Origin of the sequence: Nocardia flavorosea NBRC 108225, from assembly GCF_001613385.1 — a bacterium.
Taxonomy (GTDB): domain Bacteria; phylum Actinomycetota; class Actinomycetes; order Mycobacteriales; family Mycobacteriaceae; genus Nocardia; species Nocardia flavorosea.
The window spans coordinates 230686-346028 of record NZ_BDCG01000002.1; the positions used below are offsets into that span (position 1 = coordinate 230686).

At 65.6% G+C, this 115343-nt stretch carries 67 protein-coding genes and 1 pseudogene (2 of these 68 only partly in view); 34 read left to right on the forward strand and 34 right to left on the reverse strand.

All coding sequences use genetic code 11. From position 1 onward, the window contains the following. From NFL01S_RS01370 to NFL01S_RS01390, 4 genes are all read right to left on the reverse strand, one after another. On the reverse strand, window positions 1-1908 hold the 5' end (the start) of the coding sequence (locus NFL01S_RS01370; protein ID WP_157116132.1) for an amidohydrolase family protein. Its footprint begins 60363 nt before the window's first position; the window shows 1908 of its 62271 coding nt (coding positions 1-1908); its start codon is at window positions 1906-1908; the stop codon falls past the left edge of the window. A 6-nt stretch (window positions 1909-1914) separates the two neighbouring features. Continuing rightward, window positions 1915-2475, reverse strand: a complete 561-nt coding sequence (locus tag NFL01S_RS01375) for a YbaB/EbfC family nucleoid-associated protein (RefSeq protein ID WP_168433853.1) — start codon at window positions 2473-2475, stop codon at window positions 1915-1917. A gap of 84 nt (window positions 2476-2559) precedes the next feature. After that, complete coding sequence (locus NFL01S_RS01380; RefSeq protein WP_157116134.1) at window positions 2560-2880, reverse strand: hypothetical protein; 321 nt, start codon at window positions 2878-2880, stop codon at window positions 2560-2562. Between the two features lie 1129 nt (window positions 2881-4009). Continuing rightward, complete coding sequence (locus tag NFL01S_RS01390) at window positions 4010-5356, reverse strand: cytochrome P450 (protein WP_062970630.1); 1347 nt, start codon at window positions 5354-5356, stop codon at window positions 4010-4012. Between the two features lie 474 nt (window positions 5357-5830). Between NFL01S_RS01390 and NFL01S_RS01395 the strand changes: the two genes are divergently transcribed. The 3 genes from NFL01S_RS01395 (at window position 5831) to NFL01S_RS01405 (ending at window position 8142) form a co-directional block, all read left to right on the forward strand. Beyond that, window positions 5831-6337: a DUF11 domain-containing protein gene (locus NFL01S_RS01395; RefSeq protein WP_157116136.1), complete on the forward strand. Its 507-nt coding sequence runs from the start codon at window positions 5831-5833 to the stop codon at window positions 6335-6337. A gap of 550 nt (window positions 6338-6887) precedes the next feature. Next, complete coding sequence (locus tag NFL01S_RS01400; RefSeq protein WP_062970634.1) at window positions 6888-7853, forward strand: cytochrome P450 family protein; 966 nt, start codon at window positions 6888-6890, stop codon at window positions 7851-7853. Further along, entirely contained in the window at window positions 7837-8142 is a 306-nt protein-coding gene (locus tag NFL01S_RS01405; protein ID WP_062970636.1) for a cytochrome P450, read from the forward strand. The genes NFL01S_RS01400 and NFL01S_RS01405 overlap by 17 nt, the downstream gene beginning before the upstream one ends. 639 nt (window positions 8143-8781) lie before the next feature. Here NFL01S_RS01405 and NFL01S_RS35125 read toward each other — a convergent pair. From NFL01S_RS35125 to NFL01S_RS01440, 7 genes are all read right to left on the reverse strand, one after another. Then, window positions 8782-8928 (reverse strand): hypothetical protein, encoded by a 147-nt coding sequence (locus tag NFL01S_RS35125; protein ID WP_157116138.1) that lies wholly within the window; start codon window positions 8926-8928, stop codon window positions 8782-8784. Window positions 8929-9203: 275 nt separating this feature from the next. Further along, window positions 9204-52112 carry a WXG100-like domain-containing protein gene (locus NFL01S_RS01410; protein WP_062970639.1) on the reverse strand — a complete coding sequence of 14303 codons (42909 nt, stop codon included), beginning with the start codon at window positions 52110-52112 and terminating at the stop codon, window positions 9204-9206. A gap of 6 nt (window positions 52113-52118) precedes the next feature. Further along, window positions 52119-52703, reverse strand: a complete 585-nt coding sequence (locus NFL01S_RS01415; RefSeq protein ID WP_245670495.1) for a YbaB/EbfC family nucleoid-associated protein — start codon at window positions 52701-52703, stop codon at window positions 52119-52121. 53 nt (window positions 52704-52756) lie between these two features. Beyond that, window positions 52757-53083 carry a hypothetical protein gene (locus tag NFL01S_RS01420; protein ID WP_062970643.1) on the reverse strand — a complete coding sequence of 109 codons (327 nt, stop codon included), beginning with the start codon at window positions 53081-53083 and terminating at the stop codon, window positions 52757-52759. Between the two features lie 570 nt (window positions 53084-53653). After that, window positions 53654-54430: an ESX secretion-associated protein EspG gene (locus NFL01S_RS34060; protein WP_084492313.1), complete on the reverse strand. Its 777-nt coding sequence runs from the start codon at window positions 54428-54430 to the stop codon at window positions 53654-53656. Then, on the reverse strand, window positions 54430-56415 hold the full coding sequence (locus NFL01S_RS35130) for a hypothetical protein (RefSeq protein ID WP_157116142.1): 1986 nt from the start codon (window positions 56413-56415) through the stop codon (window positions 54430-54432). The genes NFL01S_RS34060 and NFL01S_RS35130 overlap by 1 nt, the downstream gene beginning before the upstream one ends. Before the next feature lie 21 nt (window positions 56416-56436). After that, entirely contained in the window at window positions 56437-58125 is a 1689-nt protein-coding gene (locus NFL01S_RS01440; RefSeq protein WP_245670469.1) for a hypothetical protein, read from the reverse strand. Window positions 58126-58707: 582 nt separating this feature from the next. On the opposite strand from NFL01S_RS01440, the gene NFL01S_RS01445 reads away from it, so the two are divergent. Both NFL01S_RS01445 and NFL01S_RS01450 read left to right on the forward strand, forming a co-directional pair. After that, window positions 58708-59133: a VOC family protein gene (locus NFL01S_RS01445; protein WP_062970650.1), complete on the forward strand. Its 426-nt coding sequence runs from the start codon at window positions 58708-58710 to the stop codon at window positions 59131-59133. 58 nt (window positions 59134-59191) lie between these two features. After that, window positions 59192-59857: a hypothetical protein gene (locus tag NFL01S_RS01450; protein WP_062970652.1), complete on the forward strand. Its 666-nt coding sequence runs from the start codon at window positions 59192-59194 to the stop codon at window positions 59855-59857. 211 nt (window positions 59858-60068) lie between these two features. Here the strand turns inward: NFL01S_RS01450 and NFL01S_RS01455 are convergent, their stop codons facing one another. Beyond that, window positions 60069-60446 (reverse strand): hypothetical protein, encoded by a 378-nt coding sequence (locus tag NFL01S_RS01455; RefSeq protein ID WP_062970654.1) that lies wholly within the window; start codon window positions 60444-60446, stop codon window positions 60069-60071. Between the two features lie 441 nt (window positions 60447-60887). Continuing rightward, window positions 60888-61865 (reverse strand): GlxA family transcriptional regulator, encoded by a 978-nt coding sequence (locus tag NFL01S_RS01460; protein WP_062971266.1) that lies wholly within the window; start codon window positions 61863-61865, stop codon window positions 60888-60890. A gap of 757 nt (window positions 61866-62622) precedes the next feature. Here NFL01S_RS01460 and NFL01S_RS01470 point away from each other — a divergent pair. The 7 genes from NFL01S_RS01470 to NFL01S_RS01500 all read left to right on the forward strand — a co-directional run bounded on the left by NFL01S_RS01470 (window position 62623) and on the right by NFL01S_RS01500 (window position 67001). Further along, a complete protein-coding gene (locus NFL01S_RS01470; RefSeq protein ID WP_062970658.1) occupies window positions 62623-62940 on the forward strand; it encodes a type VII secretion target in 318 nt (105 codons plus the stop codon). After that, complete coding sequence (locus NFL01S_RS01475) at window positions 62937-64178, forward strand: hypothetical protein (RefSeq protein ID WP_063915784.1); 1242 nt, start codon at window positions 62937-62939, stop codon at window positions 64176-64178. Before NFL01S_RS01470 ends, NFL01S_RS01475 begins: the two co-directional genes overlap by 4 nt. A 16-nt stretch (window positions 64179-64194) precedes the next feature. Then, window positions 64195-64503: a PE family protein gene (locus NFL01S_RS01480; protein WP_062970661.1), complete on the forward strand. Its 309-nt coding sequence runs from the start codon at window positions 64195-64197 to the stop codon at window positions 64501-64503. Further along, on the forward strand, window positions 64500-65474 hold the full coding sequence (locus NFL01S_RS01485; RefSeq protein WP_062970663.1) for a PPE domain-containing protein: 975 nt from the start codon (window positions 64500-64502) through the stop codon (window positions 65472-65474). Before NFL01S_RS01480 ends, NFL01S_RS01485 begins: the two co-directional genes overlap by 4 nt. Beyond that, on the forward strand, window positions 65471-66274 hold the full coding sequence (locus NFL01S_RS01490; RefSeq protein WP_062970666.1) for an ESX secretion-associated protein EspG: 804 nt from the start codon (window positions 65471-65473) through the stop codon (window positions 66272-66274). Before NFL01S_RS01485 ends, NFL01S_RS01490 begins: the two co-directional genes overlap by 4 nt. A gap of 63 nt (window positions 66275-66337) precedes the next feature. After that, window positions 66338-66640, forward strand: a complete 303-nt coding sequence (locus tag NFL01S_RS01495; RefSeq protein ID WP_062970668.1) for a WXG100 family type VII secretion target — start codon at window positions 66338-66340, stop codon at window positions 66638-66640. 61 nt (window positions 66641-66701) lie between these two features. Continuing rightward, window positions 66702-67001, forward strand: coding sequence for a hypothetical protein (locus tag NFL01S_RS01500; RefSeq protein WP_062970670.1), 300 nt, complete (start codon window positions 66702-66704; stop codon window positions 66999-67001). Between the two features lie 183 nt (window positions 67002-67184). On the opposite strand, the gene NFL01S_RS01505 is transcribed toward NFL01S_RS01500, so the two are convergent. The 3 genes from NFL01S_RS01505 to NFL01S_RS01515 all read right to left on the reverse strand — a co-directional run bounded on the left by NFL01S_RS01505 (window position 67185) and on the right by NFL01S_RS01515 (window position 70063). After that, entirely contained in the window at window positions 67185-67511 is a 327-nt protein-coding gene (locus NFL01S_RS01505; protein WP_062970671.1) for a DUF4333 domain-containing protein, read from the reverse strand. A gap of 213 nt (window positions 67512-67724) precedes the next feature. Beyond that, the gene (locus NFL01S_RS01510; RefSeq protein WP_157116144.1) at window positions 67725-68969 is read right to left on the reverse strand and encodes a type 1 periplasmic-binding domain-containing protein; all 1245 of its coding nucleotides are present in this window, start codon (window positions 68967-68969) and stop codon (window positions 67725-67727) included. Window positions 68970-69466: 497 nt separating this feature from the next. Next, window positions 69467-70063: an Rv0361 family membrane protein gene (locus NFL01S_RS01515; RefSeq protein ID WP_157116146.1), complete on the reverse strand. Its 597-nt coding sequence runs from the start codon at window positions 70061-70063 to the stop codon at window positions 69467-69469. A 792-nt stretch (window positions 70064-70855) separates the two neighbouring features. Here NFL01S_RS01515 and NFL01S_RS37425 point away from each other — a divergent pair. Next, window positions 70856-71203 (forward strand): dihydrofolate reductase family protein, encoded by a 348-nt coding sequence (locus NFL01S_RS37425; protein ID WP_307614516.1) that lies wholly within the window; start codon window positions 70856-70858, stop codon window positions 71201-71203. Between the two features lie 311 nt (window positions 71204-71514). On the opposite strand, the gene NFL01S_RS01525 is transcribed toward NFL01S_RS37425, so the two are convergent. From NFL01S_RS01525 to hpnE, 5 genes and pseudogenes are all read right to left on the reverse strand, one after another. Continuing rightward, a complete protein-coding gene (locus NFL01S_RS01525) occupies window positions 71515-73725 on the reverse strand; it encodes an acyl-CoA dehydrogenase family protein (protein WP_063915820.1) in 2211 nt (736 codons plus the stop codon). A gap of 173 nt (window positions 73726-73898) precedes the next feature. Continuing rightward, a pseudogene (locus tag NFL01S_RS37805) lies at window positions 73899-74213 on the reverse strand (cholesterol oxidase); the annotation flags it as partial. 85 nt (window positions 74214-74298) lie between these two features. Further along, the gene (locus tag NFL01S_RS01530; RefSeq protein WP_307614518.1) at window positions 74299-74811 is read right to left on the reverse strand and encodes an SRPBCC family protein; all 513 of its coding nucleotides are present in this window, start codon (window positions 74809-74811) and stop codon (window positions 74299-74301) included. 115 nt (window positions 74812-74926) lie between these two features. Then, complete coding sequence (locus tag NFL01S_RS37275; RefSeq protein WP_062970677.1) at window positions 74927-75574, reverse strand: TetR/AcrR family transcriptional regulator; 648 nt, start codon at window positions 75572-75574, stop codon at window positions 74927-74929. Between the two features lie 9 nt (window positions 75575-75583). Continuing rightward, on the reverse strand, window positions 75584-76972 hold the full coding sequence (gene hpnE / locus NFL01S_RS01540; protein WP_062970679.1) for a hydroxysqualene dehydroxylase HpnE: 1389 nt from the start codon (window positions 76970-76972) through the stop codon (window positions 75584-75586). A 66-nt stretch (window positions 76973-77038) separates the two neighbouring features. Between hpnE and NFL01S_RS01545 the strand changes: the two genes are divergently transcribed. From NFL01S_RS01545 to NFL01S_RS01560, 4 genes are all read left to right on the forward strand, one after another. After that, window positions 77039-78265 carry an oxygenase MpaB family protein gene (locus NFL01S_RS01545; protein ID WP_062970681.1) on the forward strand — a complete coding sequence of 409 codons (1227 nt, stop codon included), beginning with the start codon at window positions 77039-77041 and terminating at the stop codon, window positions 78263-78265. Between the two features lie 176 nt (window positions 78266-78441). Beyond that, the gene (locus tag NFL01S_RS01550) at window positions 78442-79530 is read left to right on the forward strand and encodes an ADP-ribosylglycohydrolase family protein (protein ID WP_062970683.1); all 1089 of its coding nucleotides are present in this window, start codon (window positions 78442-78444) and stop codon (window positions 79528-79530) included. 129 nt (window positions 79531-79659) lie between these two features. Continuing rightward, a complete protein-coding gene (locus NFL01S_RS01555; RefSeq protein ID WP_062970685.1) occupies window positions 79660-80421 on the forward strand; it encodes an SDR family NAD(P)-dependent oxidoreductase in 762 nt (253 codons plus the stop codon). Between the two features lie 215 nt (window positions 80422-80636). After that, a complete protein-coding gene (locus NFL01S_RS01560) occupies window positions 80637-81509 on the forward strand; it encodes an acyl-CoA thioesterase (RefSeq protein ID WP_062971272.1) in 873 nt (290 codons plus the stop codon). 182 nt (window positions 81510-81691) lie between these two features. Here the strand turns inward: NFL01S_RS01560 and NFL01S_RS01565 are convergent, their stop codons facing one another. Both NFL01S_RS01565 and NFL01S_RS01570 read right to left on the reverse strand, forming a co-directional pair. After that, a complete protein-coding gene (locus NFL01S_RS01565; RefSeq protein ID WP_084492314.1) occupies window positions 81692-82738 on the reverse strand; it encodes an oxidoreductase in 1047 nt (348 codons plus the stop codon). 115 nt (window positions 82739-82853) lie between these two features. Next, the gene (locus tag NFL01S_RS01570) at window positions 82854-83732 is read right to left on the reverse strand and encodes an SAM-dependent methyltransferase (RefSeq protein WP_062970687.1); all 879 of its coding nucleotides are present in this window, start codon (window positions 83730-83732) and stop codon (window positions 82854-82856) included. 269 nt (window positions 83733-84001) lie between these two features. Between NFL01S_RS01570 and NFL01S_RS01575 the strand changes: the two genes are divergently transcribed. From NFL01S_RS01575 to NFL01S_RS01595, 6 genes are all read left to right on the forward strand, one after another. Further along, window positions 84002-84718 carry a nucleotidyltransferase domain-containing protein gene (locus tag NFL01S_RS01575; RefSeq protein ID WP_062970689.1) on the forward strand — a complete coding sequence of 239 codons (717 nt, stop codon included), beginning with the start codon at window positions 84002-84004 and terminating at the stop codon, window positions 84716-84718. Between the two features lie 71 nt (window positions 84719-84789). Next, window positions 84790-86064, forward strand: coding sequence for a cytochrome P450 (locus tag NFL01S_RS01580; protein ID WP_084492315.1), 1275 nt, complete (start codon window positions 84790-84792; stop codon window positions 86062-86064). Between the two features lie 52 nt (window positions 86065-86116). Beyond that, window positions 86117-86284 carry a DUF1059 domain-containing protein gene (locus NFL01S_RS33885; protein ID WP_371851749.1) on the forward strand — a complete coding sequence of 56 codons (168 nt, stop codon included), beginning with the start codon at window positions 86117-86119 and terminating at the stop codon, window positions 86282-86284. Window positions 86285-86431: 147 nt separating this feature from the next. Then, a complete protein-coding gene (locus NFL01S_RS01585) occupies window positions 86432-87145 on the forward strand; it encodes a 3'(2'),5'-bisphosphate nucleotidase CysQ (RefSeq protein ID WP_062970691.1) in 714 nt (237 codons plus the stop codon). Window positions 87146-87282: 137 nt separating this feature from the next. Further along, window positions 87283-88104, forward strand: a complete 822-nt coding sequence (locus NFL01S_RS01590; protein WP_062970693.1) for a mycofactocin-coupled SDR family oxidoreductase — start codon at window positions 87283-87285, stop codon at window positions 88102-88104. A 168-nt stretch (window positions 88105-88272) separates the two neighbouring features. Beyond that, window positions 88273-89400, forward strand: a complete 1128-nt coding sequence (locus NFL01S_RS01595; protein WP_062970695.1) for an NDMA-dependent alcohol dehydrogenase — start codon at window positions 88273-88275, stop codon at window positions 89398-89400. Between the two features lie 21 nt (window positions 89401-89421). On the opposite strand, the gene NFL01S_RS01600 is transcribed toward NFL01S_RS01595, so the two are convergent. Then, window positions 89422-89880 (reverse strand): MaoC family dehydratase, encoded by a 459-nt coding sequence (locus tag NFL01S_RS01600; protein ID WP_062970697.1) that lies wholly within the window; start codon window positions 89878-89880, stop codon window positions 89422-89424. Between the two features lie 254 nt (window positions 89881-90134). On the opposite strand from NFL01S_RS01600, the gene NFL01S_RS01605 reads away from it, so the two are divergent. Next, complete coding sequence (locus NFL01S_RS01605; protein WP_062970699.1) at window positions 90135-90872, forward strand: sulfite exporter TauE/SafE family protein; 738 nt, start codon at window positions 90135-90137, stop codon at window positions 90870-90872. 17 nt (window positions 90873-90889) lie between these two features. Here the strand turns inward: NFL01S_RS01605 and NFL01S_RS01610 are convergent, their stop codons facing one another. Continuing rightward, window positions 90890-92077, reverse strand: a complete 1188-nt coding sequence (locus NFL01S_RS01610) for an alcohol dehydrogenase catalytic domain-containing protein (RefSeq protein ID WP_062970701.1) — start codon at window positions 92075-92077, stop codon at window positions 90890-90892. 231 nt (window positions 92078-92308) lie between these two features. After that, window positions 92309-93409, reverse strand: a complete 1101-nt coding sequence (locus NFL01S_RS01615; protein WP_062970703.1) for a DNA glycosylase AlkZ-like family protein — start codon at window positions 93407-93409, stop codon at window positions 92309-92311. Window positions 93410-93493: 84 nt separating this feature from the next. Here NFL01S_RS01615 and NFL01S_RS01620 point away from each other — a divergent pair, with 84 nt between their 5' ends. Beyond that, a complete protein-coding gene (locus NFL01S_RS01620; RefSeq protein WP_157116149.1) occupies window positions 93494-98179 on the forward strand; it encodes a cation-translocating P-type ATPase in 4686 nt (1561 codons plus the stop codon). A gap of 245 nt (window positions 98180-98424) precedes the next feature. Here NFL01S_RS01620 and NFL01S_RS01625 read toward each other — a convergent pair whose 3' ends face one another. The 3 genes from NFL01S_RS01625 to NFL01S_RS01635 form a co-directional block, all read right to left on the reverse strand. After that, on the reverse strand, window positions 98425-99288 hold the full coding sequence (locus NFL01S_RS01625; RefSeq protein ID WP_062971276.1) for an alpha/beta fold hydrolase: 864 nt from the start codon (window positions 99286-99288) through the stop codon (window positions 98425-98427). Window positions 99289-99486: 198 nt separating this feature from the next. Next, window positions 99487-100326, reverse strand: a complete 840-nt coding sequence (locus NFL01S_RS01630; protein ID WP_062971278.1) for a DUF2382 domain-containing protein — start codon at window positions 100324-100326, stop codon at window positions 99487-99489. Window positions 100327-101002: 676 nt separating this feature from the next. Next, window positions 101003-101188 carry a hypothetical protein gene (locus tag NFL01S_RS01635; RefSeq protein WP_245670470.1) on the reverse strand — a complete coding sequence of 62 codons (186 nt, stop codon included), beginning with the start codon at window positions 101186-101188 and terminating at the stop codon, window positions 101003-101005. Between NFL01S_RS01635 and NFL01S_RS01640 the strand changes: the two genes are divergently transcribed. Next, window positions 101181-101756: a TetR/AcrR family transcriptional regulator gene (locus NFL01S_RS01640; RefSeq protein ID WP_062970710.1), complete on the forward strand. Its 576-nt coding sequence runs from the start codon at window positions 101181-101183 to the stop codon at window positions 101754-101756. The genes NFL01S_RS01635 and NFL01S_RS01640 overlap by 8 nt on opposite strands. Here the strand turns inward: NFL01S_RS01640 and NFL01S_RS01645 are convergent. Both NFL01S_RS01645 and NFL01S_RS01650 read right to left on the reverse strand, forming a co-directional pair. Next, window positions 101722-102882, reverse strand: a complete 1161-nt coding sequence (locus NFL01S_RS01645) for an alpha/beta fold hydrolase (protein WP_062970712.1) — start codon at window positions 102880-102882, stop codon at window positions 101722-101724. The two genes, NFL01S_RS01640 and NFL01S_RS01645, sit on opposite strands and share 35 nt — an antisense overlap. A gap of 64 nt (window positions 102883-102946) precedes the next feature. Further along, window positions 102947-103612 carry a TetR/AcrR family transcriptional regulator gene (locus NFL01S_RS01650; RefSeq protein WP_062970714.1) on the reverse strand — a complete coding sequence of 222 codons (666 nt, stop codon included), beginning with the start codon at window positions 103610-103612 and terminating at the stop codon, window positions 102947-102949. Between the two features lie 37 nt (window positions 103613-103649). Between NFL01S_RS01650 and NFL01S_RS01655 the strand changes: the two genes are divergently transcribed. Together NFL01S_RS01655 and NFL01S_RS01660 are read left to right on the forward strand one after the other, a co-directional pair. Continuing rightward, entirely contained in the window at window positions 103650-105140 is a 1491-nt protein-coding gene (locus tag NFL01S_RS01655; RefSeq protein ID WP_062970715.1) for a flavin-containing monooxygenase, read from the forward strand. A gap of 462 nt (window positions 105141-105602) precedes the next feature. Continuing rightward, on the forward strand, window positions 105603-106790 hold the full coding sequence (locus NFL01S_RS01660) for a lipase family protein (RefSeq protein WP_084492316.1): 1188 nt from the start codon (window positions 105603-105605) through the stop codon (window positions 106788-106790). Window positions 106791-106809: 19 nt separating this feature from the next. On the opposite strand, the gene NFL01S_RS01665 is transcribed toward NFL01S_RS01660, so the two are convergent. Beyond that, window positions 106810-107310: a gluconokinase gene (locus tag NFL01S_RS01665; protein ID WP_062971281.1), complete on the reverse strand. Its 501-nt coding sequence runs from the start codon at window positions 107308-107310 to the stop codon at window positions 106810-106812. Window positions 107311-107366: 56 nt separating this feature from the next. Next, window positions 107367-108761: a glucose-6-phosphate dehydrogenase gene (locus tag NFL01S_RS01670; protein ID WP_210744337.1), complete on the reverse strand. Its 1395-nt coding sequence runs from the start codon at window positions 108759-108761 to the stop codon at window positions 107367-107369. A 457-nt stretch (window positions 108762-109218) separates the two neighbouring features. Here NFL01S_RS01670 and NFL01S_RS01675 point away from each other — a divergent pair, with 457 nt between their 5' ends. After that, entirely contained in the window at window positions 109219-109845 is a 627-nt protein-coding gene (locus NFL01S_RS01675; protein WP_062970717.1) for a hypothetical protein, read from the forward strand. 115 nt (window positions 109846-109960) lie between these two features. Here the strand turns inward: NFL01S_RS01675 and NFL01S_RS01680 are convergent, their stop codons facing one another. After that, window positions 109961-110584, reverse strand: coding sequence for a TetR/AcrR family transcriptional regulator (locus tag NFL01S_RS01680; protein ID WP_062971283.1), 624 nt, complete (start codon window positions 110582-110584; stop codon window positions 109961-109963). Window positions 110585-110682: 98 nt separating this feature from the next. Between NFL01S_RS01680 and NFL01S_RS01685 the strand changes: the two genes are divergently transcribed. The 5 genes in view from NFL01S_RS01685 to NFL01S_RS01705 are tightly spaced (at most 35 nt apart) and all read left to right on the forward strand, a layout consistent with a single transcriptional unit that may run on beyond the window. Then, window positions 110683-111564 carry a metal-dependent hydrolase gene (locus NFL01S_RS01685; RefSeq protein ID WP_062970719.1) on the forward strand — a complete coding sequence of 294 codons (882 nt, stop codon included), beginning with the start codon at window positions 110683-110685 and terminating at the stop codon, window positions 111562-111564. 35 nt (window positions 111565-111599) lie between these two features. Beyond that, window positions 111600-112592: a PDR/VanB family oxidoreductase gene (locus tag NFL01S_RS01690; protein ID WP_245670472.1), complete on the forward strand. Its 993-nt coding sequence runs from the start codon at window positions 111600-111602 to the stop codon at window positions 112590-112592. Between the two features lie 21 nt (window positions 112593-112613). Continuing rightward, complete coding sequence (locus tag NFL01S_RS01695; RefSeq protein ID WP_062970723.1) at window positions 112614-113123, forward strand: SRPBCC family protein; 510 nt, start codon at window positions 112614-112616, stop codon at window positions 113121-113123. After that, complete coding sequence (locus tag NFL01S_RS01700) at window positions 113120-114598, forward strand: flavin-containing monooxygenase (protein ID WP_062970725.1); 1479 nt, start codon at window positions 113120-113122, stop codon at window positions 114596-114598. The genes NFL01S_RS01695 and NFL01S_RS01700 overlap by 4 nt, the downstream gene beginning before the upstream one ends. Beyond that, window positions 114595-115343: the 5' portion of a short-chain dehydrogenase/reductase gene (locus NFL01S_RS01705; protein WP_062970727.1), read on the forward strand. It continues 127 nt past the right edge of the window; the window shows 749 of its 876 coding nt (coding positions 1-749); the start codon lies at window positions 114595-114597; its stop codon lies off the right edge, out of view. The genes NFL01S_RS01700 and NFL01S_RS01705 overlap by 4 nt, the downstream gene beginning before the upstream one ends.

The following is a 115343-nucleotide window of genomic DNA, read 5'->3' on the forward strand; positions in this document are numbered from 1 at the left end:
CACGGCGTCCACTACCCGGACCTGTAGCCCCCCGTCTGCTGTGGCCATGGCGATCAACCGCGCGTTCGCTCCCGTCCGGCGTACCGCATCGGTGATCGCCGCCGTGACCGCCTCCCGGGTTCGCTGCGTACGGGCCTGATAGGCCCGCCACTCCTGCTGCTGCGCCGGCGTGAGCGTCGCAGGGCGATCGGGGACCGGAACCAGTGCCATCACCTCGTCGACTACGCGGGTGACGTCGTCTTCGGCGCCGAAGAATCCGTCGCCGACTACTCGGGAAACGATGCCGCCGCTGGATACACCGGCCGCGGCAGGGGTCTCGGCCCGCTCCGCACCGGACGTTCCGGATCCTTCCTTCCCGTCGGCCCCCGCCGCGTCGTCCGGCGAAATCCAGGCCCGTACCGCTTCCTCCAGTTGCTCCAGCCGCTGCAGACGTTGCACCTCGGTCAGCGACCGGCCGGTCGGGTCGGAGCCGTCGACCCCGAGCAACATCTCCGCCAGCAACTGACGCGCCTTTGCGCGCTCGGATTCGGAACCTGTGAACTGTTCGTCTACCTGCTGAAAGAGCCGGCCGGCCACCTCATCGGCTTTTGCCCGCACTTCAGCGATATTCACGTCCGGCTCGGCCGATACCCCCGCAAGTGACGCACCCTGATCGAACCGGTCCGCGACATTGGCCGCGAGGTTCTTCATCTGCATCAGCCGGACATGCTCGTTCACCTCCTTGGTAGCCGCACCTCCGTCCGCAGGCTCGTTCTGGAAGGTAGCCTGCTGAACGATCTGCGCGACCGCCTCGTCCACGGCCTGATGAGCCGCAACCCGTTCGCCCGACTGGACAAGTTTGTCGTCGATATCAGTGTGCATTCGGCGGACGGCATAATCCGCGCGTGCTTTCGCCTCTTCCTTGCTCATCCACGTATTCAGATCGTGGAAGCGCTGCTGGTCCTGCACGGGCATACCAGCGAATTCCGATGCGCCGTGGTATCCGTAGACCATACTCGACGGTGCGCCCATAAGCGCCCCGCTCGTCAAGGACAGCCAGCTGAATTGCCCGGCCGCCAAGCCACCGAACAAAGCCCCCACGATACCCGCACCGGCGCCCTGGAGCCCCCCGCGGGTCATCGACGCCCACCTGTTGTCCAGCGGCAGCACATGCGCCAGCCATGGCGACCGGCTCATCACCCGATGCAGGTAATGCCCGCCCCAGCCGCCCGCCGCACCGCCGGCAGCGGACGGCCATAGGTTCGCGATAATCGGTGCCCAGTCGACATCGTCCTGACGACCTTTGAGCATCAAAGTCCACTGGATCAACAGTTCTTCGAAGGTTCCCTGAAAGAGCTCTTGAAATGCTTCCTGGATCATTTCATACGTGAAGCCCACGGCAATGGCTTCATAGATCGGTGCCTTCGGAAAACGAGAGAGCACAGGTGCCTTTGCCAGACCGTGACCGAGCCATCCGATCGCTTTTCGCAGTCCCGCACCGAGCGCCTGACAAGCCGCACGACCGCGTGCGATGGCAGCCCACTTCAGAGGCACCCCGGCGGGACCGAGAAACGCCGCGACAGCAACCTCACCGGCGGTCCAGATCAGGGTCATGATCTGGCCCATTTTTGTGCTGAACACCTGATTGCCGAACAAGCCGATGTAATCCACCAGGGCCTGGGCGCTGTCCGAGATATCCTGCCCGATGAAACGAAGATCCCGAATATGCTGTTCGAGTACCTCCGCGCCCTCCCCCTCCATATAGCCCAGCACCGATTGCCGTGCCCACTCCAGTGCCTCGGCGTCGTATTCGCCGTTATCGATCTCCACCTGGAGCTCGTCGGCGATACTCCAGATCTCGTCGGCATCGGCCTCCGGCCAGGAACCACCGACGACGACTGCCCAGAGCCACCCCAGATCCGCTGCCACCGGCAATTACACCCAGTCGCGATCCAGGACCGCGGAACCCTTTGCTTCGCCGGACACCTGGCCCAAATCGACAGTCTCGTCGAATTCCATCGTCAGGCTGTCCTCGTCCGGGTGCACAGCCACCGGAGATGCCTTCTCATCGCCCACAGATTTCTCCGGGGCCACTTCATCTTCTGGAACTCCGACCGGCTTCGCAGTTTCCGGCCTCTCCGGACCGTCCAGAACACCCACCACAGCTTCCATACCAGGGAAACCTTCAACCAGCTCCGACAGCTTCGGCATCCGGCCACGCTGCTCATGCAAAGGATCGAACAGTTCGCCCCCGCGTCGTTCCGCCTCGGCGGCAGCCTCCCCGGACGCAGCGAGAATCGCTTCCACGAGTTCGGCATGACTTAATTCATGAGCTTGCGGAGAAAGCTCCAGATCGACAAGACGCCCCTGCGCGTCCACTGTCACGGTAACCCGATCGCCCTCGGCAGCAGCGCTCACCCTGAGTTCACGACGCTCCCGCTCCAACTCACCTATCCGGCGGATCTGCTCCTGAAGACCATCGACGATCGCATCCATCCGCGAATCGCTCTTCGCGATACGGCCATTCCACATTCCCTACCCCTTCACCGATGCCGCCGATCCGGCAGCCACTGAAGACGTTCAGCCGAACGACCGGCTCGACACGTCCTCGGCCGCGCTGAACCGATCGACCTGGTCGGACTGAGCGCGATATACATCACCGGCATAGCGCTGCATGACGCCCGCGCCCTCCGTTGTCGCCTCCAAGGCCGTACGAATGCCGGGTCTACCAGCGGACCCTTCGAAAAAGTCTCTCGCGTAATCGTCACTACCGCAGGCCGCCGGCAGCCGGGACAGAATCTGCACCACCCGCGATGTCCAGGATTCGACGGCGTCCCTGGTGTCGGCCCCTTTGGCGGAAGCTCTCCGCAGTGCGTCGAGGTCAACTTCGATATTCGCCATTTTTCCTTCCTCCTCGCTCGCTCTGACGCCGCCCGCCGAGAACTGGGCGCACACTCCGATGCCGCCGCACGTGACATGCTGACAACGATCGTGGCACAAACCCGAGCCGCCAGTCGCTCAAGAAAACGTAAACCCAGATGTTCTTTCCGGAGAAGCGAGATCGGAGACGGACAGCGCTTCCGCCTGGGTACTGCTACAGCCGTGCCAGCCGAAGCAGTTGAGGTAGAACCACTTCCGAATCTCCGAGTCCAGCCGCCGGACGGTTGCGCTGAGATCGTCGAGCCGAGCCCTGTCGAGATTTCGTGACTTCTCTGCTGGGCCCGGAGACCGGCGGCCGACACGTCCCGTTCGATATTTGTCTTGCGGTGCCGCGTCGCGAGGCGGTCGAGGTCTTCTTCGGCGCGCTCGCTCCGCCCGTCCAGTGCCGCAACTTCGGTGTCGAGCTGGGTTGTTCGTCTGCGCAGTTCACGGGTATGTTCGCCCGCTGCAGGGCACGCAGGTCTTCCGGTTCCAGCGCCGAGAGTGTCGCCTCGGTGGTCACAGCGATCAGCCCCGCCATCCGCCCCTCGGTCCCACGAACCGATCGGCACACCGTCCATCTGCTCGAAATGGTTACGGGCGGCCGCCGCACACTCCAGGGCAGCTGCACGGCAGCCTCTGCGTAGGCGCTCGAGGACTGGGACACCCGGCGTCTTCGAAGTCCATCGCCGGGCTTTCGAGCGCGTTATCTGCCTGTTCGGCCGCCGTCAGCCCGACAGGCACGTCGATACCAAACCCGGCGAGGCCGGCACGGCGCTGCTCGCAGAAATCGTGGCTTTGGGCAATGTGTGGGCGACGGCTCGTTGGCCCACGCGTGAGTGCCCGGCGATCCCGACTTCCGTGAGCTGAGCGTACCAGGTTTCGGGGGTCCGCAGCCGTTCGATACACGACCGACCTGACCATCCGACTCGAGAAGCCGTCGAAATCACCGCTTGGGGAAAGCTTTCCGTCGACACCCATTGCCAAGCATCCCCCGTCCACAGGTCGCGACGTGCCTACCATCGCACCCTGCACACCACTGGTCCGTGCAAGGCTGAACAACCTGGCGCGTTCCCCGGAACTCGGTCCTACACGGTTGCCCAGGTAGCTCTCAGCGTTCCCGAAGAACCAAGGGAAGCCCACCCCTGGGCTGACAGGTCACCACATACCGGGGTTCCACTCGGAAACCCTCGAGGATCGTGAACTCGAAGTTCCGGACCAGCGCACTCACGACCATCTGAGTGATACTCGTCGCCAAACGTTCACCGATACACACCCGGCTACCTTTGCCGAACGGATAGTAGGCATGACGCATCCGCGAAGTGAACCGGTCGGGCGCGAACCGATCCGGATCGAATGATTCCGGATCATCCCAATATCGTGGATCACGATGAGTGATATGCGGATTGAGGATGATCCGCGCCTTCGCCGGCAGCCGGTACGGGCCGAGGGTATCGGAGTCGACGGTCTCGCGGAACCAGATCGGGAACGGTGGATGCAGCCGGAACGCCTCATGGATCACCCGGCGCTGGTATTCGAGTCGGGACAGCTCGGCGAGCGCAAGCGATTCGCCGGACGCCACCCGATCCAACTCGGCGACCAATTTGTCGGCGATTTCGGGGTGGCGGGCCAGCTCGTACGATATCCAGGTCGTTCCGGTCGCGGTGGTTTCGTAACCGGCCATGAACAGGGTGAAGATCTCATCCCGTAATTGCCGGTCGGTCATCCGCTCCCCGGTCTCGCTGTCCTCGGCAGCGAGCAGAAGCCCGAGCAGGTCCTCGGGATCGTCGTCGCTGCCGCGGCGCTCGCCGATGATGCGAAACACCTCGCTGTCGAGTTCGGCTACCGCTAGCCGGTAGGCCGTGGTACCTGGCATCGGCAGCCGGTCGGGGAGGAAGAACGTCCACACTTTCGACGCAAGTCCCACGAATACCTGCGAGGTCAGCTCACGGAGCCGGTCGGCCCGCGGCCCGTCGATCGAGGTACTGAACAAGGCGCCGAGCACGATTTCGACATTGAGGCGGATCGACTCGTCGAGAATATTCACCGGCACACCTCGTCGCGCACCGTCGCACCAGCGGGCCACTGCGCGTTCGACGCAAGCCGCGACATGGGCTTCCATGGCTTCCAGCTGCCGACTGTGGAATGCGGGCTGCATGAACCGGCGCTGCCGCTTCCAATAGTCGCCCTCGCTGGTCACCAAACCATTGCCCAGCGCCGCCCGGAACGGCCGCATCATCGACCCTTTCGGGTAGTTGGCGGCGTGTGTCACCAGGATCCGGCGGATGTGGTCCGGGTGACTGACCACGAAGATACGCAGGGCCGCGGGCCCGATCCGAACCAAGCCGTCATAGCTGGCGGCGGCATCCATGAGATACGCGAAAGGATCCCGGATCAGGCCGGGACGAAGCCCGGCTGTGGGGATCGGTAGCGGCGGAAGCTCGGTGGCGTCGGACAATTCGGTTCGAGGCGAACGGGATTGTGCCGGTCCTGCATCCGAGTCATCGCGGTCTAGCACTGTGAATCCTCCTGCCGCGAACGGCGACGTGGTGCCCTGATATTGCGCTGTGGTCTCCGTCCGGCACCGGAGTTCACCCAGCGACCATAAGCCGCCGGTGCGCAAGGAAAGCACGGGGCGCGCGAAATTTACATCATGCTGAGCTTCGTCACACACTGCCCGGCGCGGACAATAAGCTACCCGACTACATCGACTCGATACTACCGACCGCTCCCGACTCGAAGCACCGGAAACCGGCGAGATTTCTCGCCGATTCCACCTTAAAACGCCGTAAAACACATATCTCCGGAAGTCGTCCGGGAAAATTCCGGGCTATCATTCGAACGCGGCCTCCCGAATCCGGAGTGCTGGTTCGAGCCAGTTTCTCCTGAATCGACGGACCCTGCAATTACACCCCGAGCAAAGGTAGCGGGAATGACTATGAGATCGGTCGCGGTCGTTCTCGCGGCAGCCATCGAATCGGTCGGTTTCGCCACGTGGGCCGCACTTCCCGCAGCAGCGGCAGGATCGCCGGACTTGTCCGTCACCGCATCACCGGTCTCCGCGGCAATCGGGGCCACCGCACCTCTGAACGTAACACTCCGCAACACCGGATCAGGTCCCGCGGCACAGGCAACACTTCGCTTCGTCGCGCCGGCGGGCGCGACGCTCGAGAATATCCCCGGTTGCTCCATCAACTCGGACAACACGCAGGTCACGTGCAAGACCCCGGTCGACGACTCGCTTGGTCCCGGATGGAGTTCGACCTCGACCATCAACGTCCGCGTCAATTCTCCTTCGGCCTACTTGGCCCCCGGGACCATCACCCTGGCCACCGACAACGACTCCGATCCCACCGACAACACCGCGCCCCTCCGGGTCACGAATCCGGACGGCGGAATTCCGGGCCTGGGCAGCAGTATTCCCTCCGGAAGCAGCTGATCACCCCCGGAAGACAGCCATGAGGTGCGGATCGACGAATCCGCACCTCATGGCTATTATTCGGCCGTGCGTCACCATGCGTGTGCGATCGTCTCCACGCTCGGCGCTGTCGGCCTGATCCCGCTCCGCGGCACCCTGACCGACACAGCTCCCACAGTGCGCCCGCATCGCTCCCGACGTTCCTCCGTTGCGCCACCAGCGATGTTGAATCGTCGCGCCTCGACGGGCAGAGCGCAGCACTTCGACAACATCAACGGACTTCAAATTCTCACCGGCGCACCTGCGTTCCAACTCTTACGCTTCTACTCTGCACCTCATCGCAATACATTGCCTGCCAGGATGGAAGCGCCCTTCGCCGCGGCAGGTGTTCGAATCGGGGTACGCGGCTTCCGGCTTCTCCGGCGAACGCCGGTACGTATCCACCACATTCGCACCGAACCGGGCCTCGGTCTACCGATGAGTTCACATAGCGTCAGAGGCGTCGAGCCGGCTACACGCGGCAATTACAGTAGTAGCAAGCAGCATAGGACAAAATTTCATATCACATAGTGTGCCGTTCACCGAGCCGGGAGCCTACGAGCCCTCGATACTCGCCGATTACTACGACAGTCTGCATTCCCCTCAGATCTCGACCTTTCTGGACCAGAAGACCCGGCTGCGTGCAGTGTGGCGCTACGACGATGTCGAGAAGATCCTCAACGGTTCCGATCCGGCCATATCCACCCGGAACACCTTGGACCCCCTCACTCCGTTTCCGAAATTCGCGACGCACCTGAAGGCAATTCCGCACATCGCTCACCTCGCCGGGGTGCCGAAGTCCATCAACAATGCTGCCAAGGCCACCCACGGTACGGTGATGAAGGCGATGTTCGCCCGCACGCGCGGACCTTCTCTGCGGGCGGATACGATGTATGCGAACTACGGGGCGATGGCCACCCGGCGGGCGGAGTCCGCGGCCGAAGCCCTGGCGGCCGCCGCTCGAACCGGCGAACCGGTCGATTTCGAGGCGACTGTCGCCAGGCCGTCGGCAGCGGGTTCGATCAGCGAGCTGCTCGGGTTCTCCCCGGAGGAAGAACCCCAGATCAAGGCTTGGAGCGACGCCCATGTCGCCCTGCTGGCCCGCATCATCGGACGTCGCGACCGCGTCGCCAATATAGGCGGACTGGCCGACCTGTCCCGTGGCTGCCGACGGCTCGTGGACGCTCGCGCGAAAGAACCGGCCCAAGATCTCGCCAGCCATCTGCCGGCCCAGGGCCTGACGCCCAAACTTGCCGCATCGGCCCTGATGACCGTCATGGTCGCCGGCTATTCCTCCAGCTTCGGCGGACTGCTCAACAGCACCCGGTACCTACTCTCCGATGAGGGAAGTGAGCACTGGGATATGCTGCGCAAACCCGAACGAGTTCGGGGCATGGTAGAAGATATCCTCCGCACCCGAAACCGGGGTTGTTGCTTGGCGCCGCTACGCCGAACAAGACGTTTCGCTCGCCGACGGTTCGATGATCCCGAAGGGTAGTTCGATTTTCGTCATGATCGGTGCAGCCAATCGTGATCCCGGAAAATTCACAAACCCGCATACTGTGCTGCCGGAACGCCGAGAAGTCGACAACGTCAAGCCGGTCACGTTCAGCGCCGGACCACACCAGTGCGCAGGACGCGAATTCGCCATACTAGCGGTCGCCACAGCACTGACAACGCTGCGTGACCGATTTCCCGATATGCGTCTTGCGCTGCCGGGCCAAGGCATCGACTACGCCCCCGACTACATGCTACGCACCTTCCAATCCTTGCCGGTCGTGGTCTGACCCCGGCGTGGCCCGGCCCCGCCCATATCGATCGCCGAACCGGGCCACTCGCACAGGAATCGAATCCGTCGGTACAGCCGATCCCAGCCGAGTCTCTCAATCAACGGAATCCAAAGTATCCAGGCGTTTCCGGATATCACCGCCGCCTCGACCATATACCGGTGTATTGTCCCTTTCGACGCCGGAAAGGAGGTGAGGGCTATCCGGGCTTCGGGTTTCAATGCTCGCCCTGAAGTTCGAAATACATTCCCGACCACATGATTCCCGGAACGACTGCCCTGTTCCGAGATGAAAGCTTCTGACATACTGGACAACCAGGCCCGGCCACTACTGTACGGCCGAGCCTGGTTGTCATTTCCTACTCGAACCATCGCGCACAACACCACTCGCGCCGCACGCATACCTGAACCGAATAACTCGGTACACAATTCGTACCGCGCAGGCGCTGACCGAAACGAATGCGTGCCTCCACCCCCGCTTGGTGGGTGGTGGCCAGAACGGCCTCGGCGATCTCGGTGGAGCTCCAGTCCGCCGGGCAGGCGCTGGCTGCCGACAGGCCTGGCAGCGGACCTGGAAGCAGCGCTGATCGACCGACCGCGGGTGATCGGATCCACGGCTCGATGCAGATTCGGGTGCCGCCTATGGCGCAGCGGCGGGAAACGGCAGGAGAACACCCCGGGCCAACTCCGCGTCGTGGTAGAAGAACGTGGCGACTGCCGCCACATCGAAGCCCAGGGCCGCGGCGACGCGCCGGTAGGTCACCGGCAGCGCCGCGTCGGCACTCAAAATCTGCCGGAACCGAACGGACTTCCACCAAGTTACTTCCCGCCTCGTCGAACGACAGCGGTTCGAAACCTGCTTCTACCTCGGAGTGCGTATCGTTGGCGGTGGGAAGCTGAGTCGGATTGCTGTTGCCGAGCGACTCCAATGCCGTACCCGTCCACGGTTGTCCGGGCGGTGCGTCGATTCCTTGTGGGGCGGGCAGTGCCCACGGGTAGCACCTCACGGAGCGGGGTGCTGATCCGGTGGCCGCTGGGCATGGTGCTCGCCTCTCGGGTGACTCAACCCGCGGCCCCCCACCCGGCCAGACTTCCGAGAAATGCCGGAAGCGCGGTCGACTCGAGTTCTTCGGCGCGCTCGGCGGTTATCGCCATCAGTTTCTCGGCATTGTGTGCGGTGAGGCCGAAGCGGTAGCGCAACCGGAACCAGCTCAGTAGGACAGGATCCGTGGCGAAGCCGGCCATGGCTGCCCGCAACTGGTGTTCCGGCACGGTCCGCAGCGCCCGGACGGTGGCGGAATCGTCGTCGCCCATCGCCGCGGCCAGGAGCCGTTCCCGGGCCAGCCGGGCTTCACGGAAGTCGTGGAGCCGGTTTTGCACGAGGCTGCTCAACCAGCTATCGGGATGTTCGTGGGTGGGGCTCTGCCCACCGAACTCGTGCACGGCGCTCTCGATGTCGGCCAGCAGCGCCCGCGCCACCTCCTGCTCTGTACCGTCCGGCACCACATCGATGAGGTAAGTAAACACGTATTCGAATATTTGGTGTTCGACAGCGGCCCACAATCGGTCCGGGGCGCCGAGCGCCGCGGCTTTCTCCGGGGTCCCGGTTACCGGGTCCAGTCCGAACGACAAGGCGATCGGCGTCTCGAGATCCTCGTCCGCGACGATATGGCCTCCGCTGTGTGTGCTGGTCGCATGATCACCCCCTGTGGAGAGCTGTTCGATCGTCCGAACCAGCGCGGGAACCGACTCGTGCATCACCTCCGCCAACTGAGCCACCGGGATCCCGAGTTGATCGGCACGCCGGGCAAGTGCCGCAGGCGTTTCGGTGAGCAGATCGAGCAGCAGCCGCGCCCAGCAAGGATCGGGTGCGGCCGATATCGACTGCCGCAGCTCATCTTCGGTAAGCTCGCGAAGTAACTTCCCCGGGTCGTCCTGTCCATGCTCGAGGTAAGCCATATGCAGCTCGAAACGCTGGCGACGGAACCGGAAGTACCGTTCGATCCGCTGATTGCACAGGTCGAACAACCATCGTTCATGGTCGAAACCTTCTGGAATGGCGACCATTTCCCGCTGCGCGCGATCGGCTATCTCGCGGATGAGCCTCCACCTGGTGGCGGGTTCCACCCGATCATACGTGTAGTCGTCGTACAACGACGATATCGAATCAGAACAACAGAACTCCACAGTATCCGATACTTGCCGCCCGAAACGTTGCCATATCCGCCGGAATTCTTCCGGCAGCGGTGGTGCTGCGTCCGGAATACGGAATGGGTATCCATCGAGCCTGCCGGACCGCACTAGTAATTCCGGAAGCCCCTCCGTGGCATCGTTCGGGTGAACGTAGGGCCGCCGGTTCGACCAAGGCCAGCGATGCGAAGGAAGCGCACGCGCCGCCTCGCGCCAGCGCTTCGACAACTCTCCCGCTGCGACGATCTCGGCGCGGCCGGGGCCGTAGATGATCACCGCCTGCGGTACACCCGGAATGAACCAGACGATCGGCTCGCCGCCTTTTTCATGGCGGCGCACAAGCTGACCCTGGGCCGATTGTGCCCTACTCCCGCGTGCGTTCCAGTTTCCGTGTGCACCGTGTGTCACCGGCAAACCGTAGGCGAAAATGAGATGAAAGAGGAAGTCTTCGTACTCCTCGGGATCATCGACCAGGTCGAGGCTGGGGAAGTAGAGCAACTCCGCCATATCGATATCGGCACCGATGTACGAGCTGCTGTCCGAGTACCGCACAGTGCCGAGGGGGCCTCGGGCCCACGCGCCGCCGCTAGGAGCCGTGCGACGGAATTCCTCCCAATTCCGTTTTCGCTGATAGAACCGGCGTGCCAATTCTTCACGCCGCGCCACATCCCATGCCAGGGAAGATCCGTCGACAGGCTCATGGAGTTGCAGCAAACCAACCAGTTCAGGTTCGAATCCAGCGGCGGCGACATCGTCGTATGTCGATGTCTTCCACTTGATATCGCGCGGTTTCGGTTCGATGCCCGCATGTCGCTGCCACCACCCCCCGGCGGCCGAGCCGGGACGCACTCCCAGAACCAACCCCATCTCGTCGGCCGCCCGGTGCAATTCCCACTGGTACTCCCAGATGATCCCGTGATAGCACTCCAGTTCCGCGGCGGTAGCCGTACCCAGCGGGGTGCGGTCGCCGCGTGGGGCGGGATGGTCGGACACCAGTAGCCGGAAGCGGTCCACAGCACCTATATCTCGCCCGCCGGGTACATCGACTCCTGAGGGAAGCAGGGCCAGCACCTCCGGCCACGCATTGCCGGTGATTCTCCGCTCATCCCGCAGTTCGCGTAAACGCTGAAGGATCCCCGCACCTTCTCCCGAACCGATGGCGATATCATGGCCGGGAATCGTGGTGCGCTGCCAGATATCCGTGATCCGATGCTCGATATCCGGTGCTCGCAGCGGTTTCCGAACTGTGGGCAGCAGCGGCTGTCCCAGTCCGCTGAGCACGAAATCGGAGCGCGGATCGAACTCGTCCCGGACCGGCGATTCCGCCGGTAGTGCGGTATGCCAATTGCCGAACGGGTAGGGTTTCAGGTCGGCGGTGATACCGTATGTATTCAGCCGACGGGCAAATGCACGGCTCCGTGTTCCCCAGATGTAGTCGTTGCGCATCAGGGTCTGCCGGAATTCCGGGTCGTGGAACTGGGCTGGGGCAGCGTCGGGTGCCGCGGGAATTTCGGGAGCACCGAGCGCGGACACATAATGGATATCGTCCGGGTACTCCATCAGCACACCCCAGCCGAACGGCTCCAGATAGTAGGGTGTGGTCACCGGCGACAGTGTCGGCCCGAGCGCGGCGTCACCCCGATAATAGGCAACCTGGCGCAGCGCAAACCAGACCTCATGCGGATCGTGCATGCAGCGGAACAGATACTGCTTTTCGTCACCCGCGAACAGCACCGCCCAGTAGTCGCCGGCCGGAAAGCCGGCCGGCATCCAGGCCCGCACCACCGACACCGGAATGCCTTTGCCGTGTACTACCAGTTCATCGTCGGTCCACGGCTGGTCCGGTAGCTCGGGCACCACCACGGACTGCGGATCGAATGACCTCAGCAAGCCCGCCATCGTACGGAACCCGCGCCGCTGCACCTGCAGCGACAATGTCGTGTCCAGGCCGAGATCACGGGCGATCTCCCTGGGAAATCTGCCACGGCACAGGAAATGGTCGAGGAAAACCGCCGCCTCGAAATCCGAGCCGTACAACTGGTCCAGGCAATGCCACCAGGCCACGTTGCACTGGAAGACCGAGTCGGCGACGAACTGCCATTCGGGCAACAGCTCCGGGCCTGCCGGCATCGCCGCGCCGGCAATATCCATAAACAATGCCGTGGCCGCATTATAAGGACTGTTTGCCGACCGATTCGCCGCGTCCGACACTACTGATTCGACAGCCGACGCGGTTCGCGCTCCGAGAATCTTCTCCTCGATCGTATCCCGCCATTCGCGAGGATATCCGTCCGCCACCCTCCGCAACAGTTCCCCGGAATCGCCCTGTGCCAGCTCGAAGAGCAAATGAGCTTGGAGCCTGATATTGCGGTGCAAGAGATTCATCGACACCACGTCCCGCGACACAGCGCTCAGAAGCGCACCGGCGGCAATGCACTGCCCGGAACTCGGCGGTTGCCCGCCTTCCAACCACTCCAGCAGGGCCGCCCGCTCGGTCGCATCCATGAGCAGTGAGACCTGTTGCACCGCGTGCGGACTCTGCCGATACGCGCGCCGCACAGCAGCGACGACATCGTCTTCCGCCGCCGGTTGTTCCGCGAGCAATGAACGCATCCATCGCAGGGAGTCACGCAGGGGGACCGATAGTTCATCGAAGCGGGCCCCGAGCACCCGCAGCGCGGCCTGCTCGGCCGGCATCCGGCCGGCGCTTCCCGGGATATCCGGGATGTCGGGACCCCGTAACGGGCCACGCCGCCCGGGCCACGGGCCCATTCCCTGATGTGAACCGACAACACGGCCCGGCAGCCGACGCGTCCGGCCGGACGCCGGGGTCGCGGCGTCCATCGGATTATCCGCGTCACGGTGCGTGGTATGGCCGCGTTCCTCGACGCTTTCGTCTCCCGATCCGGGGTCGCCGGTGATACTTGCACCCCCTTCAGCTTTTGGGGGACCGGCCTCCTCGGGTAACGGTTCTGTGTCCGGCGGCGCTCCGGGCAGTGGCACCGAACTGTCAACACCTGGTTCGTCACCCGGCCGTTGTCTGGAACCGACTCCTCGACCGGCGGCAGGATCGGTGAATTCGTCGCGAAGAGTAACTCGCCATGCCCGTGTGATTTCGTCGCGGACCCACTCGACCCGGTGACCTGGTCCGGCCGGTGGAGTGGGCAAATCGTGAACCGGGCCGACCCGCTGATGCTCGATTGAGTAAGCGATAGTCGGATACGGCACGGTATCCAGTAGGGCGATTCCAGTTGCCTTCGTACCGGGCTCAGCATCCGGTAACGCCTGTACTACTGCGTCGATGAGCGCCTTGGTAGGCCTGGTCTCCGTCGACCATCCGCGTACTGCCAATTGGGTAGCCAGCCACTGTTCCAGCGCCGGCTGCCACCCCCGATCAGGCGCTTTGTCGTCGAGTTCGAACCACGTGTCCTGCGCCAACGCAGCGCTGTAAAGGTCGACTTTTTGGTGACTCCAGCGGCCCAGAACGAACTCCGTATCGGGAAACCGGGCCCTCATGTTTCGCGCCTGACGCGGGCTGATGGGGTCCTCCACAACAAGGACCAGCTCGCCGGGCTCTACATGCCGGAGCGCCTTCGGCAACTCTTGCAGGTACTCACCGGTAACCAGTACCTTGTGCGCATTCCGTCCCCGAGCCCCGCGCATTGACAACCGCTCGTCGATGACACTGACCAATTCCAACCCGGAAAACGGATCCACTCCGGTGATTCGTTCTCCGTCCACCAGATCGTCGAGCACGATCGCGATGCCCGACTTCCGGCTGTAGATCTGATGGCGCACAGCTGATTCCTGGCCGAATCGCCGCCTGTTCCGTTGAGCGACGACGACCGTCGTGATAGCCATGGTCTCTTCGGTTCGTCGTTCGGCATTGAACCCGACCGACATCGCCAGTCCGGCGCCGCAGCTCTCGGCGAGGAACATGGCCTCCGTCAGGGTCAACACCGACCGATCCTCGATTGCCGCCTGATTCGGAACGAGGTTGCCCAGCACCGGAACCCCGTCCAGCAGGTGGACATTTACGTGGATCATCGAGGCCCCCGAAGCCAGTGCGCGGGCAAACTCGTCGCGGCCACCAGAATCGCATCGGTAGTGCAATCCGGTGATCGGTAGGACCGGCCGGTTCTCCGGCACCAGCGCATCCGGTTTCGGGACCAGGTCCGGGCGCTGTGTGCTGATCTCCCCACCGAGCGCGACGGCTCGCATGATCTGCGCATTCCGGTCGGCGCCACGAACAATCAGCCCATGCCCGAGGGTGCGCAGCAGCAACTCCCAGGAGATATCGCCGATATCGACCGCGACAATCTGCGCGATCTCGAGCATAGCCCGGCGCGGCTTCTTCCCCTTCTCGATAACCGCGACGAGTTCGGGCCTGCCCGTGGAGACCTGGGCATCCAGCTCGTCGATAATCTTCTGGGCTGCGGCGAGCTCGGAAGTTTTGCTGCTGCCCAGGCGAAGAACCACACCGACTTGTGCTGCGGAGCCGATGAGCTCCCGAACCATCGCGGAGAAATCCGCCCCCGTCAATCCCCGAGTTTCCAGCTCCAGGGAGATACGCCCTCCCCATCGGGCGGTCTCGATGGCTATAACGAGCTGACGCAGGAGAAATACCCCGGAATGCCACTGCCTGGCAACCGGCTCGTCCGGCTTCGGTTCGCCCTCCGGGACAACAACTACTTGCTGATCCGGTTTGGACCAACTCACCCGTATGCCGATGGCCGAGACATCCGGGCGCAGCAGCGACTGTATTGCCGTCAAACCTGGCTCACTACTCACCGCCTCGACGGATACGAGATCGTTCGCCCCATCCGCCGGGCCTGGTTCTCCGGGCGATGGTGTCTTCAGGATCGCCCGGCAACGATCGGGGTAGCCGGTGACAATGCCCACCGCACCGTACTTCTGGACATCGGAGGCAGCTTGCTCGCCGGACACATCGGACGCCAGCACCGGTATACCCTGCCTCCTGAAACGTCCGACTGTCGCCGCATCGAGGTGTTCGGCCGAGACGATTGCCAGAGTCACGCCACGATCGCCGATGCGGCCGAACGAGCTCACCTCGCGGACCTGAGCCGCTCGCCCGACCTGCACACCGCTCTCAGCCAGAACCTCCGTGACAGCCAATGCGCCCGTCATCGGTGACGCCTGCCACCGGTGCGCCACGCCAAGTCCCGACAGCACCGCGCCGCTACGCAGCAGAACGGCCCGTATGAACGCTTTATCCGGCCGCGGCCGCGGTCCCAGCGCCAGGCCCAGGCTCAAGCCCACACCACGCCCATGAAGTCGTTCCCCCAGCTCGAGCAACGGCATGGCGCCGAGCTCACGTGCCTCCGCGACGGTATCGACGGCTCGGAGGATGCCGGTGCCGGGACCGGAACACATCACGCTTCCCTCGACCACCCAGATATCGACGCCGAGCACATTGGCACCGTCAGCAATGGCGGCATCCACCCCTTCGGGGGTGACCACAGGAAGCGGATACTGCACCTCGAACTCCGCAAGCCGGCCCGCCGCCCGATCTTCGGCCGAGAGCCTCGCGCCGGGGTTCGGGCCAGTGAGCGCGATTGCGCCCGGGGCGTCCGCATCAGCGGACCTGCGCGTATCCGCCGCCGAAATCGACTCGACGGTGGCTACGGACACCGCATCGGCTCCCAGCGCCCGCGCGACATCGGCCGCGGGCGTATCGTTCGCGGCCACATACAGTCTCAGCCCCGGAACCTGCCGAACCTGCCACAGAACGAGATCGGTATCGCTTGCTTGCCGGGCGCCATCCTCGGCAAGATATCTCAATTCGGGGATCTGCACGGCAGTCGCCCGCAGGCTGTACGCCGTACTCGCCGGGTCCACCGATTGTTTTCGCGTCATCCAACCCATTGCGCCCGGCTCGAAACAAGCCACACGTTCCCGGGCACGCACTGCGATATCGTCCACCTGAGCCAGCAACGGCCAATAGGAGCTCGCCAGCCCGTACTCCACGCCGTGATGTTCCAGCACCAGGACAGCTGCCGCCACCGCGCCCCGCATACGTCGTAGCGATTCTTCGTGACTCTCGTCCGGGTCCGGTTCGACCCTGATCACGACCTTCGTGCCGGTCCGTGCGGCCAGCTCCGCCAAAACAGCGACCGATGTGGGAACGCCCCGGCCCACGATGATCGCCTCGCCGTCCTCAGCGGCTCGTACGGTCGCCTCGACCACAGTGCATTTTGTGAGCACCGATCGCTCTGGTATCCCGGCCTCGCCCACCCGGAAGCGAGGTCCAGCGCCCGCTGTCCGCCCGATGCGCGTGCTGCCCAGGTCCGCCCGGCGGCCCGAGTTGTCGTCGGACCCGCCCACGGCGGCTACCGTGCGGACAACGTCCGCCGGCCGGTTCTCGTGGGCTTCGCGCCGCTCGTCCACACCCACGCCGTCCACATGTCCTGCCGCCGCGTGAATCGCAGGGCGGAGGGTCTTCTCGTCCGACTCATTCAACGGCGCGGGCGCGACGGCCGCTTCCACTATGCCTCCAGACCGCTCTTCGGCAACGGACCGGAGGATCTCGGATTGCTCCACCGAGCTGCCGTCTGATTGTTGCGTCGAGGAGGCACCGTCTTCGCCTGAAATGGATCCGATCTTCACGGCCATGTCGGTGGTGGAGACGAAATCGTCGGTCGACCGTTCTACCTCCGGCGGTCCGAAGATCATGCCGTGGATCGATCGCACCTGTGCCGACCGGTGCTGCGACGCCCACACCGAGAAGTCGACCCAGGTAAGCGTTTTCGTGTCATATACCTTGATTCGGCCGCCTACGTTCTTCATCCCTAAGGCATGCGCGCCCACGCAGTGGCGCGCATCGACCAGATCCTCGTACTCCTCGACGACGGCGATCTTTGCGCCATCGCCGAGTTTCTCGAGTGTGCGTTTCAGCGCGTCCAGATCGCGGAACTCCTCCAGCCGCCGGCCAGCATATTCTTCGAACCGGCGGGCAGTGATGCCACTGCAGCCCACTTCGAAATATTCGGGCAAATGGTCAATTATGGTCTGGTCGGCAACGAACTCCCGCAGAACCTGCCACCAGCAGTCGTTGTCGTAGCGAATCTGCGCATCGACAACACCGGGTGTGGTTTCACTGATATCGGTGACACTTCCTGGTTGTGGCGATCCTGTCCGGTGTTCGCCCGGATCCTGCCGGGCGCGTCGACGCTCCTCCTCCCAACTCCAGTCAACCGAGGTCTTACCCCGTCGAACATCCACGTGAGGCGCGAGTTTCGCCGACTCTTTCGCAACCGAAGTAGCGTCGGTTGCCAGTCGAAACTGCGTGCCCGCCTGTGTCATCAGCGTGACGATCGAAGCCACCCCACGGCGGGCGGCATCCGATTTGACCTCGACTTCCCTTCCGTATGGGGACGAGGTTCCCCGGTAGTAGACCTCCCAGCCGACATCCCGCGCGCCAACGAGACGTAGCGCCTCCTCGAGGGAGTTGTATCCCTGCTCCCATGCCTCAGCATAAGTGAGCTTCTGTGCTTCCTCGTGAGTGGAATCACTTCCTGGCACGACGATGGGCACGCCATCAGTGGTCACCGCAATGTCCAGCAGGATTTTGTCGGCCCCGAGCCGCATCGCGTAGGCGACCGCCCAGCCACTATCCCATCGGTAAAGAACCTCGGAACCATCCGCAGCCCATCGCCGAGCTCTTCCCGACGCGCCCTCTCTCAGCACAGGGAAGAGCTCGCCACCTGTCAGGTTCAATACCCACATGTGTGCTACGCCTTCTGGCGATCGGACCGATTCGCCGAACGTCGTGGACAGCAAATTCGCCGTGGTTGTCACGATTCCATCGACCGCCGAAGCCAGTAGGCGGCGCATGGCCGGCGCGTCGCCATCGATACGGCCCACCACCCGCATGGAGTCGTCGCCGGCCGACCGTGCGGAGAAGATCAGCTCGGGACCTATGAGATCCCCCGACAGGGACAACTCCGCCACGCCGACCTCGCGCGCAGCCGTGAGCAACCCCTGGCGCCGTATCTTCTTCGCCCACTTCTCCCCAAGCGCACTCGCCGACTTGCTGCCCTTGTCGGGGAAGCCGTCAACGATCGCTACCCGCGGAACATTCGGCAGCGACCTCGCGGCCTCGGCGAGCAGATCCCACCGCTTGGACGCCACACGGCAGGCGACGCCTGTCTGGCTCAGAGTGATCACTGTCTGTGGCACCAGGGACCGGGCTTGGTCGCCTTCGGAGTCGGCGTCCAATCGTAGAGTGACGGTGATCGGCAGGTCGAGATCGCCGAGGTAGTTCATCAGCGGTCCCAGACCCGTGACTCGGGCATCGGATTCGCCGACCGGGACCGAGTTGTAAGGAGTTTCCGAGTCCGGACGGACCGGGCTGGGCACACCGAGCTCTACCGACGAATGCCGGTAAACGGACCGGGCGACCTCCTCGGCGGCGGTATCCGCAGGCGCCTCGTAGGCCACCAGCACGCCATCGGCCGTGCATACCACCGGGACCTCGACCGAGGTCGCACCGCTGCGGACAGCGGCGATCAATGCCGGAACACTGCCCACCGCGCCGACCTGCCTGTCGAACTCTTCCGACCGGGGCTCTGCCCATGTCTCGCCGAAACCCAGCGCATCCCTGGGGTGGCGCACGCTCCGACCGGCGCCGCCGACTGCTTCGTCACGTGGTGCACCTCGATCGCCGGATTCGGACGAGTCCGAACCTCCCGTTTCGCGCCGTCGACCTCCGGCCCCCCCTACGGCAGCCGCAGCGCCGGTTTCTACGACGCTGTTCGTACCGGGCTGTCCGGCCCGTAATCCCTCGCCTGTCGAGGGCATATTCTTGCCACCTGGCCGCCGTCCGTCACCCGATTCGGTTCTGCTCCAATACTGTTCGACATCATCGATGGACTCACGCAGCAGTTCGACATCGTGGCGTTGCGCGATCATCGCGTCCAACACCTCATCGCAGAATACTTCGAACGCTTCGTCGCCGACGGTCGTGGCGGGGTCGAGAGCGGCGGCCGTATTGTCCGCGCCGAACGCGTTCTCGACGGCGTAGACCGATTCGGTGTAGGAGCCGATATCCGTGCCGGAACTCACCCAGATCTGCTGGCGGCTCACCGCGTTCATGGCCACCGACGCGGCCCACGGACGCCAGCGGTGCTCGAGTTCCAGTGTCAACCAGGTTTCGAGGCTCATGCCGTCGACCGGCGGCGTGATGTCCTGTCGCCGGGGTGTGCGAAGTTCGGTCAGGGCGGTGGCCAGCTGTTCACCCAGCTTCCGCAGGAAAGCCGCATGATCGCCCAGCAACTGATCGTCGACCACGAGAACGGAAGGCACGGGATGCTCATTGATCGTGATCCCGGACCTTCCCTGCCCGAGGGCGAACCGCCAGTTGCTCCGCAGCAGTGTCTTACACACATCGGTGAGCAGGGCCGACTGATTGACGAACCGATCGATATCGGGACCGAAACCGGTGGTCACCGGACCATCCACCGGAGCCGGGTCCACCGACGGCGACTCCTCTTCCGGGCTTTCGGAATTCGACCCCACAGCGCCGACGGTCACCGCGAAGGCTCCCGCGGCACCCAACAGGATTCCCCGGCGGTTCATCCCGGTACCAGGATCCGCGTCGGCCGCACCGTCACCGACGAACGCCGCCGTCCCATCCGGCAGGTCCTCTGCGGTACTGGTGGTATCCAGGTGGACGTTGTGCACGGCGGGTGCCGCACCGGTCGCGGGTGAACCGATCCGGGAGAACGAGTAGTCCTTACCCCGGCTACCCAATGCGGGAAGGAACCGACCGAACAACCCGCCCTGCCGTGGAATCTCCGGCCGGCCGGGACCGTGGAAAGTGATCGCCGGAATCCACGGCAGAATATTCGCGCGTGGCGACCATTTCTCGAACGGGATCGGTGTGCCGAAATTCGGGGCGCTATCGGTTTCGTACACCATAACGCGACCACCCTCGTTGCGGAGGATCACCGCATGCGCACCGATCTCGTCGCGACCCATTCGCGACGGGTCCTGCTCGAACGCCATCAGCCAGGCACCGTCACGGACTGCCGGGTCGGCGGACCTGTCCGGCGGATCCCCGTACAGCAGCCAGTCCGCCATCTCCCGGTATGCGTCTTTGATGGCTTGATACGGATCGTCGGAAGCCGCTGGGTCCGTGAGGGAACCGAAACCGCCGGGATGGTGCCGTCCGTCGAGTGCGATCTCGGCGTCCCGGGGGGTCGGCGCCTTCTTCTTACCGGGCAGGGGTGCCGGCCCGTCGCCGGTGATGGCGCCGATGTACTTGGCCGACATCACCCCGTTCCGCAGACAGTCCTCGCGGCCCGTGTCGAAACCCGCCGCCACGCTCCCGGTCACGGCGGCCACCGGGCGGTACCGGCGGCCCGGGTACGCGCCGGCCACCGGCAGAGGCCGCTCACCGGACTCGGGCGGGGCTTGTGTCCCGTCGAGCGAGCCATCGTAGGAGGCGACGGCATCGATGATCCACCGCCGCGCCCAATCCGGCAAGAACTCTTCGGCTGCCGGTTCGCGTTCGGGCTGGTTCTCGGCCGCCTTCCGCCGGTTTTCATCGGCGAACGCAGTTCTGCGGCGCCGGTCCTCGATCAGGAGCTCACGTGCCGCCTGCAGGAGTTCGCCGAACGACGCGTCGCCGGCCACGAGCTCGCGCGTGCTGTTCACCAGCTCGGCGAGCTTCGTCTGCGGTGAAGACTCCTCCTGGAGCCCAGCCATTCCCGCCGAATACTCCGGCAGCAGCCCGAGCGCCGTTTCCAGTCGCGACCGGCACCGCTCGACCACCATGCCGTGATCGGCCATAATATCGGCAACCGGCTGCCAATCCGCGGCGACCAGCCCCGGTTCTCGCAGCACACTCCCAGCCACCGCGAGCAGATCTTCGACACTCGTTTCGGTCAGCTCACGTACCAGCCCCGCATGGCGAAGCAGTCCCGTTTCCAGCGGTGACAAGGCGGACAGCAGCCGCGCCCGGAAGCCGGCAGACGCATCGAATGCGGTTGCACGGTCCGCGGACCCGCTCGGCCGGTTCGCCGTCGTCCCCGGGGGACGATGACCACTACCATCGTGGCTACGCTGGGGAGGCTCGGGGCCGGAGAAGTCACCCAATCGTCTGGCACGTGGCTGGTCGACCACCTCGATGACTTCGGACAGCGCAACCTGAAAGGTATAACGCAGACCATCCTCGGTCTCGGTCGCTTCCGCCCCCAGCCGTGTCACTCGCTGCTGCGCCACGGGCTCTTCGCCTGGAGGAACGCGCTCATCAACGTGTACTACAAGTGTGGAACCGTGCGCCGTGTCGGTGGTCGAGATCGCCAGATCCAGACTGGTAAAGACATCGAAGGATTCGAGTATCCGGCCGACCCACCGGCCGGCGGCCTTGGTCGTGGCCGGTTCGGTCCCGGGCGGCAAGGCCTGTCTCGCGAGCGTGTCCAGTAGATCAGCCGTCGGCCTTGTGCCCCCGGCCCGGTGATACGGCACCGCTTCATCCAGAGGCTGAGCTCCCGAGTCCTGAGGTCTCGCCTCACCCATAGCACTCGCTGGTGCGCCTTCACCCGGTGGGTCCAGCGCGGCGTCTGCGCTGTCCGACGAATCTGGTTGTTCCCCAAGGCCTGGGCTGACCGAAACGTCACCATCGGCGGTCACCGTGACACGCACCGAACACCCCGCCGCGTGGTATTCGCCGAGCTGTGCACTCACCTGCGCCACGCGGGCCGCGTCGAGTCCCCACCGCTCACCGAGCGATCTCAGCAATGCCTGAACCGGGTTCACCACTACCTCAGCGGGCATGTCCGGTCGCAACGTCACGGTTACTGTGCGGTGGGCCGGAACGTTCCCGGCGACTGTCACCTCGAGCCAGGGCGTGTCGCGATCATCCAGTGACAACGTCAGCCACGGATGCACGCCGACCTCGCCATCCAGACCGACCCGGCCGCCCCCGGCGGATTCGAGGGCGCCCTGGATCAGGTGTATCAGGGTCGCCCGAACATCCTCATACCTGCCGAGCAGGACCTGCAGCCTATCTCTCGTCGCCGCAACGAGGTCAGCGCTCCACACGATTATCTGGTCGGGACTCTTGGACCGCCGAGACCCCGGCGTGAACTGGTCGGATGCCGTGCTCGGTGGCGGTATACGGTCCCCACTGATCCACCGCGACCCGATCTGCCATCCCTTACCGATCGGGCCGAATTCGGTAATCTCTGTTCTTCCTCGCTGAACAGTTGTCGTTGCCAGCCGAACGGCTATCTCCTGGTTCTCGGTGGAGCCGGTGATCTCCATCACCACCTGCACTGCCCCGACACCGACGTGGTCCACATGGGTTTCGACGGTTCGGCACACCTGTCTGCCGCGACCAGGCATAGACTTTTCGACAGCAGACCCGACGATCTCGGCAGCACCGATCAACTGATCGCCGTCCGCGGTTTCCACCTCTGCGGTGAGAGTCATGTTGCCCTCATCGACGGTCAGCGTCAGCCACGGTTGCTCGGAATTGTCGAAGACCGACACCGTCAGCTGATCATCCGAGGGTGTGATCTGGACCTTTACGTTCCCCTTCGCCATGCTGCGCAGCAGCGTTTGCCACACCATCGAATCGACCAGCGCCTTGGTCTCGGGATCGGCGACGGCAGCCGTTGTCGCCGCGACGAAATCGTCGTCGCTGGTGAAACCCGATCGTGTCCTGTCGAACCCGGCACCGGTCGAACCGCTCACCGAGCCGAGCGACGCTGTCGCGGCAGCGGCCACCTGTTCATCGGGTGTTCCGGGGGCTTGGGGATAGTCCGGCGGAATACCGAAGCCCGGCCACCGGTCACCGGGTTGCTCGTTGTCTCCGCTCGATTCCTCGCCGGTGCCGTCGACAGGCTGTGCACCAGTAATGTTCGAGGCAAATCGCGCATCGTTGACGACGGGAATGTCGACGGCGAACCCTGGTGTTTCCGGGGTAATACCCTGGTCCGAGTAGCCGACCGAGAAGGCTCTGTCGTCCCCGTCGCTTGCCTGACCGTCGGAAGGTTCATACCACGGATCGCTGCTCGCGAGATGCGGGTCGATGTACCGGATGGTGCGGACCTCGTCCGGCATATCTTCCCGGTTGGCGGCCACCGCCACGCTGCCGGCTCCCCGACCATAGCCGACGACATGCATCTCCGGTGGCCGCCCCGCTCGGCATTCCGCTCCACCGGCGAGTGAGGCGAGCAAGCTGTTCAACATCGATCCGTTCGGCGGGTGCTTTCCATACCCGACTCCCACCACAACCGTTACCGATTTATCCGGGTCAGCGGCGGCGATCATTCGGTACGTATCGAGAGCTCGATTACACAGATCGACGTTCTGTTCGAGCCCACCATCACCGGTAAGAACGATCATCCGATCGGCGGTCTCCTGCCCCAAAGCAAACAAGGCCCGATCCTGATCCTGATCCACATGCAGGATGCGCAACTCGGGAGGACTCAACTTCAGCGTCCGCGCCACAGCCTCCTGCCAAGCAGGCAGCGCCGTTGTGTACAGGTCCGTCAACTCGTCGACAAGAGTCCAAGCGTCCGGCTCTGCTGCTACCTCGTCCGAAGAGCCGTCTTCGGTCCTCGCCTGAAGTGTGGCCCAGTTGATCTGATGGACATCAGCCCAGGACGGACCTCGTGCGGCACCGGTTTCCGGATCGATGGCCAGCCATTCGCGATCCTGCCAACCGGCCCGGTCCCACGCCTTGGCCGCGGCATAGGTGGTGGCACGCACATCCCGTGGTTCCGGATCTGTCCCGTTGGTCATCCAATGCTGCTCGAATCGGCTCCATGACACAAGCTGCTGCAGCGGACCGACCCAGCCGGTGTCGGTTTCGCGGATCTCGAAGCGATCGCCGCCACCGACGCAGACCAGGCGCCGCGTGCCCGGATCACCGGTGAGTTCGACTGTAGCCGGTCCGTCGACCAGCAGTCTCCGGACAGCAGCATCGACGGCGATGAGTGTGGGGTCGCCGGAACAGTCGGGGACGAGATCGGTGCAGGTAGCAACCTCGAGTCGGGCGGCATCGGGGTCGTCACCGGCGTCGAAGGTTCGGCTGTGCGATTCCGTACCTGCACTATCGGTTTCCTGTGTCGAATCCTGATCGACCGGCACCGCCGCGCTGTCCGTATCGTTCGTTCGACCAGGATCGACACGCAGTTCGGTATCGCCGTCGAGTTGTAGGAGCCCCACGGTGACAGCCCCGGCTTCAGCCAATCGCTCAGCTTCGGTAACCGCTGAATCCACGACACCGTCGTCCATACCGTCGGCGATGATCCGCACTGCGGCGTCGGCGCTCAACCCGGTCGGCTGGTTTGTCAGGTGTTGGAGGGTGACGGTGAGTCCATCACCGATCAGTTCGTCGATATCAATCGACAACACATAGTCTTCATGACGGACGGTGATCGCGAGGGACGCCGCAACACCCGGGCGGCACGTTGCCTGCAGCGATACACGGCTACCGTCCTGCGCTGCCAGCTTCAACAACCCAATGAGCTTCATCGCGTGTGGGAAGCGGTGCGCTTCGGTGATCTCCGTGAACTGTGCGAGCACGGCATCAGTGGTGGCATCGGCTGGTATCTCGACGTCCACCCGATCACGGCGGCGCTCCGACGGCGCGACCGGCTGCCCGATCGGTGAGGGCTGGAACGCTGATTCCGAGGTCGCTCCGAAACAGGCGTGTTTCAATTCGACCGGTAGTGTCGTACTTCCCGGCAGTAGCACCCGTAACATCGCGTGTTCGGTGCCGTAACCATTCAACATGCCTTCCGCCCGCAAGGTTACGGCATTCCGCACCAGCTCGTCACGAAGCCGAGTTCCCAGCCAATTCGTGATTCGTGCCTTCTGGTCCGACGCGCCGGGGACAGCGGTCCACACCACCTCCACGGATTCCGGCGAAACACGGATCCGTACACTGGCGCCGACGAGATCAGAAACGTTGACGATGACTTCCCCGGACTCGGCAATACTTGCCGTCACGGTGCCGGCTGTACCCGGCTCGCCGAGCCAGAGCAGTCCGGACACCAGGTCTGCCACATCGTCGTCGACTCCGCCCAGCTCCCGGAGGCCGGCGAAAACTCTCTCGTGGTCGTCGTTCTCGGCGATATCGACCGACTCGAGCGAACGACCACCTGCGGCCTCGATGTGAGGCAGAGAAGATGCGAGGAAATCCGTCATCTCCGCATCGGACGGAATCAATCTGTCCTCGATTCGCAGAGGTTGCGCATGCAGGTCGGCAACCATAGCGGCCAAACGGTACTGTCCAGCCTTCTCGAACAGCTCTTCCAGTCCAGTCTGCTGATCCAGTGTCAGTGAGCCGGACGAGCGGATCAGTTCTGCCTGAAGTTCCCTGATGGTCTCTTCGACCCGGTCCGGTTGCCACCGTTGGAACGGCACCCACAACCCCAGACCACCGAGTGCGGCACGGACTTCGGATGCGGCTTGGTCCTTCTTGACCTCAGCGTCCCAAAGCTTGGAAAGATCGTCCGGCTCAATCGTTCCGGACTCCGGCTCCACCGAGCTAACACGCTGAGCAAGCTCGATCAGATGCGCTATCCGCTGATTCCAGTGTTCGATGTCCATCGCCTGGCTCCGCTCATTCTGCACCAGGCTCAACAGCGCGAGGTACTCCGTGCTGCTGGAATCAAGGGCCACTTCGGCTGCCGAGACCAGCGAGTTCACACCGTCGGTCAATGAACCGCCACGTGAGTCCCGGAGAAAAATGCCTACAGGTCGATCCCTGAGGTCAAGTGCACTGGCGATCTCGCCGTGCAGCATCTGCTGGAAGGTCAGGAGCTCCAGATAGCGATCACGGGCATCAGCGATCGCATGCACGATCCTTTCATGGGTTTCGGAATTTTCGCGATCCTGTGGGGGTAGGGGCAGTTCCGTCAGATCAGAGGGCACGATTCCGCGTTCCATGGCGAGCTTCGGATCATCCCAATCAGCGGTGACATCCCGCTCCGATGAACCTGGCGCGGCACTTCTCTCGATCAGATCAGCCAGCGTGATTCCGGCAGCGGCGCAGACCTCCCTCCATGTGGTGTCCAGTCCACTTTCTCGAATCCGATATTCGAGATAGTCGAGATCCAGGTAATTGATGCCTTGCACGATGGCTGCAGCAGCCTCGACCTCCGGTGGAGAGGCCCGCATATGCGACAAGATGCTGTCTTCGGCCCGATGTGTCCCCCCGCCAATCGGCGGCAACATGGCCGCCGCCGCGGGGGCGAGGTAGTCGGCGCCGAAGTTGCCGGACTCCGTATCGGATTCCGGTGCTCCGCTGGAGGTCGACCCGATATCGTCCGCGGGACTGTCCGGAACATCGACGAATGCTCCGGCGTCGGCCAGGAGGGCGTCCGTCACGAGGGTGACACCCTCCGCTTTGTCGAGATCCCCGTTTCGTATTTGGTGGCCGATCTCGAGCTCGCCGTATTCATTGTCCGCCGCAGGGTACAGTTCGGTGAGATGGCCGCCGATATCGTGACCGGCGACGCCCATTTCCGATCGGACGATGCCCAGGAATACCACGCGTTGTGCGATCGGTTCGATCCGGGCCCGCAGGAGCACCTCGTCGGAGTCAGCGCTGGAGGTGGAAGGATCGAATGAAATCGGATCGGGCACACCTTGCTGTGCCTCCATGACCTTCATCGCCAGAACGGATACCACCGCATTCGGATTGTCATCAAGGTCCGCATCGATTTCTATTGCGGGAACGCCGAAATTCGCCAGACCGGCCGAACGCATGAAGCCTTCACGGTAACCGATCTGCCAACCATCGGATTTCAGCGCTTTGATCGCCTCGGCCAGTGACGGTGTGTGCAGCACCAGCGCATCGACTTCGTCACCGAGGCCGGTGTCCACACCGCCCACGAACTGATGCCACAGCTCCCGGTAGTGGGGTTCGTACTTCGTGTAGTAGTAGTAGTTCTCGGGTTGCCGAAGCATCTCCTCGGCAATCGCCGAACACGCCTCGCCATCCGTCAGCTCACCGGCGACAGCCGCCTCGTACATCGTCTGGACGATGTCCTCCACGCCGGAGGTGTGACCACCGAATCCGATATCCGTCTTTCCATCGGTGGCCTGCAGGATCTCGCGTCGAACGTGGGCGGCAGCCAAACCGGCTCGCGCCTCTACTACGAAATGCCGGCGGAGCTGCCGCAGAACCCAGTCGCTCTTGCGGTCACCGTCGACCGGCGGCTCCACCTGCTCATCACTGTCGGTGATCGTGACCGCATGGTTCAGTTCATGCGCCAGAACGGCCACGGTCTGATACAGATCGCCATGAAGCTTGCCGGTGAGGTCGATAACTTTTGGTCCGAACGCTGCAGTCGATTCGTTGTCGGGCTCCCCGAATGCGATAGTCCAGCCCAGCTCCTGTGCCCGCCACAGTAGCTGGCGAAGGTAAGGAGACTTTCTCACCAGGGCGTCGACCTCGGGGCCGAGCCCGGTCCACACCGTCCGCCGCTCATCGGCAACGAAATTCGCGATACCATCGAAACCGAAAGCACCCACCAGTGCGCCGACACCGGCGCCGCCCATCATTCCGAGAACGCGTTTCCTCGTCGGTCCCGCCGCGCTACCAGGTCCGGTCGAGATAGCCTCCCCCGGATCACGGTCTTCACCGACCGACTCCCCTGCCTTGGGGTCACCCTCCGCGTTCACAGCAGAATCATCCGAACCGGAGTCTCCCGACCTCCTTGCCAACCAGGCTGCAAGGCCGGGGACGAGGGCGTCCGCGGAACTATCGATGCCGTCAACATCTGCCGTGGGCCGCAGATACCCCCCACCGACCCGGTCGCCGTTGGGCAACAGCCAGTACACGTCCTGGGAGGGTGCATCCTCGAGCGATTCCAGGTACTGCAAATACCCCGATTCCGGATCCAGCATCAGGTCAACGAGATGGTTTCGCTCAGCATCGCCCCAGGTGACCACATTCTTCGACTGCGCTTGCGCGTCGCGCTGGGCGCCCGCGAATATATCGTGTTCACCGAAGTCCTCGGCACCGTAGTATGCGGCCACGAAACTGCCGATATCCGCACCGATATTGTCGAGAATCTCCTGCCGTGCTTGCGCGTGAACCAGCAGGCCTTCCGCATCGATCGCGCATCGCGCACGCAGAACTCGGAACGCGTCGATCGGCTCGACCTGTGACGGGAGATCGCGCGCGGCTTCGGGACCGTAGGTGGCGATACCCACCAGCACCGACAGTACGAACAGCGCCTCGTCCGGATTATGCTCGAGCGCTTCGTCGAGGACGATCTCACGGTGTTCGAAGTCGACGAAGCTGCCAGGTCCAGGTGCCGTCCGCAGGATCCAGACCTGCTCGGTGGCGAGCTTCTCCAGCTTCCTACCCAGCGATGGCGCGGCCGCGAGCAGCTCGTTCACTCTGTCCCCGAGCCCGGACGGAGGTGGTCGGGGCGGGCCTTCGTCGGGGACCACGGTGTCCACAATCGCTGTGAACGCTCCATAGGCGATACAGAGCGCCACCGTTCCAGTGGCGATACCCAGATGCTTGTTCGCGCGACGCCGTGTCAGACCCGAACCGTGCCTGGTGTGGTTCAGGCTGCGCCCACTCTCAGCACTGTCTCGATCCCGCCCGAACCGGCTGCGTAGTTCGACCTCGTGGTCCGCGCCCTCGTAATCGATGAGACGACCATCCTTGTCGTAGGCCACCACGCTGGTGCGGTCGATACCGTTCGGGACGTCTTCGGGATCCCACACCCGTACCCGCCGCTGGTCGGGGTCGTACATCCACACGTTCTCGCCGAGCGCGAACCGGGCCCGCACCGCCGCTGCTTCAGCCGGTCCGCCGCCTTCGGCCTCGACAAGGGCCACGACGAAGTCCACATCGTTGCTGAGCAAAACCATGTGGCCATCCACGTCGCCCGTGCCGGGGCGTTCCTCGGCGACCACGACCGTCATCGTTTCCGCGTCTTGCGCGCCGAGACGTTCGTAGATCGATGTCCGGGTTAGTCCCTCACCGGTCTTGAAGTTCGCGCCCTTCATCGCGCGTTTGATGTAGCCGCCGAAGGAGCCGGGCCGTTCCACACCAAGTTCGTCCTTGCCGCCCACCTGCACCGGCCGTACCGGAGAATCTCTTCCCGTCCTCGAAGACGAGAAGCCTGTCCCGACGGCCCCCACGGAGAACCCGGCACAGTCATCCAACCCGGCGACCCGTCCCCGCACTCCGTCGGTGAGGTAGCTGAAGGTGCGATCGACACCGCCATCCGACTGCACCGTGAACACGACACCCTCCTGGGTGCGCGTGGCGTTGACCCGAGCCGGCCAGTGGCCCATGGCCCGCCGGTTCCGCAACTCCAGCGCGAGGTCGCCGCGTACAGCGTTCGCCCGATCTGGTGACATACCAGTCAGAACGACGTCACGAAGCAGAGTGTCGGAGACTCCCAGCGGGTTGTCGTCATAGGCGTGCACGACCCAGGCAAGGGCCCCAGAGTCGTGGAAGTCGGTCCTGAGCTGATCGATGACGGTATTGGCAGGCCGCGGTCCGATCGCGGTGACCGAAACAGCTCCCACCTCGTCCGGGAGCGACCGGTCGGGGCGACGGCGGGCCTGCTGGATCGCATGATGCTGCTGCACAATGGCGTCGACCCTGGCGACAGCCTCCTCCGAATCGGATAACCGCGTGCCCAGCTTGACACCTAGCAGGTCTGCCAAGCCCGCCACGTCGGTTCTGCCGGCCACGCCCGAGAATCGGAGATAAGCGAGGACGGTGGCGAACAGCTCAACTTCGGCATCGAACGGTCCGTCGGCCTGGTCCGAATCTTCAACCGCCGCGATCGCCGCCACGAGTCGCCCCTCGACGCCATCGGCGCCAGAGGTCAGGACCGAGCTCAAGGCTTCCGAAACCGCTGTCAGTGGCGCAGCGGAATCACTACCCGGTTCCGGCTCCGTACCACCATCTTCCTCGCCGCGGGGGCTGGAATCTTCCTGCCCGGCTTCCGATCCCTCGACAGACCCCCGGCCGTGAACACCGGTTTGGGTGAACTCGGCGCCGGTGATTCGCTCACCCGCCCCGTCACCGATCCAGACCGACAGCCGCTGCTCCCCGTCCCGTCCGTTCAGCTCGATACCGAAAGTGCGGTAGTAACCACCCGCCTGCATCCCCGCTTCGGTGATTCCGGCGAACACCACCGCGTCCGCCAGCCAACGCACCGGCGCGTCAGCCGCCTCTTCCCACCGCGCACGAATCAGGTTCTGCACAAACGAGGGGCCACCTGCGCTGAGCAATCGAACATTGCGGGTGATCTCGATACGCCCGGTCCAGTTGTGACCGTGCCCGTCGTCGTCGGACGCCGGAGTAACCGTGAACGACAGACTCTCCGAACGGTGCTCGGCGGTAATCTCCAGCCGCTGACCATACTGCGCAATTGCAATAGATGTCATCCCGATGGCCAGACAGTTTCTCACCAAGTACGTCAGGTTTTCGGCGACCGGCCCGAACCCGCGATTGGACTGCAGCGCACCCAGCAGCTCCTCGATGCTCGTCGGAATTATCTCGTTCCATTCGGTGTAACCGTCGGATGAACTGTCTTCCAGTCGGAAGTCACCGGACAACCGAACCGTCCCACGCTCGATCGGCGTCGGCAAAGCTTGCGGACCCGTGAACAATTCCACATAGTCCGCCTCAGCGCCCGAATCGTCTCCGAATCCTTCCCGTTCTTCCGCCTCGGTTCGGGCCGCGGATTCGTCGCGTTGCCCGGCTTCGGCAATCAGCCCGGACACATTTGGCTTGGAATCCTCGAACTCGAACCACGGCACAGGCGTCCGGGTATCGCCATTGAGATCCCCGCCTTCGGATCCTGAGGAAGTGTCAGCGCCAACACGCCGAAGTCGGGATTCTGACGACCCATCGTTCGCGGCTTCCGGCCCATGACGGGACGTCAAGATCATCACTTGGGCCGCGCCGGGGAAGTCGACGGCCTGCGCGTCCTTACCGTAGGCAACGACACCTGTCCGGCCATTCTGCCTCGGCACCATTGTGCTATCCCATACCCGGCAGCGACGCTGCAGTGGGTCGAACATCCAGACGTTCTCCCCATTTGCGAACCGAGCTCGCACAGCAGCCACCTCGGACGGTCCGCCGCCTTCCGCCTGGACAAGGGCGGCGATGAAATCCACATCGTTACTCAACAACCCGATGAAGCCATCAGCGTCGCCTGGATCGTGCTCTTCGGCGAACGCGACGGTCAACGTCGCAGCACCGTCCGCACCCAACCTCTCACCGACTGTTTTCTGGGTAATTTTCGAACCGGTCCGGAAATGCCGACCATTCATCGCACGACTGAGATAGGAGTCCGCGGCGTCTGTCTCGGCCCCGGGAACGGCCTGCACCACATGGTCGACACCCGTACGCTCCGGCGCGAACCCTGTCCGCAACGCGCCCAGTGTGAACCCGGCGCTGCCATCCAACCCCAGCGCCGGCCCCGATATCGCTCCGTGGCGAGGATACTCCCGGGTGCGAGGCTCAAGTTTTTCTGTTCGAATCTCAATCGTGACATCGTCCGGAGTCAGCTGCACCTTCAGCGAGACCGGCCAGTTACCGACCGCTCGGCTGCTCATGAGTTCCCGAACAGTATCCGCGCAGATCGCATCGATACGCTCGGGTTCGAGACCCATCAATGCGGCACCGCGTAGAAGCCGATCGGAGAGCCCGACGGGATCGTCATCGACCTGCCGCAAGGTCCATTCGAGCAGGAGCTCCGCATCATCACGCATTCGCCATGCCGGCGATCGGTTTGAGGTCCCCGGAGTCCGCCGACGCAACCATGCCGATCCGGTATCCGGATCCAACATCGCGATATGCACGTCGTCGACACCGCCCCGGGCGATCACGGCCTCCCCGCCACGCATTACCAGACCGCATGTCACGGCGTTCGGCACCATCTCATGCTCCGCGGCGCCGAGCCCTGCCCAACCGGCGAGCTCGCTCGACAGCGAACCGGCTGCCGATCCGACAGCGGCCTTCCGGGTCCGCACCAGGATGGTGCCGTCAGAGGTGACATGTCCCCCGCGTACTGCTTCCTTCTGCGCAGCGACTACTGCGCCGTGATGTCGTTCGACCTCGCCTATTCGCGCGAGGCGGGTCGCACCAGCCAGGCCCGCGACGCGGGTAGTTGCCTCGAGGAGCCGCTCGATGCAGGAGCCGATGTATGGATCGCCTGCTACACCACGCACACGGAGGAAGGTCAGTGCCGCGGCAACCGCATCTATTATCGTGGTGCAAGTCGGTCCGGCTGGCTCCGGCAGGCTGTCGAGGTTTTCGAGGTGACCGGTCGCTTGTCTCAGTTTCTCGCCGATATCGGCGAGCTCGCCGTGCATGACACTGTGCAGGTTTTCCGATATCTCTGGCACCGAGGTTTCTGCTACCGGCGGCTGGACACTCTCCGGTTCCACTACGTCTGCAGGTTCGGCCTTCTCAGGAATGAAAAGACCGGGCCGAAAACCGTCTGAGGGTTCATCGAACTCCGCTTCTGCGGTGATATCGCCCGTGGGATCGGCGACCCTGGTGTGCAGTTTTCGTTGTCCCGCTTCACCACGGAGATCGATCTCGAGCAAGCCACCATCACACAATTGCCCTAGTATCGCTGCGTCGGCCAGCCAACGCCGGACGGCACCGGCCGATTCAACGGGCCATTCCTGCCCGATCAGTACATCTGCCGATCTCGGACCTCCGAGATATAGCCAAAGGGTGTCGCGACAGATTTCGGTGAACATCCGCCAACGGCGACCGCCCGGGGCGCCCGATATCTCGACCGACCAGTTATCGTTGCGATAGTCTACCGAAATCTGGAGGCAGCCGACTGAATCGACAATGGTCACCGATGCTCCGGAAACTTCTGTCCATACTTCCACCAGCTCGACGATTCGGTCCGCTACGTCGGCGTACTCCTCGGAGGAAAGCAGCATCCTGCGCAGTTCATGCTGACTCTCGAGCGACCGGTCCATTGCAGTATTCGTACCGAATTCTCCTATGGCACGAATCCGACCCCCGGAACTTCCGGTCGGCGGAGCTTCCTCGGATTCGGGATAGCTCCATTTGTAACCGGTTCCCTCGGCAGTGAGTGTCACCGTATGCTGGGTACCACTGCCGATTAAGGTTGCGTGGATCTCGGGCGCCGCGGAACCTTCCGTCTCCCGCAGTTGAGCAATGGCAGAACATAGCCCGCTTGCGCCACGCCTGATCGCATCGGGATCATCGTGCCCGGCCAGCAAACCTCGCACGATTCGCTCAGCGAACTCTGCATCATTTCCGCCTCGGCCAGATCTCGCCGTCCACGTCAAACGCAATCGCATTCCGGGTTCGTCATTGTCGATGGCGGCGGAGAACCAACTCCCCGTGCTGTCCTCGGCTTCCACATGAACAATTCCGAGTTCCGGATTCTCGAAGACGCTTATGGTGCCTCTCGGGTGATCGTCAACGCCTTCGACGAGTGCTGTCCGGAGCAGGTCCACGGTTCCGAACCCCAGCCCCCGCCGCTCCAGTGCGGTGGCGAATTCGCCGCCTGGCAGCAACGAGTGGTCCAACGCGAGTAATGCACCTGCCGACTCGAACCGATCCACCTGTTCCAGCCATTGGGCCCGAAGGTCAGTCTCCCGATTCCCACGGCTCTGCTCGATCAAATCGATGACCGATTGCTGGCCGCCGGTGGCTCTGGGTGTCCAGGGATGCCTCGCCACCAATGACTCTGGTACGACTTCGAACCAGCGGATATCGAAACCCGCAGTGGAATCGAGACAGTAACCCGGGAACTCGCGGCGGAACCAAACCAGGTACTTCAACATGTCGAACGGAACGCCTGCCGGGATCCCATTGTGCGCGCGGTAGCGTTGCTCCACTGCGGATCGGATGGTCTCGGCATCAATATCCGGAGAATTGATGACGTGGTCGACATGTTCCAGCTCGTGCGCAAGAACGGCCAGAATGTCACCGGTGTGCCGGTGCTTGAATCCAGAAGACACACCGTCTTCCAACTGCCTCCGCAGCCGTTCAGGACAGGTTACCGCCTTCTCGTCCAGCACGACTGCACAGAATGCGCCGCCCGACCGAACATAGGTGTAGGTATGCCCGAACGACCCACCCAGTTCGGAAATAGCTATGTACGCCGGCAACGCCGTATTACCTGCCACGTACGACCATTCAACCAGGGCAGCGATCTTCATCAGGGCGTCCAGAGTAGCCGGCACAACCCGACGGCTCAGGTCGAATCCGACGAGACGAACATCGAACCGCTCCCGGACGTCAGCAACGATCCGCTCGATCTCATCACGCAGCTCATCGTCCGAAAGCGTCCATACTGCTTCGGTGTCAATCGCAAACGGCGGGACCGCGTCCGGTAACAGGCCGCCACCACCGATAGCATCCGCAGGTCCGAATTGGATACTTAGTCCGCCATCTGGCTCGGCAGACGACCGATCACCGGGGAATGACGCGCCCAGCCAACGGGATCCGGATGCCAGCGCCCACTGTCCGACACGGTCGGCGAATGCCTGCATCGCTGATTCGGTCTCGCCTTCCACCGCATCCAGGAAAACGTCCACGGATTCCGGCCCCCGGACAACACAAACCCTTGCGCGGCCAACCTGAACGCCTGCAACCTCCACGCATATCGAAGCCGCGTGTCCCGCTTCGACCATCTCAGTGCTTTCGAAAACTGTCGAGAACTCATCACCCACCACACCGGTGAACAAAGTCCGGCACGTGGCCTCGAGATCGTTTGTGGCGAGAAGTCCACCGGCAGAAATCACCGGAACCAACCCCGACAGAATATCGCCGCTCCGGTCCTGCTGATCACGACCTGCAGGCTTCGCCGGCACTGCATCACCCTGAATTTCACGGACCCGGTCTCCCGCAATCGGGTGCTCCGGCGGCACGGGCCGCTGATGCGCATCGAACTCGCGGACAACCGCGCGGATAACATGTTCCGACCATTCCGGGGGTGCGAGCTGATAATCCGCCTCGTACTCGTAAAGGTCGATATTCCGTCCGCTTTCCAACAGGCGCTGCTTCTCGGGCGGAATACTCAATGGCTCGAGCCATCGGATACCGGTCTCGGTCCGGCGCATCGCAATAATGTGCGACCCGACCCTCCACACGCGTTTGCCGTCGATCTCCACCGGCCGAACGAACTCGACCACAACCTCCATCCAGGTCCCGGCCGGTTGGGTCAACAGGCGCTGGGCGGCCTGGTCCAAAGCACCCGGCGGCCGGAGGGCGGCCGGCTCGCCGGCGCCTCCGGTAACACGCGTGGACGGCGCGTAGTAGGCCCGTGTCCAAGGAGCCTTTACCCGCTCCTCATACTTCTGCAGGTTAAGACCGGCTTCCAACTCGTCCGTAGTCAACGGGGAAGCGTCTACATTCTGGCTGGGTGCCCACAGATTCGTCACCTGCAGCATCACCCGACCGCACCTCGTACCGTACGGAACCGCTGCCGATTCGAGACCCGATCCTTCGTCACCGGACGGCGGACGCACCTCAACGCCATCAATCTCGTTCGCCAGCATATGCGCAGGCACACGCACCCTACCTGCGAACCGACCGTGACCCGGCATGATCGATGGTGGTCCGGCCGTGCCCGCCACCACAACCGTCCGCCCCAGCTCGTCCGATCCCCCATCGACTGTCACCGCGGGCTCAGGCGCGATGACACTTGACGAACGATCGGTCGGCATCCCGGCCGCTTCCAGGGCGCCACTAGATGCAACCGCAGCTGCTACGCCCGCCGGTGGCGTCGTCCTGTCTTTAATGCCGACCTGACTCTCCTGCCCTGTTGGGGCCACGCCCACGCTTGGCGCGGCGGCAACCACAGCGGTGGCACCTCCACGAGCTTCCTCCGACTGCTCGGCTACCGCCTGAGCAATGGCGCCTGGGTCACCTTGGTGTTGTTCGGCGAGTTGCGCGATGTCGGCGGAATCGAGGTACCCGTCCCCTGTCCCGCCGGTGACCAAAACCACCTGGGCCGGCGAATCCAGTTCCACACTGACCACACCGGTCTCCGTGGGGCGCGGGTCCTCGCGGCGGCGAATGATTTCCAGCTGACTCTTCCGACCGATCAGCGCCAGTGGCCAATGGACGCGCTCATCGTCGGCCAACCGTGCCTGAAGGTGCTGCCGTACTGCCGCTTCCGCATCGGCGTCCACTGAACCGTCCGGTTTCAGGTACTTCACTGCCTGCATCAGTACGAGGTAATCCAGTTTAGTGATGTGGTCGGTTGTCAACTGCTGTGCCCGACCACCATCGCTGCCGACCAGGTGGACCTTGCTGTTACCCACCCACCCCACCGTCACTCGATCGCCTTCGACCACGGCAATCGCGAGAGTGCAAGCCGGCGCCGCTTTGGCGAGGTAGCGGAAGGGGTCATCGTTGTCCAATGCCAGCACGGCGTCCTGGGCGGCCTGCATGGCCTCATCGACAGCCCGCTGCATTTCCGCTTGGTCGAAACCGCGATCGGCGCCCGTGAGCGCGCTTACCAGCGAGCTGCGAGCTGCTTCGGCTCCTACCCGCGATCCCACATCGGTGTCCTCGACGCCGGGTGCGCCCCCACAGACCACCGCGATGGTGACCGGCCGTCCGCCGTGATCGACGACCACATACTCCATCGCGTCGTGTATCCCGAAGGCGTGCGGCCCAGGTATTCCGGCGCCGGCGACTGAAGTCTGCGGGGGCGTAGCAGACCCGGACCCAGGGTTTCCGGACCCTTCCATCGCTGACGTGGGGGCATTCTCGTGCGCTGAAACCGAAACTGCCGCAGGCTGTCGCTGAGGTTCGACCGCCACCGGCCCGTTCTGCTCCGGATCCGCCTCGTCCGTGCCATCGAGCGCAGAGTCGTTGTCGTCTTCCTGCCTCGCCTTCGCGAACAGCGATCTGCGGACCGCCGCGGCCTGGATATCGCCTTCCTGCACAAATCCGTTCGCGTCGTACCAGCGGCCTGCAGGATCACGTACTAGCACCCGGCCGTCCGCGACCAGAACGAGGCCGGTGTCATATCGGTAGGCACCTCCATAAAAACGGACCGGGACCCCGGACTCCCCGTCGGTCCTCCCGATCTGACCGATTATGGCCTGTTCGATACGCCGCCGTGCCCCGTCCGAAGCCGCGATGGCGCGCACGACCGCTGCCGGGTCACCACCGGCCTCCACCATCGCAGTACCGCTGGTGACGGACAGCAGAACCCCGTGGTCCAGCCGCCGCAGCCCCGCGACGTTGTGGTCCTGTCTGTTCCCCGCTCGGCGCTGGGCCGGCCCGGGCTGGGCAGCCTCGTCGCCACCGCCTGTGGAATCAGCCATGGCAGGTCCGGTCGGTGGATGCGTGGATACGGCAGCACCCGGGCGATCAGGCGCCGACGGAACCTCCACCCAACCCTGGTTTCCGGACGCCAACGCTGCCAACACCCGGTTCTTCTCGGCCAGTACTTCGTCGTAGGCAGTGAGGGGCTCACGCAACGCAAAGTTCAGGATCCTGTCATCCTTGCCCCTGAGCATGAACTGGGAACTCTCCAGTTCTTGCAAAATGCCCTCCCGCCGCGCAGGGTCCAGCAGCGCAACTGGATCGAGATTGTAATATCTCCGTCCGCCCGGATGAGTTCTCAGTTCGTCGACGATCTGTTCGATCTCGACACGGGCCATCTCGATCTTGTCGGTGGCAGCGGCCAACCTCCGCTCGAGCTCAGTCGGTTCATGCCCCAAGCCCTCCAGCCCAGCTGCCCCTGGAAGTCTGGCGGTGCGCTGGAGATCGTCACCCCGACTGTCTACTTCCGGGAACTCCGCCTGTACCTCCAGGTACGCCCGCAACTCCGCGTCCTCCGGCGAGCCGGAATCTTCGTCCCGCCAGCGGCGCCCCTCTTTTCCAGGACGATGGCCGCCATCATCGGGACCTCGAGTCGGGCGCTTCCCCCCCGAATATCCGAGACTCCCGAGACCCGGCGTCGCCGGCTTCTCGGGCGCCGGAGTCTGCATCGAGTTCACGGCAGCGGCAAGCGATTCAGGGGAGACACCCGCCGCCGACGCCGCCTGAACTCGGATGCGAATTTTCCTCAGCGCGGCGCTGCGGGCCTCGCCGTCATCGTCTGGAAGCGACGCCATCAATTCCGATACGTCCTCGATGAGACTGCGCACATAATCACCCAGAACACCGACAGACGCCGCAGATTCGTCCGAAACGCCCCTTTCCACCGCATCGACAAACACATCCAGCGGATCTTCCTCGGCCGCAGTTCGACCCACCGGGTCGGTGTTGGTTGCGGGGGCCGGTTCTTCGAACGGAGCGCTGGGCTCGCGAGCCGCAGCATCACCCGTACCAGCCGATGGAAGATGAACAATCCAATCCCACGGCTGGAACTCCAGGTTGTCCCGGAAGAATCCGAGATGCCGCACATCCACCGGGCCACCGGAATCGAAGATGGCAATAGACATTTCCCGATCCGTCAGTAGCTGCCAGTCCTCCGCCCACTGGTGCAGATGCGGAAACTCCGAACGCACGAGTTCCTTGTTGAGGTAGCCGTGGTCCTTCGTCAGCGGACCGGCATACCGCTTCGGATCCCATCTCGCGACAGCCCGGGCGAACATTTCCCCGGAGGAGATATTCATGTCGAAGTCACTGGGTTCTTCCACACCGAGCCTGTGCATTGTGTCGAATGGCCTCCTCCTGGGCCGTTCCGGATCGTCACCCAGCCATGCGCTCAGCCGCTCGATTGCCTCGGGGTTCCCGGCCAGTTCCTCCGCTGTCGGCAGCGGCTTGGCATCACTGGAGAAGAAATTCACTCCCGAACCATGCAATCGGATATCCACCTGCTCCAGAGTGACCCCGTCACGCACCAGAGCCTCCAGAAGCGCGACCCGCCACGCGCGGTACATCTGCGGCCACATACCTGGCGCCGCGCTCCGAGCCATCCGCCACTGGACCTGTTCGCGCGTCAATCCGAGAAAATCGAGGTCACGTTGCTGGATCTCGTACCCGGACGCAGGATCGACCGGCCACGGGCGCGGTAGATTCTGCGGCGGCTCGGCAAACCGAAGCGCCTGGTCGCGCGGAGAATCTGTGGAAGACAGTGGCTCGGGCCGGTCTGTGCGGTCGTCGTAGGGTGAACGGTACTCGAACAGCAGGTGGTCGGGCCGGTCACCGTCAATACGCTCGGTACGGTAAGAGTCATCGGCCATGACCCTGACGAACGGCAGATCCCAGTCGCTATGGCGGCGCAGTGGCGAGCGCTTCAATTTCGCGTAGACGTCGACCTGCGCGTGCGGCGTCGCGGCATCGACATGGATCACGAACCGTACACCCGCAGCCGCCCGTGACCGATCCAGCGCGTACTGTAGCGCCTGCCGCACCATACTTTTCACCTGGTTACGCTGCGTCGGTGACCACTCTCTGGTGAGTACATTCACTGCGGCACAAGCCAGCTCCACATCATCGGCACCCACGACAGTCACTCCGGCGGCTCGTGCCGCCATCAGCTTCCGGAGGCCCTCCCTCTCGAGGCCCGTCCAATCGGCGACCTCCACAACCTTGTGGTCGACACCCCGGTGATCCGAATCGACCGGAACGGAAGGACGGTCCGCCGCGTCGAGCTGCACGCTCATCCGGCGCTGTACATCCTCCGGCCCATCGGTAGCGATATCGCTGAAACTCCGGGCACAGGCATCGATATCGCGCACGGCCCGCAACGATTGCAGACGGTCGGTATCCCGCACACTCGGTTCGCCGAAGGCATCTGCGGCCAAAAGTTCTCGATCCATGAGGTGCTCGGCGCATTGCTCTCGGCGCGTGATGACCGATGACCGCCGCATTTCCAGGTCTTCGAGTTCGGCCGAGAGTCGATCCTCATCGGTGCGTAAGGCATCGACTCTGGACGGCAGGTGCGTGAACTCGTCGTCCACGTCGACCCACCGCCGCTGCACGTCCGGTATCGCGGCGAGACGGTCACGTTGTTCATTCGCCTCGACGAGATGGGCGCGGACTTGCGATCGTTCATGCTCGAGGTGCGAGCGGCGGCCGTCGAGAGCCGTGAGAGCGGCGGGTGCGGATACGACCGAGTCCGCTGCCTCGGCCGATTCGATCGCCTCGGCGACGGCGGAATCAGCGTGGGTGGACCCCGGCACAACCGCGAGAACCTGCGCCACCAATGCATCCCGGACGGCGGTCGCAATTCTCCGGTTCACGTAGGTGTCAGCGGTCTCCACCGAAGGTGGCGCTGCTTCGGCGCCGGCGCGCTCACCGGAATCACCGTTTGTTCGAGGCACCCACCCGAAGTCGGACAACCAAGATTCCGACACCGTGCCGTCGGCATCGACGCGCCGCAGTTCGACCGGGATGTTCGCTTCCCGTAGTACCTGCAACTCAGTACGTTTCAAGTAGGGCTCGCCGGTAGCACTGGCAAAAAGGATCAGCCGTCCGTCCGAAATCCTTCCCCACCGGCCGACCGCGATTCCCTCAGATCGGTCGAATTCGTTTCGTACAGCCTCTTCTCGACGCTGCGCCTGCTCATCGACCGTACGGTCGTATTCGGCGACGAGGTCCGATACCGCCACCAGGGAAGGATCGGTGAAGTCCGCGTCTTCCGCGTACAGTAGTGCCCGCGCCTTGGACACCAGATCACCGGTAGTCACCTGCTCCGGATTCGGCACCAGGCCGTCGAGTGCCTCGACCAGTTCACCGGCGAGCCGCAACTGTTCTGCATTATCGACCGGCGCTTCGAATGAGGCCCGAATACTCAGGTCGACCGCTGCCGCGAGCGACTCGACAGAAACACCCGCGGTTATCGCCGCCTGGACCCGGTACCCGATCACCGCCAGCGCCTCGCGATCGTCCGCGGAAGCCAACCGCGACGGATCGACCAGCTCGCGGAGTTCCCGCACCAGTCCGCGCGCATAGCGTCCCGCCCAGCCCTCAGGAAGCTGACCCGGCTGGTTCGCTTCGGGCCGGTCAGCGTCCGCCATGCGCTCTCGCTCGACCCGACGCAGTGCCCCGAGGAGATCGCGCGCCAACGCTCGCGCATCGGCCGCGGCAGGCTCGGGCACCGGCCCGGCCCCCTGGGCATTTTCCGCGTCTCCCTCGAGGGGTGGCGCCCATATCGCAGATCCGGTTTCTTCGGACGAGTCCGCTTGATCCGTTGGCGCCGATTCCGCAGTCGCCGGGGCAGCTGCCTCGTCGTGCGTGGCGACCGGCTGCGCCGTTCTGTTCCGGACTTCGGCAGCTACCTCTGCTGCGCGCCGCAACTCCAAGAAGTAGTGGGAGCACGCCTTTTCCACCTCGACCAGGCGCTGCAAGTCGGGCTCTGCCGCGTGTTCAGTGCTGGAAGAGGCACTGTCGAACACTGTTGACAGCCGGTCCAGTTCATCGAGTAATGCGGCGCGGTCCTCCACCCGCAGGGAAGTTTCGGTGGTAGCCACACGCATGCCCTGTACCAGGGCCTCTGCCTGCCGGCGGGCCTGCGCTCGGAGCTCGGCGCGCCTGCCGTCCAGCTCGGAAGCGCAGGCGGAGGCGTCCCGCAGCGCCCGCAACGAAAGCAGGCGGGGATCGGGGACCGTGAGGCCGCCGTGCGAATCACGATGTTGCAGTCCCCAGCCGTGCAGCAAAGTCGCGCATTCATCACGACGGCTCCGGGCTTGTGAATACCGGATGCCCAACTCTTCCTGCTCCGCGATCAGCCGAGCGCGGTCAGCGAGCGCCGCACCGATCCGGGCCTGCAGGTCGAGTAGCAACTCGTTGGGATCGGAAGAGTCTTCGGCGAGCATATCCGATATTCGCTGGTTGAGTTCGGCCATTGCGGCGGCGATAGCCGTCAGTTCGGATCCGACCTGTGCCGTTCGTGTTTCGATTTCCTCGATCTCGGAATCCAGTCGGGTCAGTTCGTCCGCGGCGTCGGCGAACTGAGTCGCGGAACTCACCGCGCCGGCATCCTGGACGCCGGAAGTTTCCGCAACCAGCATGTCCTGGATCGTCTGCAGTGTGCGACGCTGCTCAGCGAGCTGCGCGGCATGCGTTTGCAGATCGGTACCCGAGCTTCCGACCTGCAGTGGGGCCGGATCGTCGGGAGGTGGATCGGATTTCCAGCCACCGTCGTGGAAAAACGTTGCCGATGCGGTGCCGTCGGCCGCAATGGAATGCTGTTCGACCAGCACATTCGCCTGCTGCAACGACCGCAGCTCCGCCGGTTGCAGACAGGGCTGTGCGGTGTCGATGGTGACAATGATCAACCGGTCGCCGGTCACCCGCCCCCAGGTACCGAGGGGCGCGCCATCCACTTGATCGAAGTGGGCGCGGGCAGCCGCGTTCTGCGCAACCTTCGTGGCTCGGGATTCCGGATCGGACGCCGGTGGCGCCCCGACTGGATCGTGCTGTGTGCGAGATTTTGCGGCTACACCGAATGCCTCCATTCGAGCGAGGCCGGCCTCCTGGCTCCGGAGACGGGCAATGTCCGCATGCCCCGAACGAGGTACGTTGTTCGCAGCAACGATCGCATTGACATAGATCCTACGGATCGGCGCGTACTCGTCGGCAGTTCGGTGTTCGCGCTGATCTTGGATGTATTCATACATCTGCCAGCGTACATTCTGACCATGCTCACGTGCCTCCCGAGCCAATTCCAACCGGTCCGTGCCGGCAACCTCACAGAGCGGTTGTAGCGCACGCAATTCCGGCAGGAGGCCGGTCAGCTCGTCCTCCGTGCAGCCCAGCGTGCGACACAGTTCCGCGCGGCCGTCTCGGATCTCTTGCCGCTGGGTGCGCAACTCTGCCAGTTCGGTTTCCAGCCGGGTGCGCTGCGACTGCCGCTCGTCCTCTGCACGGGCCCGCTCCCGCGCCGCTTTCCGGGCGCGCCCGCGCGGCACGGGCCTCTGCCGTTCCACCGCTGCCAACTCGGTTTCGACCCGTGCGATCTGCTGGTCGAGAGCCTCTCGCCCACGATCCGCATCGTCGTCAGCGTCGGTGAATCCGGCTATGGCATCGATGGCCGCCGATGCTTCTCCCGGGCTGACTCCCAACCTGTGCCCGGTCAGGATCTCGGCAACCACGCGTAGCGCATATTGATGCTGCAGGCGGTCGCCGGTCGTTTGGGCTTGCCCCGGATCCGATTCGTCGCACTCGGGTGTGCCGCGCAACCAGCGCTTGCCGTCGCGCCGATCGAACACTGGAGAACCTGCGTCGTCGACGCCGACTCTCCACTGCTCGATGGCAATCCCGGCCGCGGTGAGTGCTTGCTGCTGCTCCGGGTCGAGCAAGGGATCAGTAGCATCCGCGGGCGCGATGATCACCAGCCGGCCCTTGTCGACCCTCGCCCATGGTCCCGCCGGAACACCGCCGAACTGCGACAGTGCGGTCCGGCATGCGTCCTCCACCGGACGACGGATCAACCGCCGGTATTCGGCGGCCAGCTCTGCCAGCTCTCGATGCTTGCCCTCCGGTTCCGCGCCGAGCCGCTCGGCGATCGCAGCCAATTGCTCGGTTGTCCACCATGAAGTAAACGCCTCCGATTCACCGTGTGCCGCGGCCACCGCGGTGATCAGCCGACCACGCAGCTTTGTCAGCGTGCTGCCCTGCCTCGGATGTGTACGACCGAACGACTCGGTTCCCCAACCGGCATGGATATCGGTGAGCGGGGCATCGTATGCGGCGAGGGCTCGGGCCAGTGCCGCGGTGGTATCCGAGCCGCCGGCGCGATCGGGCGGTCGGCCCGCCACTGTTTCCCGGGCAACTCGCAGCAGCTCCTCGTCGGGCGGGGTGTCGATCCCCTGTGCGCGCAGTGCGTCGCGGATCGAGTCCAGAAGCCTTTGGTGGACCGCATGTGCCTGGTTCGCTTCGGTTGCGGCATTATGCGCCGCAACGAGTGCGGCTTCCAACCGGGTCCAGTTGTCGATAAAGGCCTGGATCGGCGCACCGAGTTGATCCGGCGCAAGGCTCGAATCCTGGCCCAGCTGAGCGGCCAGCGCCTGATATTCGGTGGTAAGCCGCTGTTTTCGCTGCGAAACCCACCGGTGCTGCGCCGCCCGGTCTCGCGTCGCGTCCGGGTCCGTTCCGGTACGAGCTATATTGTCGAGCCGCTCGACCAAGCTATCAGCTGCAGCTATCTGGTCGCGGAGCTGCCGTAGGGCGGCGGGCAACCGATGGGGTAGCGGGGCGCGGGGGGCGTCGGTGAAATGCGGTGGGTCGAGTGATAGCTCGTCCGCACACTCATACCACTTATCTCGGGCACTGACCCGCTCCGCCAGGAGACGGTCACGAGTCGACCGGAGTTCGTCGAGGCGGCGCTGTTCGTCGCCGGACAAGTCGCCTCGATCGCGCTGCTCCAAATCCCCAATGCGGGAATCGAGACCGGCTAATTCGGTATCGCAGCGGTCGACGATCTCCCCGGAGTCGAACAGCCCCCGAATATTCACCGCGGGTTCTTGCCCAGTCAGCGGCCGTTTCGCGGGGAAATACTTGTTCGCCAGATTATCCAGATCACTTCGAGCCTGCTGCTCATACCGTTGGATGGCCGCACCGACAGTGGAGGCGGCGCCGGATGCGCCCGCCGCGCTTTGATCCGGCGACCTATCCGCGGGTTTCCCCGTACCGCCCATGGATGGACTGCCTGCACCACCTTCGGCTGCCGTACTTTCCGCCACAAGGGTGCGCTCGCGCCCGTCTGATGCCGGCACTTCGGTGAAATCGTCCTGGACTTGTCCAGTCCGCTGGCTCGATTCCGCGTTTTCGCCGTTCGACGGCAGACCAGACGGAGGCGGAGGCGGAGCACCGAACTCGGAACGCACCTCACCGAGCCCCGCAGCCAAGAGCCGCAATCGTTGTGCGTCGGCCGCCAGGCCATCACCTGTAACAGCGTGCGCGGAGCCGATTGCGTCGGTGGCGGACGCCGCGGCTTCGGGGTACGCAGCCTCCGCTTGGTAAGCAGTGAGCCGCTGTTCGCGGGTGGCAGCGGCAGACCGGATTGCGTCCGCGAGATCCTTGCTCACACGGCCGGTGGACAGCTGGTGAGCAATACGCAGCTGCCGGGAATATTTCGGCAACTGCTCGGCGGAGTCGTGGATATCCACCAGCACGACGAGCAACTGCTCCCGTTCCTCCTCGAGTTCACGCAGTTGTTGGCGCAGTTCGAGAGTATCGGCGGCCCGCTCAAACCGGTCCTGCTCGGTCAGTGCATCGCCCTGCTTCTCGCTGCGCACCAGCCGCGCCTCGGCCCGATCGATCCGATCCTCGAGATCGGCTGCCGCGGCGGCCAAGCCGGCAATCTGTTCCTGCTCTGCCGACAATTGCTCGGGCGTGACAGCGAATGCCTCCTCGAGCAGGCACCGCGCTGTCGCCTGCTGTGCGTACTCCTGCAGCAGAGCAGCAGCACGGTCACTCGGTCCGGGCCGCGTCGGCTTCGCGGCAACGAGCGCGCCGTTTTTCCATTTCTGCACGACCGGTTGCCCGGCGCTGTCGATACCCACCTGCCAGCGCTCGATCGGAACGCCCTGATGTTCAACGGCTTGCAGCACCCCCAGGTCGAGCACCGGGTCCGCGATACCGGCCGGGAGCACCTGCACCACTGTTCCGCCCACGATGGTGCACCAGGATCCGGCCGCGGCCGCACCGAAACCAGCCAGCACCACACGCGTTTCGTAGGCGACCAGGGCGTCTGTCATCAGTTGCCGGTCGGCGGACGGCCGATCGTCATCGGCGACGATGGTGCGCGCCAGACCGATCAACTCGTCGACGTCGCGGCCGGGGATCTTCTCCCCGATTGATTCGAGGGATGCTGCCAGGGCCTCGGTTTCGGATCGGGTCGCGCGGCGCAACTCGGCACGGTGGCGGGCATCGGCGTCGTCCTCCGCCCGAGCGTACATCTCCTGCCGGGCGGCCATCTCCTCCAGTCGAGTCAACCGTTCGAGTTCGACATCGGCGGCGCGGTCGTTCGAATTTCCGGTGGGTCCGCGGCCTTTGACGATCTCCTCTCGCGCAATGCGGGCCCGACGCGGATCTCGGTAACCGGTGCCGTAACGCTGGTTCAGCCTACGCACCAGATCGTCGCCGGCCTGCCGGGCAGTGTCGCGGATCCGTGCCCGCTGCCAACGCAGCTGTCCATCGGCGGCATCCAGATCGGGCAGTGCCCGTGTCAGCAGTCGCCACGCGACATCACCACCCACCTGGTCGATGAACTCATCACGCCGACGCTGCGCCTCGCGCTGCTTTGCCTCGAGCGTCCTACGTTCGGTCTGCAGCCGCTGGCGCTCGGTTCGCAGCCGGTCATGCTCGATGACCTGCGCAGCGAGCGATGCCTCGATCAGTTTCCTGAGTTCACCAGCTGTACCGGCATACTCGGCGAGGCCCCCGAGGAGTTTCTCCCCCTCGGAGCGATCCTTGGCGAGCGCATCGAGTGCGCGTTGATTGTCTGCCAGCGCCGCGTCGTTCCACACCAACAGCGCAACGATATCGTCACTTGCCGTGGTCAGTTTGTTCGCTTCCGCGGACATCGCCGCAATCGAAGCCTCGTGCAGCGCACGTTCCACCGTATTGTCGGCAGGTTCCGCGATACCGAGGACCTGGGCGGTGAGCACGTCTTTCACGGTCTGCAGGGTCCGCTGTTGTTCCTGCAGCCGGGTGTCGGAGTGCCGCAGACGGGCGGACGGCGTTCTGCCCTGCAAGCGCGGTTCCCGCGGCCCGGGAGCACCGGCACGCCATGTACCGTCACTCCAGTATGCACTGGTCACCTCGCCGGCCGCAGTGACCGTCCGACGTTCGACCAGGACATCCTCGGATTCCAACGCCGACAAGGTGGCCGGGTCGGTGATCGGATTGCCGTCGGCGGCGGGAACGACGACAACCACTCGGTCGCCCAGCACCCGCCCCCACGTGCCCAGTCTGGTACCGTCGATATTCTCGAATTCTGCTTTCGCTGCCCGTAGCTGCTCGACAGAGGGGGGTCCGGGGTCTTCGTCCGGTGCCCGTGAGCCGAAATGGTCTTCCAGTTGTTCGAGTGCCTCCTCGAGGATCCGGATTCGTTCGAATACGGCCTGTGTATCCGTACCGCTGGTCTGCCACAACGCCTTCATTGCCGCATACCGGATCCGGTGCGCTTGTTTCGATTCCATACCGCTGACGAACGAATGCAGCTGAGCAGTCAGTACCTCGGATTGCCGGCGGGCCGCCGCCGTCAGGTCGTCGTCGGCGCGAGCCCCGTGCTCTGATAGTTGTTCGATTACCTGCAGTTGTTGCGCGGCCTGTGTTCGTTCCGCTTCGGCCCGTCGCTGCTGCTCTTGTCGCGCGGTCAGCTCCGCTGTAATGCGCTCCTGTTCGCTGCGCAGCTGGTCCCGTACTTGTTCACGTCCCCAGAGATCTTCGATCAGCTCGTCCCGCTGCGCTTCCAGGGACTGAGTGGGGGAATCGACCTCGGCATCATCGGCACGTGGAGGGGCGGGTGGGTCTGTGGCCGGCGGGACCCAGTATATCGACCGTATGTCGGCCATCCGGGCAGCAGCGGATCTGTCGACCGCCGACAGTTTCCTCTCCGCCGCCGTCACCGCCATTGCCAGCTCATGTTCCGCGTATTGTGAGCGCACCGATTTCGCCCATTCCCGGAATGAATCCCACGCCAGCCCACCAGGGCTCGGCAGCTGGGAAAGCTCGCCTGCGCCTTGCAATCCGCGCCGATGGCGGTGCTCTGCTTCCTCAAACGCCCTCGCGGCCGCCAAGAGCTCCTGCTCCGCAGCCTGACGTTCCGCGTCAGCCCGTGCTTCCTCCTTCGCTTTCGCGGTAGCGCGCTGTCGCTCGAACTCTAGGCGTTTGCGGCTTCTTTCCGATGTGCGCACTTCTTCGTTGGCCTGCACCACTGCATTCAGCTCGGCCTCCGCCTCGGCAACATCTCGTTCTGCCGTTGCGAGGTCTCCTTCGACAGTGGCCTGCTGTGCTTCCAATACATCCCGGTCCAGCCCCGTGGCGGCTTCGGTGCCACCAGAATCGGCCGAACCGCCCGCCCCTTGCTGTGGTGCGCGATGCTCGCCGCTGCCGCTGGTCGCATGCGAACGGAGTGTTTCCAGCACGCACTGCAGCGTGTACTCCTGTCGTAGGGCGGCAGTTTCCGGATCGCGAGCGGAAGATTCCCGCTCGTTATCGGTTACCGGAGCCGAACTCCAGTCTGTCGCGCCGCGACGCTCGTAGCCGGCGTTTCCGGAGCTGTCGAGCACCACCCGCCACTGCTCGACCAGAACCCCCTGTTCGGCCAGCTCCTGCAATACCTGCTCGTCCAGGACCAGGTCCTGCGCACCGTCGGGCACTATGTGCACGAGCTTCCCGTCGATGATCCGGGCCCAGTCACCGACCTTCATCACGCCCAGTCCACGAGCGTCGGCCGAACCGGGCTCCGCTTCTTCATGGTCGTCGAAATGTTCCAGGGCAGTTCGGGCCGCAGCATCGAGAGCCTCAGTCCGCAGGGTCTCGTATTCGGCGACAAGGTCGGTGAGGTCGTCGCGGATCGCCGCGTCGATATCCGACTCCTGTAGCACACGACGTGCCAGCTCGACCAGCCCACCGAGGGTATTCGCCAGCTCCTCTTCCGGCTCGGGAACCTCACCCACCGAGGTGGCCGACCTCCCCTCCGGAAGCCCGAGGGACCGGCGCAGTCGGGGCGCGAGTTTCGGAAGCTCCTCCGCTGGCTCGACGGCTGGCAAGCCGCCCACCAGCATGTCGAAGCGACACCTGTTACGCCAACCGAAATCATTGCTGTCGGCCGCAGCGACATCCACGCCGTAATCGTCCGCATGCTCGACAACTGCCGGGGCAAACCGACCGTCGCCTCCAGGTTCCCCGGACACCTCACCCGGCATGTCCTCGCCGAGATCGAAGACGTGCACCCGCAACCGTTGTTGCTGTCCGGAGTCCTCGGGGACCATTTCGGCTTCCACGCGGGTGCGCCGTCCGCCCGACCGGTCGGCGGCATCCTGCAGTACCTGGGTCAATGCGGTTTTCGCATCACCCACGCGCTCGGGCGGCCAGTCGACGGTCAGAGCATCCATTGCCTGTTCCGCAAGCGCAATTCCAGTGGCCACATCATCGCCGGACACAGTGAGACCGAACGCGGCCAACCCCTCGGTGACCCCCTCCAGGTCGCCGGAGCCGCTGATCTCGTAGACACCGTGTCCCGCGCCAACCGGGGGTTGCGCATCGGCGGTATCCGGTTTCGCCGGTACCGGTCGGCCATCAGGGCCGATATTGCCCTGATGGATGCCCTCCAGCAGCCAGTTCAACTCTTGTCCGGAAGACCATTTCGAGAGATGGCCACGCAGTTCCTGCACTGTCCGCTTGTCTGCATCCAGCGCCCCACCGCTACCCGTACCGGCATCATCGGCTATACCAGCACCATCGGCGGCATTGTCTCCCTTATCGTCATCCGTGCGCACCGGCGGCGCCGTCGGCATATCCTGCACGCTCGCACCTTGCCCGGGACGCGCCGTGACACTCGTCGCGCCTGGCGGAGGGCCGCCGTTACCGGTGCTCCGCGGCCCAGACCCCCCCACCGATTCCGCGAAGTCTGCCTGCGGTCCCGCCAACCCGGACCAGCCGTCGAATGCGGCACCACCCGGCCCACGGCCGGCCAGAGGAGTGGCCCCGGTCTTCCCCGAACCGAAACTCGGTGGCGCCAGTGTCATGCTGAATCGGAGCTCGTTGTACCCATCCCTGTTCCACCCGGTCTCCCAGCTGTCAGCATGAGCAGCGACAGGGGCAGTACCGCGAGTCCGGCGGGTGCTGGTGCCCCTGCTGCTCGCAGCGGCCACCGAAGGGAGCGGTGGCATCCCTGGCAAACCCACGCGGGGCGGACTGGACGAGGTACCGACGAGTTCACCCGGCACCGAGGACGCGGGCTCGAGGCGGTTGATCACGTCCTCGGCATGCAGTTCCATATCCACAGCCCCGTCCACCACCCGGACCTGCAACTCACCATCACCCACCAGCATGGCAGTCACACGCACCCCGGGCCCCGTCCGGCGAACCGCATCGAGCACCGCAGCAGAAACCGATTCCCGGAGGCCTTGCACGCGACCCTCGAACGCGGCCAGCTGTTTGCGCTGGCTCGGGGTCAATGTGCCACTCGTCTCGGGAATCTCGACCAACCCCATGACCTGGTCGACAACCTTGCTCACCTGGATCTCGTTCGCGGCACCGAACACTCCGGTACCGACCACTGTCGAGACGATCCTGCTCGAACCAGTTTTTTGGCTTGTCGATTCAGCCGGCGCCGACGCGGGATCCGATGTGGTGCCAACCTCGGCGTTCGCGGAAACCCAGCTCGATACGGTTTCTTGCAATTGCTGGAGCCGTTCGAGTCGTTGCGCAGGCGCGAGTGGCCGCCCACCCGCATCAGAAGCGTCCACGCCGAGCAACATTTCCGATACCAGCAGATGCGCCGCCGCGCGCTGGTGCGGCCCGAAGAACTGATCGACCTGCTGGAAGATTTCGACCGCGATCTTATCGGCCGCCGCTCGGGTCGCGATGACATCGATATCCGGCTTGTATGAGACACCCGCCAACGAGGCATCCTGCGCGTAGCGGTTCTGCACATTGGTATCGAGCTCGTTCAGATGCATCAGCCGAACGTGCTGGTTCACCTCCCGACCGCCGCCCTCGCCGGGCCCGGTCGCAACCTGCTCGATATTCTTCGCAGCATTGTCAATTTCCTGGCGTGCCGCGTCCCGTTCCGTCCCGGAGGTGAAATGCTGCTCGACATCGGTTTTCAGCTGGTGCAGCAGATAATCCGCGCGGGCCTTGGCTTCGTTCTTGCTCATCCAACTATTCATGTCGAAGTGACGCTTCTGGTCCTCGATCGACATACCCGCGTAATCCGAATAGCCGCGGAACCCGTAGATCGCGCTCGACGGTGCGCCCGAAAGACCGCCGCTCACGATCGACATCAGTGTGAGTTCACCACCGGCCCAACCGCCGAATATCGCCCCGGCGATACCGGCCCCCCCTCCCTGTATGACCCCGCGAATCGTTCCGCCCAGCCGGGTATCCAGGGGCAGGATCTGCATGACTTTCACCGACCGGTTCAGCAACCGGTAGAGCAGATGACCGAACCATCCGCCACCGGCGCCACCGGCTGCCGCCGCAGGCAACGACTTGAAGAACTGCTCCCAGTCGTAATCCTCCTGGCGATCTTTCGCCATCAGCGACCATTGGATCACCGACTGCTCCAGCCCGCCCTGCACTACTTCCTGAAGCATTTCCTGCAGGATCTCGTAACCGAAGCTTTCGAGAATCGACTGGTACACCGGAACTTTCGGGAACCTGGTGAGCATCGGCATACCAGCCAGCTTGCGTCCCAACCATGCGATGAATTTCTGCAGGATGGACCCCAGCCGCTTCGATATCTCGCGGGTTATCCAGATGACGGTCCATTTTCTGGCCTCGCCGGCGGGTCCGGCCATGGTCGCCACAAGAATCTCGCCGATCATCCAGGCCAGGGCGATATTGTTTCCCAGTTTGGTGGAGTACACCTGGTTTCCGAATTGGCCGATATAGTCGACAAGCTGCTGGGCGCTTTCCTCGAGATCGTCATCGAGAAAACTCAGGTCACGAATATGCTTTTCGAATTCCTCGGCACCCTCCCCCTTGATTACCGACAATGCGGTAGCACGATGCCATTCGGCCTGCTGGAAGGTGATCGCGTCTTCGTCGATGAGTTCCTGTAGATCATCGGCAACACCCCAGACTGCTTCTTCGTCGGCCTCCGGCCAGTATCCGCCCACGACCCAGGCGAACGGTTTCGCGAAGGGGAATACCTCCAGCCCCACGGTCTATTACACCCAGCCGCGATCCGTGACCGCGGCGTTATCCGCATCGGCAGAATCCGTCCCCAGTTCCACCGCGTCCTCGTACTCCATGACGAGGTCATCCTCGTCTACATCCACAGACACCAAGGAAGTCGTGGCGACCGGTACGATTTCCTGGTCCGCCACATCCGGATGATTCACCGCAGCCACAGGCGCCGCGCTCGGGTCGAAAGGCAGTTCCACATCAGGGAACCCCTCGAACAGTTCGGACAGACCCGGCATCACTGCTCGATGCTCGTTCAATGGCTCGAACAGTTCGGCGCTCCGCTCGCCGACCTCTACCACCGCCCGTCGGGCCGTGGAGATCACTGCCGCCGCAATATCTTCGTAGCTCAGCGTCGAAATATCGGACGAAAATCGGAGATCGGTAAGGTGACCTTGCGCGTCGACGGTGACGGTAACACGCATATCGGGCGTCGCGACAGTCACTGTGAGTTCGGCACGTTGCTGCTCGATCTCGGCGACCCGGCGCACCTGCTCGTGCAAACCGCTGAGCACAGCTTCCATCTCCGAGCGCCCCTCGGTGATGCGCCCATTCCACATCGTCAGCATCACCAACTCTCACTACCCGGCACCAGTGGGGACTCCGCCCCCGAACGCGTCCTTCACTCGAAGGAGCGCCGGGACGCCTCCTCTGCGACTTCCAGCTGATTCGCGAAGTCCCTTTGCGCCTGGGATACATCGCTGGTGTACTGCTTCTGCACACCCATCCCCTCCTTGACCGCTTCACTGCCGACCCTGAATCCGGGCTGCCCACCGATACCGTGCTCGAAATCCTGTCGGTACTGATCGCTGCCACTCACCGCCGGTGACCACAGCCGCGACAGGATCTCCACGAAACGCGATTCCCGAGAATCCACCGCATCACTGATATCGGCCCCCTTCCCAGCCGCCTTACGCAGGGCCTCGGTATCGACCTCGAGCTCCGACATAACTGAACACCTCTTCCTCCGCCCGATACCGGAGCGCCGCGCGTCCACCGCAGGGCGCATGCACTACGTATCCGACGCAGCCCAAGCGAATTACTTGATCGGATTGTATTCCGGGACAACGTTGATCACAGCCCTTGATGACTCAAGCATATGTAAAACGTCGACTACACCAGGTACGAATTCACCCCGCAGGCCAGCGATGCGGAACCGGCCCTGGCAACCGCTGGTTCGGAATGCCGGCCACCACCGCGCACCACCCGCTGCCGTATGACGAATCTCGAACTCCTCCCCGCCCAACCATATACCGGCGTATCGTCGCCTACCACAACCAGAAGGGAGGTGAGGACGGACGACCTCGAACCGACCACCTGGCCACAGTTCGAGTCCCCATTTCGCATACACATCTCCTGGAACGACTGCCCTGCTCCAGAAGTAACACCAATGCACATTCGATCACCAGGCCTGTCCGACTACCACCGCCGTATCGGCGGCCCTGGTTCTCGAAACCCGTAAAGCCAGCTCCAGCGTCACCTTCTCGGAGCTCCGAGCCAATTCCGACCGTGCCCGACGTCAAAGCCGTCTACGCTGCTCCTTGATCGCAGCAATCACCTCGGCAGCCGCATGATTGATTCGATCCGCGAACTTCTGGGAATCGGCTCCGGTAGCGAACCCCTCCGGCGAGACTACGTATCTTCCGTCTCCGATCACGTCGAACACCCAGAATGTCCGCCATACCCGATATCTAGGACCCAGCGGCGTCACTCCTTGCCCTACCTCCACATAGCCGGTGAAACTGTGTGGCAACTGCAGGAGTTCAGCCCCTCTGCGGAGTCCGACATCGTCGTTTTCCTCTCGAACCAACACTCGGCGCCGATCATCACCTGGCGAATCTCTCGAGGACAGCGGAATCTCCGACAGCCTCCCGCCCTCCCGGGCTGGGAGCCGCTGGACCATCTGATCGGCAACCGTGAGGTATCCGGTTTCCGTGATTATGAATCCGCCGCTGTGCTGAACAGTTCTACCGGGCAATTGTTCCAGCAGATAGGTACGGCCAGAACGACGCGCAACGTGCAAACGGATATGAGTGGACGGATCCTCGGGAGATCGGGGATCCCAGGCATGCAGTATCATGCGCAAGTCGGGCTTGACAACGACGTCGAGGACATCATCCAGCCCGTAGTCCCCGACCTGGCGCAGATGCTCCCGAGTCGAGTGTATTTCCCGCTCACTCTCAACCGCCGAATCGATATCGGAGAGAAAGGTGAATGGGGCGGGTAGCGATACCTCACGAAGATCTTCCCACAGAAGGACGAGCTCGAGCCCAGTCAACGCCCACTGACGCTCCATCAGTTATTCTCTGTCCGAGGCAACATCACTGGCTGCTCTTGCCCACCCTGGCGGGGTGGTACTCGCGGCTCCCGTACCGGCACTGGATTTCGCTGACCACCAGAGGGCTGCGGCTGGTCGGGTGCCGCGGGTCGTCCCCCGGTTTCACCGACCACCGGCCTGGTCATCTCGATGGCATCACCGAGTGCCTCGTCCAAGTTGCCGACCCGATCTAGATACTTGGCCCGTTCGTGCGTATCTTCACCCTGCCCACGACCAGCCCCTGCGCCTCCCGCACCGGGTGCACCACCCATTGGCATTCCCCCCATCGGAGGCCCACCGGTCTGTGAGCCGGGTATACCACCCAGAGGCGTATTCGCCGCCGCCGGAAGACCCGCGCGAGGAAACAGTTTCGATGTATCCAGCGATGGCCTCGACTGAATCGGACTGTTTCCAGGGCTAGAAGTTGTGCCGCCAGGAGCACCGCCACCGAGTCCCCCCGATCGGAGCCCGGGCAGACCTACCCCCCTCGGCGTGTCCCCGACGGATGGAACGCCACCAGTCGGGAACGGGCCCGGCATCTCGCTAGTCGCCATACTCTCTTGGACGGCGGTCAACCCGTCCTGCAGCGCCTGCCCCGCGGTGTTCAGGCCTTGCTGCATGGCCTGCATGCCCTGCTGCATCAGCTGCTGCTGGGCGGAGTCCTGCCGGGCTTGCTCCCAGGCCTCTTGTGGGTCGGGCTCGCGAACGCCGACCGAGAGCGCGGCCCGCCCTCTCAATTCCTCCTCCGGCAGCAGCGCACCGTCATCTATCGACGGATATCCGCTTCCACCCCCATACGGATGAATCCCCCCGCCGTCACCGGACGAATCAAATCCCCCACCATCGCTGGAACCATCGTCTTCTGCGTTGTCATCGAACACCGTGTCGTCGAGCGGAACTTCCGGAGTAAACACAGCTGTGGGTAACACCGGAAACAACCGATTCGTTTCCTCATATCCGGCGACGTACGTTGCCTTATAATCCTTCTGATAGGGCAACAGGTCAAAAGTCATCGAATAGCTTTGCCCATACGTTCCGCCGGAGACATAGACCGGCGCTGGCTGGTATGCCACAGTCGGCATACTATCGTGCGTTCTCTCCAGCCAATAGGCTGCCAACCGATGAGTGTCAGCCACTCGCCACATCGCGGGCCACAGGGCTTCGAGTTGTGTCGCGAATGCTGTCGCGGCCGCCACGGCGCCCACAGCACCCTTACCGTCCCAAGCATCCGCTGTCGAACCTCTGAAATTGGTCACGAACTCTGACGCAGCGGCATATACCGCATCCCCGAGCTCATACCACTTGCTCCCGAGATCCACATATTTACCGGGAATCCCGCATATGGATAATAGGGACCTCAGATTATACAGGTCATTCCAGCTCCTGGAGAGATACGGTTCCGCGTAGAAGCCCGTGCTTCGAGCAGATTCCATTGCCTCCAGACGTTCGCGCAGAAATTCTTCATCGTGTATAACTCCAGAGTGAGGAGGAATCTCGACTTCACCACTCGGGGCCGACGCAAGACTATCCAGATCGAAGTCTCTGGCGGATCCTTCCTCAGTCTCCTGGTAGGCTTTTATGGCCGTCTTCAACGTTTCGAGGATATTATCCAGTATATTCAGATAGCTACCCTCCTGCCCCACACGGCCGATAATCTCGTACAGTTCGTTACCCAGGCCTGCGAGTTCCTTGTCCAATTCGATCAGAGAAGTCGGCGCCGATACCGCATACTCAGCGCTGGGAAATTCGCCTATAAGTTTTCCCTCTGTTTTTACTTCCTCCAAGATACTCATGAGTTGAACACAATGTTCGGCGCATTGATATACGGCCAAGCCATCGACGACTACCAAGTCACCGCTAGAAGCCATCTCATTGAGTGATGACCACGTAGGCACCGCAACATCCGGCGCCTCTGGATCGGTTGCGGACGGCTCCTCCGTGGTCTCCTCGTCCTCGCCTGACATGTCATACCCCTCTCGAGCAGGTCACGTACTCGGCCCGGCCGCAGCGGCTGAGAGTCCACCGTCCAGCAGCCCGACTCTGTGTCGCGCCTGATAACGCTTCTCGAACTCCGCCACGAACCGAGCCGGCGGCACCGAGGACGACGACGGTTCCAGCACGCCGTCGTCGGCGATATAGAAGATCGCTCGCCCGATCGCGAGTTCACCCTTCGGCACCGGCACGTACACCATCCACCCGCAGTCGAGCCGGTCGGCGACCAACTCGTCGAGCGGGTAACCGGTAGTGTCCAGGCCGCGGCCGGTGATGTATTGCCGGACCCTGGCGAGTGCCAGTTCCTCGGGCATCACCGTAGGGATATCGCTGACCAGACCGGCCAGGCGGAACTGGAACAGTGCACCGTCGATATCGGCAGTGGCTCCGCCGAAGGCGTCAATGGCGGCTTCTTCGGTCACGGTTCCGTTTTCCGCGGTGGCCACCAGGGTCGCCATGGCCGAGCCCGTGCCCGGCGTGCGCTGGCCTGTCACCACCCGGTTGGCGATATCGCGCACGGTGTCCGCGGTCCACACCCCGGGTATCGCGGGGGCGCACTGTTCGGCGTTCGGGGATTCGCCGCGGTACCAGCGACCACCTTCCCACCAGTAGCAGAACGACAGCAGTCCGGAAGCCGCGCGTGGATTCAGGACCGGGTCGGCCACCCATTCGGGTGCGCCCGCATACAACTTCGGCATATCGCCGGCGCCGTTGTAGGTGGCGTCGAGGGCGGGGGCGTTCCACACACCGCCGGAGAGCACGGCACGGTCGCCGGGTAGCAGCGCCAGGGTTGCGCCACTGCGCCGGGCGCTTTCGAACCAACCTAGCGAGGGCAGTATTCGGGGACCCCACTCGGAACCCGCGGCCACGAACGCGGCGGCAAGGGTGGCCCAGCGCGCCCAGAGGATCGGTAGTGGCGGTAATTCGTTTTCGGCCAGTTCCGACCACACCGATTCGGCGCGGTCGGCGCGCGCCATCGCGGCGGCGCGTTGCGGGCTGCGGGTCTGCCGGTCCGCGTGCCGGATATAGGCAGCCAGCCAGAGGGGCAGTCGCTCCCGCGGATATGTCTCGAGATCGGCTCGGTAGGCGGCCGGACCGAAGAGCTGGCCTTCGGGGAACGGGTCGTCGCCGTAGTCATAGTCGATTTCGATAACCCGGTCGGGCGTGACATGCAGCAACAGCCGCCACCACGGCCCTCGATCGTCTTCGGCCGACACCGCTCGGTATTCCCGGGCGAGCGCGACCGCCGGCTCCGGTACGGCGACAACGGTGTCGACGCCCCCCGACGTGAATACCACCTGGGCGTGGTCCTCGGTCACTGTCACCGCGAACTCCCCGTACAACCGTTCCCACGAAGCCGGGGCCGATGCGATCAACGCATCGACAATCCGCTCGACATGGTCCCGGGTATCCGCGTCGCCGAAGTCCTGTTCGCGGGCGTTTTCGGCCGTTGTCGCGTCCGCGCCCCTGGATGAGGCTGATTCGCCGGCCTGTGCCGAGGATTCGGTTTCGTCTCGCGATCCGGTCCCGGACTCCGCATCGGATCCCTCGGTGCTCGCGACAGCAGGAGGCTCGGTTGTCCGGGCAGACTCAGTGGCACCGTCTGCTTCCGCGGCGGCGTCGAGGGTGAAAGCTACGTCCGGAGAATTCGCCGCGTCGCCGCCGCTGTCCTGACCCGCCATCCTATGGGAACCCTTTCGACCCTCGCCTCGACCGGAGGACCACGCGTGGCCGTGTACCTGGCGCACCGCGGACGAATGCTCCGAGATTTCGAATCCAGTTCAGCGCCCGTGCGTGCCGTTGTCAATCGATGCGTATACAAACCACAAATCGCTTACAGTCGCTTGATCTCGCACTGCCCTATCCCACGATGAATTACTGCCACGTCCTAGTGATCTGAGTTGCCTCCAGCGCCGTAAGTTTGTCGTAAGCATCGCCAACTGATCCAACCGACGCCGGAATAACCTCGAGCAGCAGGCGACTCGGCAACCTCTTCGTCTACGGAGGAAGCATCCTCCCAACTCGTGATGGTCCACTGCCCGCACCGTCGGATCGGATACCGCTTCGCCCCAGCTGTTCTCAACCTTGTGGAAGATCTGCCCGCAGGGCGAAGCGACGCACCCGGATGCTGTCGGGAACAGTGCCGAATAGGTCGCATCCGATACTACTTCCGACGGCAACCCGAGCCTACGGTCGATGCAGCAAACCGGCCGGATCGCATCACCGGGTCCATGCCGCCATCCCCCGATCCAGGAGCCTCGACGATGCCACTTGTTCCGACCACTGGAATCCACCACATCCGATTGACCGTCACCGATATCCGGCGCTCCCGCAGCTTCTACGAGGATGTGCTGGGTTTCCCGGTGGCCGCCGAATCCCCCGGCAGCCCCGACGATCCCGCTGTGCGTACCGACCCTTTCCGGCTGTACGGAGGAGTGGTCTTCGAAGTGAACGGAGCTCTCCTCGGACTACGCCCGGTGGCCACCGACCGGTTCGATGCCGACCGTGTCGGGCTCGACCACCTCAGCTTCGCCGTCGCCACCCGCGACGACCTCGTCGACGCCGCGGCACGGCTGAGCGCCGCCGGCATCTCGCACGGGGAGGTCATCGAAATGGATCAGTTCGGCATCGCGATTCTCTCGTTCGACGACCCCGATGGCATCCATCTCGAACTCACCGCACCGCTCTGAGATCAGGATTCATGGCAATCGAAGTGGCGGCACCGCGCGAGGCACGAAGGACCGGAGCATGAATGGCGACAACTATTCGACCGCGGACTCGCTTCCGCCGCTTCCGCAATTGTGGGCGCGGTGGGCGGCCGTCGCCGCGGCGAGCGCAGCAGCACGCATGCCCCAGGGGCCGCGAGTATTGCCGCTGGTGGCATGCTTCACCAGCGGATGCGGCAGCGGGTCCGTCCTGTATGCCCGAGCGCCTGGTACGGCGGAGCTCTGGGGCGAGGTCCAAGCGCACTGCTCGGCGGTTACCGCGGGGCGGCCGTTCGGTTACCGTTGGAAAGCCGGTCGCTGGTACCACACAGAACCGGCGGCGGGCGGCAAATACGGAGAAGCACTGCCCGATATCTGCACCACGGACAGCACCGTCGACACCATCTGCGACCTGGTGGGTGCCGACGATGAGGAGCGCCGGGCGGCGGCTGTCACGATGGTCTGCGCCGCAGAGCTCGGCACCGTCGCGCGCACCGTCATCGACTGCATCTTCTCCGGTTCGACATATTTCAACGTCGACCATGCAGTGACCCAGCTGGCCATGGCCGGCATATCCGTGACAGGTCCGGATCCACTCCGGCTGCCACCATCCATACAAGCCGACAGAGCAGCAGGACAGGATCGGACGCACCGGCGGAGGCCGGCTCTCACGCCGGCACCGCCACCTCGGCCTGCTCGCACGTTCTGAACACTGTGCTCTGGGCCAGGAAGCGCCATACCCGGGACTGTTACGCGGCAGACTCTTGCTGGCTACGCTGGTGAATTCTGACGTCGGATATCGGTGAAATTCAGCGCAGGCCAGCGAGGCCGACCTCGCTCTGCATCGGTGAAATATGACGTCATCCGCGAGCGTGTCTTGCCGCATGGGCATGTCCGACGATGCACGCGCGTATGACGGATCACGTCCGTGAGGCCGCGATGGCATGCCCCCGCCAGTCTGTGTGCTCCGGGAGTGGTCCAGGATCGGTGCACCACGTGATGAGTTCGGCCACGTGTGATGGGCGGATCTCGTCGGTGAGGCCGAACATCGGGCAGCGAAAACGGCGAGTTGGGCCGTTCTGGGTCGTTCCGCGAAACTCGGGGCCCAGCACGGTGACATGCCGCGTTTTCTCGTCTTGGTTCAGGACGTAGCCGAGGAGAATCCGTCGATCGTCGGTCGCGACCGTAAGGGTGGCTGCGCCGGGCGCATTGTAGTTCTCCCAGCCCGCGCGGACCCACCATAGAAATTCGCGAGTGCCCACCACGATCCTGCGCCGGCCCTTCTTTGCGATTGCCATGTGGCAACGCTAGAACGCTGGTGCGGTGGAGCACACACGATTTTCGTCGTCCAGTGTCACAGAATGCCGCTCGCGGCGTGCGCCAGCCTTGCTACGCGCGACGTCCGCTTATGCCGCGCAGTGCACGTGCCACGATGCTGTCAAGTTGGGCTATGACGTCAGATTTCGCCGATACGACATCCAGCCTGCTCTGGCCGCCGTCAAGCTTCGCCGATGAACGACGTCGGGATTCACCGATGTAGCCACTCTTGCTGCGGCTGCTCCCGGGGATCCAGTTTCGAATCGGCCAGCCGCGGGCGCCGCTGTTCGTCCGTAGCTGCCGATGACGAAGCAGGGAGGGCAACGCCGTCCGGCCGCTCCACAGGCTGCAGCTCCGGCCGCCAATCCGCAGCGGTCGCCGGTTGTTCAGCGGCGGAGACCGGCGTCAGAGGTGCTCCTGCCTCATCTGGAGGCCCGGGATCCGCGGATCTGCGCGATGGTGAGATCCCGGCGGCGCCGGATCAGCGCCCGCAGTGCGCCGCCACTGAGATAGCCCACTTCGGAGGCGATCGCGTCCACCGTCTTCGTAGTGGAACGTAACAAATGCACCGCCCGTTCCAACCGGATATCGTCGGCGAAGTCCTTCGGTGACATCCCGAGGTCCGCCCGCACCACCCTTTGCAGGCTGCGTTCCGAGATGCCCAGCTCCCGGGCCGCGGTGGCGATCAGGAACTGATCGGCGATATGGGCACGCACCCACCGCTCGAACTCGGCGATCAGCGGGTTGCCGCGGGCCATGATTTCCGGGATCACATACTGCCACTGATTAGTCCGGTTCCCCATCGTCAGGAACCGGGAGGTGCGTTCGGCGAGGTCGGGACTGGCCCGGTAGACCAGCGACAACGCGAGGTCCATATGGGACAGGATCGCGCCGGCCGTGGTGACCTGGTTGCCGTGGCACATGATCCGGCTTTCGTCCAGCTGGACGTTCGGATATCGGCGGCGGAAGTCCGGGCCGAGCCACCAGCTGGTGGTGGCCGGCGAACCGTCCAGGACGCCGGCCTCCGCCAGGAAGTAGGTCGCGGTGCACGCGGCAGCCAGATGGACCCCGTCCGCGTGGGCACCACGGAGCCGGTCGAGCACCGGTGCGTGCACGGGGCCCGACACCAGATCGACCAGGGTTTCCGCCGCCAGCACGTTGACCGCGGGCACGACCATGGTGTCGATCGGTTCGGCGGCCAGCTCGGACAACGGTGTCGTGGGAATGACATGGCCGCGCGCCGAGGTGACGCTGTCGCCTAGTCCGGCGATGTGGATGTCCCAATCCGCGGGTGGGCGTGCTACTTCGCCACGGAGGGAGCCGGCCAGGTCGAAGGCCTCCAGTACCGCACTCAGACCGAAATCGGCCACTCCGTCCACCACAAAAACCGCCAGTTGCATGCCGGGAATCGTAGGGGATCTGTCGCTTCCCGCATTGCGCAATCCGGATTCCTCTGATTCGGCCCGCACCCGCGACCACCATCCGTCCATGAACAGTCGCAGGCGCTTGTGGCCGTCATGACCTGCCCCGTTGTGCGCGTGACCGAAAAGGCACGAGAGCTGTCGCATCCGGCACTCGGCACCGACCTCGGCCGTCATTAAGCTCGGCATATCCAAGCGGCTGGACCAGCATAGACGTGCAGGTCCGGGGCCGTTACCGCACCGAGGCCCCGCACTCTGCGCCCGCCGCCGAAACGGAGGAAGACGGTCGGACGATGACCACCATACAGATAGTGGCTGCTGTGATTGTATGTATCGATATCGGGATAGTGGCCGCGGCGTTGTGCTGGCCGGAACCACACGAGGCCGAGAACCACGAGCAGGCCGTGTCGAATCCCTCATCGAAGAGCTCGCGGCCCGGGGTGTTGCAGCGGCTCCTACCACCACAGTGCCACCCCCTGACAGCGATGTTGCCGGGCCCGGCACGCCGCACATTTCAGCCGCCCCTGCTCGGCACGGCGGGAGACCCGGCCGATCGTGCCGAATTCACCGCTTAATAATTCCCAGCAATGGCGATGTCAAAGACACGTAAATTCGCCGCCGGCCGGGTGCTGAACCGGTACGATTTTTAACCCAAACTTGAGCATGAAAACGGGCGCAATTCGTGTGCAGTTCGGTAGTTTCAAACCTCGAGCACGAAAGGTTTGGGGGTACGCGAATGTACGATCTGCAGGCAGCACCCGATGCGATTCACGCCTACGGTGATTCAGAAGCGATCACGGCCGCCGAAGTCGCGACCGCCGGCGCCACGAACCAGGCGGCACTCATCGCGGCCGCGGTACCGGTATTCGGTCTGATCGGGCAGGATTTCCTGGCGGCGTTCGCGGTGGCGCAGGCCAACAATCTGCTGTCGGTGAACGAGATCGCGGCCGTCCATGCCGCCACAGCCGTCGCAGCTCATCAAAGCGCCGCAACCTACGAGGCCACCGAACAGGGCTCCGCCGCCGCGTTCAGCAAGATTCGCGAGCTCAGATGATGCCACCGCTCGACCCCACTATTGCCGAGGCATTGCGGTCGAGCCCCGTCGGCCCGATCATGGACAAACCCCTCGATCAGGTGCTGCGGGATATGGGTCTGCCGCCGCTCCCGGAGCTTCCGGAATTCCCGCTGCCCACACTCGATCTCACGGCATTGACCCGGCCACTCACCGATCTGGCGAGCAGTTTCGGCACCGGGCAGTTCCCCGCGGCGCCGGAGGTCGATCCGGTACAGGTGCTCTCTCAGGTGTCCTCGGTAGTTCAGACCGCGATCCAGGTCGGTTCGTCGGCGATGCAGATGGCGTCCGGTCTCTGGGAGGGGCAGGGCGCCCAGGCCGCGGCGGCCAAACAGAGCCAGGTGAGCGCCGACAGTGCCGCAGTCGCGGCCCAGAGCGCGCAGACTTCCGTGGGTGTGGCAGCCGCGGCGGGATCGGTGATGCGGGGCGGAATCACCATGGCGGCCATCGTCGCGAAGTACGTCACGCAGGTCACCATGGCCGTCCCGTTCCTCGGCACCGGGGCCGGGGAGGCGTTCCTGACCGCCAGCACGATCGAAACCATGATCGAGGCACTTGCCGTCGTCGCCCAGACCCGTACCGAACTCACCGCACACAGCGCCGGGATGACCGCAACCGGGGCCAAGATCCCGGTCACCGACGCGCCGAACGCCGAGGCCATGCAGATTCTGTCGCAGATCATGCAGGTCCTGCCGACCGTGCTGAACGCGGCGACCACCGGAGCCAAACCCCTTGCCGAAGCCAACGCCGCGCTACACCCGCAGACGCTGACGGCTACCGCACAGCGCACCGCCACGAAAGGTCCACACGACGGTCCGAAGGGCGGTGGACCCGGTAGTGGAATGCCGATCCTGAGCGGCGGTGGTGGACCGGCACCCATGGCCCGGCCGCTCGCACCGTGGTCCGGGTCCCCCGCCGGCAGTACCGGATCCACCACGACACCGGCCGCGCCGTCGTCGGCCAACAGTTCATCCGCAGGTACGCCGATGCGTGGTACCCCGGGATTCCTGCCCGGCGGTGCCGCCGGTGGAATGGCGCGGGGAGCAGGAGAGTCGGTATCCACCGGCGGCCCTCTCGGCGGACAACTCGTCACCGGCCAGCACGGCAGCGAGGTCGTCGGCGACCTCCACATCGCAACCCCGCCCGTGATCGGCGCCGCCGAGCACACCGCGGACGCGGCGCCCGAGGGCCCGCCACCGGACAAAGCACTCACTCTGTGAAATCGGGGACGACACCATGCAATACGATCCAGAACTCGCTCATACCGCCGCCCGCGATCTCGAAGCCCTCGCCGACCGGCTCAGCACCGCGCTCCGCGAAGACGGGCCGCTGTTGCGCACCGAACCCGCGGGCGGCGACGAGGTCTCTACGCGTGCCGCAGATACCCTGCGCCGCGTCGGCGATTCCTACAACGAGGCAAGCGACCTCGTGGTCTACGAGTTACGCAAGCTCGCCGCCGTCGTCCGCAGCCAATCCGCCGGGATCCTCGAGATGGAGCACAACAACTCCATAGCGCTCGGTGCGGCTCGCGAGGTGGCTGGATGATCGAACCGCCAGGTTTCACAGGTGTGGTCTGGCAGGCACGGCCCGCGGAGCAGCTGGCTCACAATCTCAACGCAGGCGCCGGTACCGCACAACTGGCCGAATCGGTGGCCGCCTGGACCCGGCTGAGCGCCCAGTTCGGGACGGCCCTGCTGGACTACGACCGAATCCTCGCAACACTTCGCCAGGCCTGGCGTTCCGATAACAGCACCGCCTTCCTCGAACAGATCACCACGCTGCGCACCGCATTGGAGAAAGCGGCCGCGGCCGCCGCGACCAATGCCACTCGCACCGCCGACCACATCGTGGACTACGAGGTGGCCCGAGCCGCTATGCCGCATCCCGTGGAGCTCTCCGCCCTGGCCGACGCTCAGCGGCTGCTCGCGCAGGTGAGCGCGACACTGGGTGCGCCGCTGCTGGCCACGGGCGATGAGACCGACACCCAGCAGGATGTCGCGAAAACTCACGCCGCACGAGTAATGCGAACCTACGAAACATCGAGCGAGCCGTTGGCAATGCCATGGCAGCACGAACCTCCCCAGGTGGTCGCCCCGGACACCGCACTGCGTGCGGAACAGGCGGCAGCCCGTACGCCGACACCCCCGCCACCGCCACCGGTTTCTCGTGCCGTTGCCGCGTTCCCCCGCATGCCTACGGTATCGATACCTCGGGAACTCACGGCCTACCGGAGCACCCCGACAGCGCAGTCATCTCCTTCGACGCAATACTCTCCCGCTGCCTCGACGGCTCAACCGGAGGCGGGCAATGGACGCATGATGCCCGGCGCCATGGCCCAGGCGACCGGTACCGGCGACAACGAACGCAACAGCCGGGGATCCGAATCGCCCTACCGATCGGACCCCGACGATGTCGCCGGCCACCTGCAGGCCGCACCCGCCGTGCTGGGTGTCGCCGATGCTCCCACGAGCGGTTCCGACCGCACCGACGGTACCTCGGCGGAGGCGGCGCGATGAGAACCCTCGGCAACGATGCGCTGCTCGTACTCGCGGAGCAACTCGACATTCAAACGCTGCCGAATGTGCTCGGGGCAGGGCCACAACAGGATTCGTACGACGACTGGCACACGGCGCGCGATTCTGCCGTTGCCGACCTGCGAGCCGGGGGCATCATCGACCCGTACGGTGATGTCGAGTCCGATCTCGCCCAGGCTCTGTACATCCTGGCCAAACCGGAACGCGAACTGCTCGCCAGAAGTTACGGCGGGCAGCCGGGCACTCGGGTCTGTGTAGCGCTCCGTGCCGGTCGCTGCGCGCTGGCCGTCCGCGCCGGGGCGGACTTCGAGATCGGAACGCTGTGGAGCGATGGAACGGCCGACAGCCTCACCACACCGATACTCTCCGCTCTCCCGGCCTGCGCCCCTGCCGACGTAGCAGCATTCAGCGCGCCCACATCCGAGCTCGCGAACGGCCTCGACAATGCGGAAGACACCGGTGGATTCGCCGATGCGTTCTATGCCCTGGGCGCCGCCGAACGAGAGGCCACGATCCTCGGGGCGGCTTTCGGATCCTGTTTCGCCGTCACCGAGATCGTGGCGCGCGCATCCGCCGACGGGATCATCACGCGGGCGCGCGGGTCGGTGGTTGTCTACGACACCGATCGCGGACGGGTTGTTGCTGCGCCCATGGTCACCCCGGACCAGCAAGTCTGGACCACCGTGACGAGCGGAACCGGCCACCGGGTAACACAGGCCGTTGCCACGTTGCTCGAAGGCCTTCCCGGGGGGAGGTGGCTTACCCCGTCGCACAGCGATTGATTCCACCATGTATCGACCGGGTCGCCGGATCGGGCGTCCCGATACCTATGAAAGGTCAACACCATGACTGGCAGTTTCACCAATCTCGACACCGACTCGATCGGAGCGGACCAGGCCGCGGTCGCCAACGTCGCAACCCGTATGAACGACGCGATCGAAAACCTTCGCACGACGTTCAATCTCATCAATCAGGAAGTCCAGGACGTCAAGCGTGGCTGGAAAGGCATGGCGAACACGTCATTCGAGAACAAGCTGGTTGAATGGGACGGAGAAGCAAAAAGGCTGAACGACAAGCTCCAACTGCTTCAGGAAGCCGTCAACAACAGTGGCAAGAAGATCGGCGAAGGGGATGAAGCGAACGTCTGATCAGGCGCCATCACCCATTCACCACGATCACCCGAAACTCTCGAGAGAAAGAACATAAGTTATGACCGATTTCATCCAGTACAGCAAGGGCCAGATCATCGAAATGGTCAATGCGATAAATACACATGCCGGGACAATGGACACCCAGATCGAGGAACTGGGCCTCGCCGGCCCAGCCTTCCGCGACAGCCTCGCGGGCGCCGAGGCGCAGGCCGGATTCGACGCGACGCATTCGTTGCTGATGCAAGAGCTCGCAGACACCACCCAGATTCTGCGCGACCTCAACGCAAGCGCCGGTTATGCACTGGACAACATGATCGCTGTCGACAGGGGCATCGGCCAGGGATTCGATATCGTGTGACTTTCGCGTTCCGCATTCCTCGACGCCGGCTGGGCCGAGTTCAGCTGGCGTCGAGAACATTCGGAACTCTACCGGACGTGCTGGGGGACGTGCTTGTCGACCACCCCGCACTCCCGGCCACTTCGAACCTACAACCATCGCGACGCGACGACACTGCAAGTGGTCACGAACCGGCCGAATTACTTACCTCGGTTGCGCGGCGTGTGATTGCACCGCAATCCGGCCCCGGTCCTGCGCTGCCTGGATCACGACCACCGTCACCTCTGTCACCGACCCGTCGCCGCGCCGGACCTCGCATCGAGTTTCGGCGCCCACCCGGATCTGCAGAACGCCCGGGCATTGGGCCAGGAAGAATCCCCAACCTTCCTGTTCCGCCAGAATATGTTCGACTGCGCGCTCGAGATCGAACCGCCCGAAGCATTCCGCCGTACCCATCATCGAGAGTGTGCAGGCGCTGAGAAGCAGAACTGCACTGAGTGCCATCGATACCGGAAGTGGGGCGATTCGCACGAAAGGCTCCTTTGTCGGAATCCGGCCCGCTTATCGATCATCCGGGCCCCTCCCGGACCTAGCGAGCGTCTCACTCCGACAATGGCCGTCTATGCTTTCCACAAACTTATCGAATTCTTTTGTTCTGCACGGTTTTTACCCTACCAAGGGGCAGTTCTTGCACCGAAGGTGAGCAAGTACCACCCCCAAGGGTGGTTGCGTGTGCTCGCCGATTCAACCCTCGCGGACCGGCCCGGGTGACGGGATGAGCCGGAGCCCGAACAGGAGATCGGAATTGCGCACATACTCCGGTGATTCGATCCCGCGGAGCAGGCCGGCCCGGCGAATCCAGCTGTGGTTCCAGTGATGGAGCTGCGGGATGGCCACCCCGCAACGATTCGCGGTGCCGCGGAGCCGGCGGCCGCCACTACCTATGGCGCCGGTGAACAGTTTCGAACCGCTGTCCGCGCGGCTGTCGTAATAGATCTGGAGATCGTGTAACAGGTCCTGGGCTGCAGGCGGGATCACCCACACATACACATCGGCGGCCCGGCTGTAGCCGATCGGCCCGGTGAAGATGAGTGAGTCGTGGTTCAGCGCCAGCTGTGGCACTGCAGCGAGCTCGACCATCGTGGCGCCGGTGAAGAGCACCGTAGCGAGGGCCGCGGCGTCGACCGGGTTGCCGGCCCGGGCCCGGATCTGCTCCGCTGTCCCGCGATCGAATCGCACGGTGGTCAGCCCGGAACCCACCGAATAATTGAGGTCCGGAGGTAGATCCAGGCGCATGCCGTGGAGCAGAAAGGCGGCTTGGGCACCGCGTAACCGCACGATCGTATGCCCGCGGCCGGGACTGCCCGCGACGAACCCGCCGAGGAAACGATAGAGGCCCAGAATATCCAGCCACTCGTCGTTGCGGCCCACGCTCGGACCGCCCGGGAGGAAATGCCGTGGCGCGGGCCGGGGACGCAGTATCGTCCGCATGTATTCGGCCCGGGCCACTTCGTCACGTCCGAACCAGACCGGCCTGCTCCGGCGATCCAGGTCGTGGTGGCAGGGCAGTCCGGTGCGCGCGGCGATCCACCGGCAGGTCGCTCCGAGACCGGCCGTGTAGACGGCGTCCACCCGTGCAAATTCCGATGGTGCGAGTCGCCGGTAGGCGTCCGCGCGGAAGGTGGCGACATCGCTGTCGGGGATGCGGGACAGGAGATGGTCACCGGCCGTCACGGACACCGTGGCCCGAACCCGGCGGCCGGCATCGCGATATCCCATCTGCCGGGTTCCCGGTTCCGGCGGCTTCGACGCAACCGGCGCGCTCGGCGACCGGCGCGCATCCAGCCACTGCCGTAGCGTCTCCTCGGTTATCCCCAGCTGTTGCGCGGCGGACCGCACGGTGTCGAGGGGCAGCTCACTGTTCGGATCGAGGCGTAGCAGCCGGTCCAATGGGGAAGGACGTAACGTTGGACCGCTGGTCTCGGTCACGGCAACAACCTCCTGGGCGGCGGGCCCGAAATAGCGCACTATCGGTGCGATATATACATTCGATCACCAATTCCGGTGTTGAGACAGCAAATCAACCAGAATTCAACCGCAATGACAATTCGACAGCGCGCTCGCGTGGTTGCGCAAAGTTGGCAGATCCTTGGAACAGGATACTGAAACGAACGGGAGTCACATTATTTACACTGGAAGCGCCCTCCGTCGTGCCAGCTATCGGGCGGCCCGGACAGTGGCCGGGTGATTGCCAAGAATTCTGAAAATCCTAGAGTCAGAACGGCCACAAAGGTCCTGTGGTCCGTCACTGCCTCACCGGGATGTCACGCCGGATCTGGCAGGCTGCGGCGGGCCGGCAACCGATCGACCGGATCCGGAACGTCGGGAGAGCCTTTGAACGAGACAAGGCCCCGGCGACGGAATCATCCGAGTCGCCGAGGTCTTGTAAATTCATGAGCCGTACTCACGGCTCATCGGTTGTCGCGTCAGAAACCAGGAAAACCAGGTGTCTCTACGTCGACCTCCGGGTTGAGAATTCCGCACACCTTCCAGCCGCCGTCCTCTTTGACAAGGTCATAGGTCGTGGTCGACGTGGTCTCGTCGCCGAGCAGTTCCATGGTCATCTCAATGGTGAACGTCCCGGAATCGCTCCCTGAGGACACGTCCACACTCTTCAAACTCATCTCCGGTTCCGGCATGCTCGACGGAACACCGGTGGGTTTCACCGGATTCTGGTTCTCGAACTGTTCGATTTCGTCGAGATCTGCCGCGCATACCAGATCCTTGGGATCGCCCTCCTGATCCACCCAGGCCTGGGCTACATCGCGGGGGTCGTCGTATCCGCCGCCGATGGCGCCACCACCACCGCTGAAGAGGAAGAACGCCCCCACACCGACGGCAATCAACACCACGGCCACACCACCGATGATCAGCGCGATCTTACCTCCACCACCACCCGACGGACGGGGCGGCTGACCGTACCCCCCCGGCCCACCGTACGGCGGCTGACCCGGCGGCGGATACTGCTGACCGTACTGCGGTTGACCCGGATAGGGCTGGCCCGGCATCGGCTGGCCCGGCATCGGCTGCCCTGAGTACGGCTGGCCGGGGGGCATGGGCTGACCCGGCTGCTGATGGTACGGATTGGGGGGTTGCGGGTGACCCATTCGGAAGTCCTGTTTCCCTTGCTGTCCTGCGCGGAGCCGGTTCGGCGCCGCGTCCTACTCTAATTTCCCCACGGCGGCGTGGTGTTAACACTGTTTTCCGGTAGTCACTGTACGTAATCGCCTGCGGGACCGAGGGGCAGGAGCCGTCTTCGTTCCGCGGTGGCAAGAGCAAGCTACCGGGCACCTATACGATCGCGGCGACATGCCGGCGCGGTGAACCCGGCCGAGAGTCCCGGCGACGGCCAGCCGAGGAGGCCACGGGGTCATTCGGCCGTTGTCCACCTTTCTCGGCCCGGCGCCAGCACATGCGTATCAGAGTTTCGTCCCACGTTCCCGCGCAGCACTCCCGCTGATGGGAACCTCACGGAGAAGGACCGCCGGGTGCGATGAGACATCCCGCCGGGTTCCGTCTACCGGTACGAGATCCGACAATGCCCGGAGGCACCGTAGACGAAGGGCACACACCGGCCGCAGGCCAGCGGCGGCCGGAAATGAAAAGTATCGTGGGAACCATCGCCGTACACGAGTTCGTATCCCTCGACGGGTCGTACGAGGATCCGTCGTTCACCTTCGAATTCGGGTTCGATCCGCAAATGGGTGAGACCCTCGCCGCAATCCCCAGAGCGGCGAAAGCCGTCCTGCTCGGTCGCAACACCTTCGAGATGTTCGCCCCGGCCTGGTCCACCCGCACCGTCGAGGACGACCCGGGTGCTCCGTTCTTTCGACAACACCACCAAATATGTGGTGGGCGCCCGGGAACCGCAGGCCGAATGGGCCAACAGCATCTCCCTCGGCGCCTACGATCCCGAGAAGATTCCCGCGCTCGAGGCCGATATCGACGCAAGGATCTACATCAGCGGCAGCGGTACCCTGGTCCGGGCACTGCTCGCCGAGGGTCTCGTCGACGATCTACGCCTGTTCGTCTGTCCCGTTGCCCTGGGCAGGGACGAGAAACTGTTCACCGACGGAGCCGACCCCACGAAACTAGAGCTCAACGCGCACGATGTCTACGCCAACGGTGTCGTGCACCTAAACTACGGGCCTGCCCGGCCCTGAGCCGGACGTGGCCCTGGTGCCGCCCGTTCACCTACTGCCCGGGAGTTGGTACCGGCAGGACGGAAGCGCCGCAACAGGTGTCCACCGGGGTCAGGCAAGTGTGGCGCCCCGGACGTGCGCGAGTCGGTACTTCTCGAGAAGGCGAGCCATCGCCGCGGCGGTCGCTCGCACCTCCCCGACGGCACCGACCCCGTGGCCGGCGCCCAGATATCGCGCCCGGCCTTCGGCCCGTCGGAGCTCGGGAATCCCGGGGATTCGGCGGCGCCGGTCAGTGCGCCGGGAACGATGCCGGCCGCACCGCAGTGGACTCCCTACTTCCGAGGTAGGCCCAGTACGAGGGTCGCGATGGTGTTCAGCTGGATCTCGAGGGTGCCGCCGCCGATCACCCAGGTCGGGATATCGAGTTCGTGATGCACGGGTTCGGACACCGTTTCGCCGAGCGCGGCAGCGGGGCCGATTAGGTTCAGGGCGGCAGCCGCGGCATCGATGTGCAGAATCGATGCGGCTGCTTTGGCGACACTGGTGGCCGGGCCGATGGCGTGACCGTCCAGCCGCCGGATCGTCTCCCGCAGATTCATCGCGGAGATGGCCGCGCCCCGCGCGCTGATCCGCCCGAGGGTACGCACCGCATCGTCACGGGTACCGGCGTATTCACCGCGCTCGATGATGCCGCGGATCCGCTCGTTGTGTCCCGGATCGCGGACCCCGCCGATGAACAGGCGTTCCTGGGCCAGGGTTTCCAGGGTCAGCGCCCAGCCCTGGCCCGGTTCGCCCAGAACCATCTCGTCCGGTACGAATGCGTCGTCGAAGAACACCTCGTTGAATTCGGCATCGCCGCTGGCCTGCACGATCGGCCGTACCTCGACACCTTCGGCGTGCATATCCACCAGAAACATCGTCAGCCCCCGATGGCGGCCGGCCTCGGGGTCGGTACGAGCCAGCAGCAGACCCCAGTCGGCGCGGTGGGCGAGAGTGGTCCAGATCTTCTGGCCCTGCAACCGCCAGCCGCCGTCGACCCGGGTCGCGCGCAGGCTCAGCGAGGCGATATCCGACCCGGCCTCGGGTTCACTGAACAGCTGGCACCAGATCTCCTCACCGCGCAACGCCGGACCGGCCAGCCGGGCAAGCTGCTCGGGTGTGCCGCGATGCAGCACGATCGGCACCACCCACTGCCCGATCCCCATGGAGGGCTGGGCGATACCGTGCCGGTCGTATTCGTTCTGCAGAATCAGCTGTTCCAGTGGTCCCGCTTCGATACCGAAGGGCTTGGCCATCGGTGGCGATACCAGGCCGCTGTCCGCCAGCAGGGTACGCCGGGCACCGGTGTTCACCGCATCGTGGTCGCCGACCTTCGACGGATTCGGATTGTCCAGTTGTGCCGCGCGGTCCAAGATCTCCGATACCCGGTCGCGGAATGCCGAATCCGCTTCCGGCAGCGGAACGGCGAAGGTGCGCGGCCCCTGCAGGGCGGCGTCACCGAGCCGCAGTTCCCACGATTCCACCGGCCCGGCCAGGCCGGCCAGTGTCATCGCCCGCCGCCAGTACAGATGCAGATCGTGCTCCCAGGTGAAACCGATCGCCCCGTGCAGGCCGAGACATTCCACCGCGGCGTGCACCGCGTTGCCGAGCGTGGTCAGGACCGCACCGGCGACGGCGTGGGTCCGCTGCCCGGGTTCGCCACCGAGGCCTCGGACGGCGTCCCAGGCGGCGGCCGCGGCGAGTTCACTGGTGATCAGCAGCCGGGCGGTGCGATGCTGGACCGCCTGGAAGGCGCCGATCGGCCGGCCGAACTGGACCCGGGATTTCACGTATTCGGTGGCGGTCTCGCTGCACCAGCGGATAACCCCCGCCGCCTCCACGGCGAGGAATGCCGTGGTGAGGGCTTCGGCCCGATCGGTGTCCAGTTCGAGCGGCGCGGCCACGGCCACCTCCCGGAACCGGACCACCCCGAGATCGCGGCCCAGATCGGCGCCGTCTTTCGCCTCCACCTCGATACCGGCGGCATTGCGCTCGACCAGGTACCACCGGGTCTCGGCCCCGGCGAGAGCCGCCACCACGAACAGTTCCGCCGACGCGGCCCCCAGGATCACGCCGCTTTCACCGGTGAGTCGCGTCGTGTCGCCACCGGTTTCCACGGTGCAACCGACCCGGTGTTCCGGGCCGACCACCGCACCGGGCGCACCTTCGGCGATCCGCCGCAGCGCCTCGGTGGTATCTCCGGCGTCCGCGAGGACGGCACCGGCGACCGTTGTGGGCAGTAGCGGTCCGGGCAGTAGCGCCCGGCCCGATTCGGCGAGCACCACGGCGAGATCGTCGAGCGTTCCGCCCTGGCCGCCGATCGTTTCCGGGAGGTGCACGCCGGTGAGCCCCAGCGCGACCAGTTCCGGCCAGAACTCCGGCAGATTGCCCTGTTTCAGACGATCGGTGTGCTTACGCGTGTATTCGCGAGCGGCATACCGATCCGCGAATCCGGCGACGGTTTCGGCCAGCGCCGCTTGGTCGGCGGTCAGGGCAACGGGCACGGCTATCACTCCGGTCGTGGGTGTCGGGCAACGATCCCGGTTCGATGCGGGATATCCAGATTAGAACACGTTCTACTTGCCCCGTGGCAAATCCGGACAACCGCCGCGCCCCCTTCCGGCTGCCGTCAGCTCGCGGCGCCCACATCCTGGGCGACCGGATCGACCAGCACCCGTTCGCCCACCGCGACATAGGTGACATCGACGGAAAGCTTGCCCCGTTGTCGACACCGAACACCCCGGCACCGTGGGTGTAGAAGGCCGTCACCTCACCACGCGTTTCGGCCGGCGCGCAGTTCCAGACGATGGGCATCGGGATCTTCGATACCGGCAGCCCGGCCGCCGCGGCATGAGGCGCGAATATCAGCCCGGCCTTGTAGTTCGGGTGCGCGACCGGTTCATCCGGAGAGCCGGGAACCGCCGCCGAGTCCGGCGGCGCACAGTGCGGTCATATTCTCGCCGGCGACGGCGTCGAACAGGCCGGCGTAGGGCCGCGACAGCCCGCCGCCGCGGCGATTCCGGCGCACGGACGGCCGGAAGAGCCGGCAAGCGGAGCCGCCCGAAGGCACTTTCCGCTCAGCCGGCAGCCTCGAGTTCCGATTTCAACCGCTCCAGAGTCCGGCGAATATTGCCCTTCTGGAATTCGGCGAAACCCCGCTTGCCGGTGGCCACCCGGTCGAACCACAGGGCGGGCGTATCGGGCCAGTGGGTGCGGTCGTCGTACCAGATCTCGGTGATCCGGGTTCCCCCGGCGACGGCGTCGAACCGGTACTCCCAGGTCGCCACGGCTACCGGCAACAACGGTTTCCACAATCCCCACCGGCGCACCTGGAAGGCGAACCGGCCCGGCCGCTCGGCCACGGTCACAGTGCATTCGGTACGCCACCGCATCGCCCCGCGCCGGTTGGCACCCACGAAAGTCATTCCCGGGTACGCCGGCCGGCCCGGTTCGGCGACCGCCGCCCCGGTGTTCTCCGGGCTCCAGCGCCCCATCTGCGTCACATCGCTCACCGCGTCGTAGGCGGTACCGGGGTCGGTGCCGACCACGATGCTGTCGGACACCTCGATGGTCCGGGTTATCTTCCCCACGGCGGTAACTCCTTATCGGTCCTGGTCGTTGTCGATCCTAAGTTCGGCCGATCCAGGAGGCCGCGCGAGCGGTAACGGTCCCCCGAGGACCGGTGCACATGTACCGGCCGCTTCGCTACGAGCCGGCCGCACGCTCCGACGAGGACGGCCCGTCGCTACCGGCATCGACCCCGGAGCGGATGCCGTACTTCATCAGCGGCACGATGGTGCTCCGGATGAAGGTGCGCGCCGCCTGCTCATCGTCGAAATCGATCCCCGCGGTGGGCGTGAGCATCAGCGAATGCGCCATCCGGGCCACGAGTTCGGCGACCGGCCGCGGATCGTAGCGGGCCAGCACCCCCTGCTCCTGACCGGCCGCCAGCACCCCGGCGATGTATTCGATGCCCTGCGACACCATTTCCTCGCCGCGCACGGTGTAGAAGCCCAGCGCCTCTTCCGGCGCCACCGCCAGCAGTTGCGTGACCAGGGGGTGGGTGCGGGTGAGCCGGAGTACGAAGAGAACTGTCTCCTCGATCTGCGCATCGGTGCCCTCGGTCGTGGATGCGATCGCCGTCGCCTCCGCCAGTACCCGCGCGATCTCCCGGGACAGCGCCGCCTCGATCAACGCATCCTTGCCCGAGAAGCGGCGATAAAGGGTGACCCGATTCAGGCCGCAGCGGCGGGCGATATCGTCCAGGCTGCTCCGCCGGATGCCGACCTGCAGAATCCGTCCGAGGGTCGCGTCCAGGATCCGCTCGTCGACTTCGTCATAGGTACGGAACATGTAGCGGAATTATAGACCGCGTTGCATTGTGTCCCGGCCCTCGTGCGCGCTGTGCGCGAGTAGCGCCTGCACGGCCCGCTCGGCACTCTGCGCGGCGCTCTCCATCGTGGCCGACCAGTCGGTGCGGGTCCAATCCCCGGCCAGCATCAGGTTCGGTATCGAGGTGCGCTGATCCGGGCGCACACCGGAGGTGCCGACGACCTGCGAGAAGGTCGCCTTGGGCATTTTGACGACCTGGGCGTGCACCGGCTTCGCCGCCCGCGCCTCCGGGTAGTAGCGGCGGATCAGTGCCAGCTGTTCGGTGACGATCTCGTCGTTGCTCTTGTGGATCTGTTCGTAGGCGCCACTGGTGGTGAGACAGTACAGCCAGGAGCCGTCCGGTGCACGCCGATGCATACGCTGGCGGTCGAAGACTTCGTCGATCACACCGCTACCGCCGATCAGCGCCTCCATCGCCGATTTCGTCCGCAGCGGGCGATCCAGATAAAGATTCGTGCTGACGATCGGGGTGGCCCCCAGTTTGTCTGCGGCGGCATAGATTTCGGCGTGCTCGGGCAGATCGTCGAGCAGGCCGCGGATCCGCGAGTTGGGGACTGCGCATATGACGCCGTCGGCGGCGACCTCGGTACCGTCGACCAGTTGCACACCGGTCACCAGACCGTCGGTGACGACGATCTTGCGGGCGACGGACCGGTATCGGACGTCTACGCCGTACTTCCCGAAAACCCGTTCGGCGCCGGTGATGTAGAGCGTGTCCAGATCGACCGTCGGGTAGCCGATGGTGACACCGGACCGATCTCGCACACCGATCCGGATACCGGTGGCCAGTACATCGGCAAATACCTTCGCCGATTCACGCTGCACCGGTTCGGCGGCGATCCCCAAGGCCAGCCAATCCCAGAGGGCCGCCCGGGCCTTCGCGGGCATACCGACACGTTCGAACCATTGCTCGGTGGTGATATCGGCCAGATCCGCGGGCTGGAACAATGCCTGCCGACCGAGCCGGGCAGTGGCCCGCAACGCCCGCAGCCGGTCCAGCGGTCCGGCGTCGGGGTGGGCACCCAGCAGCGTGCGTACGGCGCCGGGCCCCGAGGTGTGCAACCGGACCGCCCGGCCGCCCGGCCAGCGCAGTGTACCGCCCCCCGGGAACTCCAGGCAGTCGCGCGTGCCCACACTCTCCAGGTACCGGAACAGGCTGCGGTAGCCGCTGGCCACCACGTGCTGGCCGTTGTCGGGCACATCCCCGACCTCGGGGACCTGCATCGCGTGGGTGCGCCCGCCGAGCCGGGCGCGGCGTTCGAGCAACGTCACCTGCTTACCGGCCTCGGCCAGCCAGACCGCGGAGGCAAGCCCGGCCAGCCCGCCCCCGATCACGACATATCGGCGGGAATCGTTCATACCGCGCTCCGGTTCACCATAGACCCCATCATTGACACAATGTAACGCACTCAATACATTCGTTTCATGGCTTCTTCAGACACGAGTGCCGAAATCCCCACCCGGCACCCGTCCGGTCCGGTCGCTGTGCCCGGGTTGAAACCGTTCGCCATGCTGATGGGGATCGGCGCACCGGACGCCCGGCGCTGGGCGGCCATGGGCGAATCGCTGCTGATCGGCGACCAGCCGATGGACGACCTGGTCGACTGGATGATCGGCACCGGAATGGCCGATACCCGGCCACTTTTCGAGCAGGCCGTGGCACGTGGCATCGACTCGGTCACCGACGCACCGCAACCGCTGCGCGAGTTCTTCACCGCGGTCGAAACTCCCCCCGCCTGGCTGGACGAGGAGATGCTGCGCCGCGGCGAACAGGTCCTGCGCCGCGGTGGCTACGACGGGCTGTACCTGGCGCGCGACGTATCTTTCCTCGGCGGGTACCTGGCCTCCGGATTCAACAAGACACTGCTGCGTACAGGCGCGCTCGAGAAGGGGCCGGCCCAGCGGTTCGCCGAAACGATGCAGTGGGCACTCGACGTCCAGAACGGCATGGGCAAGTTCGAACCCGGTTACCGTTCCACCCTGCATGTACGGTTCGTCCATTCGCTGGTCCGGCGGCACGTGGGCGCCATGCCCGACTGGGATGAGCGCGCATGGGGTGTGCCGATCAACCAGACGGATATGGCCGCAACCCTGGTGGGTGCGCTCATCGCGCCGTTCGTCGGCGGCCTGGTGATGGGTATCGTGCCGTCCCGCGAGGACCGGGAGGCCGCAGTCCATCTCGCCCGTTACGTGGGCCGGCTGATGGGGGTTGCGGACGAGTGGCTGCCGACCGGATTCCGCGACAGCGTCCGCATTCTCTACCACACCATGACAGCCATCACGAATCCCGACGAAACCACCCGTCAGCTCGCTCTGCCGATGGCCAACGACCCGCTCACCTGGAACTACCCGAATCTGCCGTGGTTGCGCGGCAGGATCGCCCGCGCCCAGCATCTGTCGATCTCCAGCATGTACCTCGGGCCGCGCGCCATGCGCAAACTCGGCCTGTGGCCGTATATGCCGCCGTGGTATCCCGTGCTGCGCGTTCCGGTCAACCTGGCACGCAGTGCGGCCACCCGGATCAGCCCGGCCGCCCGGCAGCGTGCCGCGGAACGCGGACTCCGAGAACAGGCGGCGTTCAAGAAATTGCTGGTCGGTTCCGGGCCGGCGGAGGTCGGGATGTCCGCACACCACCTGCAGGCCACGGGGTAACGAGCCCGCTGCGCGATGGCGCCCGGTATCGGCACCGGCGAACCGGCAGCGCCCGTGCTGCGGGGTTCCTCGGCAACTCGGCCGCGACCACCTGCACCTGCGCCCCGAACAGCGAGTGGTACCACCACCCTGAAATATGTTGGCCCGTCATCGCGGGACTGGAAGGATCGGCGATCGTGCGCGACTACGAGATCCTCGTCCACAAGGTCCGTGGAACCCTGGTGGGAGGTGCGGTCGGGGATGCTCTCGGATGGCCGATCGAATTCCTGTCCCGGGCCGAGATCCTGCGCCGGTACGGCGAACCGGGTGTCACCGGATTCCTGCCGGGCCCCGAGCCGGGTGCGCCGGCGGCGATCACCGACGACACACAGATGACGCTGTTCACCGCCGAGGGGCTGCTGCGTTGCCCGCCGGGTAGCGACGCGGTTCCCGCGGTGCACCGCGCCTATCTGCGCTGGCTGAACACCCAGCAGGCGCCGGGCCCGGCACCCGCCCCCGACGGATGGCTGGCGGCACAGCCGTTCCTCTATGCGGTCCGGGCACCCGGAAATGCGTGTATGACCGGGCTTCGGCGGCAATCCGCCGAGCTGCTGCCACCGCGGCCCTTCGGCACGCAAGGGCCGGTGAACTCCCATTCCAAGGGCTGCGGGACGGTGATGCGTTCGGCGCCGTTCGGATTGACCGGTTCCGGACCGGCCGCCGCGTTCGACCTCGCGGCCCGTTGCGGCCAGTTGACCCACGGTCATCCCACCGGCTATCTGGCCGCAGGCGCGTTCGCGGCGCTCATCGACCACTCGATCCGGGGAGTGGAACTGCGCGCGGCGGTGGGGGAAGTCGTGGCGCGGCTGCACACGATCACCGGCGCGCAGGAAACGATCGACGCCCTCGAACTCGCGGTATCGCTGGCCGACTCGGAAACCGCGTCCGCGGAAGGTGTCGCACGAGCCGGGGAAGGCTGGATCGCCGAGGAATGTCTCGCGGTGGCCGTCTACTGCGCCGTGTCCGCGCAGGACACCGGCGATGTGCGGGGTGCGCTGCTGGCAGCGGTGAATCATTCCGGTGATTCCGATTCCACCGGCGCCGTGGCCGGCAATCTCCTCGGCGCCGGGCACGGACTGTCGGCACTGCCCGCGGAATGGGCCGGCGCGGTGGAGGGCCGCGATCTACTGATCCAGGTCGCCGATGATCTGGTGACCGGTTTCCACTACGGCGACCGGGACCGCGCCGCGTCCCGATATCCGCTCGACACCGCACCCGCCTCCTGAGCGGTTGATCAGCACTTTCACCGACACTTCTACGAAACACTTGGGGGCAAGCTCCTCCGGCGGATATAACGTAACCGGGCCCCATCGTCGATCGATGGCCTGTGCCGTACACCGAGAAGGACAGGAAATATGGAGATTCAGGGAGCACGTGCAGTCGTCGTCGGAGGAGCCTCCGGAATGGGCCGGGCCAGTGCCGAACTGCTCGCCGCCCGCGGCGCGAAGGTTGTCGTCGTCGACCGCACCGCCAGTGAGGGCAGCAAGGTCGCGGCCGACCTCGGCGGTTCCTTCTTCGAAGCCGATGTCACCGATCACGCCGGCGTCGAATCGGTACTCGCCGAAGCGGTGGGACAGCTCGGCGGGCTCGATATCGCGGTCAACACCGCCGGTGGCGGTATCGCCAAGCGCACACTGTCCAAGACCGGGCCGCACGACCTGGAATCGTTCCAGCAGATCATCAATCTGAACCTGATCTCCACCTTCAACCTCAACCGCTTGCAGGCCTGGCATATGAGCCAGGGCGAGCCGAATGCCGACGGCGAGCGTGGTGTCATCGTCAACACCGCCTCGATCGCGGCGTTCGAGGGCCAGATCGGGCAGGTCGCCTACACGGCCGCCAAGGCCGGTATCGCCGGTATGGCGCTGACCATGGCCCGCGATCTGGGTTCGGTCGGGGTCCGGGTGCTGGCCATCGCGCCGTCCCTGTTCGATACCGGCATTCTGGCCGGTGTCCCGGAAGAAATGGTGACGCCGCTCGTCGCGGGCAACGCCTTCCCGAAGCGGATGGGCCGGCCGGAGGAATACGCGAAGCTGGCCTGCTCCATCGTCGACAACCCCATGCTGAACGGCCAGTGCCTGCGCCTGGACGCCGGTATGCGTTTCGCGCCCAAGTGAATGGCTGAACCCGCCGCGGACGGCCCGGCCGTCCGCGGCGCGGCTCGTCGGCGCAGCATGCACCGGAGCAGAACTGCGCATCCACAATGGTTCCCGGCGCACGAGTGCGGCACCGGGGCCGAACCCTCTCGCAGCACGTATGCCGGACCGGAACGACGGCACGTTCCGTCCGCTCGAACATCGCGGCTCATGGCCGCGCACCACTGGAGGTGGCCATGAGCCCGGAAGCCGTGCGGTCCGCGGAATCGGTGGCCGACCGCCTCACCCTCGAACGCCTCGGCGACTACCGCTTCCGGGGACGCACCCACGACGGGCCCGCGCGGCGCAGCTATGGCGGCGAAGTCGCGGGTCAAGCCGTATTGGCCGCAGGGCGCACCGCTCCCGCGGATCGGCCGATCCATTCCGCGCAGACCTATTTCCTACTCCCCGGTGACACCACCGTTCCCACCGAATTCGTGGTCGAACCGGTGCGCGACGGCGGTTCGTTCTCCACCCGGCAGGTCGAGGCGATCCAGAACGACCGGGTGACCTTCACGATGCTCGCCTCCTTTCACCGCCCGGAGGAGGGTCTCGAACATCAGGTCGCCACACTCGACACCCCCGGGCCCGATGAACTACCCGATATCGCCACGGCTTTCGCCGGCTTTCCCGAGGCCCTGAAGTGGACCTCGGTCTTCCTCGACGCACTCGGTATCGAGGCCCGGTTCCCGGAGCCGCCGGCCCGCGCGCAGGCCATGCGCGGGGAGGTGGCCCCGGCCCGGCAGCGGGTGTGGTTGCGAACCCGGGCGCCGCTTCCCGACACGCAGCTCGAGCAGGCAGCCTGTCTGATGTATTTGAGCGATCTGCTGTTGCTTTCGGCGGCCACCGGCCCGCACGGCGAAGAACTGGGCAACCGCGATCTCCAGGTGGCCACTGTCAACCACTCCCTGTGGTTCCACGCGCCGCTGCGGGCCGACGACTGGTTCCTGCACGACCAGTACGGCCGCTGGGCCGGCGGTGGCCGCGGGCTCGCCCACGGCGAGATCCTCGATCGGTCCGGGCGTTTGTGCGCGACCACCATGCAGGAAGGCCTGATCCGCCGCCGTTGAGTCCACGGTGATCCCCGGCGGCTGTACTGCGGTCCGGGTGACGGTGACCGGCACAGCGGCAGTGCCGCCCCGCGCTCGGCCTCGGTCGTCCGCCGGACGGTGCCGGCATACCGGAGAATGTCCTGCGGCCGGCCCGACCGCACCGTATCGACGTCGCCGCGGCCCGCATCCGGGACGACCGGTTATCGGCCCCGATCCAGCGCCGCGCCTTCGTCGGCCGCTTCCCTCACGGATGATTCGATATGCCGGGCGGGCGGGGTATCGTCCGGCGGCACCGGAGCCGTTGTGCCGAGGGTGAATTGCACGCCGGTCAGTTCTTCGGCCACCGCCCACAGCCGGCGGCCGATTTCGGGGTCGTGGGCCGACGGCGCGGCAGGCACGGCGATCGGGGGGCCGACCAGCCCCCAGCGGTGTGCGGGGCCGAAGAAGCCGGCGCCCTGGACCGCGGGGTCGAGCGCGGCCCGCAGGATCGGCTGTGCGCCCTGTTCCGGCGTCTGGGTGAAGAGGCGGGCAAGGGTCATCACGACACCGCTGTAGGCGACCCGGGCGACGATGCTCTGTTCCCGCAGAATGGTCGACCGCACGCCGCCGGGATGGGCTCCGACCGACAGGGCCGGCGCCCCGGCCGCCGTGAGGCGGCGTTGCAACTCCACCATGAACGTCGTGGCGGCCATTTTCGACCGCGAATAGGTGACGAGCCGGCCGAAACTGTGTTCGGACTGCAGATCGTCGAAATCCAGTTCGGCATTGCCGCGACCGTGGCTGAGACTGCCGACACTGACCACCCGTGCGGCGGGGGCGGCGGTGAGCAGATCGATCAGTTGCGCGGTCAACGCGAAATGCCCCAGAAAGTTGATCCCGAAATCGCTTTCGAAACCGTCGACGGTCAACGTCCGCGTACCGGTGACGACACCGGCATTGTTGATCAGCAGGTCGAGCCGGGGTAGTTCGGCGTGCAGGCGGCGCGCACACTCGGCGATGGAAGCGAGGTTGCCGATATCGACGTGGGTCGTTCGGATGTCGGCCCCCGGAACCGAAGCCTCGATATCGCGCTGGGCCGCCGCGGCCGCGTCGTCGTTACGGCAGGCAAGAACGACCTGAGCGCCACGGCGGGCCAGCCCGCGCGCCACCTCCAGGCCGATACCGGTGTTCGATCCGGTCACCACTGCGGTACGGCCCGACTGATCGGGCGCTCCGGCCGCTGTCCACGGTTGGTTCGACGAGCTCACGGCATCTATCCAGTTCCGGCGGGTGCGGTGCCGTCCGGGGTCGCGCTCCGTCGCCTACCACCGGACAGCCGGTCCAGCGGAAGTATAAAACAATTCTCCATCAGAGAGAATAACGTTATCGCGGAGCCGCCTGCGGCACGGCCACGAGGCCGCCCTTCCGACCCACTCCCCCCAGGATCAACCGTTCCTCGGCGGTCTCCGGCGCACGTACCGGCCCCGAGGGCCACCACTGGTCGAGCGGCACCACGCCCGGATCGATCAATTCCAGCCCCGCGAAATAGGATTCGATCTCCGCACGGGTGCGGTACCAGCCCGAGCCCAAGCCCTTCTCTACGAAACGCCGCTCCACCTCACGCGCGAGTTCATGGTCCGGGGAACCCTCACCCGGATCCCAGAAATGGGTAATCGCCACATACGACCCTGGACTCAGCGCCTCCACCAGCCGGGCCACGATGCCCGCGGGATCCGCGGAATCCGGCAGGTGGTGCAGTACGGAGCCCAGGACCACCGCGACCGGCCGGTCCTGGTCCAGGTAGCGCCAGACCGGCGAGTCCGTTCCGAGGACCGCGGGATCGGTGAGGTCGCCGTGGAGGTAGACGGTGTCCTCGTTGGTTTCCAGCAGCACCCGGCCGTGCGCGCTGACCATCGGATCGTTGTCCAGGTAGACGACTCGCGCCCACGGATTCACCAGCTGGGCGATTTCGTGGGTATTGCTCACCGTGGGCAGTCCGGCGCCGGCATCCAGGAATTGCTCCACACCGACGACTCCGGCCAGGTACCGCAGCACCCGGCGCAGCCAGGCCCGGTTCCGGCGCGAGACCGCGCACATTCCGGGCGCGATCTCCAGAACCGCGTCGAGCGCCTGACGGTCGGCCTCGAAATTGTCCTTGCCGCCGAGGCTGGCATCGTAGACGCGGGCGATACCGGCCCGCGAGGTATCGGCCCCCGCCGGGGGGCGACCGGGGTCCGGCGAGCTGAACGACGAATCTGGCATCGGTTTTCTCTCTATCCGGTTGTGGTGTGGTGCGACGTCGACAGGTAGGGGTCGACAGTGGTGACGGGGGCACCGTCGCGAATTCATCGCCGGCCGGAGAAAAACCTTCCGAAAATATTTCCGCTGCGCTCATCTGCGCATGTACCCACCGAAAAATCGTTGGCCACAGCACGTCCGGTCGATCATGATCACCCGGGGACTGCGCCGGGCGCAGGAGCGCTCACGCGCCCGGGAACAGCACGCGGGCGAGATACGAAGGAGGTCCACGGATGGGCCATACACACGATCTGCTGCTCGAAGGGGTGGTCGGCTCGACGGCCTACGGTCTGGCCGGTCCCACCAGTGATATCGACTACGCCGGAATCTATGTGGAGCCGACGCGGAACCTGCTGGGCCTGCATCCGCCGGCCCGGCAGACCCGCCAGGGCCGCGGCGGTGCCGATGCGACCTATCACGAAATCGGCAAGGCGATGCGACTCATGCTCTCGTGCAACCCCACCGCGACCGAAATCCTCTGGCTCGACGACTACACCGCCGATTCGGCGTTCGGCCGGGAACTGGTGGAGTTGCGGACCTGCTTCCTGTCCGCAGACCGGGTGCGCGAGGCGTTCTTCGGCTACGCCACGAGCCAGTTCTGCCGACTGACCGGTCCCCGGCCGCAGGCGCCGGCCGCGCGCCGGGCCAAGCACGCCCGGCATACCCTGCGCCTGCTGTGGCAGGGCTACGAGCTCTACACCACCGGCCGCCTGCCGATCCGCGTTCCCGACCCGGCGCGGTATCACGCACTGGGTGCCGCGATCGAGACGGATCCCGGTGCCGAGGCCGTTCATCGAGTCGTCGCCGACTACGAGCATCGTTTCGATACCGCCGTCACCGCGTTGCCGCAGGCGCCGGACGAGGCGCCGTTGGACGATTTCCTGCACCGGGTGCGCCGGGCACATCTGGATTCGCCGGAAGCCACCGCCAGGAAAGGATTGGCGCTCTAGAGTATTTCTACGACTCGCGCGCACTCAGCCTGTTCCGCGCGCACCATGCATCACCGAGCTCGGAGTCGCTCATGAGCCCTATCGACAGCGCGCCCGCCACCTCGCGTCGCTACCACCGGCTCGATATTTCCCAGCCCGCGTTCTGGGCCCGGGATTTCCGTGACCGCGACGAGGTTTTCGCACAGTTGCGTACCGAACCCGGACTCACCTGGCACGCACCGCCGCCCGCGGTGTTCCCACATTCCGAACCCGGTTACTGGGCGGTGACCAGACACGAAGATATCGCCTTCGTCAGCCGCCATCCCGAGCTGTTCACGTCGGCACTGGGTATCAGCATGGACCCGATGCCCATCGAGCTGCAGCGGCCCACCACGTTCTTCCTCACCATGGATCCGCCACAGCACACTCGGTACCGGCGTCTGATCAGTTCGGCGTTCACGCCGAAACAGGTGCGGCGTATCGAATCCCAGATCCGGGCCAATGCCGCCGGAATCGTCGGCGAATTCCTCGCGGACCTCTCCTCGGGCGCGCCGGTCGATTTCGTCGACAGCGTATCGCGCAAACTTCCCATGCGCACCATTTCGGACATGATCGGAATCGATCCGGCGGAACGTGACGCGGTCGCCCAGGCCGCCGAGGCCATGTTCGGCTCCAGCGACGAGGAGTACGCCGCCCTGGCGGAACGCGCGGAATTCTTCATGGCGCAGTTCGGCATTCTGCACCGCGCCGGTACCGATCTGGCCCGGTTGCGGCGTACGGAGCCCCGCGACGATCTCATGTCCGCCATCGTCGCCGCCGAGGTCGACGGCCATCGGCTCACCGACGAGGAGGTCGGGGCGTTCATGGTACTGCTGGCATCGGCCGGTAACGACACCACCAAACAGGCCACCTCCCATGCTTTCGAGGCGCTGGTGGAGCGGCCCGCCCAGCGGGAATGGCTGCTGGAGGATTTCGACGCGCGAATCGGCGGTGCGGTGGAAGAGTTCATCCGCTGGTCGACCCCGGTGCTGCATTTCGCCCGCCATGCGGTGTCCGATACCGACGTCGCCGGCACCCGGATCCGGGCCGGTGAAAAACTCGTGTTGTTCTACTGTTCGGCCAACCGCGACGAAACCGCACTCGACGATCCGCATATCTTCGATATCACCCGAACCCGGAACACGCACTCCGGGTTCGGGGGTGGCGGCGCCCACTTCTGCCTCGGCGCCTGGCTGGCCAGGATGCAATTGCGGCTGTTGTTCCACGAGTTGCTGACCCGCGTCCCCGAAGTGGCGCTCGGGAAGCCGGAGTACGTACACAGCGATTTCATCCACGGCGTCAAACGGATGGCCGTGCAGCGGGTCTGATCGGTCGTCATCGCGGCGCCCCGGCTATTACGCTGAGCGGCGTTATCTCCCCATGACGAAAGGACGACAGTCGATGAAAACCCAGCTCAACTGCCCGTGCGGTGAACACCTGACGGGCGCGAACGAGGACGAACTGGTCGACAACGTGCGCAAACACCTCGCCGAGAACCACCCCGGCCACGACTACACCCGGGATCAGATCCTGTTCATGGCCTTCTGACACCAGGCCCGTCGCGCCCGTACCGGCCGCCGGACCCGGCCGGACGCGGGCCGCTTCGCCCCGGCGTACGGGCAACCGCACGACGAGACGCCGGACGCGGGCGTGTTATATGGATCCGGACGGCAACGCCCGCCAGGAAGGATCCCCATGGACGATCACACCCTCGCCGCGACCTTGGCCGACGAGGCCGGCGAACTACTCCTGTCGATCCGCGAACTCGGCGGGCGGGTCGGTGACCAGCGGTCCAACCGTCTGCTGCTCGACCGATTGGCCGAGCTGCGCCCGGCAGATGCCGTGCTCTCCGAAGAGTCACCCGACGACGCGGCCCGGACCGAACGTTCCCGGGTGTGGATCGTCGATCCCCTCGACGGCACCCGGGAATTCGGCGAACCGGGGCGGCCGGACTGGGCCGTGCACGTGGCGCTGGCGGTGGACGGTGAACCCGTGGCCGGTGCCGTCGCACTACCGGCCGCGGGCGTGGTCCTGCATACCGGCCGGCCGCCGGTGCTCGCTCCCCCGCCGCCTCCCGGCACCGTACGGGTCGCACTGTCGCGCAATCGCCTGTCCTTCGAGGTCCGGCAACTCGTGACCAGGTTGTCGGCCACCGAGGTTCCGATGGGGTCGGCCGGAGCCAAGGCGATGGCGGTGGTGCGCGGTGAGGCCGATATCTACGCCCATTCGGGCGGGCAGTACGAATGGGATTCCTGCGCCCCGGTCGCTGTCGCGCTCGCGGCCGGGCTCCATGTGTCCCGGCTCGACGGATCCCCGTTGCGCTACAACCGGCCCGATCCCTACCTGCCCGATCTGATCATCTGCCGGCCGGAAATGGCCGAGGTCGCACTGAAAGCCTTGTCGGAGTAGATCTCTGGGACAACAGCAACGCGACAGCACTGCTGCGGGCGGCTGCCGGTCCGGCCGGGGAGCACCGGCCCGTGCGGGTGGAACGCCTGTCGGCCCACAATGGTCGGACGTTTCCCGTAACGACAGGAGTAGAGCAAGTGAGCGGTCGACTATCCGGCAAGGTAGCTTTCGTCACCGGGGCGGCGCGTGGCCAGGGCCGCGCGCACGCGCAGCGACTGGCGGCGGAGGGCGCCGATATCATCGCGGTCGACCTGTGCGGCCCCTTGCCGCCCGCGGTGCCCTACGATTCGGCGACTCCGGAGGATCTCGACGAAACCGTACGCCTGGTGGAGGGCGCCGGTGGCAAGGTCTTCGCCGCCGTCGCCGATACCCGCGATCTCGCGGCGCTGCGCACCGTTGTGGACGAAGGCGTCGCCCGGTTCGGCCGCCTCGATGTGATCGTGGCGAACGCCGGGATATGTCCGCCCGAACCCTGGAACACCATCACCCCGGAATCGTTCCAGGCGGTGATCGACACCAATGTCACGGGTACCTGGAACACCGTGATGGCCGGCGCGCAGCACATCATCGACGGCGGGCGCGGCGGGTCGATCGTTCTCATCAGTTCGGCGTCCGGGGTGGCCATGCAGCCGTTCATGGTCCACTACACCTCCAGTAAGCATGCCGTCACCGGGATGGCGCGCGCTTTCGCTGCCGAACTCGGTAAGCATTCGATCCGGGTCAACAGCGTCGCCCCCGGTCCGGTGGCCACGCCGATGGGTTCGGGCGATATGGTCGGCGCCCTCACCCGGGCCGCCGAAACCAACGGACAGCTGTCCGGGATGAACACTCCGTTGCTACCGGAGGGAATCGCGATGCCGGAGGATATCGCGGACGCGGTGTGCTGGCTGGTGAGCGACGAATCCCGGTTCGTCACCGCCGGCAGCATCTCGGTCGATCTCGGTTCGGCGCAGTACTGACAGCGGCCGTCGCGGCGCGGTCGCGCGCGGCGCGACGGGCCTTCGTGCGGGTCGTGTGGGAAATCCGTAGGAAAATTCGATATAACACTTTCCGAGAACGGCATTATCAGGCAATCTGGGTACTGCCGTGGACCACGTGCACGACCGTCGCGACAGTTAGGGAAGCCGATGAAATCCAAGGGTGCTTTGATCTGGGATTACGCGCAGCCGTGGTCGGTCGAGGAGATCGAGATCGGCGATCCCCAGCAGGGGGAGGTGAAGGTTCGCGTGGAAACCGCCGGCCTGTGCCAATTCGATCAACGGCTGGCCAGCGGCGATGTCCCCACCGCCGAGTTCCCCATCCTGGGCGGGCACGAGGGCGCCGGGGTGATCGTCGAAGTGGGCGCCGGAGTCGACCAGCTCGCGGTGGGCGATCATGTGGTCTTCTCGTTCATCCCGGCCTGCGGGTTGTGCCAATCCTGCCTATCGGGTCATCACAACCTGTGCGACCGCGGCCAGGAGTTGCTCACCCGGGGCGCTGTATCCGACGGTACATTCCGCATCCGGGCCCGCGGCCAGGATGTGCACCCCACCTCCCTGATCGGGGCCTTCGCCCCCTATGCGGTGGTGCACAAGAGTTCGGTGGTCAAGATCGACCCCACCATCCCGTTCGATATCGCCTGCCTCGCCAGCTGCAGCGTCACCACCGGCTATGGCGCCGTGGTCAACACCGCCACGGTGCGCCCCGGGGAAGATGTCGCGGTGATCGGCGCCGGCGCCGTGGGCACGGCCGCGGTGCAGGCCGCCGTGATCTCGGGGGCGCGGCGGATCTTCGCGGTGGACCCGGTCGAGGCCAAATGCACGCAGGCCGCGAAGTTCGGGGCCACCCACACCTACTCCGATATCGATAGCGCGATCGGCGCGATCGAAGAGCTCACGGGCGGGCAGATGTGCCGGACGGTGATCGTGGCGGTCGGCCGGTGCGATGGCCATGATCTGGCCAAATGGATGCGGATCACCGCCAAGGCCGGCAGCTGCGTACTCGCCGCCACCGGCGACGCCGCGGAAACCAATCCCCGGATGAACCTCTCGGCGCTGACCTTCCAGCAGAAGAGCCTGTGCGGCACCCTGTTCGGCGGCGGCAATCCACAACTGCTGATCCCGGAGGTCCTGGCGCTCTACAAGCTGGGCGATCTCGGACTCGGCGATATGATCACCCGCGAATACTCGCTCGAGCAGATCAACGAGGGGATCACCGATATGCTCGAGGGCCGCAATATCCGCGGGATCATCCGGTTCACCGACGCCGATCGCTGACCGGCGCCGGTGCCGACCGGATCAGAACACGACCCGGCTCACCGCCTCCGCGATCAGCGCGGGTTTGCTGCCACCCTCGGTCTCGACGGTGTGCTGTACGACCAGTTGCAGCGCGCCACCGGACACCTCGGTGGCATCTGCCAGTACGGCGGTGGAACGAACCTTCGCACCCACCGGGACCGGACTCGGGAACCGGACCTTGTTGGAGCCGTAATTGATGCCCAGTTTCGCATTCTCGAACGCGAAGATCTGCGAACCGAGCAGCGGCAGCATCGACAGGGTCAGGTAGCCGTGGGCGATGGGCCCGCCGAAGGGACTCTCCCGCTTCGCCCGTTCCGGGTCGACATGGATCCATTGATGGTCTCCGGTCGCCTCGGCGAACTGGTCGACCATCTGCTGGGTGACCTCCACCCAATCACTGGTGCCGAGCGTCTCCCCCACTGCTGCGAGAACTTCGTCCTTGCCGGTGAATGTGCGCACAGGCGTCTCCTTCGATTCCGTGCCGCGCGCTGTCGCGACATCGCACTCCGCTAATAGGTATTCCGCACTTCGGCCCGGAGTTCAACCCGAACTGAGACATTGTGTCTTTTCGTCGCAAATATCCTCGTCGGGTGGCGCATCCCCGAGCGCGTTATGCTGCCGCAAGTCGTCGGATGAATGCCCGGAGGCGGCAGCGGTCACACCCCGGTGACGTGACCACCGACGGGCCCGTGCCATACAGGAGACCATCACCGTTGACCGTGCTCACCTTCGGACTTGTCACGGTCGCCGGATTCTTCGCCGGAATAGTCGGATACGTCACCGGTATCGCCTCGCTGATCTCGTATCCGGCGCTGCTGGCCGCCGGTTTGTCCCCGGTATCGGCGAACGTGACCAACACCGTCGCGATGGTCGCAGTCGGTGCCGGATCCACGGCGAAAGCGGGTGCGGCGGTGGCAGACGACGCACGGGCGCTCGCCCTGCATGCCGGTTGCGCGGCACTCGGCGGACTGGGCGGCGCGATGCTGCTGCTGACCACACCCGCCGAAATCTTCGACGCCGTCGTTCCGGTGCTCATCGCGCTCGCGTCGGTGAGCCTGCTCGTACAGCCGAAACTGCGGGCCCTCGCGGGCAACCGCACCTTTCCGCGGCTGTACCCGCTCGGCACCGCCGTCGTGGCACTCTACGGTGGGTATTTCGGTGCCGGCGCCGGCGTGATGTTCCTGGCGCTGATCCTGGTCTGCACCTCCGAGACGATCTGGCGGGCCAGCGTTCTCAAAAGTGTGCTGACCGGAGTCGCCAACCTGGTGGCCGCGGTCGGTTTCGCGATCTTCGGCCCCGTGCACTGGCTCGCGGCGGCCGCCATGGGTATCGGTGCCTTCGCGGGCGGCTGGTTCGGGCCCGCACTGGTCGCCCGGCTACCACCCGCCGGGATGCGGATCGGGGTGGCGTTGTGCGGGGTCGGCCTTGCGGGATATCTCGCGATCACGTGAACATCGTCCGACGCGGCTCAGGCGGCCGGATCCAGGACGATCTTGATCGCGCCGTCGTCCTTGGCCTGGAACATGCGGTACGCCTCGGGCGCGGCGGACAGCGGCAGGTGATGGGTCGCGAAGGATTCCACGCCGAGCGGGTCGCTGTCGTCGAGCAGCGGCAGAATATCGTCGGACCAGCGCTTCACATTCGCTTGGCCCATGCGCAACTGGATCTGTTTGTCGAACAGCACCCGCATCGGCAGCGGATCGGCCATCCCGCCGTACACCCCGATGATCGAGATCGTGCCGCCGCGCCGGACGATATCGATCGCCGAATGCAACGCGGCGAGCCGGTCCAGACCCGCGGTGTTCATCGCCGGCGCGGCCACCGCGTCGGGCAAGTACGACACCATCCGCTGCGCCGCTGCCGCCACCGGCGATCCGTGCGCCTCCATACCGACCGCCTCGATCACCGCATCACTGCCCCGGCCGTCGGTGCGGTCGCGTACCGCATCCGCGAGGCCACCACCCACGGCACCCAGGTCGATGGTGTCGATACCGTGCGCGGCAGCGCGATCCAGCCGTTCGGCGACCAGATCTACGCCGATCACTCGTAACCCGCGATGGTGCGCGATCCGGGCCGCCATCTCACCGATCGGGCCGAGCCCGAGCACGGCCACCGACCCGCCGTCCGGTACGGCGGCGTACTCGACGGCCTGCCATGCGGTCGGCAGCACATCCGACAGGAACAGGTACCGGGTGTCGGCGGGACCGTCTGGCACCCGGATATGGGTGAAATCGGCGTGCGGCACCCGCAGATATTCGGCCTGGCCACCGGGCACCTGACCATAGAGTTTGGAGTAACCGAACAGTGCCGCACCGCATCCCTGATCACGCACCTGCGTGGTCTCGCACTGGGTCATCAGCCCCTGGCGGCACATCACGCAACCACCGCAGCTGATCTGGAACGGCACCACGACCCGGTCCCCCTTCGCGAGGTTCGTCACCGCGGAACCGACTTCCTCGACCACCCCGATCGTCTCGTGCCCGAGCACATCACCCGCGGACATGAACGGGCCGAGTAGTTCGTACAGATGCAGATCGGATCCGCAGATCGCGGTGGAGGTCACCCGGACGACGGCATCACCCGGTTCCTGGATCCGCGGGTCGGCGACATCGGATACCTGCACATTACGTTTGCCCTGCCACGTCACAGCCTTCATATCCGCTCCCTCGACCGACGGCGTCCTACGCTGTTCCGGGCAAACACGCCGCGGTCCAATGGCCGCGCCGGCTTGCCGGTTGGTCCGGTGGGCGGCCTACCCGCGACCGGTTGCCGCAAACGTCACGGAAACGAGCAATCCGCCCGGTGCGACAGGCGCACAACGCGCGTACCGGCCGGCAGTGAGGCGTGCGGGCGCCGGCAACGGCATCGAGAGGATCCGGCGCAGCTCTCAGCACGCGGCGCGGCCCTTTTTCCGGTCCACCGAGCCGAGGAAGTCCCGTAACCGGGATATCTCCGCGTCCAGCGCGGTCGCGAAGGCCTTGCTCCCGGGGGCGCCATCCACAAAACCCACGTCGACCTCGCTGTCCGCGCCCGCGCAGGTGGCCCAGCCGATCACCCGGTCGCGCCACAGCATCGGCATCGCGTAATAGCCGCGGACCCGCTTCGCGACGGGGGTGTAGGCCTCGAACCGGTAATCCCATCCCCAGATCGCGCCGAACCGTTTCCGGTCCCACACCAGTGGGTCGAACGGCGCCAGGAAACGCACCCGGGCCGGGGCCGGGCGGCCGGTGGGAACCAGATCGGCAGGCCACAGGTAGCGCACACCGTCGACGGTGCGGGCGTCGAGGTCACCGGTGGCGAGAAGTTCGCGGACCGTGGCCGAGCCGGTGGCGTCACCGATCGGGCGTACCGCCCGGTTGACCGTCGCGGTGAGGGTCGATTCCGCGGCCGGGGCGAGGGTGCGGGCGATCCGCAACGCCAGCGCCCGGCGCCGCGCAGCCGGTTCCCACACCGGTTCCACGGCAGCCGGGGCCGCCTCGTAGCGCCGGATACCGGAAACGCGGTCGGCCACTCGCAGGAACCCGTAGCGGTGCAGATCTTCGAGTATCACGGTGGTCGCCGAGGAGGTGCCGCCCCAGGCGTTCACCACCCCGCGATGACCGAAATACTCTTGTAGTTCGCGCGGATGTACTACTCCACGGTCCCGGACGAATGCCAGGACCTGGGCCGAATGGGGGTCGTGCGGGTAGGCGCCGTTCGCCGCGCGCGGGTGACGACGGGGATGCAGGAGCGGACGCAGCCAGGGCACGGTGTAGCCGTAGGCGTACACGAAATCTTCGTCGATGCCGAGTTCGCGATAGCGGCGGTCGAGATCCCCGGCCCGGTAACCGCGGACACGCTGGCGCAGGATCAGATCCTGGGCACGCGCCGGTGACCGGATCGGGTCGGCCTGGACGAACTCCATATCGGCAAGGGCGCCGGCGAGCGTACCGGGCGTACGGGGCAGGGACCAGGACACCGCGTTCGCGCGCAACCATGCCGAAGACATGCGGCGAGACTATCGAGGTCCTACGACACCCCGGCGAGCCCGTCCGGCGCGTTTGCGGCGGCGTCTGCGGGGTAGCGCCCCGGTATGTCCCCCGCTGTGCGCTCTCTCCTGTCTCCCCGGTTGATCACCACACCTGTCGCCACGGTGACCGGGGCGATGCGTTCGGGTGCCCAGCGAGCAGTCGACACCGGACTGCAGGTGGTGGAAACCCCGGTGCGGACCGCGGAAAAGATGGCTACAACGGTGGCCTCCGGGATCGCGCCCCTGCTCCCCGGCCAGAACAGCGGACTACGCGACGATCTGACCGCCCTGCTCGACCCGCGGGACCGGCGCGCGCAACGCCGGGTCGCGTTCTCCGACGATATGGCGACCATCGAGGTCCAGGGCTTGGACGACAGCCACCGGTCCGCGGTCACCGGGGCATTGGAACAGCATCTGGGCCGGTTGCGCGGGGTGCAGTGGTGGCGGGTCAACGCGGTTACCGGGCGGATCGTGACGGCGCTGTCCAGCGGCGCCGACCTCGACCGGCTGCTCGCGGAGATCGAGGAGGTCGAACGCGAATCCGAGGTAGCCGACGCGGGCTGGAGCCGCGCCGTGGAGTTCCCGGCCGATCGGGAGCCCGTGATCGCTGCCGCGATCGAGGTGGCCGGCGATATCTGCGCGATCGCGATCTCCGCCGCCGGCACCGTACCGCCGCTGCGCGGGTTCATGCGCGGTGTGCGCTCGGTGGCGGCATTCACCGACGCCCAGCCCCGGTTACGCCGGCACCTCGAGGAGCGACTCGGCAGTACCCGCACCGATCTGCTGCTGGCGGTGGCCAACGCCGCGGGTTCGGCGCTCGGCGAGGGCGCGGCCGGCGGCGTCACCAATCTGGTGGCCGATACCGTCCAGCGTGGTTTCGCCCTCACCGAGGCCGTGGCCCGGCACGCGCAGTGGCGCGAATGGGAGGCCGATATCGTCGACGCCGAGCATTTCCGGGTCGACAAACCGCTACCCCGTTTCACCCGGCCTGCCGATATGCCACACGGGCCGGTGGAACGGGTTGCCGACGAAACCTCTGCCGCCGCTCTCGCCGGCGCCACTACTCTCGCCGGACTCGGGCGGGCGGGCGATATCGCCGACGCCCTCATCCTCGGCGCCCCGAAAGCGGCGCGCGCGGGACGAGAGGTCTACTCGGCCACCGTATCCACCACCCTGTCTGCCGCTGGTGTCCTGACTCTGCACCCGGCCGCGTGGCGTCGCTTCGACAGGCTGACGGCGGTGGTCGTCGACGCCGAATCCCTGGCCACCAGCCGGCGGGTGGTGCTCGAAGCCGAGAGTTCGGATCCGGAGTGGCCGGACGCGCGGGTCTGGAGTACTGCACAGCGGTTGCTGTGGGAACCGGAGGCCGACACCGGCGCCGACGGCCATCCACTGCGGCTGGTGCACCCGCAGTCCGGAACACGCGACCGCGGCACCACCAGCCGCCCGGTCGAACGGGAACTGCGCGACGGCGACAAGACCGTCGGACGGGTACTGGTCGGCCGCGAACTGGATCCGCGCGCGCACGGCGTGCTCAACGCCGCCCGCCGCGCCGGATTGCGCATCGTGCTGGCCGGTCATCGTGACGCCGCCGAATTGCGCGGGCTCGCGGACGAATTCGTCGCCGCGCGTGGATCGCTCAGCGCACATGTGCAACGCCTGCAGCAGGACGGTCACGCGGTGGCGGTGCTGAGTACCCGGGCACACAAGGCACTCGACCACGCCGATGTCGCAATCGGTCTCATCGGGTGCGAAGGCGGCGGTATCCACGTGCCGTGGTCGGCGGACCTACTGTGCCGCAACCTGGAGCAGGTGCGGCGCACCTTGGCGGCGATCGGACCCGCGCGGCAGGTCAGCGAACGCGGTCGCACCCTGGCACTGTCGGCCTGCAGCCTCACCGGGCTGATCCTGGCCGCCGCACCGGCCGCCCGGTCCCGGACCGCACCGATGATCGCGGCGAACTTCGCGGGACTGTTCAACGGCGCGGTGACCGGCCTGCGGGCCGCCCGGCCGGATGTCACCGGCGCGCCCGCGCCACTGCTGCCCTGGCATGCGCTCGAACCGGACGAGGTGCTGTCCCGGTTACCGGAGCCCGGGAAACCGGCGGAACGGCAGACCGGCGAGCCGTCCGGCCGCGGTGCGATACCGAACGCGCTGGCGCCGGTCACCGGCTATCTCGGCCATATGCGGCGGGAACTGGCCGACCCGCTCACCCCGGTGCTCGGCGTGGGTGCGGTGGCGACAGCGATCCTCGGCGCCCCGTCCGATGCCGTGCTGCTGTCCTCGGTGCTCACCGTGAACGCGATGATCTCCGCCCGTCAGCGGCAGGCCGCGGAGAACGAATTGCAGGAACTCCTCGAAGGTGAGCGGTTGACCGGCCGGGTGATCGACCGGGCCGAAATCGGCGCCGCGGAACCGGCGGGGACCGAGGTGCCCGCCGATTGTCTGGAAATCGGCGACGTCTTCGTCGTCCGTGCAGGCGAGGTGGTTCCCGCCGACGCGCGGCTGCTGCGCACCGAGGACCTGGAGATGGACGAATCCGGGCTGACCGGTGAATCGGTGACGGTCCCCAAAGGCGTCGAGGCCACGCCGGGCGCCGCTGTCGGCGATCGCGCCTGCCTCGTCTTCGAAGGCACCACCGTGGTCAGCGGTTCCGCGGTGGCGGTGGTCGTCGCGGTCGGCACCGATACCCAGGCCGGCCGCGCGACCGCCGGTGCGGTACCACCGGACAAGGGTGGTGTGCAGGCGCAGTTGCGCTCGCTCACCGATCGCGCACTCCCGCTGACACTGACCGGCGGCGCGATCGTGACCGCGCTCGGCGGCCTCCGCGGGCGCACGCTGCGCGCGGCGATCTCCGACGGTGTCGGGGTGGCGGTGGCCGCGGTACCCGAGGGGTTGCCGCTGGTGGCAACAGTGGCGCAGCTCGCGGCCGCGCGGCGGCTGTCCCGCTACGGGGTGCTGGTCCGCGCCAACCGCGCGGTGGAGGCACTGGGCCGGGTCGACGAATTGTGTTTCGACAAAACCGGCACCCTCACCGAGGGCCGGTTGCGGCTCACCGCGCTCGCCGATCTCGACGAGCAATGGCGGCCGGACAGCGATTCCGCCACGGCGCGGCGGTTGTTACGGGCAGCCGCCCGGGCCTGCCCCGAACCCGACGACGGGCCGGTACTGCATGCCACCGATCGTGCCGTACTCGACGCTGCCGCCGAAACGCTCGGCTCCGACGCACACCGCTGGGATCCCCTCGACGAGATCCCGTTCGAATCCAACCGCGGGTACGCCGCGGCGTTCGGCCAGACCGCGCACAAACTGCGGCTCATGGTCAAGGGCGCACCGGAGGTAGTCCTGCCGCGGTGCACGCGGGTACGCACCGGCACCAAACCTGATCCGGCCCTGACCGAGGCACTGCGTGAACGCGCCGATGCCACGGTGCACGACCTCGCCGAACAGGGGCTGCGGGTCCTCGTGGTGGCCCGCCGCGATCTGCCGGAGCATCCGCGGGATATGGAGAACGCCGTCGAGGAACTCACCCTGCTCGGGTTCCTGGGAATCGCCGATACCCCGCGTCCGCAGACCCCGTATCTCGTCCGCGCGCTGCAGGACAACGGAGTCGGGGTCCGCATGATCACCGGCGACCACCCGGTCACCGCAGCCGCGGTCGCCCGGCAGCTCGGGATCACCGTGGGTACGGTCACCACGGGCGCGGACCTCGACGAACTCGACGACACCGAGCGGCGGGAGCTGATCGAACGCAGCACCGTTTTCGCCCGTATCGACCCGGAGCAGAAGGTCGGGATCGTCACGGCGCTGCGCCGCAGCGGTCATGTCGTGGGAATGACCGGTGACGGCAGCAACGACGCGGCTGCCATCCGCACCGCCGATATCGGGATCGGTATCGCCGCGCACGGTTCGGCGGCCGCCCGCAATGCCGCCGACCTGGTACTCACCGAACCCGACCCGCGAGCCCTGCTGCACGCCCTCGTCGAGGGCCGCAGTATGTGGCAGCGGGTCGCCGATTCGGTCGCGGTGCTGGTCGGCGGCAACGCCGGCGAGATCGCGTTCACCTTGTTCGGGACCGCGGTCGGCGGCCGGGCACCGCTGGGCACCCGCCAGTTCCTGCTGGTCAACCTGCTCACCGATATGTTCCCGGCCCTGGCGCTCGCCCTGGCGGGTGGCCAGGAAGGAGTCGAAACACAGGACGACCCGGACTGGGTGGAGCAGCGGGCACGTCAGCTCGCCGCCATCCCACCGGCGAGCCTCGGCTCCGATCTGATCCGGACGATCGCCGTCCGCGGTGTCGCCACCGCGACCGGTGCGTCCACCGCGTGGCTGGTCGGCCGCTACACCGGCACCCAGCGGCGCGCCGACACCATCGGGCTGGTAGCGCTGATCGGCACCCAGCTGGGCCAGACCCTGGTCGCCGGGTACCGCAGCCCCTTGGTCTGGCTCACCACCGCCGCCAGCGGTGCGGTGCTGGGGGTCGTCGTCATGACACCCGGGCTGGGGGCCTACTTCGGCTGTACCCCGCTCGGCCCGATCGGCTGGTCCGTCGCGACCACAGCCGCGGCAGGTGCCACCGCGGGTTCCGCCCTGCTCCCCCGACTGCTTCCGAGCGTGGAAGCGGGTCGCGCCGAGAACCCGGCCTTGCCCGGCGGCGAACAGGAATCGCTCACCCAGGCGAAAAGCGCCGAACCGGACGAGGTCGAGCAGGACGCGTCACCGGTATCGCCGCCCACCGGAGGGTCGTGAAACGGGAACGGCTCCTGCGCTGTGCTGACATCCTGCGCGCCGAATCCCGGTCGATGCGCAGTAGACGGCGCATCAGCGCACCTTCGGCGGCCGGGGCCGGCACCGCAGCCGGATTCCCATCGACGGCCGCCTGCCTGCGGAGCCGCCGGCCGTTGCGAGAGATCGGCGGCGACATACACCGAGCGATGTGGCGTCGCGCTGCGCGGTATACCGTGCGGTCCGCCGCCCCGAGATGCCTCGCGTGGTTACCGGGCGAGCATGGCGGCGGCAACCCGCTCAGCTGACGTGTGACGCAGCGCGGTCCCCATATCGTCGAGGACGAGCAGCCGCGCCCCGGGGATTTCGGCGGCGAGGACCTCGGCATTCCCGACCGGGAAGAACGGATCGGCGCGGCCGTGCACGACGAGCGCAGGCATCCCGAGTTCGCCGAGCCGCTCCCGCCAGCGCGGGGTGCAGTCGATCCGGGAGAACACCATCCCGAGCTGGTTCGCCTGGTGCACCGCGGGATCGTTCGACGGTGTCCGGTCCCAGATCCAGGCCGCCGTCGCCCGCGCCTGCTGCGGATCGTTGCCCATCGGTTCCGCGCCCTCGGCGGCGAACGCCGCGACGGCGTCCCGGTCGGTCCAGTCCGGCTGTGGGCGGGCGAACATCGCCTCCATGACAGCAGGGTCGTGATCGGGCAGGTCCTCGTCGACCGGACCCGGTGCCACCGGCCGGGTGCCGACGAGGGTCAGTGCGCAGAACACGTCGGGGTGATCCAGCGCGGCAACCTGGGCGACCATCCCGCCGACGCCGACCCCACCGAGATGGGCGGTGCCGGCACCGAGCACCTCGACCAGCGCGACCGCGTCGGCAGCGAGATCCCGCAGGTTGTATGCCGGGCTTTCCGGGTTCAGGGTCGTCGAGGCACCGGAGTCTCGCAGGTCGTAGCGGACCACGCGCCTCCCGGCCGAGGCGAGCCGCTCGCACAGCACGCCGGGCCAGGACAACATTGTTGTACCACCGGCCAGAAGGATCAGCGGATCGTCCTCGCGGCCGAAGCACTCGACGCCCAAATCGACGCCGTTTGCCCGCACCGAGGTCTGTGCCGATAGAAACTGTCCTGCCACGCCCACACTCCTGTCTGCCGGTTCGTCCCTACGTAGGGACGACAGATCCGCCGAAAAGTCATCGGTGCTTCCGAGTGTGCTTTCGCACGAGAAGGCATCCGCTCCTCCGCAACGACGGTCGGCGAATGCAGGGCAGGGCGGGTTCCCGACCGAAAAGGGATCCCGGGTTCGTCACCCGGGATCCCGCGGTGTGTGTGGCTAGCGACGGTTGTCGCGGTCGGTCCCTTCGGTCTCGATCCGTTCCTTGCGGACGGTATCGGAGACCGTCTGTTCGTCCTCGACCTCGTCGACCGCGAGACGAACCCGTTCCACCGGGACGGATTCCTTGTTCACGGTCACTCGCTCTTCGTGCAGTGTGACCTCGCGTTCTTCGTCACCCAGGTCCGCGTTCACCGCGCTGGGGTCGGTGATCGGTTCCCGTTCGACGTGCACCTCCTCATGGCTGGTGGGCACGGTGACCGACTGTTGCTCGGTGACCACGTATTTACGCATCCGCGCCCGGCCGGACTCCTGCTGTTCGGTGCCGACGTCGAGCCGTTCCTCCGAGCGCACCATGGATTCCCGGTCCTCGGGCGATGCGGTGGTCCCACCCATCCCCGCGGCGGTGCCCATACCCGCGGCGGTGCCCATACCGGCAGCGCTGCCCATACCGGCCGCCGTACCGGTACCGGTCGTCTCACCACCGGGACGCTCGGCGTGCCGCCCGTAATCTTCCCAACCGGCATGACCGGGGTCGATTCCGTAGTGGACGAACAGTTCGTCCTCGGATTCGCGGCTGATCAGACCGTCGTGTTCCAGATGCGGCGCGGATTTCACCGCTTCCTTGTGCACCCGGACCTGCAGCTCGCTGGTGTCCTGCCGCAGTTGCGCTCCGGCCAGCGGTACCAGTGAATCGTCGCTGAAAAGTCCGGTGCTCACCGACGCCCAGGTCGGGGCGCCGGAAGAATTGTCGACGTAGACCCGCTTGACCTTGCCGATCTTGTCGCCGTCCAGGTCGTAGACGGCGTCTCCGATCAGTTCTTCCACCTGTTGAGCCATGGCTCCTCCTAGCTTCTCGTCCGATACGTGATCGGCGAACCGAGTCGCGTCACGCGGACCGTTCCCGGATCCGGGCGCTTCGGGGGTGGCTGTCCCCGGCCCGGGTGCCGGTCGCTGCCGCGATTCGGCGTGCTCGCCGCTCCCGGTGTTCGGTTCCGCATCGGGCGCGGCATCGGCTCTTTCCGGGTAACCGCCGGGCACTCAGTGCGGAGTGCCGAACGGCTACATCCTGGCAACTACCCGGGACATTCCGAGGCAAACAGGGCGACCGAAAAATTTTCCGGGTCCCGGCCGTAGCAGGCAGGGTTATACGGAATCGGTAGCGGAGGTCCGATGCAGGTCACCGCTCTGTCATCCGGCGCCGGCGAAATACTGCCGATGCTCCCGAGCCTCCGCGACGACAGTGGCACCGTGAGATCGGCATCTTCCGGAAAGCCCCGGCGACCTACCGGCAATTCAGATTGCCACCACCGTGCCCCTCGTGGAACGCCCGTTCCGAACCGGCGTCCGAGTGCGTGCCGACGACGCGGACCGGACGCCGGCGCAGCACCGGCGAGCGTCGTCTGCGCACTGCGTCGGGCGCACGCGCTGCGCCGATAGGAAAGGTGCCGGGCACGCACGCCGGCGGCGGTACTGCTCGCGGATTTCCGGATACCGGTATCCGCGGCGTGGAGGTTCAGGACAGTCGCCGGTAGATGATCGGCTGGGCGGCGATCCCGTTCGCGGAGAAGTTCGCGAGGACGAACGAACGGAATGTCGGCCGCAGCAGCAGCCCGGGCAGAAAGGTGCGCAGTGCCGGCCAGGATGCGTGGTTGATCAGGGTGTAGCCGGCGGGCTCACCCGGTAGCGGGCGCATGGGCAAAGAGACGATCCTCGCGGCGGCGCGTGAACGTTTCGCCGCCGACGGCTACGAACGTGCCACCATCCGTGCGATCGCCGCGGACGCCTCGATCGATCCGGCCATGGTCATGCGCTACTTCGGCAACAAGGAACGACTCTTCGCCGCGGCCGTCGAATTCGATCTGGAGCTACCGGACCTGTCGGCCGTACCGCACGAGCACAGGGGTACCGCACTCGTCGCACACTTTCTGGAACGCTGGGAACGCGATGAGGCCCTGCTCATCCTGCTGCGGGCGGGAGTCACCAACGAGGCCGTCGCCGAACGGATGCGCGCGATCTTCGCCGACCAGCTCGGCCCCGTGATCGCGGCAGCGGGCACCGCCCCTCACCAGGCACCGGTCCGCGCCGGCCTCGCCGCCACGCAGATCCTCGGCATGGCCCTGTGCCGGTTCGTTCTGTGCTTTCCGCCGCTGGTCACCATGCCCCGGGACGAGGTGATCGCCTGGCTCGGCCCGACGGTGCAGCGCTACCTCAGCGGCACGGCGGAGCCGGAGATCACCACGATGGTGCGGCCCAGCTCGCGGCGGTGATCTGCGCCCGGTACCGCTCGACAAAGGGCAATACCTGCCGGCCGATCACCTTGTTGTATTCGGCCGGATGCTGCCGCGGATCGGCATGCCCGGTGCCACGCGGCTTCACCACCAGCAGATTGCCGTCCACACCACCGACCTCGTCGATCAGCACTTGATGGGTGTAGGCGACGTCGACCACGCGGTCACGGGTGGCGTCGTGTGGCCGGAGGAAGACGATCGCCGGGCGTGGTTTACCGCGCGCCGCACCGGACAGTTGCCGGAGGTCGTCGGTCGCACCGCCGGCGACGATGGCCAGGAACTGGGATTCGATGAGCCCGTTGCTGGCGGCATCGGCGTTGAAAATCTTGTCCCGCAACACCTGTTCGACCGCCGCGCCCAGCTGGTCGAGCCGGATTCCCGGGACGCCCGAGTAGTCGATGAACCGTTCACGCCGGGCGTAGGTTTCCACGGCGATCCGCAGGCCGCGGCTCTCCCGGGCACCGGGCAGCCAGCCCATCCACCGGACCATATCCTCACCGAGGCCCCGGCTTTCGGGGCGCACGGCATCGAGGTCCAGGGGTGTGCAATCCAGTATTACCGCCAGTAGCCGCCGGTCGCTGCCGGTGTGGATATGCCGGGCGACCTCCAGCGCGATCACTCCGCCCATACTGTGCCCCGCGAGCACGATATTGCGCACCCCCGACATGACGGCGGCGCGAATGACCAGTTCGGCAATCACCTCGGTATCGATACCGTTGTTGTCGTAGCGGATCGCCCAGACCGACCCCATCTCGCGCAGCGCGGGCAATGCAGCGGCGGTATCGCTGGCGTTGAGCCCGCCCAGCCCGACGAAATCGATAACCGCGGTATCCCGCAGATCCGGGTCGGCGGGTCCGGCGACCGGCAGCAGCGCCGGTTCGGTGCGGGCCAGGCGCTGCCGTTCCGGAGCCACATCGTGTTCCCAGTACTGCGCAAAGGCAACCAGGGCGATCGTCAGTAGTACGGCAACCCGAAGCAACGCCTGTCTGGTGCGCGACAATGCCCTCCACCGGTAACTCGGGCGCGTTTCGCGCAACCGGGCCCGGCGGCGTTCATCGCTCCAGTCCGCGACGGTGGACGGATGCCATTCGTCCATCGGCGACATGGACTCCACTGTATGCGTCCATCGGATCCCCGCACGGTGCGCCGATCGGCCGTACCGGCGCCGGTCACCCCTTGGCGACCCCGTCGATCAGCAGCCGGCGGATGGCCTCGTTCAACTCCGCGATGGCCTGTTCGTCCGGGTCGCGCAGGCCGTGGACCACCCCCGCCAGCAACATGCCGGTCACCGCGCGGGCGGTATTGCGGGTGTCCAGATCGGCACGCAGATAGCCCAGCTCCACCCCGTGGTCGAGGTAGCCCGCAGTGAGCGCGTCGGCGGTGTCGAGCAGGCCGTACAGGCGCCGGGTCAGCTCGTCGTCGATCCCCGGCGCGTGGAACAGCAGCAATTGCGCCACCCGGCGATCGGCGAGCAGGATGCGGGTGAGCGCGTCACCGATCCGTTCGAGTTGCTGCCGGTATTCGTCCAGCGTGCTCGCCGCCTCCGGGGCATTGTCGGTGCCGAGCGCGTCGACGATACGAGCGGCCAGATCGTCGATCACATGGTCGATGATGTCGCGTTTGTTGCTGAAATACCGGTAGAAGGTGCCGTGCCCGATACCGAGGTCGGCGGCGATATCGGCGATACCGGTGGCGTGGTAGCCCTTCTCCGCGAAGCAGACGAAGGCGGTATCGATGATGTCGCGCCGGAGTTCGGCCTTGCGGCGTTCGGCCCGCGTCTGTGGCTTCGTCACGTCCCTGATGATACGGTCATCACAAACGGAATGATGTGTCATTCCGTGACGTGTGGTTCAGTTCGCTGGGAGGTTCGACGTGGCACCTCGGTACGACGCCGTCGTGATCGGTGCGGGATTCGGTGGGATGGGGGCGGGTATCGAACTCGACCGTCTCGGTCTCGGCAACTTCGTGATACTCGAACGCGAAGCCGATCTGGGCGGAACCTGGTTCGTCAACCACTATCCCGGCCTGGCCGTCGATATCGCCTCGGTGACCTACTCCTACTCCTTCGAACCGAACCCGTTCTGGTCGCGACTGTTCGCCCCCGGTGCCGAACTGAAGAAATACGCCGACCATGTCGCGGACAAGTACCGGCTCCGGGAACGGATGCGCTTCGGTACCACAGTCGAGCGCGCCCACTGGGACGCCGCAGAACAGCACTGGGTGGTCACCGTGGCCGGTGGGGAAACGCTCACCGCCCGCTATCTGCTGACCGCGACCGGTTTCCTCTCCCAGCCCTACACCCCGCCATTCCCTGGTATCGACAGCTTCGCCGGCAAGGTCATCCACACCACCGCCTGGGACGATTCCTACGATCTCACCGATCGGCGGGTCGCGATCATCGGCACCGGTGCCACGAGTGTGCAATTGGTGCCCGAGATCGCCGCCCGTGCCCGTGAACTCACCGTTTTCCAGCGCACCCCCATCTGGGTGGTGCCCAAGATCGATACGGCGATCCCCGGCGCGGTGCAGCGGCTCTTCGCCCGGATCCCCGCGACACAGAAGGCGGCCCGGATGGTCAATACGACCATGCTGGAGGCCTTGATGGTGGTCGGCGTCCTGCACTACAAACAGGCCCGGCCGCTGAACAAGGCCGCCGCGCTACTGGCCAAGGCACATCTACGCGCCCAGGTCCCCGACGAACGGCTGCGTGAGCAACTGACACCACACTACGATTTCGGGTGTAAACGGCCGACGTTCTCCAACCACTATTTCGCCACGTTCAACAAGCCCCACGTCCACTTGGAAACGAACTCGATCGAACGGGTCGAGGCCGACGGTATCGTTACCGCCGGCGGCCGCCGGACCACGATCGATACCTTGATCCTGGCCACCGGGTTCAACCTGTGGGACGCCAACTTCCCGGCGTTCGAGATCATCGGCCGCGACGGGGTGGACCTCGGACAATTCTGGCGCGAAAACCGTTTCCAGGCCTACGAGGGCATCACGGTGCCGAAATTCCCGAACTTCCTGAGCCTGAACAGCCCGTACTCCTACAGCGGGCTGTCGTATTTCACGACCATCGAAGCGCAGATGAAGCATATGGGCCGGCTCTTCGGTGAGTTGCGGCGCCGCGGCGAAACGACCTTCGAGGTCACCGAACGCGCCAACACCGAATTTCTGGAACGGGTGACCGGCAAACTCGATTCCTCGGTGTTCTACGGCGGCGATTGCGCCACCGCTCGCAGCTACTACTTCAATCAGCACGGCGAAGCCGCACTCCTGCGCCCGACCAGTACCGTCAACGCCCACCGTGAGGCAGTGCGGTTCCCACTGGACGACTACGCCTACGGCGCTACCGCCTGATCACCCGCACAGGGCTGCGCCACCGGGCATACGGCGGGCCTACAGGCCGGACGCAGAGAAGCACGGCCGGGACCACACCGGCGGTCTCGTCGGCAACTCACCGGCGCCGTGCCCGCTGACCGGCACCCATCGCAGGGCACGGGTCGGCACTGATTCTTGGGACCGATGGAGAAGAGCCGCCCGGTTCCTTGTGACCTCACGCAGAAACAGGCGTATACGCGGGCCGAGCCGACCGCTACGATCGGTGCGCGTCGTAAAGTAAGCCGCCACGTGCGGAACTGGGGCCACGGCCACAAGCCAACGGAGACAGTTCGTTCGAGCGATCACCGCGCTCGCTGCCTCCGGGCCGCCGCGGCGGCGGTAGTCGCCCGCATACCTCGCCCACCCCCTGGTAACGGGACGAACGGCACCACGAGTGCCGGGTCCGGGACCGGGTCGTTTCCTGCTGTCCGAAAGAAGATCGTGTTCAGAGTTTCCACCCGAATCCTGATCCTGCTGTTGACCCTCGTCTCGGTGGGGCTGTTCGGCGTCGAGGCGAAAGCCGAACCGCTGTATCCCCAGCCCGATCCGGACCCTTTCTACGCCGAACCCGCCAACCTGGCCGACCTCCAGCCCGGTGACGTGGTCCGGACCCGGACCATCGATACCGGGCTCTACCTGGGTACCGAGGGCCATCAGATCGCCTTCCGGTCCACCAATTCCCGTAACCAGCCCATCCTGGGTGTCACCACCGTGCTCATGCCGGTCGGCGTCGACAACCCGCCGCTGGTGTCCTATCAGGCGCTGATCAATTCGCTCGGCACCCGCTGTAATCCGTCACGGTCGCTGTTCAACGGCGAACTCCAGGACGCGGTCGGGGCGATGCTCCCGATCGGCCGGGGCTGGGCCATCTCCGTACCCGACTACCTCGGGCCCACCGTCGCCTATGCCGCGGGCCGGCTCAGCGGCATGATCACCCTGGACAGTATCCGCGCCGTCCAGCAGGTCGCCGAACTCGGCCTGGCTGATGCCCCGGTTGCCATCGCGGGTTATTCCGGCGGCGGGCTCGCCACCGGCTGGGCCGCGGCCCTGCAACCGACCTATGCCCCGGAGCTGAAAATCGACGCCGCCGTGGCGGGCGGAATCCCGGCCGATCTGGAACAGATGGCGCTGGGGCTCGGGTTCGCCCCGCATCCCGGATTCGGGCTTGCTTTCGCCGCGGCCATGGGGTTGGAACGCGAATACCCGCACCGGCTGCCGGTATCGGATCAGCTCAACGAGAACGGTCTGTGGTTCCGCGAGTTCACCCACGACGCCTGCCGCCGGTTCCTGCTGTTCCACGGCGCGTTCCGCAGCGCGGAGCAGATGGCGGCGTCGAAGAGCCTGATGGACAGTCCCGAGGCGCGGGAGGTGCTGCACGAGAACAGCCTGCGCTATTTCGACGGTGTACCGGCGATGCCCACCTACCTGTGGCACGGCCGTTTCGACACACTGACGCCGTACGACGGGGTGGCCGAATATGCCGACCGCGCCTGCAAGGCGGGGGCCCCGGTGAAACTGACCACCTACGATATCGCCGAGCATATGACGGCAGCTGTCGCGGGATTCGCCGATGCCTGGAGTTTCGTGGAGGCACGGTTCCGTGGTGAGGATGTTCCCATGGGCTGCTGATCGCGCCGACCGGGCGCGGTCAGTCCTGCTCACCGGCGATGACCTCATCGAGGCTCGAGATCGCCAGATCGGCGGCCTGGCCGGGGCCGTGGGTGCCGTGCAGAACCGTACCGGGCTCGTCCGGTTCCAGTAGTTCCAATGCGGCGAGCTGGGAATCGAGCAGCGAGGCGGGCATGAAATGCTCGCCTCGCTGCGCTGTCCGCGCCAGCAGTTCGTCACGGTCCGCGGTCAGGAGCAGGAAGTATATTCGGGGCGCGGCAGCCCGCAGGCTGTCACGGTAACGACGTTTCAGCGCCGAGCAGGCGACCACTCCCCCGGTTCCGTCCGCCGCCCGATCACGCAACCAGTGACCGACCTCCGCCAGCCACGGCTCCCGGTCGGTGTCGTCCAGCGGGCGGCCCGACCGCATCTTGACGATATTGGCCCGCGGATGCATATCGTCGGCGTCGGCGAACGGAACACCGAGACGCAGGGCCAGTAACCGGGCCGTCGAGCTCTTCCCGCTTCCCGAAACGCCCATCACGACGACACACGGCAGCGACGAACGCGGTGTAGCCCCCACAACGTCCACCCGCTTCATCCACCCCGGTCGATATCTCCGGGGCCGCGGGAGCCCGCCGCATACTCTTCCAGTGGCGCGAGATCGCGCGCCCAGCCCGCGAGCACCGGGGCCACCACCCGCCACGCCTCCTCTGCCTCGTCGGCCCGGATCGACAAGGCGGGATCGCCGGCCAGAACGTTCAGCAGCAGAGTCCCGTAGGCGGGCAGCTCCGGCGGCGCGATCTGCGCCGTCATGGTCAACGGCTCCAGGGTGTCCGCGCTGGTACCGGCGGCAGTCAGGGCCAGTGTCAGGCATTCCGGGTCGAGCCCGAATCGCAGGATATTCGGCCGGGTGGCGCCGTCGCGGCCGAACGGCATCGAGGGCACCGGCCGGAAGTGGACCGCGACTTCCTTGCGCTCTTCGGCCAACGCCTTACCACTGCGGAGGACGAAGGTGGTTCCCGACCAACGCCAATTTTCCAGGCTCAGTTCGATTTCGGCGAAGGTCTCCATACCCCGTTGGGGATCCACACCCTGCTCGTCCACATAGGACGGGACTTCCCGGGTGCCGATTGCGCCTGCGCGGTAGCGACCGCGGCGGGTCCGGTACGGTATATCGGCTTCCGACAGTGGCCGCACCGTACGCAGCACATCCACCTTGCGGTCGCGCAGGTCACGCTCGGACAGCGAGATGGGTGGTTCCATCGCCACCAGGCACATCAACTGCAGTAGATGGTTCTGCACCATATCCTTGAGCGCCCCGACCCGATCGTAATAACCGGCCCGGTCCTCGAGGGTGAGGGTCTCGTCCCAGACGATCTCGATTCTGGCGATATGCGCGCTGTTCCAGATCGATTCGAGCACCCGATTCGCCAACCGGCTGCCGAGCAGATTCTGCACCGTGGTCATCGCCAGAAAATGGTCCACCCGGAACACCGCCTGTTCGGGTACCAGATCCGCGAGCAGGCAGTTCAGATTCTGCGCCGTGGCGAGGTCCTCGCCGAACGGTTTCTCCAGCACGATCCGGCTCCCGGCCGGCATCTTCGCCGCGTGCAGGGTCCGGATCGCCACCGGGAACAGGTTCGGGGCCAGCGCGAGATACACCGCGACGGGTCCCTCGCCGGCGACCAGTGCGGCCACCTCGACGGCATCGCCGATATCGGAACGCCGATATGCTGCGGTGGCCACGAGTGCCCGCCGCGCCTCGACCGGTATCCCGGCCGCATGCCGATCGAGCTGGTCCAGCGCCCAGGCCTCGAAACGCGAATCGTCCCATTCCTTCAGGTCTACACAGACCAGCTCGAAATCGTCGTCCACGTAGCCGGCGGCGCGCAGCGCGGCCAGCCCGGGCAGAAGATAGCGCCCGGCGAGATCACCCGTTCCCCCGAACACCACCAGCCTGGTGATCATCGTGCGCTCCGGGCCCTGCATCCACCTGCCTCCTCTGCACACTCGTGGTGCCGGAAATCGACGGAAAGCAGCCCCAAACTAACAGCCGGGGCCCGATGCGGTGCATGTCTGTTGCCAAGCCGAGACGTGGAACGCACGGATCCCGATTGCCGCCGGGACCGCGGAATCGGGCACGTCGGCGTACGGAATCTCGACGCCGCGAACACCGGCGTGCGCCCGGCGCATACCCGGCCGGGTATGCGCCGGGCGCACAGTTTCCTCACGAACCCACCGTGAATTCACTCGCTTCCGCCCAATCCGCCGGTGCGGCGGCCGTGGCCGATTGCCGCGGTAAATCATTGCCGGAAATGGTCTTCGGTGCATGCCGGCCGAATGGCAGCACACTCTCCTGGGAAAATCTATTGCCCCCGCCCGGACGAGAACGACTGCACAATGGTTCAATTCTCGCAGCAAGCGCTCGGAGTGCAGGAGGTAGAGGATGGCAGTGCGCTACTCGAAAAGGGAACAGACCAAACTCGTCAATCGGGTGAAAAAACTTATCGCCCAAGGCAAAACGGTCAACGCCGCGTGCACTTCGGTTTCCGAACGGGAAGGTGGCCAGCCCGCGGCGAACACGCTCGCGAATTGGCTCAAGGCCGCAGGGCTTCCCGAGGCCGAGCCGGCCCAGGAGGAGGCCGCACCGGCTGCGGAGGAGGCCACACCGGCTGCACCGAAGAAACGCCGCCGCCGGACCGCGACCCGGAAACAGGCCCCGGCCGCCGCGACTACGGCGCCGGAATCCGAGCCGAAAGCTGCGGAATCCGAACAGAATACGGAGATCGAGACACCCGTCGAAGAGTCCGAGATCCCGGTGACCGAAAGCGCCGCGGTTCCGGCCGCCGAGACCATCGGCGAAGCCGACGCCCCGGCCGAGTCGCTGACGGAATCCCCGGCGGCGTCCGTTGCCGAACTCGTGCATATCCGCACCGCCGACCGGACCGCGGAGACCACGGGTGATCTCGACGACCTTCTCGACGAGAATCTCCGTTTGCGTACCGCATTGAACGAGGCGAATCGCGAAATCCGCGCTATGCGCGATCTTCTCGTCGTCTACGCAAGTCGCTGAACCACACCGGCCGCGCCATATGCGGCCGGTGGCGCAACATCGGAGTGTGCGCCGGCCGGATTCGGCCGGCGCACACTCTTTGTCATGGTGCTGTGCGCGGCACTGCCCGCAACCCTCAGTGGGCGGCATGCCCGCCGGTGATCACCGGCACGATATGCCGGTGGGCGAATTCCGTGAGCCGGTCCCGGGATTCGAGGTCGACCGCACCGACCGGCTGCAGGATGAGCGAGTGCACGATCCGGGCGGCGATCTCGATACGGGTCGCGAGATCGGGGATCTCGGGTAGCCGCAGCCGGCGCAGCGCATCACCCACCACGGTGGTGGCCGTGGTGATCGCCATCGTGAAGAACGCCCCACCCTCGATGGTGAGTTGCGGCAGCAGTCGTCCGGGTTCCACCGCGAGCACCCGGTTGACCATAGGGTGGCCGCGCCACCGGTTGATCACGGTGACGAAGAGGTCGGCGACGACGGCGTCGACCGTCGCGTGCCGCGCGGCAATCCCGTGGAGCTCGTCGAGCAGAATGCGGACCTCGCGCGCGGTGACCGCACGCACCAGTTCGTCGCGTGAACCGATGCGCCGATAGACCGTCCCGCGGTCGACTGCGGCCTCCCGAGCGATATCTCCGATCGTCGTCTTCTTCACGCCGAGTCGTTCGAACTGCCGTCGCGCCGCATCGAGGATACGTTCTTCGAGATCGTCCGGAACGGGGTCTTTCGAGGTGGGGGCGGTAGCGGGCACGCGGGACACGCTAGCAGCGCGCACCCGGTCGACAACAATCCGGAAGATTTTGTTGCGACCACATTGCAAGGCAATCTGTTGCATTGTACGGTTCAGGTATGGCTGATGACAGCGCACCGCCGCGCACCTATCGCGAGGAAGCCCACGCGATCCACGCGCGGGACGTGCACTTCGACTTCTCCGGCGTCCCGATGCACTACATCCCCGGCGAAGTGCTGGCGACCCATGTCACCAATGTGATGCACCTGGTCCTGCCCGAGGGCGAACGCGCCATGGCGGCCTGCCTGGCCGAGGCACTGCCCTATATCGACGATGAACGGCTCCGCGAGGAGGTCACCGGGTTCATCGGCCAGGAATCGATGCACGCGGGCAGCCACGAGGGCGCACGTCGCCATCTGCAGTCGATCGGACTCGACGTCGAATCGTATGTCGCCAAGGTCGCCTGGCTGGTCGACCGGGTACTCGGCGGCCACGGGCTCACCGGCCGCGCCGAACAGGAGTGGCTCAAGGAACGCATGGGCCTGTTCGCCGGGATGGAGCATTTCACCGCGGTGATCGGTGAATGGCTCCTCGAATCGAAGGTGCTCGAGGAACTCGGGATGGACCCGACCATGCTGGACCTCGTGCGCTGGCACGGCGCCGAGGAAGTCGAGCACCGCAGCGTGGTGTTCGACGCCTATATGCACGTCGACGGCGGCTATGCGCGCCGGGTCCGCACCGGCCTGCTGGCCAGTGGGCTGCTGTTGCCGTTGTTCGTGGTATCCACCGCCTACCTCTACCGCAAGGACCCGAGCCCGGCGAAGGGACGTTTCTGGGGGCAGCAGTTCCTCAGCGCGACCGTGCGCGGTGTGATTCCCAGTTTCACCACGTTCTTCACCGAGATGCCGCGCTATCTGCGGCCGGGGTTCCATCCTTCACAGCTGGGTTCGATGGACAACGCTCTGCGCTATCTGGCGCACTCCCCCGCGGCCCGCGGATGAATACGACCGGACCGGCGCCGTCGCGGAGCCTGCAGATGCTGGGCATTGCCATGGACCTTTATAAGAAGGTGTTCACCACACCCGCACTATCTCGCCCGAACCCGGTGCGGCGCAGCGGTTTCGATATCACCGTCACCGTGGACGCAGTACACGCCGAGGCACCGGACGTGGTTTCGCTGACCGTGCGGCGGCCGGACGGCCGGCAGCTGCCCGTCTGGCGTCCCGGTTCCCATCTGGATGTATTCCTGCCCTCCGGGCGGCAACGCCAGTACTCCCTGTGCGGCGATCCGCGGGACCGTTCGCGCTATCGCATTGCCGTGCGCCGGCTGCCCGGCGGTGACGGCGGGTCGACGGAGATGCACACGCTCGCACCCGGTGATGTGCTCCGGATCCGCGGACCCCGTAATGCGTTCACCTTCGTGGAGACCGCCCCGGCCTACCTGTTCGTCGCCGCCGGTATCGGCATCACCCCGATCCTGCCCATGGTGCACGCCGCCGGCGACCGCGGGCGGCTGGTGTATCTGGGGCGTTCCCGCGACACCATGCCTTTCCTCGGCGAACTTCCCACCGGCACCGATATCCGGCCCGACGACGAATTCGGCACCCCCGATATCCCCGCGATCCTGGCGGACGCGCCCCTGGGGGCCGCGGTGTACGTCTGCGGCCCGCCGCCGGTTCTCGAAGCCGCACACCGCAGCTTCTTCCCGCTGAACCCGACCGGCTCGCTGCATACCGAACGATTCTCGGCGCCACCGATCGTCGACGGCCGGGAGTTCGAGCTCACCCTTGCCGCCTCCGGCAAACAGGTGCGGGTGGGTGCCGCGGAGTCCGCGCTCGACGCGATCCGCCGGATACATCCCGACGCCGTTTTCTCCTGCCGCCAGGGATTCTGCGGTACCTGCAAGACCAAGGTCCTCGCGGGCGATATCGACCACCGCGACCGCACCCTCACCGACACCGAACGCCCCGGCCACATGCTTCCGTGTGTCTCCCGGTCCGCGGGCGGGCCGTTGGTTCTCGATCTCTGAAGCGAAAGGTCCACCAGCACAATGCCTCCCAGTTTCCCGCTCGAACCGGCGGATGACACCTTCTTGAACACCGCGGCCCGGCGTTACACCCATATCGTCGATATCCCGGCCTCCCGGGAACAGGTCTGGGAAACCCTCACCGCCGACGACGCCCTGGTGTCATGGTCCCCGGTGATCACGGCCGCCCGCTGGACTTCGCCGCGCCCGTTCGGCGCCGGCACCACCCGGCAGGTGACCCTCGGCGGCGCACTCCGTCTCGACGAGCGTTTCTACCGCTGGGCGGAGAACACCCGAATGACCTTCACCGTCGATTCCGCGTCTGTCCCGGGCCTGCACCGTTTCGCCGAGGACCTCACCCTCCTGTCCCTGGGCACCGCGACCCGGCTGGTCTGGACATTCGCCCTCGAAGGCAATCCGCTGCTCCGCCCCGTACTGGCCGCGGCGAGCCCGGTGAACCGGCTGGTCACCAAATCCATCGCCGAAGGCATCACCCGCCGGGTCCGGCGCGACGCGGTGGGGGCGCGGCGATGAGCCCGGCGGAGTCCGGCGCGGTTTCCGGACATCACAACATCGTCGTGCTCGGGGCCGGTTTCGGCGGTATCGGGATGGCGATCGCACTGCGACAGGCCGGTTTCGACGATGTGGTTCTGCTCGAACGCGCCGCCGATCTGGGCGGCACCTGGCAGGCCAACACCTATCCGGGCTGCGCCTGCGATGTCCCTTCCCAGCTGTACAGCTATTCCTTCGCCCCGAACCCCGACTGGTCGCGCACCTACGGGCGGCAGCCGGAAATCCTCGATTACCTGCGCCGCGTCGCCACCGAGCACGATGTGGTGCGCAGTATCCGGTTGAATACCGAACTGACCGGCGCACGCTGGGACGAGGCGAACGCCGTCTGGCGGATCGACACCTCCCGCGGCTCGCTCACCGCGGACTACTTCCTGTCCGCCGCCGGGATCTTCGCGGAAGCGAAGTACCCGGATCTCCCGGGCTTGGAGAGCTTCACCGGTACCGCGTTCCATTCCCTGCACTGGGATCACGACCACGATCTGACCGGCGAGCGGGTCGCGGTGATCGGCACCGGGGCGTCCGCGGTGCAGTTCATTCCGGAGATCCAGCCACAGGTGGCCGCACTGACGGTGTTCCAGCGGTCGGCGCCGTGGATCGTACCGCGGATGGATCGGCCCACCCTGGGACTGGAGCGGAGCCTGCTGCGGCGTCTACCGCTGGCGCAGAAGGCCGTTCGCGGTACCTGGTACGGCCTCATCGAAAGTTTCGGCCTGGTCGGCTTCGTCGACAACCGGTTCCGTCACCCCTTCGAGATGCTCGGCCGACTCCAGTTACTGCGCCAGATCCGGGATCCACGGCTGCGCCGCAAGGCCACACCCGATTACGTCATCGGCTGTAAGCGCGCCATCTTCTCCGACGCCTACCTGCCGGCGCTGGACAAGGACAACGTGGAAGTGGTCACCGACGGTATCGCGGAGGTGCGGCCGCACTCGATCGTCACCCGCGAAGGCGACGAAATCGAGGTCGACACGATCATCTACGGCACGGGGTTCACGCCCATCCCGACCGCGTTCGAACGGATCACCGGCCGCGACGGCCGCTCCATCGCCGAGCTGTACTACGAGGAACCGCAAACCTATCTGGGCACCGCGATGGCCGGATTCCCGAATTTCTTCTGCACCCTGGGACCGTTCGGCGCGGCCGGTAACCAGTCCGCCATCTTCATGCTGGAATCGCAGATCACCTATATCGTCGACGCTCTCAGCACCCTGCGTGCACGCGCGGCCCGCCGGGTGGAGGTGCGCCGGGAAACGCAAGACGCGTTCGTCGGGGAAATGGAACGCCGCAGCGCGGACACCGTATGGCTGACCGGCGGCTGCCAGACCTACTACACCACCCCCGACGGCCGAAATGCCGGGCTGTACCCGAGCTGGAGTTTCGAATACCGCCGCCGCACCCAGCGTTTCGACCCCGAATCCTACGAGGTGAGCTCATGAAGCCGCCGCTGCCCGGCCCGCTGGACCGGCTCGCCGGGCCGGTATTCGATATCCACGGCAAGGTGGTGCTGGTGACGGGCGCCGGGCAGGGTATCGGCCGCGAACTCGTGGGGATCCTGCACCGGCGTGGTGCCGTGATCGCGGCAGTCGATATCGACGAGGCCGCCGCACGACGGGCCGCAGATGAGCTGGGATCGCGGGCCTGCGGTATCGGCGCCGATGTCACCGACCGGAACCGGATGGAACAGGTGATCGGCGAGGTGACCGACCGGTTCGGCCGGCTCGATATCGTCGTCGCCAACGCCGGCGTCACCCCGGTACCGGCGACACTGCGCACCATGGAACCCGGCGATTTCGACCGGGTGCTGAACATCAACCTCACCGGAGTGTTCAACACCGTGCATCCGGCGCTCGACGAGATCGTCCGCAGCCGCGGTCATGTGGTGGTCGTGTCGTCGTGTGCCGCGTTCGCGCCGGGAATGGGTGGTTCGCCGTACATGATCAGCAAGGCCGCGGTCGAACAGCTCGGCCGGGCGCTGCGGGTCGAACTGGCTGCCTCCGGCGCTACCGCCGGAATCGCCTACTTCGGCCTGGTGGAAACACCGATGACGCATGCGATGCTCGACGCCGACGATCTCGGCCGCCGGATCAACGATCTGCTGCCGTGGCCGCTGAGCGTGCGGATCACCGCCGAACAGGCCGCGCGCACCATCGCCGACGGGATCTCGCGGCGCGCGGCACGCAC

Coding starts and splice junctions, on each gene's coding strand:
- hpnE (WP_062970679.1), bottom strand. CDS start 76,972: ATGAACGATTCCCGCCGATATGTCGTGATCGGGGGCGGGCTGGCCGGG.
- NFL01S_RS01670 (WP_210744337.1), bottom strand. CDS start 108,761: ATGCAGGGCCCGGAGCGCACGATGATCACCAGGCTGGTGGTGTTCGGG.
- NFL01S_RS01630 (WP_062971278.1), bottom strand. CDS start 100,326: ATGGCTCAACAGGTGGAAGAACTGATCGGAGACGCCGTCTACGACCTG.
- NFL01S_RS37275 (WP_062970677.1), bottom strand. CDS start 75,574: ATGTTCCGTACCTATGACGAAGTCGACGAGCGGATCCTGGACGCGACC.
- NFL01S_RS01460 (WP_062971266.1), bottom strand. CDS start 61,865: ATGCAACTGGCGGTTTTTGTGGTGGACGGAGTGGCCGATTTCGGTCTG.
- NFL01S_RS01420 (WP_062970643.1), bottom strand. CDS start 53,083: ATGTCGGAGCTCGAGGTCGATACCGAGGCCCTGCGTAAGGCGGCTGGG.
- NFL01S_RS01445 (WP_062970650.1), top strand. CDS start 58,708: ATGCCACTTGTTCCGACCACTGGAATCCACCACATCCGATTGACCGTC.
- NFL01S_RS01415 (WP_245670495.1), bottom strand. CDS start 52,703: ATGCTGACGATGTGGAATGGGCGCATCACCGAGGGGCGCTCGGAGATG.
- NFL01S_RS01615 (WP_062970703.1), bottom strand. CDS start 93,409: ATGTCTTCGGCATGGTTGCGCGCGAACGCGGTGTCCTGGTCCCTGCCC.
- NFL01S_RS01475 (WP_063915784.1), top strand. CDS start 62,937: ATGATGCCACCGCTCGACCCCACTATTGCCGAGGCATTGCGGTCGAGC.
- NFL01S_RS01470 (WP_062970658.1), top strand. CDS start 62,623: ATGTACGATCTGCAGGCAGCACCCGATGCGATTCACGCCTACGGTGAT.
- NFL01S_RS01555 (WP_062970685.1), top strand. CDS start 79,660: ATGGAGATTCAGGGAGCACGTGCAGTCGTCGTCGGAGGAGCCTCCGGA.
- NFL01S_RS01450 (WP_062970652.1), top strand. CDS start 59,192: ATGAATGGCGACAACTATTCGACCGCGGACTCGCTTCCGCCGCTTCCG.
- NFL01S_RS01580 (WP_084492315.1), top strand. CDS start 84,790: ATGAGCCCTATCGACAGCGCGCCCGCCACCTCGCGTCGCTACCACCGG.
- NFL01S_RS01500 (WP_062970670.1), top strand. CDS start 66,702: ATGACCGATTTCATCCAGTACAGCAAGGGCCAGATCATCGAAATGGTC.
- NFL01S_RS01685 (WP_062970719.1), top strand. CDS start 110,683: ATGGCTGATGACAGCGCACCGCCGCGCACCTATCGCGAGGAAGCCCAC.
- NFL01S_RS01665 (WP_062971281.1), bottom strand. CDS start 107,310: ATGGGCGTTTCGGGAAGCGGGAAGAGCTCGACGGCCCGGTTACTGGCC.
- NFL01S_RS01455 (WP_062970654.1), bottom strand. CDS start 60,446: ATGGCAATCGCAAAGAAGGGCCGGCGCAGGATCGTGGTGGGCACTCGC.
- NFL01S_RS01695 (WP_062970723.1), top strand. CDS start 112,614: ATGCCTCCCAGTTTCCCGCTCGAACCGGCGGATGACACCTTCTTGAAC.
- NFL01S_RS01575 (WP_062970689.1), top strand. CDS start 84,002: ATGGGCCATACACACGATCTGCTGCTCGAAGGGGTGGTCGGCTCGACG.
- NFL01S_RS01490 (WP_062970666.1), top strand. CDS start 65,471: ATGAGAACCCTCGGCAACGATGCGCTGCTCGTACTCGCGGAGCAACTC.
- NFL01S_RS01440 (WP_245670469.1), bottom strand. CDS start 58,125: ATGGCGGGTCAGGACAGCGGCGGCGACGCGGCGAATTCTCCGGACGTA.
- NFL01S_RS33885 (WP_371851749.1), top strand. CDS start 86,117: ATGACGAAAGGACGACAGTCGATGAAAACCCAGCTCAACTGCCCGTGC.
- NFL01S_RS01380 (WP_157116134.1), bottom strand. CDS start 2,880: ATGGCGAATATCGAAGTTGACCTCGACGCACTGCGGAGAGCTTCCGCC.
- NFL01S_RS01640 (WP_062970710.1), top strand. CDS start 101,181: ATGGGCAAAGAGACGATCCTCGCGGCGGCGCGTGAACGTTTCGCCGCC.
- NFL01S_RS01620 (WP_157116149.1), top strand. CDS start 93,494: ATGTCCCCCGCTGTGCGCTCTCTCCTGTCTCCCCGGTTGATCACCACA.
- NFL01S_RS35130 (WP_157116142.1), bottom strand. CDS start 56,415: ATGTCAGGCGAGGACGAGGAGACCACGGAGGAGCCGTCCGCAACCGAT.
- NFL01S_RS01375 (WP_168433853.1), bottom strand. CDS start 2,475: ATGGATGCGATCGTCGATGGTCTTCAGGAGCAGATCCGCCGGATAGGT.
- NFL01S_RS01560 (WP_062971272.1), top strand. CDS start 80,637: ATGAGCCCGGAAGCCGTGCGGTCCGCGGAATCGGTGGCCGACCGCCTC.
- NFL01S_RS01650 (WP_062970714.1), bottom strand. CDS start 103,612: ATGACACATCATTCCGTTTGTGATGACCGTATCATCAGGGACGTGACG.
- NFL01S_RS01515 (WP_157116146.1), bottom strand. CDS start 70,063: ATGCCGGGCCAGCCGATGCCGGGCCAGCCCTATCCGGGTCAACCGCAG.
- NFL01S_RS34060 (WP_084492313.1), bottom strand. CDS start 54,430: ATGGAGCGTCAGTGGGCGTTGACTGGGCTCGAGCTCGTCCTTCTGTGG.
- NFL01S_RS01645 (WP_062970712.1), bottom strand. CDS start 102,882: ATGTCGCCGATGGACGAATGGCATCCGTCCACCGTCGCGGACTGGAGC.
- NFL01S_RS01480 (WP_062970661.1), top strand. CDS start 64,195: ATGCAATACGATCCAGAACTCGCTCATACCGCCGCCCGCGATCTCGAA.
- NFL01S_RS01700 (WP_062970725.1), top strand. CDS start 113,120: ATGAGCCCGGCGGAGTCCGGCGCGGTTTCCGGACATCACAACATCGTC.
- NFL01S_RS01485 (WP_062970663.1), top strand. CDS start 64,500: ATGATCGAACCGCCAGGTTTCACAGGTGTGGTCTGGCAGGCACGGCCC.
- NFL01S_RS01395 (WP_157116136.1), top strand. CDS start 5,831: ATGACTATGAGATCGGTCGCGGTCGTTCTCGCGGCAGCCATCGAATCG.
- NFL01S_RS01495 (WP_062970668.1), top strand. CDS start 66,338: ATGACTGGCAGTTTCACCAATCTCGACACCGACTCGATCGGAGCGGAC.
- NFL01S_RS01570 (WP_062970687.1), bottom strand. CDS start 83,732: ATGCCAGATTCGTCGTTCAGCTCGCCGGACCCCGGTCGCCCCCCGGCG.
- NFL01S_RS01595 (WP_062970695.1), top strand. CDS start 88,273: ATGAAATCCAAGGGTGCTTTGATCTGGGATTACGCGCAGCCGTGGTCG.
- NFL01S_RS01545 (WP_062970681.1), top strand. CDS start 77,039: ATGGCTTCTTCAGACACGAGTGCCGAAATCCCCACCCGGCACCCGTCC.
- NFL01S_RS01610 (WP_062970701.1), bottom strand. CDS start 92,077: ATGAAGGCTGTGACGTGGCAGGGCAAACGTAATGTGCAGGTATCCGAT.
- NFL01S_RS01405 (WP_062970636.1), top strand. CDS start 7,837: ATGATCCCGAAGGGTAGTTCGATTTTCGTCATGATCGGTGCAGCCAAT.
- NFL01S_RS01585 (WP_062970691.1), top strand. CDS start 86,432: ATGGACGATCACACCCTCGCCGCGACCTTGGCCGACGAGGCCGGCGAA.
- NFL01S_RS01690 (WP_245670472.1), top strand. CDS start 111,600: ATGCTGGGCATTGCCATGGACCTTTATAAGAAGGTGTTCACCACACCC.
- NFL01S_RS01675 (WP_062970717.1), top strand. CDS start 109,219: ATGGCAGTGCGCTACTCGAAAAGGGAACAGACCAAACTCGTCAATCGG.